The following is an 86939-nucleotide window of genomic DNA, read 5'->3' as shown; positions in this document are numbered from 1 at the left end:
GAGTAGGACACCGCCGGACCACACCCAGGGTCGAGCCCCCGCACCACCCGGTGCGGGGGCTCCCCACACCCCCCCACACCCCAGGCCCCCACCAGCACCGGTGCGGGGCCTTTTCTCATGCCCCCACCGACCCACAGCACCGGCCGGCGAGGCCCCCGCGCCACCGACACCCCCCAGGCCCCCACCGGAACCGGTGCGGGGCCTTTCCCCATGCCCACACCGACCTGCAGCACCGGCCCCCGCGCCACCGACACCCCCCAGGCCCCCACCAGCACCGGTACGGGGCCTTTCCCCATGCCCGTCGTCGGCCTATCGTCGGAGAACGCGGATCCGACAGTCTCGAGGGGGAGCCATGCGGCGAAGTGTTCTGGCGGCGGCAGCGGTGCCGGCAGCCCTGCTCCTGGCGGGCTGCGGCGACGGGGGCGGAGACGTCGTCGTCGTGGAGAGCACGGCCGCCGCGGAGGCCGGCGCGGCCTCTCAGGCGGTCCTCCGGGACGCGGAGGGCACCGAGGTGGGCACCGTGCAGTTCTCGGAGGTCTCCGCCGGCACGGAGGTCGTGGCTGAGGTGGAGGGTCTCGACCCCGGGTTCTACGGCTTGCACGTGCACGGGACCGGGCTGTGCGAGCCGGACAGCTCCGCCCCGGGTGATCCGGGGACCACCGGGGACTTCCTGTCCGCGGGCGGGCACCTCGGCGGCGACGCCGCGGACCACCCGGACCACACCGGGGACCTTCCGAGCGTCTACGTCACCCAGGACGGTCTGGGCTTCCTCACGACCGTCACGGACCGTTTCCGGGTGGAGGACCTCGTGGCCGACGAGGACGGCAGCGCGGTGATGCTGCACTCCGGGCCCGACAACTTCGCCAACGTGCCGGAGCGCTACGCACCCGAGGGGCCCGACCGGACCACGCTGCGCACGGGCGACGCCGGCGCCCGACAGGCCTGCGGGGTGGTCGAGTGAGTGCGGCTCCTGTGACGTCAATACGCCCGTCCGGCGGGGGAGAAGTGGCTACGCTGGTAGGGCCGTAACCGCCGGTCCGTGGAAGGAGTTCCCCGCCGTGTCCGATGCCCGCTCGTCCGCCGCCCGGATCGACGACGTCACCCTGGCCTACACCGACCGGGGCGAGGGTCCCGTGCTGCTCCTGCTGCACGGACACGCCTACGACCGGAGCATGTGGGCGCGCCAGGTCGAGGTGTTCTCCGAGCTCGGCTGGCGGGTGGTCGCCCCGGACCTGCGCGGCTTCGGCGAGTCCGGGATCACGGAGGGGATCGTCTACACGGAGGAGTTCGCCGACGACGTCGCCGGCCTGCTCGACCAGCTCGGTGTTCCCGCCGCGGTGGTGGTCGGCTTCTCGATGTCCGGGCAGATCGCCATGGAGCTGGTCCGGCGGTATCCGGGACGAGTCCGCGGCCTCGTCGTCGTCGACACCGTGCCCGAGGCGGAGGACCGCGACGGCAGGCGGCGTCGGCACAGCACGGCCGACGCCATTCTGGCCGGCGGCATGGAGACCTACGGGCGCAGCGTGCTCGGCCGGATGGTCGCCGACGCGACGGTGGAGTCGTGCCCCGGGGTGGCGGCGGAGGTGCTCGCGATGCTCCGGAACGCGCCCGCCAAGGGGGCGGCCGCGGCGATGCGCGGGCGTGCCGAGCGCCAGGACCTCAGCGACGTGCTGCGCGGCGTCCGGATCCCGGTACTCGTCGTGGTGGGCGCGGACGACGTCTTCGACGGCGGGGCGGGCCGTCGGATGGCGGACCTGGCCCCGGACGCGGACCTCGTGGTCATCGACGGGGCCGGCCACACGCCTAACCTCGAGCAGCCCGCCGCGTTCGACGACGCCCTGCGCGCCTTCCTGCGGCGGTTCGCCGACTGAACGACCCGGCGGGAACCGTACGAGATCGCGACCCGGGTGGCGGGCCGCCGTGTTCTCGGAGAGTGAACCACTGTCGTTGTGCGCGATTACTCAGTATGCTGATGTAACACGAGTGCACGACGAAAGGAGCGGACATGAGTGAGACCAGCAACGGCGGTCCCGAGGACGCCCACCAGGAGTCGACGGATCAGCTCACCCTGCAGAACCCGGTGACCCGCTATCCCGTTCTCTCGCCGCCCGAGCAGGACCAGCCCGAGCCGGGCCTGGACGTGGAGCTCGAGCCGAAGACCGATCGCGGCGAGTTCTCCTACCGCGGCACCGGCCGGCTCGTGGGCCGGAAGGCCCTGATCACCGGTGCGGACTCCGGCATCGGAGCGGCGGTGGCCATCGCCTTCGCGAAGGAGGGTGCCGATGTCGCCCTGAACTACCTGCCCGACGAGGAGCCCGACGCGCAGGTCGTGAAGGGCATCATCGAGAAGGCCGGCCGCACGGCCGTCCTCCTGCCCGGCGACCTGACGGACAAGGCCTTCTGCGAGGCCCTCGTCGAGAACGCCGTGAACGGACTCGGCGGACTGGACGTCCTCGTCAACAACGCCGGCAAGCAGGTTGCCGTCGAGAGCCTCGAGGACCTGAGCGACGACCAGCTGACCGACACCTTCACGGTGAACATCCTGGCGATGTTCCGGATCACCAAGGCCGCGCTGCGGCATCTGCCCGCCGGGGCCTCGATCATCAACACGACGTCGATCCAGGCCTACCAGCCCTCGCCGGACCTGCTCGACTACGCCTCGACGAAGGCGGCGATCAACAACTTCACGAAGGGCCTCGGCCAGCAGCTGGCGCCCAAGGGGATCCGGGTCAATGCCGTGGCGCCCGGCCCGTTCTGGACGCCGCTGCAGGTCTCCGACGGGCAGCCGAAGGAGGCCCTCCCGGAGTTCGGGCAGTCGACCCCCCTCGGCCGCGCCGGCCAGCCGACCGAACTGGCCCCGGCCTACGTGTTCCTGGCCTCCCCCGAGTCCAGCTACGTGATCGGCGAGACGCTCAACGTCAACGGCGGCAGCCCGTCGCCGTGAGACCTGTTCTCCCGGGGCAGGTCGCGGCCGACGTCGCGCCACCCGGGGGAAGTGCTTGGCGAGACCGGGTCCACGACATACTCTGGGCACAGCTCGCATACTCAGCGAACTTATCAAGTGCTGTAGAAAGGCGGAATCATGACCACGAACCCCTATGACCCTTCGGCGAGCCACGCGGCCGACACCGGCACCACGTCCAAGAAGGACGTCGCGGCGGAGCAGGGCAAGGCCGAGGCGCAGCAGCTCAAGAACGAGGCGGCCGATTCCGGCCAGCGCGTCAAGGAGACGGCCAAGGACCAGGCCGTGGCCGTCAAGGAGGAGGCCACCCACCAGGCCCAGGACCTGATGGGTCAGCTCCGGAGCGAGCTCAAGGACCAGGTGAAGCCCCAGCAGGAACGCATCGCCTCCACCGTGCGCTCCGTCAGCGACGAGATCAACGCGCTCTCCCGGGGCGAGAAGCCCGAGTCCGACTACGTGACCGGTCTGCTGGGCAGCGTGTCCGGCCGGGTCGACTCCTTCGCCTCCTCCCTGGAGAACAAGGACGCCAAGGACCTGCTCGAGGACGTCCGGCGCTTCGCGGCCCGCCGTCCGGGCACCTTCCTGGCCGTGGCCGCCGGCATCGGCCTGCTCGCCGGCCGCACCACCCGCGGCGTGAAGGACAGCGACGAGGTCCCCACCGACCGCCAGGGCGCCAAGGAGTACTTCGGCGTCGGCGGGCAGCAGGGCGGTGGTTCCAACCAGGGCACCACGGGCGGCGTCGGGACCGGAGCCGTCTACGACCAGGCCTACGACCGGAACCTCACCGCCACCGAGACCTCGGGCTACACCCCGGGCGACCCCTACGCCTACCGCTCCGACGAGCAGGGCGAGGCCGCCCGCACCTACACCGACCGCGTGCCGGGCACCGTCTACCCCGACCAGGAGGGCGACCGTCGATGAGCCATCCCATTCCCCCTTCCGACGCCGAGAACAGGGCGGAGCACGAGTCGCTCGGCGAGATGTTCAAGTCGCTGAGCACCAACCTCTCCACCCTCATCCAGCAGGAGATCGCCCTCGCCAAGGCTGAGACGACCCAGGCCGTGCAGGAGGCCAAGCAGTCCGCCAAGGACACGGGCAAGGGCGCCGGCATGCTCGCCGGGGCCGGCGTGGCCGGTCACTTCGTCCTGCTGTTCCTGTCCATCGCCCTCATGTGGGGCCTGGGCAACCTGGTCGGCCTGACCTGGTCCGCCGTCATCGTGGCGGTCGTCTGGGCCGTCATCGCCGGCATCCTCGCAGCCCTGGGCAAGAAGAACCTCAACGAGGGCAAGCAGGAGATGGCGGAGGCCGCCCAGGACCCCCTGCCCCTGACCCGCGAGACCGTCACCGAGATCCCGGAGACAGTGAAGCCTTCCAAGAAGGAGACCCGATGAGCCAGCAGAACCCCGAACAGATCCGTGCCGACATCGAGGCCACGCGCGCTCGACTCGGCTCCGACGTCGACGCCGTCGCCGAGAAGGTGACCCCCGAGCGCGTCGTGGACCGCCAGAAGGACAAGGTCCGCGGCAAGATGCAGGGCGTGCGCGAGCGCGTCATGGGAGCCTCCGACGACGCCTCCGACCACGGCCGCCACCTCAAGGAGGGTGTGCAGGACCGTGCGGGCGATCTCCGGGACGGCGTGCAGGAGCGCGCCGGTGACCTGCGGGAGGGTGTGCAGCATGCCCCCGCCACCGCCAAGGCCAAGACCCGAGGCAACCCGCTGGCCGCCGGTCTGATCGCCCTCGGCGCGGGCTGGCTCGTCGGCTCCCTGCTGCCCTCCACGCAGAAGGAGCAGGAGCTCGTCGCCGGTGCGGCGGACCGGGTCCAGCCCCACGCCCAGCACGCGGTCGAGTCCGCCAAGGACGCGGCCCAGGAGGTGGCCCAGGACCTCAAGGAGCCGGCCAAGGACGCGGCGCGGTCCGTCAAGGAGACCGCCAGCTCCGGCGCGCAAGAGGTCAAGTCGCAGGGCCAGGACGAGGCGCAGCAGCTGAAGTCCTCCGCCCAGGGCTCGGCGCAGTCCGTCAAGGACGAGACCAAGAACGCCTGAGGCGTGACCGGCCGCAGCGCGGCCGGTGTGGTGCCCCGGCACCACGACGAGGGCCCCGGATCGCTGATCCGGGGCCCTCGTCGTGGTCGGCAGACCCGTCAGCGGGCCCGGGCGATCTGGCTCATCAGACCGGGGTAGTAGCCCGACAGGTACCCCTGCTCGGTCGGGTGCAGGTTGTGGGAGCTCCCGGGGTCGACGAGGATCCACGGGTCCTCCGACCCGACCCCGTGGCCGCGGAAGCGGTCGGTGACGTCCACGAAGACGGCGCCCTCGGCCTCGACCCGCGCGGCGAGGGCGGCGTTGAGCTCGTCCGTCCAGGCGTTGAGCTGGGCGGCGCGCTCCGCGGAGACGAGCGCGCTGTCCTGCCGCTCGTCGAGGAGGTGCGGATAGCCCAGCACGACCACGCGTCCGTCCGTCTCCTCGTCGATCGCGTCCACGGTGGCGGCCGCGGAGGCCGCCGCGGCGGCGATCAGCCGCGGGGCCTGGGCGAGCATGACGTCGCACGCGACCGGCCCGGCGACCGCCTCGGCCGGAGCGCTGCAGGCCCGGATGAAGTCGCCCCAGTGGATGTCGTTGCCGCCCATGGTGAGCGTCACCAGCTCCGCCTCGGCGAGGGCGTCCGCCACGAGCGGCACGGAGACGATCCCCCGCACCTGCGTGGTGGTGAACCCCGCGCACGCCGCGTCCAGGGCCACGTCCACGCGCGGCCGGCTCGCCAGCTTGTCGATGTGGTCCTCCCCGGTGCCCTGGTAGCACCCGGGCAGGCCCTCGACCTCCTGCAGGCCGCCCGTGCCGAAGGCCGCGGAGTAGGAGTCGCCGAGATTGACGACGTCGACCGTGCGCGGGGACGCCGCGGCGGGAGAGGCGCCGACGCCGGCGAGGGCGAGGGCCGCGGCCAGGGTGCTGGCGGTGCGTCGGGCGGGGAGTGCGCGCATGCGGGGACCTTTCAAGGGGGAGTGGCACGGTGCCGGGCCCGGTCCTGAGGACCGGGCCGTTCCCTCAAGCTACCGTCGCGCGCCCGTGCCCGGCCGCTCGTCCGCAATGTGACGGGCGCTGCCGTCCCAGGCCTCCGCGAGGATCTCCAGTGAGCGCAGCACCTGCTCCCGGCCGGGAGAGGCGGGGGCGATCATCAGCTCGTCGGCGTCGGCCGCCCCGGCGAAGCCCTCGAGGTAGCTCCGCACCTCGGCGCCGGTGCCGGCCACGGACCAGTGGAGCATGTGCAGGATCTGCTGCCCGGCAGGGCTGTCCATCACCATGTCCAGCTCCGCCTCGCTCAGCGTGCGGTCACGGCCCACCATGGCCCGCACCCGCTCTCGCCGAGCGGTCTCCAGCTGCGCGGCGGCGTCGTCGGCGCTGTCCGAGGCGATGACGTTGACGGCCGCGATGACGTACGGCTCGGCGAGCTGCTCCGAGGGCTGGAACCGGGCCCGGTAGGCGGCCACCGCGTCCGTGAGGGCGTCCGGGGCGAAGTGCGAGGCGAAGGCGTAGGGCAGCCCGTACGCCGCGGCGAGCTGCGCGCCGAACAGGGAGGAGCCGAGGATCGTCAGCGGCACGTTCGTCCCGGCGCCGGGGACGGCGCTGACCCCCGGCACGAGGGAGCGGCCGCTCAGGTAGCCCTGGAGCTCGCGCACGTCCTGCGGGAACTGCTCGGCGGCGGAGGGGTCCCGGCGCATGGCCCGCACGGTGCGCAGGTCCGTGCCCGGCGCCCGGCCCAGGCCCAGGTCGATCCGTCCCGGGTGCAGCTCGGCGAGGGTGCCGAACTGCTCGGCGACGACCAGGGGGGAGTGGTTGGGGAGCATCACCCCGCCGGAGCCGAGGCGGATCGTGGACGTGTGCGCCGCGATGTGGGCGATCAGCACGGCCGGGGCCGAGGACGCGATCGTGGGCATGTTGTGGTGCTCCGAGTACCAGACGCGCCGGTAGCCCAGGCGCTCGGCGTGCTGGGCCAGGCGGACGGAGTCGGCGAAGCTCTCACCGACGGAGGCGCCCTGGCGGACGGTGGCGAAGTCGATGACGGACAGCGGCAGGGGCACAGCGGACCTTTCACAGGAATCGGGGAGGCCCTCCACGCTACTCCTGTCCGCAAGACGGCGCCGTGGCGGGGAGCACAGGCGGCCCAGGGCGGGCGGGCACCAGCCGCCGTGGCTGTCGGCGGCCCGGGCTACGCTCGGCACCATGACCGATCCCTCGACCCCCTTCGGGGTGCCGGAGCTCTTCGAGCTGCCGCGGGAGCGCGCCGAGATCGCGCCGGGAGCCGTGCACGTGCCGGGCTGGCTGGACCTCGCCCGGCAGCGGGAGCTGGTGCTGCGGTGCCGGGAGTGGGCCACCGGCCCGGTGCCCCTGCGCCACGCGGTCCTGCCCGGGGGCGGCCGGATGTCGGTGCGCTCGACCACGCTGGGCTGGGACTGGGCGCCCTACCGGTACCTGCGCACCGGCGAGCACAAGCGGGCCCCGGATATGCCGGGGTGGCTGGCGGAGCTGGGCCGCCGCGCCGTGGCGGAGGCCTGCGGCGAGGACAGCGCGGAGGCCCGGGACTACCGGCCGGACACGGCCCTGCTGAACTTCTACGACGCCACGGCCCGGATGGGCATGCACCAGGACAGGGACGAGTTCTCCGCCGCCCCGATCGTGTCCCTGTCCCTCGGGGACGCCTGCGTCTTCCGGTTCGGGAATCCGCAGACCCGCGCGGCCCCGTACCGGGACGTGGAGCTGCGCAGCGGCGACCTGTTCGTCTTCGGCGGCCCCTCCCGCTACGCGTTCCACGGGGTGCCGCGGATCCTTCCGGGCACGGCCGCCCCGGAGCTGGGCATGAAGGGAGGGCGGCTCAACCTCACCCTGCGGATGACGGGGCGTGCCGTCCCCGGACGGTGAGCGCCGTGCCACACTGACGGGATGGAGCTCCCCGACGCCGCACCGGCCCACCTGATCGACCCGGCGGCCGTGGACGAGGAGGACGCCGGCGCCTACCGGCTGCTCGCCGCGGACATCGCCTCCGGGGTCGCGGTCGTGGCCGCCCGGCACCGGCGGCGCGATGTCGCCGCGACCGTGACCGGCTTCCTCGACGTGTCCTACGACCCGCCCACCATGCTGGTGAGCCTGTTCGAGGAGGGCCGGATCTGCGACGCGGTGGAGTCGGCCGGGGCGTGGACCCTCTCCGTGCTGCGCCGGGACCAGGAGGGCGTGGCGAACTGGCTCGCGAGCCCGGGCAACCCCGTGGAGGGCCTGCTGGACCGGGTGCCCTTCCGCCGCGCTCCGGGCTCGGGGGCGGCGGTGCTGGACGGAGCCCTCGCGTGGTTCGAGCTCGCCACCGTGGCGGTGCACACCGCGGCGACGCACCGGCTCGTGGTGGGGGAGGTCACGGCGATGGGCCGGGGGGTGCGGGAGGCGCAGGCGGACGATCCGCTGGTGCACTTCGCCCGCGGCTATCGGGGGCTGACCCGGTGAGCACCGTGCTGCGGCACAGAATCGGGCATCGCGCAAGTCTATGACGTCAGAAGTCCTCGTTGCGTCACCGGCGGAATGCTTCGACGCCTGCTCCGGTTGAGGTCGTAGCGTGGACGGGTGGCGCCGTGTCCGGCGGCACCGTTCCCACCGCACCCCACGGAAGGATCCTCATGGCGGCCCAGCACCACGAACGCGGAACCGGCGGGGCGTCCGGCGGCTCCGCGCCGACCGGGGCGAGCCCGGCCTCGTCCGCGGAGGAGCCCCGGCTCAGCGCGGTCCCGCCCTCCGGGACGCCGGCCGAGCACGCGGCCGCGGTGGTCGCCGACCTGGAGGTGCCCGCCGACCACCTCCCGGACCTGGACCACGTGGGAGACGCGTTCAAGGCGGTGTTCGCAGACCATCCCGCGGGGGTCGCCATCATCACCGCCCGGGGTCCCGACGGACCCGTGGGGCTGACCGCGTCCTCGGTGTCCTCCGTGTCGGCCGTCCCGCCCATCCTCGGCTTCTCGCTGCAGGCCCGGCAGGGCTCGGCGGCGCTGCTGGCCGAGGCGGACTCCTTCCTGGTGCACCTGCTGGACGCGGAGAACCTGGGCCTCGCCCGGTCCTTCGCCGTCTCGGGGGCCCCGCGCTTCGGGCCGGACATGCCGTGGGAGTACCTGGCGACCGGGGAGCCGCGGCTGCTCGGCGTGGGCCGCGTCCTGCGCGCGGTCCCACTGGCCCGGATCAAGGCCGGCCCCGCCCTGGTGTTCAACGCCGCGGTGGTCGACGTCCTCGGGGACGAGGGCACGGGCGCCCCGCTCGTGTACCACCGCCGGCGCTTCCACGGGCTCAGCGACCGCTCCGCCCTCGACCCCCGGGACTGAGCCGGGGGCGCTCAGCCCCCGCGTGCACCTCCGCACCGACAGGCTCCCCGGGCCGGAAAAGATCCTTCTAGGTTGTTGACACATCATCATGGGGTTCGTAGAGTAGTTGACGAAGCAACCACCTGCTCGATCCACATCCCGAGGAGAACACCATGTCCCAGCTCACCGCCCTCGTCCCCGGCTCCTGGACCTTCGACCCCGCCCACTCGGAGGTCGCCTTCACGGTCCGCCACGCCGGCATCTCGAAGGTCCGCGGCACCTTCGGCGAGGTCGACGCCCAGCTCCGGGTCGCCGACCCGGTCGAGGACTCGACGCTGACGGCCACCGTGCAGATGGCCTCCATCGACACGAAGAACGCCGACCGCGACGGCCACGTCCGCAGCGCCGACTTCTTCGACGTCGAGCAGCACCCCACGATGACCTTCCGCTCGACGGCCGTGGCCTTCGACGGCGAGGAGGGCACCATCACCGGCGAGCTGACCATCAAGGACGTCACCCGCACCGTGGAGCTCGCCACCGAGTTCAACGGCGTGGTCGTGGACGCCTTCGGCGTGACCCGGGCCGGCTTCTCCGCCGAGACCACCATCTCCCGCAAGGACTTCGGCATCACCTGGAACGCCGCCATGGAGGCCGGCGGGGTGCTCGTCTCCGACAAGGTGACGATCACCCTCGACGTGGCCTTCACGGCCCCGCAGGACGACCCCGAGGAGACCGTCGAGGGCCAGGACGCCATCACTGCCGACGCCTGACCCAGCAGCCGCGGGACCCCTGGGTCCGCACGACCGACGGCCGGCGGCCCGCACCCCCGAGGGTGCGGGCCGCCGGCCGTCGGTCGTCGCCGGTGCGCGTCAGATGAGCCGCTGCACCACGAACCAGACGGCCGGGACGGTGATCAGCAGCAGCAGCGCCCACCGGCGCAGCCGCACCTCGAACGTGGCGGGATTGATCCGCCCGCCGCGCCGGGGCCGGGACGCGGCGATCTCGTCCTCGAGCGGTCGCGGCGGCCGGTCGCGCGGCTCCTCCGGGTCGGTGCTGGAATGGGACACGTTTCCTCCGTGGTCGTCGGGATCCGCCCCCATTCTCTCAGCAGGCGCGGCGGACCGCGCACCGCCCGTCAGGCGGTCCGGGCCGCCGTCAGCGCCACTTCGTGGTCATGATCAGGCCGGCCATCATCAGGCCCAGGCCCACGGCGATGTTCCACGTCCCGATCCCCGGCACGGGGTAGGCGCCCTGGAAGAGGTAGTAGACGATCAGCCACAGCAGCCCGACGACGAGCAGCCCCAGCATGACGGCCTTGTACCAGGTGGGGGTGGGAGCGTGGCTCTCCGGGGAGCCGTGCCGGGAGCGCTCGGTCAGCTCCTGCGCCACCGCGGCGGCGGTCGCGTCCGGGTCGTAGGCGGTGGACCCTCCGGGCAGTCCCTCAGCCGCCAGCCGTGCGAGCTCCTCGTCGACCTGCGGGCCGGCGGCCGGTGCCGTCCGGCCGGACCCTCCCGGCCGGCGGGCGGGCTTCTTGCGGCGGTTCTTCGACTCGGGCACTGATCCTCCTGGTCACCAAGCGGGCCGCGTTCACGGCGGGGGGTCCAGTGGCCCAGTCTAGCCGTCCGGTGCGCACCCCACCGCGGGCGCGTAAGCTGGACGGGCGCACGTGCCGATCCGGCACCCCACTCCCAGGAGAACCCGTGACCGTCAAGATCCTCGTCGTGGACAACTACGACAGCTTCGTCTACACCCTGGTCGGCTACCTCGAGCAGCTCGGCGCCCGCACCACGGTGATCCGCAACGACGACCTGGACGAGGCCGCCGCGTGCGCCCTCGCGGGTGAGCACCACGGCGTCCTGCTCTCCCCGGGCCCCGGCGCACCCGCCGACGCCGGGGTGTGCACCCCCCTGATCCGCAATGCCGAGCGGACCGGGCAGCCGCTGCTGGGCGTCTGCCTCGGCCACCAGGCGCTCGCGGAGGCCTACGGCGGGACCGTCACCCACGCGGAGGAGCTCATGCACGGGAAGACGTCCCGCGTGGAGCACAACGGGTCGAGCGTCTTCGGCGGAGTGCCCAGCCCGTTCACCGCGACGCGCTACCACTCCCTCGCCGTGGTCGACCAGTCGGTCCCCGAGGTCCTGGAGGTCACGGCGCGCACCCCCAACGGGGTCATCATGGGCCTGCGGCACCGGAGCGCGCCGCTGCACGGACTGCAGTTCCACCCCGAGTCGGTCCTCACCGAGGGCGGCTACCAGATGCTCGGCAACTGGCTCGAGCTCGTGGGGCTCAAGGGCGCGGCGCGGGCGGCGGGCTCGCTGTCGCCGCTGATCTCCGTCTGAGCGCGGCCCGGGCCCGGGTCATCCGTCGTCGCGGGCGCGCTCGTCCGCGCGTCCGGCCTGCCCACGGGCGCGCTCGTCCGCCCGCTCCTCGGCGTCGGACCGGTCCTCCTCGGCGCTGTCCGCCCCGGGCTCCTCAGCCGGTTCTTCGGCCGGTTCTTCCGTGCTCTCCTCGGCGGGCTCCTCCGTGCTCTCCTCGGCGGGCTCCTCCGTCTGCTCGGGGGACGGCGTCGGGGTGGGCGGGACGGTCGGCTCGGGAGTCGGCTCAGGGGTCGGCTCGGGGGCGGGGGCGGGGGTGACGGCCACGGTGAGCGTCACGGTGGCGCCCTGCGGAGCGGACTGGCCCGCGTCCACGCTCTGGTCAACCACCTGTCCGGCCGGCACCCCGGACCGGGCGGTGGTGACGATCTCGGCGGAGAGCCGGACCTCGTCCGCGCCGAGGGCGGCGACGGCCGCCTGGCGGCTCAGGCCCACGAGCTGCGGCACGGTCACCCGTCCCGTGGACACGACGAGCTCCACCTCGGAGCCGCTCGGGACGGTGGTCCCGCCGTCGGGGTCGGTGGCGACCACCGCTCCCTCGGGCACCCAGGAGCTGTTCGCCGTGCGGGTGGACCCGACCTCGAGCCCCGCCGACTCCAGGGCCTCCCGGGCCTGCTCCTCGGAGCGGCCGGCGAGGTCGTCCGGCACCTCCACCTCGGCAGGTCCCCGGGAGACCTCGAGGACGACCGTGGTGCCCTCCTCGACCCGGGTGTCGGCCGCGGGGTCGGTGCCCACCACGTCGCCCTCGGGCACCTCGTCGTCGTAGACCTGCTCGCGCTCGGGCACCAGGTCGGCACTGCGCAGCGCCGTCTCCGCCACCGAGGCGTCCATGCCGGCGACGTAGGGCACCGCCACGAGTGCGGGCCCACCGCGCTGCCCCTGGACCCACTGGAGGGCCACGACGCCGAGGACGGCGAGCAGCGCGAGGACGAGCAGGGCGAGCAGGGCCGTGCGCAGCGGACGCCGCCGCCGCACCGGGGCCGAGCCGTGGCCGGCATCGCCGACCGCCGCCGCGCTGCCCGCCGCGATGCCCGCAGCGGCGGCCGGGGCGACCGCGGGGGGCGCCGGCGCGGGGACGGGGGCCGGCACGGGCGGCAGCGTCTTCGTGTCCTCGTCCCGCCCCGGCACCGCCCGCAGGGACTGTGTGGCCTCGAGGTCCTCCGGCACGGCCGGGCGCAGCTCCCGCAGGGCCCGGCGCATCTGCCCGGCGTCCTGGAAACGGGCCTCGCGGTCCTTGTCCAGGGCCCTGGCCATGAACTCGTCCACCCGATGCCCGATCCGTGGGTCGAGCTCGGACGGGGCGGGCGGACGGTCCCGCACGTGCTGGGCGGCGATGTCCACGGAGGACTCGCCCACGAACGGCGCGCGCCCGGTGAGCATCTCGAAGAGCACGCACGCGGCGGAGTAGAGGTCCGAGCGGGCGTCCACCGACTCACCCCGCGCCTGCTCCGGGGACAGGTACTGCGCCGTCCCCAGGACGGCCTGGGCCTGCGTGAGCGCCGGGGAGGTGTCCTCCACCGCCCGGGCGATCCCGAAGTCCATGACCTTCACCTGGCGCTCCGGGGTGACGATCACGTTCGCCGGCTTGATGTCCCGGTGGACGATCCCGGCCCGGTGGCTGTACTCGAGGGCGTCCAGGATCCCCAGGGTGATGTCCACGGCGTCCCGCGGCGTGACCGCGTCCTCGTGGATCAGCTCCCGCAGGGTCCGGCCGGGCACGTACTCCATCACGATGAACGGCCGGTCCACGCCCTCGTCGGTCCGGGCCAGGATCTCGCCGGTGTCGTACACGGAGACGATCGAGTGGTGGTTGAGAGCCGCCACGGACTGCGCCTCCCGCTTGAAGCGCTCGTGGAAGGTCGCGTCCCGGGCCAGCTCGGGCCGGAGCACCTTGATCGCCACCCGCCGGCCGAGCCGCAGGTCCCGTCCCACGTGGACCGTGGCCATCCCGCCGCGCCCGATCGTCTCGCCCACCTCGTAGCGGTCGTTGATCAGAGGGGGAACCACGTTGCGGGCCGGCACGGCTCAGCCCTCCTGGCCGGGTCCGGTGGGCGTCGCGGTGGGAGGCGCGGAGGGCGTCGGGGACGGCTCGGCGGTCGGAGCGCTCTCCGGGGCCACGGCCACCCACATCTCGATGGTGTCGCCGGGGCGGACGGTCGAGCCGCCCAGCGGCTGGGTGCGCAGCACCGTGCCCGGCGCGGCGTCCTCGGTGGGCTCGTCGTACCGGATGATGTTCACCCCGAGCAGCCGGATCTCGTCGATCAGCGGATCCGCCTGCTGTCCGACCATCCCGGAGGGCAGCTCCACGGTGTCGGGTCCGGTGGAGAAGGACACCGTGACCGTGGCCCCCCGCTGCACCTGGCCGACGGGGCTCACGGACAGGACCGTGTTCTCCTCCTGGTCCGAGGTCTGGCCCTGCCGCTCGACCCGGAAGCCGAGGTCGGAGAGCTCCTGCACCACGTCGTCGACCGGGCGGCCCTCGTACCGGGCCGCGAGGACCTCCACGGTCTCCGCAGCGTCCGCGGGCGGGGCGGTCGTCTCCTCCGGCACGACCGTGGTGGAGACCGTGCCCGTGGGGGTCGGCTCCGGCGCCACGGGCTCGGGCTGCCGGAGGAGGAAGAACCACAGCAGCCCGGCGAGCAGGGCCAGCGTCAGCAGCACGCCCAGCAGCCAGGCCCACGCGGAGCCCCGTTCGCGGCGGGGCCCCGCCGGCGGAACCGGGTCCGCCGCAGAAGCACCGCCGCCCGGCGCGCGGGAAGGCTCGACGACGTCCAGCTCGGCCGTGATGGGCCGCGCCGGCCCGGCCGCGGCGGCGACCCCGGCGCCGGCCGCCGCAGCCCCGGCCGCCCGGGCGGTGCTGTCCCGCTCCAGCAGCCGGGTCGGCGCGTCGGCGACGGGCTCGAAGGCCTGGGTGGCCTCGTCGTCGGGCAGGTCGAGGAAGGCCCGCATCCCGGGCACGGCGGAGACCGCCGCGGCCTCGTCCCCGCGCCGGAGCGCGTCCACGGCGGTGGCGAGGGCCCCCGCGGTGGCCGGGCGGTCCTTGGGGTCCTTGGCGAGCATCGACATCACGAGGGCCTGCACCGGGTCCGGCACGTCCTCGGGCAGTGCGGGCGGCGGGTCGTTGACCTGGGCGAGGGCGATCGCGATCTGCGACTCCCCGGTGAAGGGCCGGCGTCCGGCCAGGCACTCGTAGCCGATGATGCCCAGGGAGTAGATGTCCGAGGAGCCCGTGGCGGTCTGGCCCGTGGCCTGTTCCGGGGCGAGGTACTGGGCGGTGCCCATCACCTGGCCGGTGGCCGTGAGGGGCACCTGGTCCGCGAGGCGGGCGATCCCGAAGTCCGTGACCTTCACCCGGTTGTCCGGGGTGATGATCAGGTTGCCGGGCTTCACGTCGCGGTGCACCAGGCCCTGCGCGTGCGCGGCCGCGAGCGCCCGTGCCGTCTGCCCGATGTAGTTGAGCACCGTGTCGGCATCCAGGGTCTTCCGCCGCTCGATGATGTTGGACAGCGGCTCGCCCGGGACGAGCTCCATGACGAGGAAGGCCGAGCCCTCCTCCTCGCCGTAGTCGAAGACGTTCGCGACACCGGGGTGGTTCAGCAGGGCGGTGTGCCGCGCCTCCGCGCGGAAGCGCTGCAGGAAGTTCGGGTCCCCGTTGTACTCCTCCTTGAGGATCTTCACGGCGACGATGCGGCCCAGGACCCGGTCCTTGGCCTTCCACACCTCTCCCATGCCGCCGATCGCGATCCGATCGGTCAGTGCGTAGCGCCCGCCCAGGACGGTGCTCGACGAAGGTCTCACTTGTTCAACACCGCCTCGAAGAGTTGCTTGGCGCTCGTGGTGGTCAGGCTGGACCCGGTCGCCACGTCCACGTCCTCGAAAACCACGGCGAGGGCGATCTGGGGGTCGTCGGCCGGGGCGAAGCCGGTGAACCAGGAGTCGTTGAGGCCCTCCTCCGAGCCGATCTCGGCGGTGCCCGTCTTGCCGGCCACCTCGACGCCGGGCACGGCCGCACCTCGGGCGATCCCGTCCTCGACGACCTCCACCATCAGGTCGGTGACGGTGTTGGCGACCTCCGCGCTCGTGGAGCGGCGCAGCTGCTCGGGGGTGAACTCGTCGATCACGGACAGATCGGCCGAGCGCACGGTCTCCACGAGCTGGGGCTTCATCATCAGGCCGTCGTTGGCGATGGCGGCGCTCATCATGGCCACCTGCAGGGGCGTGGTGCGCACGTCGTACTGCCCGATGGAGGACAGCGCGAGCTGGGACTCGTTGAGCTCCTCGGGGAAGATCGACGGCGTCACCTTCAGGGGTACGGAGAGGGACTCGCCGTAGCCGAAGTTCTGGGCGGTCCGGCGGATCGCGTCCTCCCCGAGGTCCAGAGCGATCGAGGCGAAGGGGGTGTTGCAGGACTGCTCGAGCGCGAACTCCAGGTCCGCCTCGGTGCGGGCGGTGCACCCTCCGCCCACGTAGTTGGGCAGGGTCACGTCGGTGCCGGGCAGGGGCAGCTCCTGCGGGTTGGGGATCGAGGACTCCGTGGTGTACTCGCCCGACTCCAGGGCCGCCACGGTGTCGATGATCTTGAACGTCGAGGCCGGGGCGTACAGGTCCCCGGAGATCGCGCGGTTGACGAGCGGCTCGGCCGGGTCCGCGTTGAGCCGCTCGGCGGCGGCGATCACGGAGCCGGAGTCGTGGGAGGCGAGCTCGTTGGGGTCGTAGCCGGGGCTGGAGACCATGGCGAGGATCGCGCCGGTCTCCGGGTCGAGGGCGACGATCGAGCCCTTGCGTCCCTCCAGCAGCTCCGCGGCGGTCCGCTGCAGCTCCGGGTCGATGGTCAGCTCGACCGACGCGCCGGTGGGCTGGTTGCCGGAGAACATCGAGACCACACGGTCGTAGAACTGTTCGTCGGACGCGCCGGAGAGCTCGTCGCCCAGGGCCGCCTCGAGCCCGGTGGCTCCGTAGACCAGCGAGAAGTAGCCCGTCAGGTGTCCGTACAGCAGCGGGTCGGTGTAGACGCGCTGGTACTCGAAGTCGTCGTCCGAGGGCGTGGAGGAGGCCTTCGCGTCGCCGTCCACGAGGATCGCCCCGCGGTCCGCGCCGAACTGGTCGTAGAGGCTGCGGTTGTTCCACGGGTGGGCCTCGAGGGTCCGCGCCGCGAAGAACTGCACGTAGGTCAGCGCCAGGAGCAGCACGGTGAAGATCGCCACGCCGGCCACCCAGGTGTGTCGGATCGCCCGGTTCACGATGCTCCTCCGTTCTCGGTGCGCCCGGGACCGCCCGGGGTGCGGCGGTCCTGGTCGGTGAGGCGGGACATGGCCTCGGTGGGGGTGCCGTCGTCGTCCGGCCCGTCCTCGGAGACCGGGCGCCCGCCCGGACCGGCGGCCGCGATCGGCTCGGTCGCCCCGGTGTCCCCGGGCACCGCGTGCTGGCGGGCCGTGTCCGGACGCGCGGCCGGCCGTTCGACGGTGCGGCCGTCGGTGCGCTCGTCGGTGCGCTCCTCCGCGTCCCGGCCCGCTCCGCGCCGGCGCTCCCGGCGCTCGGCGCGCTCCTGCTCGTCCCGCCGCGCGGCCTCCCGCAGGGCGGCCTCGTAGGCGGCGACCTCGGCGAGATCGGCCTCGGTGGCCGGCCCGGTGACCACGGGCCGGCGGGCCGTGTGCGAGATCGCCAGGATGATCGCCGCGATGATCCAGTTGGACAGCAGCGAGGAACCCCCGGCGGACATGAACGGGGTCGTGAGGCCGGTCAGGGGAATGAGCCGGGTGACGCCGCCCACGACCACGAACAGCTGCAGCACGATGACCGCGGACAGCCCCGCCGCGAGCAGCTTGCCGAAGGCGTCCCGGGTGCCCAGGGCGGCGCGGAACCCGCGGCTGACGAAGAGGAAGAAGAGCATCAGGATCGCGCCGAGCCCGATCAGGCCCAGCTCCTCGCCGAACGCGGTGATGATCATGTCCGAGTTGGCGTAGGAGACGAGGTCCGGCCGGCCCTGGCCCAGGCCCTGCCCGAACAGCCCGCCCGAGGAGAGCCCGAACAGGCCCTGGACGATCTGGGCGGACCCGCCGGGGGCCCGGTTGAAGACCTCCGGGTCGAAGGCGTTGAGCCAGGAGTCCAGGCGCGCCGCCACGTGGCCGAAGACCCGGCTCGCGAGGAAGCCGCCGACGGCCACGAGCAGCAGGCCGATCACGATCCAGCTCAACCGGCTCGTGGCGAGGTAGATCATGGCCAGGAACAGCCCGAAGTACAGGATCGCGGAGCCGAGGTCGCGCTGGAACACCAGCACGCCGATGGCCACCAGCCAGGCGGCGAACATGGGGGCCATGTCCCGGAACCGCGGCAGCCGCACGGGACCGAGCTTCTTGCCGGCCAGGAGGATGAGGTCGCGGTTGGTCGAGAGGTAGCCGGCGAAGAAGACGGCCAGGGTGATCTTCGCGACCTCGCCCGGCTGGAAGGTGCGCCCGCCCACGGAGATCCAGATCCGGGCGCCGTTGAGCTCCACACCGAGCCCCGGCAGCAGGGGCAGGAGCAGGAGCAGGCCGCTGAGCACCAGGGAGATGTAGGTGATCCGGCGCAGCACCCGGTGGTCCTTGAGGAACCAGAGCACCAGGCCGGCGGCGGTCATCGCCAGCCCCGTCCACAGCACCTGGGACTGCGCGGCGGACTGGTCGGTGGTGAGGTCGATGCGGTGGATCATGGCGATGCCGAGGCCGTTGAGGGCCACCACGATGGGCAGCACGTAGGGGTCCGCGTACGTGGCCCGCAGACGGACCACCAGGTGCAGGAGCAGCGCGCCGACGCCCAGGACCAGGCCGGAGACCAGGATGTGCGGGTCCCCGGTGCCGAGCTGGTCCGGGTCCACGAGGATGTTGGCGCCCACGCCGATGGCCACGGCCACGACCAGCAGCAGCAGCTCGGTGAGCCGCCGCGGCTTCTGCCGGGCCTCGGCGGGCTCCTCGGGGGAGCGGGTTCCGGCGGTGGAGCTCATCGGTCACCTCCGGGGCTCGCGGCGGGCGACGCCGTGGGGGACGCGTCCTGGGCCGTGGTGGGCGAGGAGGTGGCCCGGCGGACGGTGCCGGTGGGGCGCGGCTCCGCCCCGGGGCCGGCGCCCGGGGCGGACTCGCGCAGCTCCTGCACGATCCGCAAGGCCTCCTCCAGGCTCCCCGCCGGGATGGCGTTGCGGACCCGCTCCTGGGTGTAGCCGGGCAGGTCCTCGACCCGCAGGTCGGTGGTCCGCTCCAGGTCGCTGAGGCTCACGGGGCCCAGCGACTGGGAGACCCCGCTGTAGATGGCCACGCTGCCCTGCTGCTCGCCCACGTAGTACTGGGAGTTGATCCAGTTGGTCGTCAGCCACCCGCCGGCCACCAGCAGCAGCCCGACCGTGGCCAGGGCGAGCACGGTGAACGCGCGCCGGTTCCGGCGCCGGCGCGGGGACGGGGCCGTGGCCTCCGCCCGGTGCAGCGCCGACTCGACCTCCTGGGGATCGGCCAGGGTGTCCGGCGCGGAGGTCTGCAGCAGGGTCGCGCGGCGCTGCAGGATGCTGTCGCTCACCGTGGGGATGCGCCCGGTCTGGGTGGCGTTGGCGGCGGCGCCCACCAGCAGGTGCGGACGGGCCGCGAGGTCGCGGCGAAGCACCGCGGCGGAGGACTCCGCGGACTCCGGGCCGGCGGCCGCATCCCCGGTCAGCTCGTCCGAGGTCCGGGCGAAGCCGGGGTCCGGGACCGCGCCGCGCGCCTCGCCGGTCTGCGGCGCGACCGGGGCGTCGTCGTCGGTCGCGAACACCTGCACCACCACCACGGTGACGTTGTCCGGTGCCCCGCGGTCCAGGGTCAGCTCCACGAGGGTGTCCACGATCTGGTTGAGGTCGTCCCCGGAGCGCAGCACGGACTCGATGGTCTCGGGCCGGACCACGGCGTTGAGCCCGTCCGAGCACAGCAGCCACCGTTCGCCGATCTCGGGGCGGACGGTCTCCACCTCGATCTCGGGGGAGGCGTCCACGTCCCCGAGCACGCGCATCAGGACGTTCTTGTGGGGGTGGGACTCCGCCTCGTCCGGGCGCAGCCGTCCCTCGTCGATGAGCCGCTGCACGAACGTGTGGTCCCGGGTGACCTGGTGGAACTCGTCCCCGCGCAGCCGGTAGGCCCGCGAGTCGCCGATGTGGGCGACGACGATCTCGTCCTCGTCGGCCAGCAGCGCCGTGACGGTGGTCCCCATCCCGCCGAGGCGGGGGTTGCCCAGGACCAGCCGGGCCAGGTTCTGGTTGGCGTTCTGGATCTCGTCCGCGAGCACGGTGGCGCCGTCGCCGTGGTGCCCCGGCCGGTCGAGGGAGGTGAGGTCCATGACCGCGGACGCGGAGGCGACGTCCCCGCCCACGTGCCCGCCCATGCCGTCGGCGACCACCGCGAGGTGCCGGCCCGCGTAGGCGGAGTCGTCGTTCTTCGAACGGACCCTGCCCACGTCGGAGCGCGCGGCGTAGCGGAAGGCGATCGCCATGCGTCAGGACCTCAGTTCCAGGACGGTCTTGCCCACCCGGAACGGGGTCCCGGCGTCGAGGGGCACGGCCCGGGAGAGGCGCTGCTGGCCCACGAAGGTGCCGTTGGTGGAACCGAGGTCCTCGAGGAACCAGCGGGAGCCCTGCGGGAAGAGCCGGGCATGTCGCCCGGAGGCGTAGTCGTCGCCGAGGGGGACGGTGGCCTCGGGGGAGCGGCCCAGCAGGACGGGGGCGTTGCCCAGGGCGTAGCTGCGGCCCTGCAGCGGGCCCTCCAGCACCGCGAGGGTCTGCGGGCGGGAGCGCTGCTGGCCCGTGCCGGGACCGGCGGCGGGCGGCGCGGTCGGCTCGGGAGCCGCCGGTGCGGCCGCGGCGCGGGACCGGCCCAGGACGGCCGGGAGCTTCCCGCCGACTGCCAGGTCACGACCCTGGCTGGCCACGATGCTGAAGATGAAGATCCAGAGGAGGGCCAGGAACCCGAAGCGGAGGAGGGTGACGGTCAGCTCGGACATTCAGCGGTTCCCCTTCGGGGTCAGGAGGCGGAACGTGATCCGGGTCCGTCCCATGGTGATCACGGAACCGTTGACCAGCTCGGAGCGGCCGATCACCCGCTCCCCGTCCACGTAGGAACCGTTGGTCGAGCCGAGGTCCACGGCCAGGAAGTGCTCGCCCTGCCGGCGGATCTCGAGGTGCTTGCGGGACACCCCGGTGTCCTCCACGGTGATGTCCGCCTCGGCGGACCGGCCCAGCACGATCGAGTCCGCGTTGATGGAGAACCGTTCGCCCTCGACGTCGAGCACCGGGATCCAGCGCCGCGCGGACGCGGCCTGCGCGGGCGCGGCTTGCGTGGGCTCGTCCTCCGGGTCCCGGTGGCCGCGGGCGATCCGGTGCCCGCTCGGGGTGGCCGGCGTGTTCGGGGACTCGGCGGTGCGCTGCGCCGAGGAGTGCACGCGGAACTCGCCGGCCTCGACCTCGGGGTTGTGGGTGAAGGAGACCTTCACCGCTCCCTGCAGCGTGTAGGCCTGGCTGCGCGCGTGCTTGATCACGACGTCGCACAGCTCCTCGGCCAGCGGCGTGCCCCAGTCCTGGGCGCGGGGGAAGTCCTCGTCGGAGAACTCCACGACGAACACGTTGGGGGCCATGGTCCGCCCGGCGGAGATCGTGAAGGCCTCCTGGTCGAGCTCGCGGCGCAGTGCGCTGGCGATCTCGACCGCCTCCACCCGTTTGCGGGAGCCCGTGGTGAAGGCGGCGCGGACGGCCTTCTCGATGTTCTTCTCGAGGCTTTCGAGGAATCCCATGCCGCCTCCTTCCTGGCGTCGATCGCGGTGTGCATGCCCCCGGTCTCGGGTCAGGCGCTCTCCAGGATAGTAGACGTGGTGCCTGGGAGCCGCGTCGACGGCAGCAGGCGCGGCGGCGGACCCCTTGCCAGGACGCCGCGCCGGGGGAAGAATCCTGGTATGAAGCACACTGATCAAAAGGCCCTGTCCCTGACCGCGCTCGCGCTCTCGGCGCTGCTGCTCGCCGGGTGCGGTGACGGCGGCGGTGGTGGCGAAGGAGGTGGGGCGGAGGCCACGGACGGAGCCGCGACCAGCGCTCCCGCCGAGCCCACCGGCACCGAGGACCCGGCGACCGGCGCCGGGAGCCCCTCGGCCACGCCGTCGGGCACGGCGACCGGCGACGAGAGCCCGTCCGCGACGCCCTCGGGCACGGCCACCGCCGACGGGAGCCCCGGCGCCTCACCGTCGGGCACCGCCACCTCGACCTCCTCGCCGGAGACCGGGGGCGAGGCCGCCGCCGTGGTGGGCGCGGTCGTCGCCGCCGAGGAGGCCGTGACGGGAGGCCAGGTGTTCGAGATCGACCGCAAGGACGGCGAGGAGGGCTGGGAGGTCAAGCTCGCCGTCGGCGACCGGGAGAAGGAGGTCGACGTCTCCCAGGACGGCTCCGAGGTCACCCCCCAGGAGGGCGACGACCAGCTGGACCAGGAGGACCGCGAGCGGGTCGCCCAGGTCCAGGTCCCGCTGGAGGACGCCGTCCGGACCGCGCTGGACGAGGTGGACGGCACGCTCGACGGCGCCCAGCTCGACACGGAGGACGGCACCACCGTCTGGGAGGTCGACGTCGACGACCCCGACGGGACGTCCGTGGACGTGTACGTCAACGTGGCCAACGGCTCCGTCGTCAAGGTCGATCGCTGACCCGGTGACAGGAGCCCCGGGGCGTTCCGGGCAGCGGCAGCTGCGGCTCACGTTCCTCGGCCTGCTGATGGCCGTGCTGCTGGCCGCCCTCGACCAGACCATCGTGGCCACCGCCCTGCCCGCGATCGTCGGGGACCTCGACGGGCTGGACCGCATCTCGTGGGTGGTCACGGCGTACGTGCTGGCGGCCACGGTGGGCCTGCCGGTCTACGGGAAGCTGGGCGACCTCTACGGGCGCAAGCGGATCTTCCTCGTGGCCGTGGTGGTCTTCCTCCTGGGCTCGGTCCTGGCCGGCGCAGCCCAGGACATGACGCAGCTCATCGTGTTCCGTGCCCTGCAGGGCCTCGGCGGCGGAGGTCTGCTGATCGGGGCGCAGGCGATCATCGCGGACCTCGTCCCGGCGCGCGAGCGCGGGAAGTACATGGGCGTGATCGGGGCGGCCTTCGGCCTCGCCTCGGTGAGCGGGCCGCTGCTGGGCGGGTTCCTCACCGACCTCGTGAGCTGGCGCTGGGTGTTCTGCATCAACCTGCCGCTGGGCCTGGTCACGCTCGTGTTCATCCCGCGCTTCCTGCACCTGCCGCACGTGCCGCGCGGTCGCGTGCGGCTGGACGTGCTCGGGACCGCGCTGCTGGCCGCGGGCAGCGTCGCGTTCGTGCTGCTGACCACCTGGGCCGGCACCGTCCACCCCTGGGCGAGCCCGCCGATCCTCGGGCTGGCCGGGGCGGTCGCCGTGCTGACGGGGATGTTCGTACTGGTCGAGCGCCGTGCCGCGGAACCCATCATCCCGCTGCACCTGTTCCGGGTGCGCAACTTCGTGGTGCCCACGGCGGCGGCCGTCGGGATGGGCGTGATCATGTTCGCCACGATCACCTACCTGCCCACGTACCTGCAGATGGTGGAGGGCGCCTCGGCCACGGCGGCCGGTCTGATGATGATCCCCGTGACGGCCGGGATGCTCGCCGGCACCATCGGCACGGGGCGGCGCATCGCGCGCACCGGCCGCTACCGGCTGTGGCCGGTACTGGGCTCGGCGGTGATGGCCGCGGGCCTCGTGCTGCTCTCCACGATCGACGAAAGCACCCCCTACGCGCTGACGGCCACCGGCATGGCCGTGATCGGTCTGGGGATCGGCTGTCTCCTGCAGAACCTCGTGCTGATCGTGCAGAACGCCGTGCCGCCGGCGGACGTGGGGGCCGCGACGTCCGCCTCGAACTACTTCCGGCAGACCGGCGCCTCCTTCGGGATCGCGGTGTTCGGCTCGGTGTTCGTCGCCCGGCTCGACGGCGCCCTCGGGGACGTCTCGTCCCCGGCCGGGGCCGACGTCAACGCACTGATCCCGCAGGTGCTCGCCTCCCTGTCCGCCCCGGCTCAGGAGGCGGTGGCCCAGGCCTTCGCCCAGGCCCTGCCTCCGCTCTACCTGTGGGGGCTGCCGGTGGCCGCGGCGTGCCTGGTGCTGTCCCTGCTGATCGAGGAGCTCCCGCTGGGCACGGCCACCGGCTCCACCGCCGCGGGGGCGGAGGAGCGCGCGGCGGCCCGCCCGCCGGGCGCCGCTGACTAGGCTGGCACCGAGACCGCCACCGCATGCCGAGGAGCAGCAGATGACCGATCCGCGCCCGTTCACCACCGCCGACCTCTACGACGAGCGCGGGGAGCAGCTGATGTCCTGCCCGCGCCAGTTCCTCGACCTGGGCGGGGTGCGCGCCTTCACCGGCACGGTCCGCACGGTGCGCTGCTTCCAGGACAACGGCCTCGTCAAGGCGGTGCTCAACTCCCCGGGGGACGGGGCGGTCCTGGTGGTGGACGGGCACGGCTCGATGGGCACCGCCCTCATGGGGGACATGATCGCGGAGTCCGCCGTGCGCAACGGCTGGGCCGGTGTCATCGTCAACGGTCCGGTCCGGGACCGGGTCGCCCTCGCCGGGCTGCCCCTGGGGGTCAAGGCGCTGGGCTCCAACCCACGCAAGTCCGCCAAGGACGGCGTCGGGGAGCAGGACGTGCCGGTCGTCATCGAGGGCGTGACCTTCCGCCCCGGCCGCACCGTGTGGGCGGACGAGGACGGGATCCTGGTCGAGAGCTGAGCGGCCTACCGGCGCATGGGCACGTGCGGGATGCCGTCCTCGAGGAACGTCTCCCCGGCGCGCGCGAAGCCGAACCGCCCGTACCAGCCCTCCAGGTGGGCCTGGGCGTCGAGGACGACCGGGGCCGGACCGCAGCGGGCCAGCGCCGCGCGCAGCAGGGCGGCCGAGAGACCCTGCCCGCGCGCGTCCGCGGCGGTGGCCACGCGGCCGATCCGCAGCAGCGCGGACCCGTCCGGAGTGTCCTCCACGAGCAGCCGCAGCGTCGAGAGCACCCGCCCGTCCCGCTCGATCCAGCCGTGCCGGCAGCCGGGCTCGAGGTCCCGGCCGTCGAGCTCGGGATAGGGGCAGGCCTGCTCCACGACGAACACGTCGGTGCGCAGCCGCAGGAGGCCGTACAGCTGGGCGGAGGACAGCTCGGCCGCGGTCGCCCAGCGCACGGGCGGGGGCACGGGACCCGGGCGCCCGCCCACGGAGTCGGTCACGGAGTCGGTCACGGAGTCGTCCACGGGGCAGCAGGCTACCGGCTCAACCGGCCCGGTGGGTGAGCCGGCCGCCGCGCCACGTGGCGCGCACGCCGATGTGCTCCACCGACTCCCCGCGCCGGTGCACCTCCACCGGGTCCTGCTCGAGCACCACCAGGTCCGCCTGCTTGCCGATGGCGAGGGACCCGATCCGGTCGGCCATGCCCAGGGCGGCCGCGGCCTCGGAGGTGTAGGCGGCCAGTGCCTCCATGACGTCCAGCCGCTCGGCGGCGGGGCCGAAGCGGCGCCCGTCCCCGTCGAGGCGGTCGGTCCAGGCCTGGACGGAGCGCAGCACGTCGCCGTCGGCGACCGGGCGGTCGGAGCTGCCCGCGATCCGCACGCCCGCGTCGAGGAAGCTGCGGCCCCGGTAGGTCCAGTCCGTGCGCTGCGGGCCCAGCAGCCGGCGGAACTGCACGGCCATGGGGCGCAGGAAGCCGATCTGCGGGGTGACGCAGATCCCGGCGGCGGCGAGCCGCGCGAGCTGGTCGGGGCGGGTGATGCTGGCGTGCTCGATCCGGTTGGGGAAGCGGCGGCGCCCGTGCGCGTCCTGGCACCCGGTGATCACGTCGATCGCGAAGTCGATGGCCCGGTCCCCGATCGCGTGGGCGGCCACCGACCAGCCCGCCCGGTAGGCCTCCCGGACCGCCGCCGCCATCTGCTCGGGGTTCTCCTGGAAGTACCCCGTGGAGTGCCCGCTGCCGCAGAACGCCTCGGTCACCGCGGCGGTCTCCCCGAGCAGCGAGCCGTCGACGAAGACCTTCACCGGCCCCAGCACGAGCTCGTCGTCGCCGAACCCGGTGCGCAGCCCGAGGTCCAGTCCGCGGGCGGAGCCGTCCCCCAGCCCGCCGATCTCGTGCAGCACGTCCAGCACGGGCATCACCTGCGCGCGGGCGTGCAGGGCGCCCTCCTCGCGGGCCCGCTGGTAGGCCAGCAGCTCGGCCGGGTTGTGCCCGATCCAGCCGCCGCCGATCCCAGCCTCCGCGAACGTGGTGATGCCCTCGGCGGCGTAGCGGGCGGTGGCGCGATCGAGGGCGGCCACGATCTTGCCCAGCGGGTACGGGCGGAACAGCTCCTGGACCATCGCCTGGGCCGTCTCCTCGACCAGGCCGGTGGCCCGCCCGGCGTCGTCGCGCACCACTCGCCCGCCCACCGGGTCCGGGGTGCCGGGGGTGAGCACCCCGGCACGGCGCAGCGCCTCCGAGTTCACCACCGCGGCGTGGCCGGAAGTGTGCCGCACGAACAGCGGCGTGCTGCCGGTGATGCGGTCCAGGACGTCGATGTCGGGCAGGGCCCCGCCCACGGTGGCCGGGTAGAAGCCGGTGGCCATGAGCCACTCCTCGTCCCGCGGCTTGGCGGCCATGCCCCGCTCCAGGGCTTCGTAGAGCCGGTCCAGGGAGGTGCATTCGGACAGGTCCACCTCGGCGAGGCCCAGCCCGAACCACGTGGTGTGGCAGTGCGCGTCCACGAACCCGGGCAGCACCGTGGCCCCGCCCAGGTCCACGGTCTCGGCCGCCGGGACCCCGGGGTCGTCGAGGACCACGATCCGCCCTCCGTGCACCCCCAGGCTCGACGCCCGTGGCCGGGCGGGGTCCATCGTGCGGACCGTGGCGTTGACGAGCAGGAGATCGAGCTGCATGGAGGTCCTTTCCGCGGGGCTGGTCCCATCGTGGCACCCCGGGCCCGGTCCCGCACGGCACCCGTGCCGCGCCGGTGCCGCCCCCCGCCGGGGTCCCGGGACGGGGGCCGGTCAGCCGATGGCGGCGACGAGCTCCGTGGCCTGGCGGATCGCCCGCTTGGCGTCCAGCTCGGCCGCCACGTCCGCCCCGCCGATGAGGTGCACCGGTACGGCGCCGGCGTCGTGGCCGGCGGCGAGCAGCGCGTCGTGCAGCTGCCGCAGCGGCTCCTGTCCGGTGCACAGCACCACGGTGTCCACGGCGAGCACCTGCTCCACGGCCGCGGCGCCGTCGGGTCCGGGGACGGCGAGGTGCAGCCCGTCGTCGTCGATCCGCCGGTAGCTCACGCCGCTGAGGGTGCGCACGCCCCCGGCCTTGAGCGAGGCCCGGTGGATCCACCCCGTGGTGCGGCCCAGGCCGGCCCCGGGCTTGCCGGGGGAGCGCTGCAGCAGCGTCACCTCGCGGGCAGGGCGCGGCGGTGCGGGCGGGACCAGGCCGCCGCGGGCGGCGAGCGTGGTGTCCACACCCCACGCCCGGTAGAAGTCGGTCCCGGTGCCGGGGGAGTGCAGCAGGTACTCGGCGACGTCGAAGCCGATCCCCCCGGCGCCCAGGACGGCGACCCGCCGCCCGACCGGTGCGCCGTGCTGCAGGACGTCCCGGTAGCCCACGACCGAGGGGTGGTCCACGCCCTCGATCGCGGGCACCCGCGGCACCACGCCGGTGGCGAGCACCACCCGGTCGAAGCCGTCCAGGTGCGCGGGCGTGGCGGGCGTCCCCAGCCGCACGTCCACCCCGAGCTCCGCCAGCCGCACGCCGTAGTAGCGCAGGGTCTCGCCGTACTCCTCCTTGCCGGGGATGCGCAGGGCCATGCAGAACTGCCCGCCGATGTGCTCCTCGGCCTCGAACAGCGTCACGGCGTGGCCGGCCTCCGCGGCGCCGACCGCGAAGGCGAGCCCGGCGGGGCCGGCCCCGACCACGCCGATCCGCTCGGACCGGCGGGTGGGCCCCAGGCGCAGCAGCGTCTCGTGGCCCGCCCGCGGATTGACCAGGCAGGAGGCGGTGCGCCCGGCGAAGGTGTGGTCCAGGCAGGCCTGGTTGCAGGCGATGCAGGTGTTGATGGCGTCGGCGCGGCCCCGCGCGGCCTTGGCCACGAAGTCCGGGTCCGCGAGCAGCGGCCGGGCGAGGGAGACCATGTCGGCGTCGCCCTCCGCGAGGACCCGCTCCGCCGTCTCCGGGGTGTTGATGCGGTTCACCGCGACCAGCGGGATCCCGACCTCGCCCTTCAGCCGGCGCGTCACCCAGGAGAAGCCGCCCCGGGGGACCACCGTGGCGATGGTGGGGATCCGGGCCTCGTGCCAGCCGATGCCGGTGTTGAGCAGCGTGGCCCCGGCGGCCTCGACCGCCCGCGCCAGCTCCACGACCTCCTCGACCGTGGAGCCGCCCGGGACCAGGTCCAGCATCGACAGCCGGTAGATCAGCAGGAACTCCGGGCCCGTGCGCTCGCGGACGCGGCGGACGATCTCGACGGGCAGGCGCATCCGGTTCGCCCAGCACCCGCCCCACTCGTCGGTGCGGTGGTTGGTCTCGGCGGCGACGAACTCGTTGATGAGGTAGCCCTCGGAGCCCATGATCTCCACGCCGTCGTAGCCGGCCTCCCGGGCCCGGGCCGCGGTGCGGGCGAAGTCCTCGATGGTCCGCTCGATCTCCTCGCCGGTGAGCTCGTGCGGGACCACCGGGCTGATGGGGGCGCGCAGCGGGCTGGGGGCCACCGCGGCCGGGGCCTTGGCGTAGCGGCCGGAGTGCAGGATCTGCAGCGCGATCCGCCCGCCCTCGGCGTGCACGGCCTCGGTCACCAGGCGGTGCCGAGCCACCTCCTCGGGGGTGCGCAGGAGGGCGCCGCCGGCGCGGGTGGCGCCCTCGGGATTGGGCCCGACGCCGCCCGTGACGATGAGCCCGACGCCGCCGCGCACCCGTTCCGCGTAGAACGCCGCGAGCCGCTCGAACCCGCCGGGCTGCTCCTCGAGTCCGGTGTGCATCGAGCCCATGAGCACCCGGTTCGGCAGGGTCGTGCCGCCCAGCTGCAGGGGCGACAGCAGGTGCGGATAGGGCAGATTCATCCGATACTCCTCGTCTCAGGTACCTGGGTCACCGTAGGCGAGAAGTGATGCACGCCACAAGTTCGGCGCGGAGGGGGCCTCAGAGCTCGCGCAGCCGCTCCTTCCAGAACGCCCGCCGGTGCTCGACGTCCTCGGGGGAGGCCAGTCCGGTGTGGCTCACGCCCACCGTGCACCGATCGTCGTCCTTGGCCCTGAGGTGCACCGTGACCCGGGAGCCGTCGACCAGGCGCACCCGCCAGTACCGCCACGTCCCGGTGGCGCTGGTGCCGGGTGGGCCCTCGGAGGCCACGCCGGCGACCTCGGCGGCTCCGCCCATGAGGTCCTCCCAGCGGGCCAGCACCTCGTCCGCCGTGCCCGGCACGGTCCGGCCGGCGCTGACGGCCCAGCTCCCGTCCCCGGCCTGGCCGGGGCGCCGGGCGCCGATGTGCTGCTCGTAGGCCACCGTGATCTGCTGGGCCCACCACCCCGGATTGGCGACGACGCCGTCGAGCTGCTCCGCCAGGTGCCCGGCGATCTGGGTGTGGCTCATCCGGCGGGCACCGTGGGCCTCGAGCCGGGCCGTCCAGGTCTCCCACGGGATGCCCGTGGCCTCGGTGATGCCGCGCGTGCTGGTGCCCCGGGTGCTCATGGGCCCAGGGTAGCGGTGGCCGGACGCGGAGCGCGGCCGGTGCGGCTCAGTCCCCGGCCGTGGGGCCGGGGCCGTCCGCGCCGGCGCCGAAGTCCGGGTCGGCGGGGTCCTCGGCGTCGCCCGCGCTCGGGACGCGCTGGCCGGCGTTGGTCTGGCCCAGCGGGTCCTGGGCGGTTTCGAGGTCGCGCGCCGGGGTGTCGGGCACGCCGACGTCGTCGGCCAGGTGCGGGTCGTCGGGGAGCTGGTTGCCGGGGATCGTCATGGTCCCATCCCACCAGCGGCTCCGGGGTCCTGGCAAGGGTTCCGGGGAGAGGAGGCCGGGGGCGGATATCGCGCTCAGCGAATGGACAGGGTGCTGACAGTCCTCGGGGGGCGTGGGATAGTGGGTCGGGAGGGCCCGCTCCGGCGGGCCGCCCACTGTTGTCGATCGAGGTCGCCGTCCGGCGGCGGCCGGAACCAGGAGACGATCCCATGGCCACCACGAACCAGAGCGCCGCCCCCTACACCGTGCCCGGCCTGTCCACGGAGAACGGTCACGAGGTCGCCCAGACCCTGCAGCAGCGCCTGCACGCGCTCAACGACCTCCAGCTGACCCTCAAGCACGCCCACTGGAACGTGGTCGGGCCCAACTTCATCTCCGTCCACGAGATGCTGGACCCGCAGATCGAGCTCGTGCGCGGCTTCGTCGACGAGCTGGCCGAGCGGATGGCCACCATGGGCGTGGGCCCCAGCGGCCTGCCCGGGGACCTCGTGCGGGTCCGCACCTGGGACGACTACTCGGTCCACCGCGCCACCGCCGTGGAGCACCTCGCGGCCCTGGACCTCGTCTACAACGGGATCATCGAGGACCACCGGGACGCCATCCAGAAGGTGGGGGAGCTCGATCCCGTCACCGAGGACATGCTCATCGGCCAGGTCAAGGAGCTCGAGCTCTTCCAGTGGTTCATGCGCGCCCACCTCGAGAACAGCGGCGGTGCCCTGCAGCACGGCGGCGCCCGCACGGAGCAGGACGCGGCCGAGTCCGCCGCGCAGTAGTCCACGCCGTCGTCCGCGCAGCGGAACCTGCCGCCACCGTGGCAGCCACCGGTCGCCCCGGCCCCGCCGACCCCCGCGGTCCGCGGGGCCGGGGCGTGCTCACGGCCATGACCTTCAACGTCCGCCGCCCCCTGCCGCGGTACCGCCGCGGCGCCCCGGACGCGTGGTTCACCCGGGCGCCGGCGGTGCAGGCCCTGCTGCGCGCCCACCGGCCGCACCTGGCCGCCCTCCAGGAGGTCCACCCGGAGCAGCTGCACCCGCTCCGCGACGCGCTGGGACCGGGGCACGTCCTCCTCGGGACGGGCCGGGACGCCGGTGGACGCGGCGAGCGCTGCCTGCTGGCCGTGGACACCACCCGCTTCACGGTGGACCGGTGGCGGCAGCGGTGGCTGTCCCGCACCCCGGAGGTCCCGGGCTCCCGGGGGGCCGGGGACGCCTTTCCGCGCACCGCGGTCCTCGCGGACCTCACGGACCGGCGCACCGGGGTGGCCTGGCGGGCGGTCGCCACCCATCTGGACCCGTGGCCGGAGCGCGCCCGGCTGCGGCAGCTGGCCGCCCTGCAGGGGCTGCTCCTCGGCTGGGAGGGGCCGCTGCTGCTCCTCGGGGACTGGAACGCGGCCGCCGGGCGGTCCCGGACGTGGGACGCCGCCGTGGCCGGCGGGCTGCGCGACACCCTCCCCCCGGACGCCCCCGGCACCTTCCACCGCTACCGTCCGCCGGGGGCGAGGACGCCGCGGCTGGACTGGATCCTGCACGGCGGCCCCGTCCGCGTGCTGGGCTCCCGGGTCCTGGCCGAGCGACCGGGCGGGGTGTGGGCCTCGGACCACTTCCCGGTGCTGGCCGAGCTGGAGCACGACGGCGGGACCGGCGGCTGAGCCGGGTCCCCGTCAGTACACGATGCCGAACACCCAGGTGGCCAGGGTCATCGTGACGAGCGTGACCAGGGCGATGCCGATGAGGTTCAGCCACAGCCCGCCGCGGAGCATCTGCCCGATGGTCACGTAGCCGGAGCCGAAGGCGATCGCGTTGGGCGGCGTGGCCACCGGCAGCATGAACGCGCACGTGGCCGCGAGGGCCACGGGGACGGCCAGCAGCATCGGGTCCAGTCCGAGCCCCAGGGCCACTCCGCCGGAGACCGGCAGGAACGTGGCGGCCGTGGCCGTGTTGCTGGTGAGCTCCGTCAGGAACAGGATGCCGGCCGCGAGGATCGCGACGACGAGGACCACCGGGACCGCCCCCAGGGCGGCGGCGCCCTCCCCGATCCAGTCGGTCAGCCCGGAGGAGGAGAACTGGGAGGACAGGGCCAGGCCTCCGCCGAAGAGCAGGAGCACGCCCCAGGGCAGCTTGACGGCGGTCTCCCAGTCCAGCAGCCGGACCCCGCGCCGGGCGCCGGCGGGCAGCAGGAACAGCAGGAGCCCCACGGCCATGGCGATGCCGGCGTCGCTGATCGGCGGGTCGTCGAAGAGGACGGGCACGAACACCCAGCTGAGCGCGGCCAGCACGAACACGGCGAGCACGAGCTTCTCCCCGGTGGACATGGGACCGAGCTTGCGCAGCTCGCCGTCGATCAGCTTCCGGCCCCCGGGGATCTCGTCGATCTCGGGTCTGAACAGCACCTTGGTGAGCAGGAACCAGGCGATGCCGAGCATGACGACGGACAGCGGGACGCCCACGAGCATCCACTGGCCGAAGCCCACGGTGATGCCGTGGGCCTCCTGCAGGTAACCGACCATCAGCGTGTTGGGCGGGGTGCCGATGATCGTGCTCAGCGAGCCGATCGAGGCGGCGTAGGCGATGCCCAGCATCAGCGAGGTCCCGAAGTCCGAGGTGATGACGGCCTCCTTCACCTCGGTGCTCTGCGGGTCCGCGTCTCCCAGCTCGGCGTCCTGCAGGGCGCCCTCCGTCGCGCCCTCGGAGCCCGGCCCGGAGTCCTTCAGCAGATTCGGCAGCAGCAGCACGGACACGCCGATGGGCAGCATCATGACCGCGGTGGCCGTGTTGGACACCCACATGCTGAGGAAGGCCGTGGCGACCATGAACCCGGCCACCATCCGGGCCGGCCGGGTCCCCATCACCCGGACCGTGCGCAGGGCGATCCGGCGGTGCAGGTTCCAGCGCTGCATCGCCAGCGCGAGCAGGAACCCGCCCATGAACAGGAAGATGATGTTGCTGCCGTAGGAGGCCCCGACGTCGTCGACCGCCACGTCCTCCCCGAGCACGGGGAAGACGATCAGCGGCAGCAGGGCGGTGGCCGGGATCGGGATCGCCTCGGTCATCCACCACACGCCCATCAGGACGGCCGTGGCGGCGGTGAGCTTGGCGGGGTGGGCCAGGTCCGCGGGCAGCACGGCGTAGACCAGCAGGGACAGGGCCAGACCGGCCACCAGGCCCGCCCACCGGATCCGGTGCGTCTTCCGGTGCTCGGCGGGGGCCAGCTCCCCGGGGGACAGGAGGTCGGCGTCACCGCCGTCGCGCGGCGTGGTGTCGTCGTCCCGCACGTGTGCTCCGGGGACGGAGGGTCGGTCGCTCATCTCGGCTCCAAGGTGGTCGGGTCGGTCGTGCTCCGGATCAGGGATCGGGGGCGCCGGCGTCCCACGGCGCGGAGCGCGTCGCGCCCGCCGGGGTCGTCGCGGAGTGCGCCCCGGTGGGCGGGGCCTCCGGGGACGGGGTGCCCGTGCCCGACGACGCCCGCACCTCCGGCAGCCGGATGCAGGCGGCGACGTGCTCCCGGACGGCGGGTCCGCGGCCGCCGTGCCCCGGCTGCGGCCCGGCGCTCCGGTGCGGCGGGGGCGGCACCGGGACGGGCACGGTGCCGGCGCACTCGTCGGCCGCCCACGGGCAGCGGGTGCGGAAGACGCAGCCGGAGGGCGGGTGGAGGGGGGAGGGGACCTCTCCCTCCAGCGGCGCGGTCCTCCGCCGCCGCTCCGCCACCGGGTTCGCGGCGGGGGCCGAGGCGAGCAGGGCCTTCGTGTAGGGGTGGGCGGGGGCGTCGAAGACGTCCTGCACGTCCCCGTCCTCCATCAGCCGTCCCAGGTACATCACCAGCACGTGGTCGCTCATGTGCTCCACCACGGCGAGGTCGTGGGCGATGAACAGGTAGGTGAGCCCGAGCTCGCCCTGCAGCCGGTTGAGCAGGTTCATGATCTGGGCCTGCACCGAGACGTCCAGCGAGGCGGTGGCCTCGTCGAGGATGATCAGGTCCGGTTCCCCCGCCAGGGCCCGGGCGATGGACACGCGCTGGCGCTGCCCGCCGGAGAGCTCGTGGGGGTACCGGTCCAGGAACCGGCCGGACAGCCCCACGAGCTCGAACAGCTCCGCCACCCGGCGGCGGCGGCCGGCCCGGTCCCCGCCGAGGCCGTGCACCTCCAGCGGCTCCTCGACGGCGCGGGAGACGTGCTGGCGCGGGTCCAGGGACGCGAACGGGTCCTGGAACACCATGGCGATCCGCCGGCGTAGGGCCTTGAGCTCCTTGCCCCGCACCGAGGTGATGTCCCGGCCGTCGAGCAGCACGGTCCCGGCGCTGGGCTCCACGAGGTGCATCAGCGCGTTGGCCACCGTGGACTTCCCGGAGCCGGACTCGCCCACGAGGGACACGGTGCGGCCCCGGTGGATGTCGAAGTCGATCCCGGCCACCGCGTGCACCACGCCCTTGCCCCGGTCGGTGGTGACGGGGAAGCGGACCTGCAGGTCCCGCACGCTCAGCAGCGGGCGCTCGTCGTCGGTCATCGGGCTCCTCCTGTCCGGCCGGTGCGCTCCGCGCCGTAGAAGCTGCGCACCGTGTGCTCCGGGCCCACCGTGGTCTCCGGCGGGCGCTCCGTCTCGCAGCGGGGGTTCCCGCGGACCGGGCAGCGGTCCCAGAACAGGCAGCCCTGGGGCAGGTGCTTGGGGTCCGGCGGGCTGCCGGGGATCACGGCGAGCTCGCCCTTGCGGCCGGCGGTCTGCGGCCGGGAGGCCATCAGCCCCCGGGTGTAGGGGTGGCGGGGGTCGGTGAAGAGCTCCTCGAGCGGCGCGGACTCCACGACCTGCCCGCCGTAGAGCACGGCCACCCGGTCCGCGATCCCGGCGACCACCCCGAGGTCGTGGCTGATCCAGATCACGCTCATCCCGCGGGACGCCTGCAACTGCTTGACCTGCTCGAGGATCTGGGCCTGGGTGGTGACGTCGAGGGCGGTGGTCGGCTCGTCCGCCACGAGCAGCTCGGGGTCGCAGGCCAGGGCCAGCGCGATCATCACGCGCTGCTTCATCCCGCCGGAGAGCTGGTGCGGGTAGGAGGCGAGGCGGGACTGCGGGTCGGGGATGCCCACGGCCTCGAGCAGCTCGAGGGCGCGGCGGCGGGCCTCGCGGCGGGTCAGGCCCAGGTGGAAGCGCGGGGCCTCGGTGAGCTGCTGCTCGACGGTCAGCACGGGGTTCAGGGACGTGGACGGGTCCTGGAAGACGAAGCCGATCCGCTTGCCGTGGACGCCGCGCAGCCGCCGGGGGTCCATGGCCACGATGTCCTGGCCGTCCAGCAGGGACTGCCCGCTCACCCGAGCGGGCGGGGAGTCGATCAGCCCGGTGGCCGCGAGCACCGTCATGGACTTCCCGGAGCCGGACTCGCCCACGATGCCCAGGGTGCCCCCGCGGGGGACGGAGAAGGACACGCCGTTGACGATCTCGGCCGGGCCGATGCGCACGGCGAGGTCGCGCACGTCCAGCAGCACGTCCCCTCCGGTGGGGGACGGCGGGGCGGGCCGGCGGTGCTCGGTCGTGGGCATCAGGCGCTCCTGCGGATCTCGTCGGCGGTGCGCTGGCGCGGGTCCAGGACGTCGCGCATGCCGTCGCCCACGAGGTTGAACGCCAGCACGGTGAGGAAGATCGCCAGGCCCGGGAACACGCTCATCCACCAGGCGTCGTAGATGAAGGCCTGCGCGTCGTAGAGCATCCGGCCCCAGGAGGGCTCCGGGGGCTGGATGCCCAGGCCCAGGAAGGACAGGGCGGCCTCGGAGAGGATCGCGAAGGCCAGCGAGAGGGAGGTCTGGACGGTGATCGGGCCCATGATGTTCGGCAGCACGTGCCGGCGCAGGATCAGCCCGTTGGACGCCCCCACGGACACCGAGGCCTTGACGTAGAGCTCCTCGCGGACGGCCAGCGTGGAGGCGCGGGTGATCCGGGCGAAGATGGGCGTGTAGACCACCCCGATCGCGATCATCGCCGTGGTCAGCCCGGGCCCGAGCACGGCCACGATCGCCATGGCCAGCAGCAGGATGGGGAACGCGAAGAGCACGTCGGCGCTGCGCATGATCACCGTGTCCAGCCAGCCGCCGAAGAAGCCGGCCACCAGCCCCACGGCCACCCCCACCACCAGGGCGATGCCCACCGCCACGAGCCCCACGGTGAGCGAGACGCGGGCGGAGAGCACCACCCGGGAGAACACGTCCCGGCCCAGTTCGTCGGTGCCGAACAGGTGCGCGCCCGAGGGCGGGCGCAGGGCGTTGACCACGTCGATGTCGTTGGCGCCGTAGGGCGCGATCCAGCGCCCGAACAGCGCCAGCAGCACCACCAGCAGCAGGATCACCAGTCCCGCCGCCGTGACCTTGTTGGAGATCAGCATCCGCACGGTGCCCGTGCGGGCGGTCTCCTCGGGGAGCTCCGCCGGACCGGGCACGGGTCCGGTGCGGGCGGGGCCGGCGCTCGGGGCGCGGCGCTCGGGCGGGGGCGTCCGGGAGGTGGTCATGACACACGGATCCTCGGGTCGACGACGGCGTACAGGATGTCCACGAGCAGGTTGACGAGCAGGAACATCAGGGCGATCAGCAGCACCGTGCCCTGGACCACCGGATAGTCGCGGGCCGCGACGGCGTCGAACACCAGCCGCCCCAGCCCCGGCCACGCGAAGACCACCTCGATCACGATGAGCCCGCCCAGCATCGTCGCCGCCTGCACGCCCGCCACGGTCAGGATCGGCACGAGGGCGTTGCGCAGCACGTGCCGGCCGACGACCGCCCGGCGCGGCAGCCCCTTGGAGTGGGCGGTGCGGACGTAGTTGGAGCCGACGACGTCGAGCACCGCCGAGCGCACGTAGCGGGTCATGATCGACCCGGAGACCACCCCCACGGCCAGGCCCGGCAGGATCACCCGCTGGACCCACCCCCACGGGTCCTCGGTGAAGGGCACGTAGCCGGAGGGCGGCAGCAGCCCGAGCATCGTGGAGAACACGATGATCAGCAGCAGCCCCAGCCAGAAGTCGGGGACCGAGACGCCGAACTGGCTCACGGCGCGGATCCCGCCGTCCGCCGCGGAACCCCGGCGCAGGGCGGCCCAGGTGCCGAGCGGGAAGGCGATGAGCAGCGCGATCGCGATCCCGGCCAGGGCCAGGGACACGGTGGCCGGGAGGCGGTCCAGGAGGATGAGCGTCACCGGCTCGCCGCTGCGGAAGCTCACCCCCAGGTTCCCCGTCAGGGCGTTGCCGACGTAGGCGAAGAACTGCACCAGCAGGGGCCGGTCCAGCCCGGAGGCCTCGCGCAGCGCGTCGTAGGACTCCTGCGTGAACCGGGTGCCCAGGGCCACCCGCACCGGGTCGCCGGGGACGAGCTGCAGGAGCGCGAAGACCACGACCAGCACCCCGAAGAGCACCACCGCGGTGTGCAGCAGGCGCTTGGCGAGAAATCTCAGGAGCGGGCTGTTCATTCCGTGTCCTCCTCGAGCCGGACGTCCTTGAACCGGATCGCCCGGTCCGGGCGGGCCTCGTAGCCCTGCAGCTCGGGGGCCCAGGCCTGGACCACGTCGGGGTTGTAGAGGTAGACGTAGCTGGCGTCGTCCACGATCTGCTCCGCCGCCCGGTCGTAGAACTCCTTGCGGGCGTCCGGGTCGGTCTCGGTGCGACCGGCCTCCAGCAGCCGGTCGACCTCGGGGTTGCTGTAGCCCTGGGCGTTGTTGGAGCCCTCCGAGTGGTGCTGGTTGTAGTAGTAGTCGTTCACGTCCACGTTGCCGAGCCAGCCCAGCAGCAGCATGTCGAAGTTGCCCTGCGCCTGCTCGTCGAGCCACGTGGCGAAGTCCAGGGTCCGGATGTTCGTGGACACCCCGATCTCGGAGAGGTTCGCGGCGATCACCTGGGCGGCCGTGACCGTCTCCGGGTACTCGTTGGTGACCATGAGGTCGATGGTCTCCCCGGTGAGCCCGGAGCTCTCGGCGAGCTCCCGGGCCCGCTCCGGGTCCTGCTCGAAGGGCGCGTACTCGTGGTACCAGACCGAGGTCTCCGGGACGGCGGTCTGGTTGACCGTGGCGTTGCCGTACCAGGTGACCTGGGCGATGGCCTCCCGGTCGATGGCCCGGGCCACGGCCAGGCGCGCCTCGGGGGAGTCGAAGGGCGGGCGGGCCTGGTTCATGGTGACGTACCAGTAGTCCGTCGAGGGGACCCCGGCGACCTCGACGTCGGGGTTCTGCCGCAGGGAGTTCACCCGCTGCGGCGGGATGGAGTCGGTCCAGTGCACCTCCCCGGCGGTGAGGTCGGCGAGCGCGGTGCTGCCCTCCGAGATGAACCGGTAGACGACCCCCGGCACGTGGGGCCCCTCGCCCCAGTAGTCGTCGTTGGCCCGCAGGGTCACGGCCGTGCCGGCGGTGTTGCCCACCACCTCGAACGGGCCGGTGCCCACCGGGTCGAGCTGGACGTCCCCGCTCTCCACGTTCTGCTGCTCGACGATGGCCATGCCCTTGTACCCGCCGATCGCGGCGAGCAGGGCGGGCGTCGGCTGGGACACGTCGATGCGCACGGTGTGCTCGTCCACCGCCACGACGTCCTCGACGGCGGACAGCCGGTAGGCGTTGGCCAGCTGCTCGTCGATGATCCGGTCGTAGGAGTAGACGACGTCCTCGGCGGTGAACGGGGAGCCGTCGTGGAAGACGACGTCCTCGCGCAGGCGGAACGTCCAGGACAGCTGGTCCTCGCTGACCTCCCAGGACTCGGCGAGGGCCGGCTGCATCTCGAGGTTCTCGTCCGGCTCCACCAGGGTGTCGTAGACGTTCTCCAGGATCTGGAAGGAGAAGTAGGCGCTGGTGTTGTGGGGGTCCAGCTGGTCCGGCTCCCCGGCGATGGCGACCCGGAGGTAGTCGTCGGTGTCCAGCTCCCCGGCCCCCGCGAGGTCAACGCCCTCGCCCACCGAACAGGCGCTCAGGGCCAGTCCCGCGGCGGCGGCCAGCCCGACGATCCGTGCTCCGCGTGCCATGGGCCGCCTCCCGGTGGTAGGAATGAGCCGTCCGCCCCGTGGGCTCCGGCAGGCCGGATCCGGCCGCCCTGCCGGTGCACACCTGGTCGTCGGTGTCCTCCCACCCTATGCAGGCGGGACGCCCCCCGACCACACCCGCCGTCCCGGGCGCGCCGGGAGCACCCGGTCCGCCGCGGCCGGCGGGACAACGACCCGGTACGACGAAACGGCCGTCCCGACGGCCAGGAGGTGCTCGTGACCTACACCGTGATCGCCAGGAGCGCGGACTCCCGCCTCCTCGGCGCCGCCACGGCGAGCTGCTCGCTCGCCGTGGGCAACGCCGTGCCCGCCCTCGTGCCCACCGCCGGGGTGGTCGCCTCCCAGGCGTGGACCAACCGGCGGCTGCGCTACGAGATGCTGCGCACCCTGCACCACGGCGGCACGGCCGAGGAGGCGATCGCGGGCCTTGCCGACGCCGACCGCGACCTGGCGCTGCGCCAGGTCGCGGCGCTGCCCGTGGCGGGCCCCGGCGCGCACCTGACCGGCAGCCTGTGCACCCCCTGGGCCGGCGGGGTGGCCGGCGCCGACTTCGTGGTCGTGGGCAACTTCCTGGCCGGCCCGGAGGTCGTCGAGGCCATGCGCGCCTCGGTGGACGAGGCCCTCGCCGTGCCCGCGCTGAGCAGCATGGACCTCGCCCACGCGCTCGTGGCCTGCCTGCGCGCGGGGCAGGACGCGGGCGGCGACAGCCGCGGCCAGCAGAGCGCCGCCGTGGTCGTGGCCGACACCCTCGCGGGGTTCCAGTACCCGGTGCTGCTCGACGTCGACCTCCGGGCCGACAACTCGGCCACCCCGCTGGAGGACCTGGTGGAGATGCTGGCGCTCAAGGACCGCGCCCACGCGGCGCCCGCCGAGCTGGTGCCCAGCACCGAGGTGCCGCACCGCCCCGAGGACGAGAAGCTCTGGTCCACGGTGCTGTCCTGACGGGCGACCGGTGGGTGGCCCGGCCACCGGTGGCCTACCCTCGGTCCATGACCTCTCGACCCCTCGACCGGCCGGGGCGCCGCGCTGCCGCCGCCACCCTGCTCGCCGTGCTGCTCGGCGCCGGACCGGGCCTCGCCGGCTGCTCCGCCCCCGGAGACCCGGGCGCCGAAGCGGACGCCGGCGCGGGCGACCCGGCGGCGTCCCCCACCGGCGGGTCCTCCTCGGCGGAGCCGACCGGGCCCGCGGCGCCGGACGAGCTGGAGATCGTGGTCACCGGCGACGTCCTGCTGCACCCGGGGCTGTGGGCGCAGGCGGAGGCCGACGGCGGCGGGGAACTCGACTTCGGCCCGCTCGTGGAGGGCCTGCGCCCGTTCACCCAGGACGCCGACCTGGCGATCTGCGACATGGAGACCCCGCTGGCCGCGGCCGGGGGGCCCTACACCGGCTACCCGGCGTTCGAGGTGCCGCCGCAGATCGTGCCCGCCCTCGCCGGGATCGGCTACGACGCGTGCACCACCGCCACGAACCACGCCCTGGACGCCGGGGAGGAGGGGCTGGAGCGGACCCTCGGCGTCCTGGACGGGGCGGAGATCGCCTCGACCGGCACGTACCGGTCGGCGGCGGAGGCCGCCGACCCCCTGGTCCTGGACGCCGGCGGGGTGCAGGTCGGGCTGGTGGCGGGCACCTACGGCCTCAACGGCAACGTCCCGGACGCCCCGTGGCGGGTGGACCTGCTGGACGTGCCGGACATGGTCGAGAAGGCCCGCCGGGCCCGGGCGGCAGGCGCCGAGATCGTCCTGGCGGCCGTCCACGCCGGGGAGGAGTACTCCTCCGCGCCGAACGCCCAGCAGCTCGAGGTCACGCACGCGCTGGCCGACAGCGGCGCCTTCGACTTCGTCTACGGCCACCACACGCACTCGGCGCTGCCCCTCGAGAAGCACGGGGACACCTGGATCGTCCACGGCCTGGGCAACAGCCTCTCCGAGCACGCCACCCGCGTGCCGGTCAACAACGAGGGGCTGACGGTCCGGATGAGCTTCACCCGCCAGGACGGACGGTGGGTGGCCGGGGACCCGGTGTGGATCCCGCACATCCTGACCCTCGACCCGATCCGCTGGTGCGCGCTGCCCGCCGAGCAGGTGTGCCGCTCCCCCGAGGAGGACGCCGCGTCCCTGGCCCGCACGGCGGCGACCGTGGAGTCCATGGGCGCCGCCGCCGACGGCGCCCGCCCGTGGCGATCCCTCACCGCCGGCCCCGCCGGGCCGTAGCGCTCAGCTCGGCCCGACGGAGACGAGCACCTGCACCGGGGCGTGGTCGCTGGGGTGGCCCCCGCCGAAGCGGGCGGGATTGATCGCGCTGCGCCGCACCCGGATGCCGGGGGTGGCCAGCACCCAGTCGATGCGCTCGTCGCCGCGCACGGGCTCCCCGTAGTCCGGGAACGTGCCCCACGCCGGGGTGAGCCGCCGCTCGGCCGTGGTCCAGGTGTCGTCCAGCACCCCCGAGCCCACGAGCGTGGCGTAGGGCCCGGAGCCGTCCGCGTCGGCGTTGAAGTCCCCGGTGACCAGGACGGGGGTGCGCGCGGGGAAGCTGTGCACGAGCTCCACCACGGCGTCCGCGCTGCGCTCGCGGGCGGTCTCCGAGTCGTGGTCGAAGTGGGTGTTGACGAGCACGAGCTCGGAGCCGGTGCCACGGTCCAGGAACCGGCCCCAGGTCACGATGCGGGGGACGTCGTTGCCCCAGGTGGTCGAGCCGATGAGCTCCGGGGTGTCGGAGAGCCAGAACTGGTCCCACTCGAGGGCCTCCAGGCGGCGGGCGTCGTAGAAGATCGCGGAGTACTCGCCCTTGCTCCCGCCCGCGCGGCCGTAGCCGAGCATCCCGTAGCCGGCGGGCAGGGCCTGCGCCACCGCCGGCAGCTGGTGGTACAGGGCCTCCTGCACGCCGAGCAGGGTCGGCTGCTCCAGCCGCAGCAGCCGCCCCAGCCGGGGTGCGCGGTCGGGCCAGTGGTCGGGGTCCCCGGGCCGGGTGCGCTCGTGGTGGAAGCGGATGTTGTAGCTCATCACGTGCAGGGCGCGGCCCGTGGCCGGGCCGATGAGCGGGACGTCGGGGTCCGGCGACCCTTGGGTCGTGCGGTGGTCGAGGAGGACGGGCTCTGCTGACATCGGTGCTCCAGGGTGGGGGCGGTCGGGGGCGTCGTCGATCCAGAATGGGCCGGGCGGGCCGCTCACGGCCGGACCGCGGGGGAACGTGCGGTGACCGGGGAACGACATCCCGGTGTCCGGGGCGGGGGGTCCGCGCCGGACGGTGCCGGGCTCAGCCATCGCGCACCGCCAGGGGGAACTGCCGGATCTGCCCGGCGGTCAGCTCGTGCACCTCGCCGTCCACGCTGACCCGCACCGGCGCCGCGGTGCCGGGCGCCAGGTAGAGCCGCAGCAGGGTGCGGGTCAGCTCCACCTGGATCGGCTGGTCCCGGTAGCTGATCGAGAAGGACACCCGGGGCAGCTCCGGCGGGATGGCCGGGTGCAGCCACAGCATGTCGTCCCGGACCTCCAGGCCCGTGTAGCAGCGGGTGAGGATGTCCACGGAACCGGCCATCGCCCCCAGGTGGACGCCCTCCCGGGTCGTGCCCCCCGGGGTGCCGAGGAGGTCGCTGTCCAGGGCGCGGGTCAGGAAGGACCAGGAGCTGCCGCGGTCCCGGCGGGCCTCCACCCAGGCGTGCACCACGTCGGAGAGCGTGGACCCGTGCGAGGAGCGGTCGCCGTAGAAGGCCACGGTGGCCCGGACCGCCTCGGCCGGGAACTCGTAGCCCAGCTGCCCCAGCAGCTCGCGCAGCTCCTCGGCGGAGAACAGGTACAGCAGCATCAGCACGTCCGCCTGCTTGGCCAGCCGGTAGTCGTTGGTGGACAGGCCCTCGGCGTCGAGGATGAGGTCCAGCCGCCCGATCCGGCCGTACCGGGCCCGGTAGTCCGCCCAGGAGAACTCCGGCAGGTCCCCGTAGCCCTCGAACTGGGCGAGCACGCCGCCGGCCAGGAACGGCACGCGCAGCCGGGTGCGGACCCGGTCCCAGTGGGCGAGCTCGTCCTCGCGCAGGTTCAGCCGCCGCCACAGGGGCCCGCCGTAGTCCCGGCCCAGGCGCGCGACCATCTCCGCCGCCCGGGTCAGCAGCCACGCCGTCATGACGTTGGTGTAGGCGTTGTTGCGCAGCCCCGAGCCGGGCGCGCCCGGGCGGCCGTCGTGGAACTCGTCGGGGCCCATCACCCCGGCGATGACGTACCGGTCGTCCTCGGGGTCGTGCACGGCCAGGCTCGCGAAGAACCGGGCGATCTCCACCAGCAGCTCCGCGCCCTGCTCCACGAGGAAGCGGGCGTCCCCGGTGGCCTGGTAGTACTGCCACATGCTGTGGGCGATCGCCAGCCCCACGTGGCGCTGGAGCCGGGAGTGGTCGGGGATCCACCGGCTCGTGCGCGGGTTGAACAGCGCCCGTGGCGTCTCCTCCCGGCCGTCGCTGCCGCTCTGCCAGGGGAACATGGCGCCCTCGTGGCCGGCCGCGTGCGCCGCCGCCCGGGCCTCGGGCAGGCGCCGGTACCGGTAGGCCAGCAGCGCCCGGGTCCACTCGGGGCGGCGGAGGGTGAGCATGGGGTGGACGAACATCTCGTCCCAGAAGATGTGGCCCCGGTAGCCCTCGCCGTGCAGGCCGCGGGGCGGGACGCCGGCGTCCAGGTCCGGGTGCGCGGCCGCCACCGACTGCAGGACGTGGAAGGTGTTGAGGTTCACGGCCAGGCCCTGGCGGCCGCCGGCGTCGGTGGCCACCGCGAAGGCCGACCAGAGGGCCTGCCAGGCGGCCACGTGGGCGCCCAGCAGCTCGTCGAAGCCGCCGGCCCGTTCCAGCAGGGTGGCGGCCGCGAGCGCGGGGGTGGAGACGGCCCGGTCCCGCGAGGTCACGAGGGCGGCGATCTTCTCGACCCGCACGCGCGCGCCCGGGGTCATCCGCAGCGTCAGCTCGTGGCCGATCACGCCGGGGGCCGGGCGGCAGGACCTGCGGGCGTGCATCCGGTCCTCGGCCCCGCTGCGCAGCACCCGGGTGCGGGCGGCCACGGCGACGCGGATCCTGGACTGGGTGGTGGCGGCGTCGACCAGCACCGTGCCGCGGCCCAGGTCCAGCAGCTCCGGCTCCTCCAGGTGGTGTCCGGTCAGCGGGGAGTCCGCGGCGACGTTGTGGTTGTCGACGTCGCCGTCCACCAGGCTGCGCACGGTCAGCGTCCCGCTCCAGTCCTCGGCCTCGAACACGCTCTCCTGGCCGGCGAGGTGGCGCTGCTCCTGGGAGACGAACCGGCGGGTGGTCAGGCGGGTGGTGCGCCCGGCCTCGTCCCGGAAGCGCAGGGTGCGGGTCAGCACCCCGACGCGCAGGTCGAGGTCCTGGTGGTGCTCGAGCACGTTCGAGGGCGTGGGGGCGAACCAGTACCCGTCCTGGACGCGGTACTGCAGCAGCAGCCAGTTGGGCGCGTTGACGAGGTCCTCGTGCTCCACTGTGCGGCCCTCGACCTCCTGGCGCAGCCGGTCGTAGACGCCTGCGAGGTAGGTGCCCGGATAGTGGGTGCCGTCGGCGCGGAACTCGCACGCTGCCCCGCGCACGGCCTGGTACCCGTTGCCCAGGGTGCACAGCGCCTCCCGCAGGCCTTCCTGCGGGGGGTCCAGGCACGAGTAGGTGAGGTTCCACGGGCTCTCCCCGCCCGAGCCGCCGCCCCAGCCCGAGTCCTCGGGCCCGGCGCGCACCGGGATGTCCAGGTCCTCCAGGCTGTCCACCACGAGGTGGGCGCCCGCGGCGAGCAGCGGACCCCGCCGGACCGCCCCGTCCACGCCGACCACGAGCCCGAAGCCGTGGCGCACCGCGGCGCGGATCAGGCGGTTGCTGTCGCTGACCACCACGGTGTGCTCGGGCTCGACGGCCAGCCGGCGGGCGGCGAGCAGCAGGGACGCCGCCGGCGGGTGCCGGTCCGGGCCCTCGGCCCCGGCGGTCCGGTCCGCGGGCGGATCCGCGGAGACCACGATGTCCGCCGGCGGGTCGGCCGGCAGCTCCGGGTGGGCGGTGACCAGGGCGGTGAGCACGCCCTCGGCGCGCAGCCGGGCGAGGAGCGCGGCCGCGTCGGCCCGGTGGCGGGGGTGCAGGGCGCCGGCGCCCGGGGGTATCGGGACCGGGCCGGCGTCCTCGCCCGGGCGGGCGCCGTCCGCGGGCTCCGGTGCCGCCCCCGCGGGAGCGAGGGCGAGCACGACCGCCCCGTAGGTGCTCCTGCCGTGGCCGGCGGGCTGCTCCTGGACGCCGCTCATGCCGTCATTGTGCCACCTGGCTCCGTCACGCGGCCGGGACGGGCGCGTGACGGAGCCTCAGTTGATGGTGCTGAGGCGGATGGTCTCCGGCAGGGCCAGGATCTGCTCGATCACCTCGCGGGTCACGCCGTTGGCGGCGTCCGTGACCAGGTAGCCGGTGTCCCCGCGGGTGGACAGCTGCTGGCGGTCGATGTTGATCCCGTGGCTGCCCAGGACGCTGTTGACGGTCGCGAGCACGCCCGGCACGTTGCGGTGCAGGTGCAGCATGCGGGTGCCGTTGACCGCGCTGTTGAGCTGGACCTGCGGCATGTTCACCGACAGGCTCGTGGAGCCGGAGGTCACGAAGGCCGAGAGCTTGCCCGCCACGAACCGTCCGATGTCCACCTGCGCCTCCTGCGTGGAGCCGCCGATGTGCGGGGTGAGGATCACGTTGGGCAGGCCCTGCAGCACCGAGCTGAACCGGTCACCGGCGGCCTTGGGCTCGTTCGGGAAGACGTCCACCGAGGCCCCGGCGATGTGCCCGCTGACGAGGGCGTCGCGCAGGGCGTTGTAGTCCACCACCATGCCGCGGCACAGGTTGAGGAACAGGGAGCGGGGGCGCATCCGCTCGAACTGCTCGCGGCCGAACAGGCTGTCGTTGCCGGCCCGCCCGTCCACGTGCAGCGACACGGTCTCGACCCGCTCCAGCAGCTCCTCGAGGGTGTCGCAGCGCTGGGCGTTGCCCAGCGGCAGGCGGTCCACGATGTCGTAGTAGTACACGCGCATGCCGAGCGTCTCGGCGAGCACGGAGAGCTGGGAGCCGATGTTGCCGTAGCCCACGATGCCCAGGGTGCGGCCGCGGACCTCGTGGGCGCCCGTGGCGGACTTGTCCCACACGCCCTCGTGCATGGCCTGGTTCTTGTCGGTCAGGTGCCGCGCCATCGAGATGATCTCGGCGATCGCGAGCTCCACCACCGACCGGGTGTTGGAGTACGGGGCGTTGAAGCACGTCACGGCGTGCTCGGTGGCGGCCGTGAGGTCGATCTGGTTGGTGCCGATGCAGAACGCGCCCACGGCCAGCAGCTCCGGGTGGGCGTCGAACACCTCCCGGGTCACCTGGGTCTTCGACCGGATGCCGAGCAGCTCGACGCCGTCGAGGGCGTCGATGAGCTCTTCGGTGTCGAGGGCTCCCTTGCGGGTCTCGACCTCGATGCCCTTCTCGTTGAGGATGCGTTCGGCCTCGGGGTGGACGTTCTCCAGCAGCAGTGCTTTCACAATGGTCCAGTCTATGACTCCGGCGCGGAGGACGACGACGTGGGTCGTCGCCTCCGCGCCGGGTGTGCTGCACGTCACCGTGCGGCGACGGGCTCCCGGACCTCCTCCGTGCCCGCGCGCGCCGGGGCGGGCTCCTGGGGAGCCGTCCCGGGACCGCGCTCCAGGGACTGGCCCTCGACGTCGACGTCGGGCAGCACCCGGTCCAGCCAGCGGGGGAGCCACCAGGCCCGGTCCCCGAGCAGGTGCATGGCCGCGGGGATCAGCGTCATCCGCACCACGAAGGCGTCGACGAGCACCCCGAAGGCCAGGCCGAAGCCGAGGGGCCGGACCATGGCCATGTGGGAGAAGACGAAGCCGGTGAACACCGAGATCATGATGATCGCCGCGGCCGTGACCACGGCCCGGCCCGCGTCGAGGCCCTCCCGCACGGCGGCACGGGCGGAGCGGCCGTGGACGTAGGCCTCCCGCATCCCGGCGACGAGGAACAGCTGGTAGTCCATGGCCAGCCCGAACAGCACGCCCACGAGCAGCGTGGGCAGGAAGCTGAGCACCGGGCCCGGGTCGTGCACGCCGAACACGGCGCCCAGCCAGCCCCACTGGTAGATGGCCACCACGGCGCCGAAGGCCGCGAAGAGGGTGAGCATGAACCCGGCGGTGGCGATCACCGGGACGAGGACCGAGCGGAACACCAGCACCATGAGCAGCAGGGACAGGCCCAGCACCACCGCCAGGTACACCGGCAGCGCGGCGGCGAGCTTCTGCGAGACGTCGATGTTGCCGCCGGTCAGTCCGGTGACGCCGATGCCGACGCCGTACTCCTCCTCCAGGGCGGGGGAGAGGGCGCGGAGGTCGTCGACGAGCTCCTCGGTGGACTCCGCGGCCGGTCCCTCGGCCGGGGTGACCTGGAAGACCGCGGTGCGCCGGTCCTCGGAGAGCCCCGCCGGGACGACCGAGACGACGTTCTCCCGCTCCATGAGCTCCTCGCCGACGGCCACCTGCAGGTCCGCGGCCCCGGCCGCGTCGGTGCCCTCGGGCAGGTCCGCGACCACCAGCACCGGCCCGTTGGCGCCGGCCCCGAACTGCTCGTCGATGATCCGGTAGGCCCGGTACTGGGTGGAGTCGGCCGGCTCCGAGGAGGCGTCCGGCAGGCCCAGCCGCATCGAGGCCGCCGGGAGGGCGATCAGCACGAGGGCCGTGACCCCGGCGAGCAGGGTCAGCACCGGGCGGCGGGTGGCCACGCCCTCACGCCGCTCGCCGCGGTGCGCCGGGGTGCGGGCGGCCTGCTCCCGGGCCCTGGCCGAGAGCAGCCGGTGCCCGGCCAGCGACAGCAGCGCCGGGGTGAGGGTGACGGCGATCAGCACGGCCACGGCCACGCACACCGCCGCCGCGGTGCCCATCATCCCCAGGAACCCGATGCCGGTGACGTTCAGGGCGGCCAGGGCGATGATCACGGTGAGCCCGGCGAAGACCACCGCGTTGCCCGAGGTGCCGGTGGCCAGGCCGATCGACTCGTGCAGCCCCACGCCCCGCAGCAGCTGCTGGCGGTGCCGGTTCAGGATGAACAGCGAGTAGTCGATGCCCACGGCCAGCCCGAGCATGAGCCCGAGCATGGGGGTCACCGAGGTCATCTGCACGACCCCGGAGAAGGACAGGGTCGCCAGGGCACCGATGCCCACGCCGGTGAGGGCCGTGAGGATGGGCAGGCCGGCCGCGACCAGGGTGCCCAGCATCACCAGCAGCACCACGGCCGCGATCAGGACGCCGATCACCTCGGCGGGACCGAACAGCTGGGAGATGTCCTGGGCGATCTCGCTCGAGTACTCGACCTGGACGCCGTCGATCGGCACCTCGTCCACGGCCGCCTGCAGCGCCTCCTTGTCCTCGGCGGTCACCGCCTGCTGCTGGGCGGTGAAGGTCACCACGGCCATCGCCGCGGTCCCGTCCTCGGAGACGGTCCGGGTGTCCTCGGCCAGGGCCAGCAGCCGCTCGCCGCGCGCCACCTCCGGGGCGCGGGCCTCGAGTTCCTCGGCGCCGGCCTCCAGCTCGGCCCGGTTGCGCTCCAGTTCTGCGCGCCCGTCGTCGAGGGCCTCCTGGCGCTCCTCGAGCTCGTCGCGCACCGGGCCCGGGGCGTCGGCCCGCTCGGCCTGCTCGCGGGCGTCGTCGAGCTTCTCCTGGTTCTCCTCCAGGGTGGCCTCGGCGTCCTCGAGCTGCGCGCGTCCCTGCTCGAGCCGGTCCCGCCCGTCGGCCAGCTGCTCGCGGCCGTCGGCGAGCTGCTGCTGCTGGTCCTCGCGCTCCGCCTGGGCGGTGAAGGGGTTCAGCACGCCGTCGACCCCGGCGGAGTCGCCGGCGGCCGTCAGGGCCGTGCCGATCTGTTCGCGCTGCTCGGCGGTGAAGGGCTCGCCGGACTCGGTGCGGAACACGATCCGCCCGGTGCCGTGCCCGGCGTCGGGCAGCTCGTCCTGGAGGCGGTCGGACAGCCGCTGGGTCTCGGTGCCGGGGATCGTGATCGCGGTGGTCAGCTGGCCGCCGGCCACGGCGAAGGCGCTGCCCGCGATGACGAGCACGGCCGCCCAGGCCGCGATCACGGTCCAGGCGCGGCGGGCGGCGAGGCGCCCGAGTCGGTACAGGAATTGGGCCATGGCTCTTCTCTGTCGGTCGTTCCGGGACGGGCCCGGGGAGGCGTGGAGCGGGTGGGGAACGCGTGCGGGGCGGACGCTGCGGCGGTTCAGCCGGCGAAGCCGTGCCGCAGGTGCTCCACCGCGGTGCGCAGCAGGCGCTGCCAGACGAGCCGGCTGCCGGGCGTGTCGGCCGCGCCGGTCTCCGCCGCCCACTGCGTGAAGGCCACCTCCATGGCGTTGATCAGGGAGCTGGCCAGGAGTGCCACGGTGAAGGGGTCGGAGTGCGGGTTGCGCCGGGCCACCTCGTCCGTCAGCCGGGCCGTGACGTTCTGCAGGACCTCGTGGCCCCACATCACGGTGGCCGGGTGGTTCTCCCCGGTGCCCACGAGCCGGGCGATGCGGGAGAGGGGCCGGACCAGGTCGGTCCGCTCGATGACGTCCGCCAGCTGCTCGAAGACCGCGCCCGTGCTCGGGGTGGCGGGCGGCGGGGTGGCGTCGGCGCGTTCGACGAAGTCGTCGACGATCACGCCCAGCAGCTCGCTGCACCGGGCGTAGACGGCGTCGTCGACCGAGGCGAAGTGGTTGAAGATCGTCCGCCGCGAGACGCCGGCGCGCTCGGCGAGGTCCTCGACGGTGAAGCGGCCGAGGCCGCTCTCCTCGGCGAGGGCGGCCGCGGCGTCGATGATGGCGCGGCGGTTGGCGGACTTGACCTGGCGTCGGCGGTCGTCGGAGTGCAGCACGTGCTTACACTAAGTGCAACGTTGCACGGTGTGCAAACGAGGGGTGTGAACGGGCTGCCGTGCGTCCGTCCGACCGGTCGTGCCGGCGCGCTCGTCCGCCGCCCGGGGCGACGGGCGGACGGCCGCTGCGCGGGTCCGGACCCCGGCCGCGGGCGGAGCGCGTGGACGATCCGCCCCCGGACACCGCGCTACCGAGCAGTACTTCTGCTGTTGCGCCCGGGGCGGTGACGGGTGTGTGCGATGGTGATTAGCATCACCAGCACCCCGTGCCGGCGCCGACCACCCCAGGGACGCGCCGGCAGCACCGCTCACCCCCGGAGGACCAGCACGTGATCCCTCAGCACCACGACCCCGCGACCCCCCGCCCCTCGGACCGCCCGCGCCGCCGGCGCCGGACCGCGGCGGCGCTCGCGCTCGCCGTCGCCCTTCCCCTCGGCGCGGCCGCGCCCGCCGCCGCGGACGCGAACTTCCCCTCCACGGAGGGGCGGACCAACATCTCGAGCATCCTCACCGCCGACGATGTGGTGCGGGAGCTGCAGAAGCTCGAGCGGACCAGCCGCTACGGCGTGGACGCCTTCACCCTGGCGGAGGCCGGGATGGAGGTGAGCACCTCCGAGCAGGGCCGGGACCTGTGGGTCGCGACCGTGGGCTCCGGCGAGGAGCACGTGTGGCTCCAGGGCCGCATCCACGGCAACGAGCCCTACGGCACCGACGCCCTGCTGACCCTGCTCAAGGACCTCGGCACCAACGGCTCGGCCGAGTACGAGCTGCTGCGCGAGAAGTTCACCTTCCACGTCATCCCCATGTACAACCCGGACGGCGCCGAGGCCAACATCCGGCACACCGTCCTGTGGGACCAGGTCTCCGGCGCGCCGGAGGGCGGGACGCCGCAGCGCATCGACCTCAACCGCGACTGGACGGCCGAGGGCTTCGCGGCCGACGAGTCCCGCGCCTTCTACGAGTACTGGACGACCGTCGACCCGTCCTGGGGCGTGGACATCCACCACCAGGGCCTCAAGACGGAGCACGGCACCGGCGACGACGTCACGCTGTCCCTGGGCATCTCCCTGGCCCCCGGCGGGCCGACCCTGCCGGGGCTCGCGGACGGGGCCTACGACCGGCTCACCCGGCAGATGAATGTGCACGTCTACGACGAGCTCTCGAAGTACGGCTCCATCAACATCGACCGCTACCAGGTGGGCGGCAGCTACGAGATCGACATCAAGGGCGGTGTCGTCTCGGCGATGATGCTCGGCCTGGACCACGACGGTCTCAACCCCGAGGGTCACTCCCACCCGGTGGTGTTCTTCGAGACCTCGGGCAACTCCTCGGACGGCAGCCTCGGTCAGAAGGCCCGCGGCAAGAGCGTGCGGCAGAACGTGCTCGCCCTCCAGGAGCTGCTGCTCGGCCTGGCCACCGGCGAGGTCCAGCAGGAGGACCCGGAGCGCTGGGACGAGATCCCGCACGCCCCGGTCACCGGTTACCAGACCGACTACGCCGGGGTCGTCCCGGTCGGCTGAGCCCCGCCGGCCGGACCCGCGCCCCCGGCGCGGACGAAGGAGCGGGACACCCCTCGGGTGTCCCGCTCCTTCTTGCTGCCGCCCTCCTGGCGCCTCCTTCCGCTTTCCTTCTGCGCTGTCCCGTGACGGGTCTGGTGGCGGCCCCCGTTCCACGGGAGGATGAGAGCCACGGGGCGCCGGTGACGACCGAGGGGTGGACCCGTCCGGGCCCGCACGGCGTTCTCGCCGCCCTGTCCGGTCATGCATCCCCTGCGAAGGAGAAGTCAATGTCCACGACGCCGGTGGGCCGGGTCCTGGTCGTCGACGACGAGGCGGACCTCGCGCACCTGGTCCAGGGCTACCTGGTCAAGGCCGGGTTCGAGGTCACGGTCCGTCACATCGGCACCGAGGCGCTGGAGGCCGTGCGCGCACAGGACCCGCAGGTCGTGGTGCTGGACCTCGGCCTGCCGGGGATGGACGGGGTCGAGGTGTGCCGGCAGGTGCGCACCTTCTCGAACTGCTACATCCTCATGCTCACCGCCCGCGACGACGAGGTGGACAAGCTTGTGGGCCTGTCGGTGGGCGCCGACGACTACATGACCAAACCGTTCAGCCCCCGCGAGCTGGTGGCCCGCGTGCAGGTCATGATGCGCCGGGTCCACCAGGCCGGTTCCGGCCCCGTCCTCGGGCGCGGCGCCGGAGCTGCGGAGGCCGTGCCGGGCTCGCACAGGATCGGGCGCCTGGCCGTCGACCCCCTGGCGCGCGAGGTGCACCTGGACGGGCAGCCGGTGGCGCTGACCCGCATCGAGTTCGACCTGCTGGCCGCCCTGGCCGCCCACCCGCAGACCGTGCTCAGCCGCCGGCAGCTGGTCGACCTGGTCTGGGACACCCACTGGACCGGAGACGAGCACCTGGTGGACGTGCACATCGGGCGGATCCGCAAGAAGCTGCACGACGAGGCCGCCGCTCCCCGCTTCATCCACACCGTGCGCGGCATCGGCTACCGGATGGGCACCGGACGATGAGCGCCGCAGCACCGTCCACGGGGGCGCCGCCGGCCACCATGACCGGGGCGCCGCGGCACTGGGGCAGCCTGACCGCGCGGATGATGCTTGCCCAGGCCGCGGTGCTGGCCGCCGGGCTGGTCACGGTGATCCTCACCGCCGCGCTGATCGGCCCGGCCATGTTCTACCGGGAGCTGATCCTGGCCGGGCACGCCGACGAGGCCGCCGGGCTGGACCACCTGCAGGACGCCTTCCGGGAGGTCGGGCTCACCGCGATGGCCACGGGCGGGATCCCCGCGCTCTACATCGCCGGGCTGCTCAGCTTCTACCTGCACCGCACCGTCGGCCGCTCCCTGCGGGCCTTCACCTCCGCGGCCCGGGAGGTCGCCGACGGCCACTACGACGTGCAGGTGCCCACGACCGGACTGGGCCAGGAGTTCGACGTCCTGGCCGTCGCCTTCAACGACATGGCCGCCCGGCTCGCGGCCATCGACACCACCCGCCGGCAGATGCTGGCCGATCTCGCGCACGAGATGCGCACTCCACTGGCCAGTCTCAAGGGCCATCTGGAGGGCATCGAGGACGGGGTCGTGGATCTCGACGAGCGCACCCAGGCGATCCTGGCCGCCCAGATCGCCCGCCTGGAGCGTCTGGCCCGTGACATCCGGGAACTGACCGTGGCCGAGGAGGGCCTGACCCGCCTGCACCCGTCCCCGGTGGACCCGCAGCACCTGGTGGCCCAGGCGGTGGCCGGCATCCACCCGGCCGCCACCGCCAAGGACGTGACCGTGACGACCTCCGGCACCGGAGCGGGCACCGGGCCGGTGCTCCTGGACCCGGAGCGGATCGGGCAGGTGCTCGCCAACCTGCTGGAGAACGCCCTGCGCCACACCGCGCCCGGCGGGCACGTCCACGTGCGCACCGAGCGGGCCGACCACGCCCTGAGCATCACCGTCTCCGACGACGGGGAAGGCATCGCGCCGGAGCACCTGCCGCACGTCCTCCAGCGTTTCTACCGCGCCGCCCCGGGGCGCGAGCACGACCGTGACCGCAGCGGGTCGGGCCTGGGCCTGGCCATCAGCAAGGCCCTCGTGGAGGCGCACGGCGGGACCCTGGAGGCCGCCAGCCCCGGACCCGGCCAGGGGGCCAGCTTCCGGCTCCTCCTGCCCGACCGGTCCAGCGGCTGAGCGCCGCACGCACGAGGGCCGCCGGGCCGGAGGGGTGTGCGGCGGGCCCCGCACACCGTGCGGGGCGGAGATCTAGGTCCGGTGGGCGGTGGCTCCGCGCAGCACCGCCCGGCGGGCGGCCCTCACCGCGGTGCCCACGACCTTCTCCAGCGGCCCCTGACCCACCAGGCTCTGCCACGTGAGGGCGAACAGTGCGGCCACCACCAGGTGCACCAGGAACCACAGGTAGGGCTCGTCGTAGTGGACCTCGAAGGACAGGGCCACCAGGTGCGCCGAGTACAGGGTCAGCGTCATCGCCCCCATCGCCGCCAGCGGTCGCAGCCACACCCGGAGCCGGCGCGAGGCCAGCAGGAACACCCCCAGGACCGTCATCCCGGCTCCGAGGCTCCAGGCGATGGACAGGGGCGTGCTCATGTGCGGGGTGGTCACCGCCAGCCACCAGGGCGAGTTCAGCCTGTCGACGTCCGGTTCGAAGATCAACGCCTCCATGAGCGCCTCCTCGTCCAGGCCGGGCGACGACCCGACCAGCTGCCGGAATCCGCCGGCCGCGTACAGCAGGATCCAGGAGACGAACTGGGCCGCGATCGCCAGGCCCGCCCCGATCGTGGCCACACGCGCCTGCACGTCCCTCGCCCGCAGGTCCAGCCGCCCGATCCCCATGCCGGCCAGGATGTAGGTCAGGTACGCCAGCGCCGGATAGGCGCCCGTGAGCAGCAGCTGCGCCAGCACCGCCGTCGGCTCGCTCCGCAGATGCTGGAAGGTGGGATTGGACGAGGAGTAGTCCGGGAGCGCGTCCTGCAGGCCCAGGATCAGCAGCGGGGCGACCACCGCGAACACACCGGCGGCGGCGAACAGGGACCTCGGGCCCAGGGACAGGAACGGGATCGCCAGCAGGAAGAACATCCCGTAGAACAGCAGGATGCCGTTGGCCGGGGCGTCCTCGGGCATCGCGTAGCCGATCAGCAGGCCCACACAGGCGATCAGCGCCGCCCGCACGGCCAGCCCGATCCGGTCGGCGGCCAGCTGCCGGCCCCGGTGCGGGCGGGTCCTGCCCGTGGACAGCGCCAGGCCCACCCCGGCCAGCAGCGCGAACAACGCGGCCGAGTCCCCGGCGAACAGCAGGTAGCTCCACGTCGGTTCACCGGTGGCGTCGTTCTCCTCCGGCAGGACGTGCACGGCGATCAAGCCGATCAGCGCCAGACCGCGGGCCGCGTCCACACCGGCCAGGCGCGGGGTGCCGGCCTCTCGTCCGGTGCGACCGGCGGCGTGGCCGTCCTGCGGACGAACAGTGGAGTCCTCGCCGGTGCTCATGTCTCCCCTCCTGGTGGTGACCGGACCCGGGCGGCAGCAGGGTCCCGATCACGAGGACCCGGCAGGAGTCCGGAACCCGTCCACACGTCCTGCACCTTCCCGGGGTGCTGCCCCCAGCCTGGGGCGTCCGAGTGGCGGTCGTGTCGAGAGCACATGGAGATTCGGTCAAGAAACCGGCCGGCCCGCCCCGGCCCGCGTCGTTGCCCGTGACCGGGCGGGACCTCCCGGCACCGGCGGACAGCGGGGCCGAGCACGCAGGAGCACCCCATCCGCTGACCGGATGGGGTGCTCCTGCATGCTCAGAACGGCCCCGGCGAGCGCCCGTCCGTGCGCTCCGACCGGGAGGGAGCCGGGGTGGGCCACCGGCCCTCCCGGACCGACCACAGCACCCGGGGCAAGGCCCTGTCAGCGCATGCCGTGCCGGTGCCGTCGCTCGGCCCGGGTGCCGATCGGCTCAGTTCTTGTGGTGGGACGAGTGCTCGTACTTGTCCTTGTCGTCCTTCTTCTCGTCGTCCTTCTCGTCGTTCTTCTCGTCGTTGTCGTCGGCGTCGTGGTACCAGCCGTGGCCGTCGTGCTTCCAGTTGTGCTCGTGGTCGTACTTCTCGTCGTCGTCCTTCTCGCCGTCGTCGTCGGCGTCGTGGTACCAGTCCTTGCCGTCGTGCTTCCAGGTGTACTCGTGGACGTACTTCTCGTCCTCGGACTCCTCGTCGTCCTCGTCCTTGCCGTTCTCGTCGCCGTTCTTGTCGCCGTTCTCGTCCTCGTCGTCCTTGTCCTTCTCGTGGCCGTTGCCGTACTCGTGTCCGTTGTCGTCCTCGGACTTGTCGTGCCAGTCATCACCGGCGAAGGCGGGAGTGGCGAGCGAGCCGCCAAGGAGGGCGGTCGCGATGGCCGCACCGGCAAGGGTCTTGCGCAGATCATCCATGGTGTCCCCTAGAAAAGGGCATGACGACGAGACCGTCATGCATGCGAGAAAGAACATGTGGAAGACATGTCCGGACCTGTGAGACAGGTCGTCCCCGTGAACCGGGTGGCCTCACCGTAAGAGGACCCTCGCGCGACGTTCAAGGCTTTCACTAGGGCAAACGGTGCTGCCACGCCCCTGGTCGACACCCGCGGCCCCGGGCGGGCGCCTGAGCCCCCGGGGAGTGCGCCCACCCGGCCCTCTCGGGTCCGGCACTCGTTCCTGACCGGTCAGTACCCGGTGTTTCCGCAGGCCACCGGGGTGTCGGACCCGGGATGGCGCAGGTCGGCCACGGCCGCCGCCGCGTCCGGACCGGGGTGCGCGAGGTGCCGCTCACGAGGCATCGCCCCGCCTGGAGGAGTCGGGGGACCGGCGGGAACATGACGGCCCGACGCGCTGTGTGACACGACCGCTGCGCCCGGTGCGGGGAGCGGTCCGACGTGCCGGGGGAGCCGACCGGCGGCCGGGGCGCCGTGGAAGCGGGCCGACCGGCCGTTCGGCACGGCCCCGTGCGGCGACATGGGTTCCGGAAACGCCGAAGGCCGGTTGCTCGGGACATCCCGAACAACCGGCCTTCAGCAGCACCAGATGCTTCTCTGCGCAGAACTGTGGAGTCCTGCGTCGAACCTGTGGTGCGCGAGGGGGGAGTTGAACCCCCACGCCCTCTCGGGCACACGGACCTGAACCGTGCGCGTCTGCCTATTCCGCCACTCGCGCTCGTCGACCCCGGCGGCGGACCGCCGTGAGCAACGACGACAATCCTACCCACACTTGTCCGGAATGGCGAATCGTGGCCGTGGGCGGCCATCACTAGGCTGGTCGTGTCCCCGACAGGGGCCGACGACGCCGCACAGGGGGCACCGATGGAACCCGACAGGGAAAATCTCGAGGAGAAGCGCAGAGAGCTGGGCCGGACGGACGAGCCGCTCGAGGACGAGCTCGTCGAAGGGTTCGAGAACACGGTCACCGAGGGGGCGGAACGCCTGACCCGCACGTGGCGGGCCCTGATCATCACCGGGCTCTTCGGCGGCATCGACGTGGGCGTGGGCATCCTCGCCTTCCTGGCGGTCAAGGAGGCCACCGGATCGGACCTGCTGGCCGGCGCGGCGTTCGGCTTCGGGCTGCTCGCCCTCCAGCTCGCCCACTCGGAGCTCTTCACGGAGAACTTCCTGGTGCCCATCTACGCCGTGGTCTCCCGGCACAGCACCTGGTTGCAGCTGGCACGGTTCTGGGTGGTGACCCTGCTGACCAACCTCCTGGGCGGGTGGTTGTTCACCTGGTTCGTCGTGGCGGCGTTCCCGCAGTTCCACGACGTCCTGGAGGAGTCGGCCACCAAGTACCTCGAGGGCGGCCTGACGGTCGAGTCGGCCGCCCTGGCGCTGCTGGCCGGCAGCACCATCACGCTCGGCACGCGGATGAGCCAGGGCTCGAGCAACGAGGTGGTGCACGCCGTCATCGCGATCATCGACGGGCTGCTGGTCGTCGGGCTGGGCATGCTGCACGGTGCGCTGAACTCGGCCATCATCTTCGGGGCGATGCACGCGGGCGCGGACATCTCCTACACGGAGTGGCTGCTGTGGATGCTGTGGGTCATCCCGCTGAACATGGTGGGCGGTCTCGTCGTCATCACCCTGCCGCGGCTCGTCCGCACCCTGGAGCTGATCAAGAAGGAGCGCGCGGAGCAGGAGCGCCGCCACGCCCACGACGGGCGGGTGGTCTGAGGGGTCAGGCGACCACCAGCCCGGTGGCCAGCGCGAAGGCGCCCCACAGGCCCGTCAGCGCGAAGAGCGTGATCGGGGCGAGCAGCGCGAGCTCCGCGGCCGACCCGGCGTTGCCGATCAGCGGCACGGTGAGGAACGAACGGTTCTTGTACACGGAGCGCGGCAGGGGCAGCGGCATCCGCAGCGGGTAGAGCAGGTGTATCCCGCGCGTGGTCACCAGGTCCCCCGCCAGGTGGGCCGCCACGCCCGTGCCCACCGCGGCGGCGAACCACCACTCGTGGGCGGGCGGGTACAGGCCCACGACGACGCCCAGCCCGATCCCCACGACCCAGTTGAGCTTCGCCACCCGTTCCGGCACGAAGGCGAGCACCTGCACGGCGAACGCGATGAGCAGCACGGACATGACCGCCGCCAGCGGCCAGACCCGGCCCAGGTCCCCGACGGGGATGCCGATCTTCTGCGCGCCCGCCGCCAGGCCGGTGAACGCCAGCACCCCCAGCACCGAGTGGGTGCCGCGGCGGTGCCCGCCCGAGAGCCGGCAGATCCCGCGGGACAGCCACGTGGACAGGGGCCGCAGGGACCGGGCCACGGTCCCGCCCGGATGGTCCAGGTCCGGCAGCAGTGCCGCGCCGGCGGTGACCAGGGCGCCGGTGAGCACCCCGGCGTCGCCGACGTCCAGCAGCCCCCACCCGATCGGAATGCTGAGGCCCTGCAGGTGCAGCTGGTAGTCGGCGGTCAGCGCCACCCATGCGGCTGCCCCGCAGGCCGCATGGCTCGGTCCCATCATGGAAGTGATGTCCTCCTCGGATTCCCGGTGCGGTGAGGCCAGGCCGACCTCACCAGCGGAAACACTAGAGGGCGGGCCGGACAGCACAGCGCCGGCCGCCCCGGCGAGCGCCCGGTGACACCGGAACCGCCGGGTCCGTGGGCCGACGGCCAGGACTCCGCCGACGGACGGGCCGTACTGGGCTCCGCGCGCTCGAGGCCGTGCGGGACCGCTCCGACCGGACACCGCTGCTCCTCGAGCGCTCCGCCCGACCGGTCCGCGTCAGGGTGCGGGCCGGGACCGCCATCCTGCGGAGTCCACCTCGACGACGGCCGGTGCCCGCCCGACGACGCCCCGCCGCCGCAGCGCCTCCTCGATGTCACCGGCAGGGGCGGCGACCACGAAGGTCTCCCCGCGGAACAGATCGGCCGCGTCCTCCACGAGCGCCGTCAGCTCCGCCTCGTCGCGGGCCGTGAACCGCTCGGCCACCCGCAGCCGCGCCGTCCACGGCGGGGGAGCGGCGGCGTCGTCGAGCAGGACGGCGGTGGCCGGGCACTGCAGGTCGGTCATGGTCCCAGTCTTCCTCCCGGGCGACGGCGGGGGAAGAATGGAGCCATGGCCGACCCCGTGGACCCCATCACCGTCGCCGCCGCCCGGGCCCGCCTGGCCGCGGACGCGCACCGCGGCGTGGAGAGCGAGGGCTGGATCGCCGGGATCGCCGCGTCCGGCGGGCCGCACCGTCCGGGCGCGCCGAGGACCTCCGCGGCGGACGTCCTCTCCGGCCGCGACGACGCCCACACGGTCTCCTCCGAGGGCGACCGCCGCTCCGTCGAGTGGATCCGCGACCTCGCCGACCGCGGCGGCTGAGCCGGCGCCCCGGCTCAGTCCCGGGACTTCGGCCGCCAGGGCAGCTGCTGGTCGCAGCCGGGGGTGACCCAGGCCTTCGCGAATCCGCCGGACTGGTAGGCGAACTCCCGCAGCAGTCCCCGTGGCAGCTCCGGGTAGTCGAAGGCGAGCACGTCCAGCTCGCCGGCGTAGCAGCGCTCGAGGATCAGCCGGGACCGGGTGACGTGCTGACGGTAGGTGAGCGCGCTGACGTGGTCCCAGCCCCGCTGGCGGCTGAGCTCCCGCAGCTGCAGGGCCTCGCCCTGGGTGGTGGACGGGTCCGGCCGGAAGCAGATCACCTCGTAGGCCGGCTCCGCCGCGCAGACCTGCTGGGCCCGGGTGTAGTAGACGGGGCCCGAGTCGTCGCCGAGGTCCCCGGCCCCGGGGACGGCGATCACGAGCACCGGCGCGATCCCGGCGTCCATGAGCCGCTGCGCCTCCGCCAGGCGGGTCCGGTCCGGGGGGCCGAGGACGAACAGGGCGTCCGAGCGGGACGGCTCGTCGGTGCGCGGGTGCTGGAGCACGACCCAGCACCCCAGCAGCCAGGCCAGCAGCAGGGCCGGCACCGAGGCGGCGCCCCACGTCACCCACCGCGGTGGACGTCGCGGTGCCGGCCGTGTCGGGCGCCGCGTCCGCGGGACGGTGCGGGAGCTTCCGGTCATTCCGTCGTTCCTTGCCGCTCGTCGGGAGGACCCGGGGTCCCCGCCCATTCTGTCACCCCGGCCCGTGTCGCCGGGGTGCGGGGCCGGCCCGGCCCCGGGCCTACGATGGGGACGCCCGTGGGGCGGCGGCCGCGGCCGGTCCGCCCGATCCCGGGCCCGAACGACCGAGGAGGACGACCGCATGACGGTGACGCAGCAGTCCGGGGTGCTGTGCCGGGTGCCCATGCGCTGGGGCGACATGGACCCGTACGGCCACGTGAACAACGTCGAGGTCGTGCGGCTGCTCGAGGAGGCGCGGATCGCGGCGCTCGGTGTGCCCGTGGGCACCGGTCACGAGGTGGAGGCCCCGCTCATCCCGTTCTTCTCCGTGCTCCCCGCCGGCACCCAGGCGCTGATCACCGAGAACCGGATCAAGTACCTGCGCTCCCTCGAGTACCGCAACACCCCGGTGGAGGTGCGCGTGTGGGTCGTCTCGGCCCGTGGCGGGGCACTCACCCTGGGCTTCGAGATCACGGACGTGGTGAGCCGCCGGGCGTGCGTGCGCGCCGAGACCCAGCTCGCGTTCTTCGTGCCCGCCACCGGGACGGTCCTGCGGATCACCCCGGAGCAGCAGGAGATCCTCGCCCCCTACTCCGGTCCGCCCCTGTTCCGCTGAGCGGGGTCAGGGCACCGGGTTGCCGCGCGCCGCGGTGAGCAGGGCGTACCAGTCCTCGTGGCCGAGCCGGGGCGCCAGCGCCTCCGCCTCGGCGCACGCGGCGATCCGGCGCGGGTCGGTGGTGCCCAGGACCGGGCGGATGCCGCCGGGGTGGCGCATCAGCCACGCGAGGACCACCGCTTCCCCGGACACCGCGTGCGCGGCGGCGATCCGGTGCACCGTCTCGGCCGTGGCCGCGGCGTGCTGGTCCTCCGGCGGGATCGGGGCCCCGGTGTACAGGCCCCGGGCCAGGGCGCCCCACGCCTGCACCTCGATGCCGTCGGCCGCGCAGTACTCCAGGATCCCCTCGGGGAACGAGTGCTCGGCGCCCTCGGGGTGGTTGGCGAGGATCTGCTGCTCCACGAACCCGCGGTGGCGCAGGCTCAGCTCCAGCTGCAGGGCCGTGACCGGCGTGGTGAGCAGCTGCTGGTAGAGGGCCACCTGGCGGGTCGACATGTTGGACAGGCCCACCGAGCGGATGAGTCCCTCCCTGCGGAGCTCGTCCAGGGCGTCCGCGACCTCGTGGGGGTCGGCGAGGGGATCGGGGCGGTGCAGCATGAAGCGTTCCACCGAGTCCACGCGGAGCCGGCGCAGGGAGCCCTCCAGCCCGGCGCGGATCGTTCCCCGGTCCAGGCGGTAGTGGGCCGGGGCGCCGGGGGCGGCGGTGTTGCCGGGCAGGCGCACCCCGCACTTCGTCTGCAGCCGCACCCGGCCCGCCAGTGCCGGGTCCTCGGCCAGGAGCTCCCCGAAGACCGCCTCGGACTTGCCGTGGGCGTAGATGTCGGCGTGGTCGAAGTCGGTGATGCCGGCGTCGAGGGCCGCGTGCACCGCCGCCCGGGCGCGGTCCACGGTGGCGGCGTCGTGGGGGGCGTCGTCCCACGAGCCGCCGATGGTCATGCACCCGTAGATCAGGCGTGAGCTCACGTGCGGTCCTCTCCGTCGGGCACGCCGGCGTCCCGGGCGGGATCGGCACTCTCCAGTCGCTGCTGCTCGGCCGCCCAGCGCAGCCGGGCCGCGGCCGCGTAGGCCGCGCCGGACTCCTTCAGCCGTCCCGCGCGCTCGTACAGCCGCCCCAGGGCGGTGAAGCACTCCGCCTGGTCCGCAGTGGTGGCCTCGGTCTCCTGGTAGAAGTCCAGGGCCCGGTTGTAGGCGGTGATGGCCTGGGTGTGCCGCTCGCCGAGCTCGTAGACCCGGCCGAGGTTGACGTGGCACTGCGCCTGGTCGTGGGCGTCGTGCGGGGCGTCGAGGTACTGCCCCAGGGCGTCCAGCAGGTGCTCCTCGGCGTCGTGGGCGCGGTCCAGCTCCAGGCACAGGCTGCCCAGGATCAGGTGGGTGCGGGCCTGGTGCTTACCGCTGCCGCCGATGCGGTGGAACAGGTTCAGGGCCTCCTCGTAGGCGGTGACGGCCCGGCCCGGCCGGTTCATCCCCAGGTAGAGGTGGCCCAGGTTGTAGTGGCAGGCGGCCTGCTCCTGCAGGGAGTCGCCCTCCTCCTCGAAGAGGACGATGGCCTGCTGGTAGGCGGTCTCGGCCTCGTCGAGCCGCCCGCGGTCCTCGGCGTCGAGGGCCTGGGTGAAGAACCCGTGCCCGTCCTGGGAGTAGCTCATGCGGATTCCTTTCTCGGCCGGGTCCTCCACGGGGACGGGATCGACTACGCGGGGTGCGCGCCGGGTGCGTGCCCCGCGCGGCGGCCCAGCACGAACCACAGGCCGGCGCCGGCCACGGGGAACGCGAGGATCACGAGCAGCCAGAACAGTCGCAGGACCGGGTCCTGTCCCGGGGTGCGCAGCAGGGAGGTCACGGCGGCCACCATCAGCACGACGACGACCGCGCCGGCCACCGTCGCACCACTTTCCCACACCCCGGTCCGCGCGGCCTCGGTGCCGCCGGCCGCGAGAACGATCCAGGCGCTCATGCATCGATACTGGCACCGCGGGGGCGGGCGGACAAGGGCGGGCGCCGGGGCGTGTCCCGGCCGGTCCCCCGTAGAGTGGGCGGAAGCACCGCTCAGCACGCTGATAAAATCCGACCACCACAGCAATCCTGAGGAGAGCCCACGATGTCCACCTCCGACGACCGCCCGTACGACCAGGAAACTGCCCACACGGAGCGCCCCGGGACGCGCCCCGACCGGACACGCGACGTGGACGACACGGGCGTGGAGCGCCACGCCCCCAGCTCGTCGACCGAGCTGTGGGACCACAACGCCTACGGCCGGGAGGGCCGCGACGTCGGCGGGGACCCGACGTCCGGGCCGACCGACACGCGGGACCCGCGCGGCGGGGCGCCCGCCTACAACATCGACGCCGGGGACGACGACGCCCACCGGCACGGCGACGACGCCGGGGAGGACGACGGCACGAACGTCCGCCGGACGGGGGAGTCCCTCACGGGCGCCGACGCCACGGCCGGCCGGGCCCGGGAGAGCGTCGCGGACGAGCGCCGCGAACCGTCCGGCGGCGCCGGGGACCAGGCCTTCGACCAGGAGTCCGCCGCGCGCCACGACCGGCCCGGGGGCGACCGGTTCGAGGGCGACCGGTTCGAGGGCGACCGGTTCGGGGACGCCGTGCCGGCGCGCGGCCGGTCCGAGGGGGGCCGGGCCGAGGAGGACGCGGCCACCGTGGTCCGGCACGAGGAACGGCTGCGGGCCGGCACGGAGCGGGTCGAGTCCGGGCGGCTGCGCCTGCGCAAGTACGTGGTCGAGGAGCCGGTGCGCGAGGAGCAGACCCTGGCCTCCGAGGACGTCGAGGAGATCCGCACCCCGATCACCGAGGAGGAGCGTGAGGCGTTCCTCGCCGGGCAGGACCTGCCGGTGGGGGAGGACGAGGTCATCCTCTACCGCGAGGTGCCCGTGGTGCAGACCGTGCGGGTGCCCTACCAGCGGGTGCGCCTGGCGGTGCGCCGCACCGAGCGCACCGAGGTGATCGAGGAGACGGTGCGCCAGGAGCGGATCGACGTGCAGGAGCAGGACGGCCGGGCCTGAGCCCCGTCCTGCGGCCCCCGCCGGCTCCGGCCGGCGGGGGCCGTGCCGTGCCCGGGGCTGTTCACCGAGCGCGGAGTCCCGCGTGGGGGGCTTGTGCGGTCCCTTCCGCCGGTGACTGAATGGTCAGTGGACTGGCTGTTCCGCGCCCCTCCGGGGCCGGTCCGGCCGGCGACGACCACACGACGAGGACGAGCGGGAGATGCACATGCGCAAGCGGCTGAACAGGACGAGACATCGAGCGGGTGGGCAGGCGCCGATGCCCCCGGGCGTTCCCGGCAGCGAGGAGGCCCCGGCCGTGGAGCCCACCGAGCCCCGGCCCCCGCTGCCGCCGAAGCCCGACCAGGCGGCTCCGGCGCCCGTGAGCCCCACCGGCCGGGACACCGGGGCCGACCCGACGCTCGCCGCCCAGGGCGGGGAGTACCTGACCACCGCCCACGGGTCCCGGCGCAGCGACACGGACCACTCGCTGAAGGCCGGCCGGCGCGGGCCCGTGCTGCTCCAGGACCACCACTTCCGCGAGAAGATCAGCCACTTCGACCACGAGCGCATCCCCGAGCGGGTGGTCCACGCCCGCGGCGCCGGCGCCCACGGCGTGTTCCGCTCCTACGGCACCGCGAGCCGGATCTCCTCGGCCGCCGTGTTCGGCAAGGACGTGGAGACCCCGGTCTTCGTGCGCTTCTCGACCGTCCTCGGCTCCCGGGGCTCGGCCGACCTGGCCCGGGACACCCGCGGCTTCGCCACGAAGTTCTACACGTCCGAGGGCACCTGGGACCTGGTGGGCAACAACATCCCCGTCTTCTTCATCCAGGACGCGATCAAGTTCCCGGACGTCATCCACGCCGGCAAGCCGCACCCGGACCGGGAGATCCCGCAGGCCCAGTCCGCCCACGACACGTTCTGGGACTTCGTCTCGCTGCACACCGAGGCGCAGCACCACACGATCTGGAACATGTCCGACCGCGCGATCCCGCGCTCCTACCGGACGATGGAGGGCTTCGGGATCCACACCTTCCGCCTGCTGGACGACGAGGGCGGCAGCGTGCTCGTGAAGTTCCACTGGAAGCCGAAGCTGGGCGTGCACTCCGTGCTGTGGGAGGAGGCGCAGATCGCCAACGGCATGGACCCCGACGTCCACCGCCGCGACCTCGCCGACGCCATCGAGGCCGGCGCCCACCCCGAGTGGGAGCTCGGCGTGCAGGTCTTCGAGGACAACGAGGAGCAGATGTTCGAGGGCATCGACCTGCTCGACCCCACGAAGATCGTCCCGGAGGAGCTCGCGCCCGTGCAGCCGGTGGGGCTCATGACGCTGGACCGCAACCCCTCCAACTACTTCGCCGAGACCGAGCAGGTCGCCTTCAACCCCAACAACCTGGTGCGCGGCATCGACGTGACCAACGACCCGCTGCTGCAGGGCCGGCTGTTCTCCTACCTGGACACCCAGCTCAGCCGGCTGGGCGGGCCCAACTGGACGCAGCTGCCGATCAACCGCCCGCACGCCCCGGTCAACGACATGCTGCGGGACGGCATGCACCAGACCGCCGTGCACACCGGGGTCGCGCCCTACCACCCGAACACCCTCGACGGGAACAACCCGTTCCCGGCCGACGAGCCGGCCCGTCCCTTCATCGACCACCCGGCCCCGGTGGCGGAGTCGGTCAAGGAGCGCGGGGCCCCGGCGTCCTTCGACGACCACTACAGCCAGGCCCGCCTGTTCTGGCTGTCCATGAGCGACGTCGAGAAGGAGCACATCGCGCAGGCCTACACCTTCGAGCTCGGCAAGTGCTGGGAGCAGTCGGTCAAGGAGCGCCAGCTGCAGTCCCTGGCCAACATCGACGCGAAGCTGTGCGCCGTGGTCGCCGAGGGCCTGGGCCTGCCCGCGCCGCGGCCCACCGTCGAGCACGGCCGGATCGCGCCGAGCCCCGCCCTGTCCCAGATCGGCGGGCAGTGGCCCCTCGACGGCCGGCAGGTCGGCGTCGTGGTCGGGCCCGACCCGGACGAGGCCGACCTCCTGGCCGTGGTCGAGGCGATCGACGCCGCGGGCATGGTCCCGCTCGTGATCGCCCCGCACGGCGGGCCGGTCGGGCGCGGCGGGAAGGTCGTGGCCCAGCGCACCTACCTCACCGCCCGCTCCGTCGAGTTCGACTCCGTGCTCGTGGCCGGTGCCGTGCCGCCGGCGCCGGACGCCCGGCCGGGCCTCGACGCCAAGGCCGGCGCCGTGTCCACGGGCGCCCTGGACCCGCGCGTGCACCTGCTGCTCGGCGAGGTGTTCCGCCAGGCCAAGGCCATCGGCGTCTGGGGCGACAAGGGGCGCGCGCTCGCCGCGGTCGGCCTGCCCGAGGGCGCGCCCGGCGTGGTCGCCGGCAAGGACTCCGCCGCCGTGGTGGAGCAGGTCGTCGCGCTCATGAAGAGCCACCGGGCCTGGGAGCGCTTCCCGGTCACCGGGCGGCTCTGAGCCGGTCGCCGCACCGGCGCGGCACCGACGCCGCGCCGACACCGGAGGACCCCGTCCGGCCCCGCCGGGCGGGGTCCTCCGGCGTCCGTCCTCAGAAGCGGCCGAGCTCCTCGCGCAGCGCGGAGCCGAGGTCGGGGTGCCGGAACCGGTAGCCGCGGTCGATGGCGCGGTCGGCCGAGACCCGCTGGTCCGCGAGCGCCATCAGCTCCGCACCCTCGGCCCCGAGCACCAGCTTCGGCCCGAAGCCCGGCGTGGGCAGCAGCGCGGGCCGGCCGAGCACCTTGCCGAGGGTCCGCGCGTAGTCCCGGCCCGTGACCGGCATGGGAGCCACGGCGTTGACGGGGCCGTGCAGCCCGGCGGAGAGCACGGCGTGGGCGAACAGCCCCACCGCGTCGTCCAGGGAGATCCAGCTCAGCCACTGGTTCCCGGAGCCCAGCCGCCCGCCCAGCCCGGCGAGGAACAGCGGCAGCTGCGCCTTGAGCGCGCCCCCGGCGGGGCTCTGCACCACCCCGGTGCGCACCGTCACCACGCGCGTCCCGGTGGCCTCGGCGCCCTGGGCGGCCCGCTCCCAGGCGGTGCAGACCTCGGCGAGGAAGTCCTCGCCCGGCGGGGACTTCTCGGTGACGGTCTGCCCGTGCGTGTCGGCCCCGTAGTAGCCGATCGCGGAGGCGTTGACCAGGGCCGCCGGGGCGTCGTCGCCGAGCGCGGCGAGGGCGCGCACGATCAGCTCCGTGCCGCGGACGCGGGAGCCGCGGATCTGCTCCTTCGCCGCGCGCGTGAGCCGCCCCCCGATGCTGCGCCCGGCCAGGTTCACGACCACGTCCACGCCCCGGAGGGCGGCGGGGTCCAGGACCCCGGCCTCCGGGTCCCAGGAGATCTCCCCGGCAGTGCGCGCCTCGCGGCGCACGAAGCGCAGCACGGTGTGCCCGCCGGTGCCCAGCAGCGCGGCCAGCTGCGTGCCGATCGTGCCGGACGCCCCGGTGAGCGCGACCGTCAGCGGCCGGCCGGGCCGGCGGGCGTGGAACTCCAGGTCCGCGGTCAGCCGGCGCGCGCGGGCCTCGAACTGGCGGCCCAGCGCCGGGCCCATCAGCCGGTCGCCGAAGGCCTTGTCGCCGGGCAGGGCCGCGTACTCCACCGTGTCGGTGACCACGGTCCCCCCGTGCCCGTCGTCGTCGAACCGGTGGTGGTGCTCCCACGAGGCCAGCGGACCCCTGACCATCCGGTCGCGGAACTCCCGGCCCGGGACGAACCCGTGGTGCTCCGCCGTCCAGGGCACCGAGGCGAGCCCGTAGCTGCCGGGCACGGCGACCCGCAGCCGGGACCGCGTGCCGTTCTGCAGCGGCGGGGAGGACTCCTCCACGACGGAGCCCGTCCACGCGGGGGTCAGCCGCGTGAGGGCTCCCGGGCGGGCGTGCCAGGCGAAGACGTCCTCGACGGGATGGGGCACGCGGGAGCTGAACGTGAAGGTGGTCATGACCGCTACTCAACCCCCATCGCCGCGGTTCGTCCAGGACCCCGACCCCGCGGCGCCGCCGTGTCCCACCGGTGCCGGGCCGCCCCGCGCCCTTCCCCGGCCCCGCCGGGTTCGCTAGGGTGGGCACACGGCACAACGTAAGGAGGCTTCCTATGAGCACCCCGAACGACGACGCCCCCGACCTCGACGACGTCATCGAGCCGCAGGAGGACGCCCTGCCCCGCCCCATCCACCAGGGCCACGCGGGCATGCCCGAGAAGCTCGACGACGACGCCCTCGCCGCGGCCACCGAGCAGGAGCGGGTGGCCGCCGGGCTGCAGGACTACGCCCCCGGGCAGGTCCCGCCCGCGGCCGACCCCCTGCCCGAGGGCTCCTCCGAGGCGGCCGACCGTGCCCAGCGCGGCCTGGCCGAGGACGAGGGCGGCGCCTGATCCCACGTCCGGGCGGGCCGCCGCCGGCGGGCCGGCCGGACACCACCACCGAAGGAGCGACGTGATGGCCGAGAGAGGCAACACCAAGCACGGGTCGGAGCTCGACGACCAGATGAAGCACGAGGTCGAGGACGCACTGCAGGCCCGGCAGCCGGACCACGTGGAGGAGCACCGGCAGACCGAGCCGTGGGTCGACGACACCGACGACCCCGAGGTGCGCTCCTCCGTCGAGGAGCGCGAGCGCCCGGAGCGGCCCGAGGACCCGCAGTAGCACGGCCCGGGCCCCGGCCCGCCGTCCGCGGCGGGCCGGGGCCCGGGCTTGCCCCGCGGCGGGCCGTCGCCCACAGTGGAGGGCGTGAACACTCCCGGACGCATCGCGCTCATCCGCCACGGCCAGACCGACTGGAACCTGGAGGAGCGGCTGCAGGGCGCCACGGACGTCCCGCTCAACGACACCGGACGGCACGAGGCCCGCGCCGTCGCCCGGCGGCTGCACGCCGGGGCGAGCCGCTGGGACGTGCTGGTCTCCTCGCCGCTCAGCCGCGCCGTGGAGACCGCGCAGATCATCGGCGGGGTCCTCGGCCTCGAGCTGAGCGAGACCTGCCCCGGGCTCGTGGAGCGCGGCTTCGGGCCGTGGGAGGGCTCCACCCTCGCCGGACTCGAGGCGCAGGCCCGGGACGCGATCCTGGCCGAGGGGGAGCCGGCGGAGGAGGTGGCCCGCCGCGGCACGGCCGCGCTGCGCCGGATCCGCGACGCGCACCCGGGGCGCAACGTCCTGGTCGTGGCCCACGGCTCGCTGATCCGTCTGACGGTCTCCGTGCTCAACGGCGAGACCCACCCCCGGGTGCGCAACTGCGAGGTGGTCCCGGTGCGGACCGAGGCCCTCGACGACGCCCGGCTGCGGGACGACGTGCCCGAGCCCACCGCCCCCTGACAGGGCGGTGTTCGTTCAATAAGCTGGACGGACCAGGGACGGTCCCACGAGGTGCCGTCCACCCCTGGGGCGGCGACGGCGGCGCACAGACCGCGCCCCGTGCCGCCCACGGCGACGAAGGCGTGATGCGGCTGTGGCCCCTGACCAGTACACGATCCCCGACGAGGACCGCACGGAGACGCTCCGGGTGATCCCGCAGACCCCGCAGTGGGACGGAGAGCGGGCGTGGATCAACGAGTACTACCGCCACGTCCCGCAGGAGGACCTGCTCGCGCGCACCGAGGAGCAGCTGCGCGAGCGCGCCGACCACCACCAGGAGGTCGGCCGGGTGCGCGCCCCGGGCGAGATCGTCGTGGGGGTGCGCCAGGAGGACTCGAGCTCGGTGGTCTTCGTGGTCACCGAGGACGTGCCCTACCTCGTGAGCACCGTGAACGCGGAGATCGCCGCCAAGTGGGGCGGCGCCCGCCTGGTCATCCACCCCGTGCTGGTGGCGACCCGCGACGAGGACAGCCACGAGCTGCGCGAGCTCCAGCAGGTCCCCGACTTCTCCGCGAGCGCCAGCGGTGACACCACCGCGCTGCCGAGCCTGGCGAACTTCCGGGCCTCCGGCGGGACGCGGCACGTGGTGGAGTCCTGGATCTCCGTGGAGCTCTCCCGCCCGATCTCCGACGAGACCGCCCAGCAGCTCGTGGACCGGCTGTCCACCCTGCTCCGCGACGTCCAGCGCGTCGACGAGGACCAGGAGCAGCTCAAGGCCCGCGTCGAGCGGCTCGCCGGGGAGCTGGACCGGCTGCGCACCCTGGAGCTGCCCGGGGGCGGCCACCCCCCGATGGTCGGCCCCTCCCAGGACTTCCTGCGCTGGCTGATCGGCGGCAACTTCATCCTCATGGGCTTCAAGGAGTACGACCTCGAGGAGACCGACGACGGCCTGGCCCTCGCCAGCCGGCCCGGGACGGGACTGGGCCTGCTCGTGGAGCACGAGGGCAAGCCCCACCGCCAGCAGCTCACCGGCCTGGGCCGGGAGCACGCCCGCGAGGCCGGCACCCTGTTCGTCACGAAGGCCAACCGCCGCTCGTCCATCCACCGCCGCGAGTACCTCGACTACGTCGGCGTCGCCAAGTACGACGACGAGGGCCGGATCGTGGGGGAGTACCTGGTGCTGGGGCTGTTCACCCGCCGGGCGTACAACACCCCGGCACGGGAGACGCCGCTGCTCAAGGAGAAGCTGGCGGAGGTCGCCGAGCGCTTCGGCTTCCTCGAGGACTCCCACTCCGCCCGGGACCTCATGGGCAACATCGAGGACTACCCGCGGGACGAGCTCTTCCACATGACCGCGGAGGAGCTCTACGAGATCATGCGCGGCGTCATGGGCCTGGACGAGCGGCGCCAGACCCGGCTGTTCCTGCGCCAGGACCACTTCGGCCGGTTCATGTCCGCGGTCCTCTTCCTGCCCCGGGACCGGTACAACACGTCGGTGCGCGGGCGGATCGAGGCGGAGCTGCGGCGGACCTTCGACGCCGAGTCCATCGACTTCGACGCCCGGCTGTCCGCCTCCACGCTGGCCCGGCTGTTCTTCCGCATCCGCCTGCCGTACACCGGGCAGGTGCAGTCCTTCGACCGGGCGGGTCTCGAGGCGCGGCTGCGCGCGGCCGTGCGGTCCTGGTCCGAGGCGCTGGTGCGGGCGATCCACCGCGAGTTCCCGGAGGACGTGGCCCGCACGCACGCCGAGAACTGGGCGGAGGCGTTCCCGGACGCCTACCGGGCGGACTACGAGATCGAGGAGGCCGTCGAGGACCTCCAGCGCTGCGAGGAGCTCTGGGGCCGCGACCCGGACCTGCCCGCGGAGGTGCGCGTGGTCGACGACCCCGGGGGCGTGCGGCTGAACATCTACCTCACCCGGTCCCTGTCCCTCACCGCGCTGCTGCCCATGCTGCAGAACCTGGGCCTCACGATCCTGGACCAGAAGCCCTACGAGGTCACCCCCGCCGACGGGCGCCACTTCCAGCTCTACGACTTCGGCGTGCGCCTGCCCGAGGGCGTGGACGCCATCGGCCCGGAGGACGCCCAGACCGAGGACCTCATCGAGGACACCCTGTGCGCGGTGCTGTCCAACCGCTCGGAGTCCGACTCCCTGAACCGGCTGGTCCTCACCGAGCGGCTGACGTGGCGGACGGTGGCCGTGCTGCGCTCCTACGTCCGGTACCTCCTGCAGCTCGGGCACCCCAACTCGTTCGACTACATCGCGGACACGCTCCTGGCCTTCCCCGCGGTCACCCGCGGGCTGGTCGAGTTCTTCGAGGCGAGCTACAACCCCGCGCTCGACGACGCCGTGCGCGGCTCCCAGCGCGACGCCGCGCAGTCCCGGCTGATGGAGGCCCTCGACGAGGTCCCCACCCTCGACGCGGACAAGCTGCTGCGGGCGCTGACCGAGATCATGGCCGCCACCGTGCGCACCAACGTGTACCGGCACCGGCCCACCATGGCCTTCAAGCTCAACCCCGGGCGGATCAGCGCCGCCCCGCGGCCGCACCCCATGTTCGAGATCTGGGTGTGGTCCCCGCGGGTCGAGGGCACGCACCTGCGCTTCGGTCCGGTGGCCCGCGGCGGGCTGCGCTGGTCGGACCGCCGCGAGGACTTCCGCACCGAGGTGCTGGGCCTGGTCAAGGCGCAGATGGTGAAGAACTCGGTGATCGTGCCCAACGGGGCCAAGGGCGGGTTCTACCCCAAGCAGCTGCCGGACCCCGCCGTGGACCGCGACGCCTGGGTGCGCGAGGGCCGCGAGGCGTACGCGATGTTCATCGCGTCCCTGCTGGACATCACCGACAACCTGGTGCGGGACGAGGCCGGCCACGACGTGGTGGTGCACCCGGAGCACGTGGTGCGCCGCGACGGCCAGGACTCCTACCTGGTGGTGGCCGCGGACAAGGGCACGGCGTCCTTCTCCGACACCGCCAACGCGATCTCCGCGGAGTACGGGTTCTGGCTCGGCGACGCCTTCGCCTCCGGCGGGTCGGTGGGCTACGACCACAAGGCCATGGGCATCACCGCCCGCGGGGCGTGGGAGTCCGTGAAGCGGCACTTCTTCGAGCTGGGCGTGGACACCCAGACGGAGGACTTCACCGTGGTGGGCGTGGGCGACATGTCCGGGGACGTGTTCGGCAACGGCATGCTGCTCTCCGAGCACATCCGCCTGGTCGCCGCGTTCGACCACCGGGACATCTTCCTGGACCCGGACCCGGACCCGGCCGTCTCCTACGCCGAGCGCGAGCGGCTCTTCGGCCGGCCCCGCTCCTCGTGGCAGGACTACGACCGGGAGAAGATCTCCGCGGGCGGCGGGGTGTACTCGCGCACGGTGAAGTCCGTGCCGGTCTCCCCGCAGGTCTGCGAGGCCCTGGGCCTGGCGGACGGGGTCGAGGAGCTGTCCCCGATCGAGCTGATCCGCGCGATCCTCACCGCCCCGGCGGACCTGCTCTACAACGGCGGCATCGGCACCTACGTGAAGTCGGCGCGGGAGTCCCACACGGACGTGGGGGACAAGGCGAACGACGCGATCCGGGTCGACGGCGCGGACCTGCGGGTCAAGGTGGTGGGTGAGGGCGGCAACCTCGGCTGCACCCAGCTCGGGCGCGTGGAGGCCGCCCTCGGCGGCGTGCTGCTGAACACGGACGCGATCGACAACTCCGGCGGCGTGGAGTCCTCCGACCGCGAGGTCAACATCAAGATCCTGGTGGACCGGATGGTCGTGGCCGGAGAGCTGACCGCCGAGGAGCGGGCCGGGTTCATCGAGGCCATGACGGACGAGGTGGCGGGTCTCGTGCTCGAGACCAACGTGGCCCAGAACGTGCTGCTCACCACCGAGCGGGCCCGCGTGCGGGACCTCAACGAGGCCTACATCCGGTTCATGCACTGGCTCGAGGACACGGCCGACCTCGACCGGGCGATCGAGTTCCTGCCCACCGACGAGCAGCTGCGCGAACGCGCCCGCACCGGGCACGGCCTCACCTCCCCGGAGCTGTCCGTGCTCGCGGCCTACGCCAAGATCCAGCTCTCCGAGGCCCTCGTCGAGGGCGGCCTGGCCGAGGACCCCTGGTTCGACGAGGTGCTGGAGAAGTACTTCCCGGAGCAGATCACCCGGCGCTTCGGCGAGCTCGTCGGCACCCACCCCCTGCGGGCGGAGATCATCGGCACGATGGTCGCCAACCAGATGATCAACTACGGCGGGATCGCCTTCGTCTACCGGGTCATGGAGGAGACCGGCTGCGAGCCCGTGGAGGTCGCCCGCGCGTTCGTGGCGGCGGTGCAGATCTACGAGATCGAGCGCTACGCCCACCAGCACCAGGAGCTGCCCGCCGACGTGCCCACGGAGGTGTGGGACCGGATGTTCCTGGACATGCGCCGGCTGCTGGACCGCGTGGTGCGCTGGCTCATCCACCGGCAGGAGACCGCCAACCCGGTCGCCGAGGTCATCGAGCGGTACAAGCCCACGGTGGACATCCGCTTCCTCGAGGACCGGCTGCTGGGGGAGGACTCCCGTCAGCGGGTCGACTCCCACGCGGAGGCGGCCGCGCGGCAGGGCGTGCCGGGCCCGCTGGCCACCGAGTGGTCGCAGCTGCTGGACGCGTTCGCGCTGCTCGACGTCGCCCGCCTCGCCCACGCCTCGGGCGAGGCCGTGACCGAGGACGGCGCCCTCGACGAGGAGCAGATCAAGACCATCGCCAAGGTCTACTTCCGGCTCTACGACCGGTACCGGATCGAGAGCCTGCTCAACCGCATCACGGACCTGCCGCAGACCACCCGCTGGGAGAACCTCGCGCGGATGTCCATGCGGGAGGACGTCTACGCCACGCTCGTGGCGCTGGCCGACCAGGCGCTCCGGGCCCCGGGGCGGACCGCCCGCGAGAAGGTCGACGCCTGGGAGGAGGCCAACGAGTCCCGCCTGGCGCGGCTGCGCCAGGTGCTCGGGGAGATCGAGGCCGAGAGCACGGGCGAGCCCGCCACCGAGCTCGCGTCCCTGTCCGTGGCCCTGCGGACCATGCGCAGCGCCCTGACCGGGTAGGCCGACCGGTGGAGGGAACGGCCGCGGTCGTCGGCGCGGGGCCCAACGGGCTGGCCGCGGCCGTGGTCCTGGCCCGGGCCGGGCTCGACGTCACGGTGCACGAGGCGGCCGGCACACCCGGCGGGGCGGCGCGCTCCGCCGCGGTGCTCGGCCCGGGCACGGTGGTGGACCTCGGCTCCGCGGTGCACCCCTTCGGGGTGGCCAGCCCGCTGTTCTCGCGGCTGGGCCTGCACCGCCACGGGCTGGAGTGGCTGCACCCGCCGGTGGTCGCGGCCCATCCCCTCGACGACGGCCCGCCCGGGCTGCTGCACCGCTCCCTCGAGCGCACCGCCGCGGAGCTGGGTCCGGACGGCCGGGCCTGGTCGGCGCTGCACCGGGGCGTGGTCGGGCGCTGGGAGCAGACGGTGGAGTCCGCCCTGGGCCCGCTCGTGCGGGTGCCCGAGCACCCGGCGGCCCTGGCGTCCTTCGGATTCCGGGCGCCGTGGCCGGCCGCGGCCACGGCGCGGGCGCTGTTCCGCACCGAGCAGGCCCGGGGCCTGTTCGCGGGATCCGCGGCGCACGCCGTGCTGCCCCCGCGCCACGTGCTGACCTCGGCGTTCGGCACGCTGTTCGGCGCCGCCGCCCACGCCACGGGCTGGCCCGTGGCCCGGGGCGGGTCCCAGGCGATCGCCGACGCGCTCGTGGCCGACCTCCGGGAGCACGGGGGCCGCGTGCTGCTGGACCGCCCGGTGACCGACCTCGCCCAGGTGCGCCCGGCCGAGCTGGTCCTGCTGGACCTCACGCCCCGGCAGGTGCTGGGCCTGGGCGGGCTCGGGCTGCCGCCTCGGTACCGCCGGGCGCTGTCCCGCTGGCGCTACGGGACGGCCTGCTACAAGGTCGACCTCCTGCTGGACGGCCCCGTGCCCTGGCGCGACCCGCGGGTGGCCCGGGCCGGGACCGTGCACGTGGGCGGGACGCTCGCGCAGATCGGGGCCGCGGAGTCCCAGGCCCGCGCGGGACGGCTCCCCGAGCGGCCGTTCGTCCTGGTGGCCCAGCAGGGGGCCGCGGACCCGTCCCGGGCACCGGCCGGGCAGCAGGTGCTGTGGGCCTACGCCCACGTCCCGCACGGCTGCGACGACCCCCGGGCCGGGGAGCGGGTGCTCGAGCAGCTGGAGCGCTTCGCCCCCGGCGTGCGCGACCGGGTCCTGGCCCGGGTCGACACCCCGCCGTCCGGGCTGCAGGCGTGGAACGCCAACCTGGTGGGCGGCGACATCGGCGGGGGCGCCCTGGACGGGCTGCAGCAGGTCTTCCGGCCCGTCGTCCGGGCCGACCCCTACGCCACCGGCGTGCCCGGGGTCTTCCTGTGCTCCTCCTCGACCCCGCCCGGCGGCGGGGTGCACGGGATGGCCGGCTACCACGCGGCCCGCCGCGCCCTGACCGGCCTGGCCCGCGAACGGCGCCGCGCCGGCGGGGGGCCCGGCTGAGCGCACCGGCCCGCGGGACCTGGCGGGACGGGCGGGCGCGTCGGGTGGAGGACGCGGGCGGCGAGGCCGGGCGGAGGAGCCCGGGCGGGCCGGCGCGGGGCCTCAGCCGCAGGCGCACACCCCGGCGTAGGTGGTGCCCGCCAGCTCGCGGATGCGCGTCACGTAGCCCCGGGTCTCCGCGAACGGGGGGATCCCCCCGTGCCGCAGCACCGCGGTGGGCCCGGCGTTGTAGGCCGCCAGCACCAGGTCGATCTCCTCCTCGGCCGTGGCCGGCTCGAGGCCGCCGACCATCCGCCGGAGGTCCTTCAGGTACCGGCTCTGGGCGCGGATGGCGTCGCGCGGGTCGAAGGGGTCCCCCCGCCCGTACCGCGCCCACGTCCTCGGCATGAACTGGGCGAGGCCCTGGGCCCCGGCCGGGCTCACGGCCCGGGGGTCCCAGCGGCTCTCGACGTCGAGCTGGGCGGCGACGATCTGCGGCGGCAGCCCCGAGAACTCGGCGGCGGCCAGGACGTCCTCGCCCCACGGCTCGGGCACGGGAGCGGTGCGGCTCGGCCCGCCGGTCCCGGCGGTGCCCGGGCCGCGGTCGGAGGTGTTGGCGTGGATCAGTCCTCCCGTGCCGATCAGCAGCAGCACCACCGAGGCCAGCAGGAACCACGAGGAGCTGCGCGCGGGGCGCTCCTCGGGCTGCTCGGCGTCCGGGCGTGCCGGCTGCAGGACGGTGGTGGACATCCGTCCCAGGGTAGGAGCGACGGTGGGGGCAGGTCTGCGGCCTCTTGGGGGGACAGCCGGCCGCGACCGCCTACGATGAGGGCGTGACCGCCGAGATCATCGCCACCCTCATCACTGCCGTCCTGCTCGTCGTCGGGTGCCTCGGCGTCATCGTCCCGGTCCTGCCGGGCTCGATCCTCATCGTCGTGGGGCTGCTGGTCTGGGCGCTCACGGTGCAGGCGGTGGAGGGGTGGACGGTGCTGGTCGTCGGCTCCGTGCTGGCGGTCATCGGGATGGCCGCGAGCGCGGTGCTCACCGGCGCCCGGCTCAAGCAGCGGCAGATCCCCAACCGCTCCCTGCTGTACGCGGCGGCGGGCGCCGTGGTGGGGCTGTTCGTGATCCCGGTCGTGGGGATCTTCGTGGGCTTCTTCGTCGGCCTGTTGCTGAGCGAGACCGCCCGTCAGCGCGACCTGCGCACCGCCCTGGACTCCAGCTGGGCGGCCCTCAAGGCCGCGGGCCTGGGCATCGTGGTCGAGTTCGGCTGCGCGCTCGCCGCCTCCAGCGTGTTCGTCCTGGGCGCCCTGGTCCTCTTCCTCACCGCCTGAGCGGCCGCCGCGCGGCGAGGGAGCGGGCCCCGCGGGGAGGACCCGAGGACGGAGGAGGGCCCGGGCACCCCGGTGCCCGGGCCCTCCTCCACCCGGTTGCGGGTCAGCGCCAGGGCAGGGGCACGACCTCGACGTCCTGCCCGGCGGCCACCCCGCCCGGGGGCACCACGATGATGACGTCCGCGTGCGCGAGCCCGCGCAGCATGTTCGCGCCGACCCGGTCCCGCGGGGCGACCGTCCCGTCCTGCAGGTAGCCGGGCACCAGGGCGGTCACCTTCTGGCCCGGCAGCTCCTCGGCCGCGGGCAGCGTGCGCGTGGTCGGGGCCGGGTCGCCGTGCAGCCGGGCCAGCAGCGGCTGGGCCACCGTGAACATGCTCGTCATGGCCGCCAGCGGGTTCCCGGGCAGCCCGACGACGAAGGGCCCGTCCTCGGGCAGGCGGGCGAGGAACGTGGGGTGGCCCGGACGCTGGGCGAGGCCGTCGAGGAGGAAGACCGCCCCGAGCTCCTCCAGCGCGGAGCGCACGTGGTCGGCGTCGGAGTGGCCGGTCCCGCCGGTGGTGATGACCACCTCGGTGCGGGCGTCGAGCACCGAGGCCATGCCGGAGGGCGCCTCGGTGAGGGCGGAGAGCATGGCCTTGGCGGTGTCCTCCACGCGCCGCAGCTGGTCCACGGACCCGCCCAGCATCTCCACGAAGGTGGGCAGCTGCGGGCCGAAGGCGTCACGGACCTGGCCGGGCTCGGGGATCCCGTCCTCGACCACCTCGCTGCCGGTCAGCAGGATGGTCACGCGCGGGCGGCGGCGGACGGGGAGCATGTCGTGGCCGCTGATCGCGGCGAAGGCGATGTGCGCCGGGTTGAGCAGGCACTGCCCGTGCAGGATGACGTCCCCGGCGGCCACCTCCTCGCCGGTGCGGCGGATGTTCTGCCCGTAGGGGATGTCCTCGGCCGAGGGGGCGTGGGCGGCGATGGTCAGCACCGTGCCCTCCTCGGACAGGTGCGCGAACTCGTCCCGCAGCACCGCCCGGGCACCGGCGGGGACGAGCCCGCCGGTGACGATGCGCGTGGCCTGCCCCGGCTCCAGGTTGAGCACCGGGCGGTAGAGGTCCTTCGGGGGGATCGTGAGCATCTTGCGGGGATCGGTCTCCACGGGCTCCGGGAAGACCACGGTCCACGGCTGCGGGCCGGCCACCGCGTAGCCGTCCATGGCGGAGGAGGCGTAGTGCGGCACGGGGATCGGTGCGGTGACGTCCTCGGCGAGGACCCCGCCGAGGGCCTCCTGCAGGGGCAGCCAGTGGCTGGGGAGGGCGGTGGCCACGTCGTAGGAGAACTGCCGGGCCCGGTGCCACTCGGCGTCCTGGAGGGTCTCGACCTCCACGGGCGCGGGCGCGGGGGCGTCGTCGTCCTCGATCACGGGCAGCGCGTGCGTGTAGGGGCTGTTGGTGTCGTGGGGCAGGGGCAGTCCGGACATCAGTTCTCCTCGGGGGTTCGGCGGGCGGCGGGGACGAGGTCGCCGACGGTGCGGAGGGCGCGGCGCAGCGCGTCGTGCTCCTCCTCGCCCGCGGCGACCGCCCGGGCCACGTGGTAGCCCAGCAGGTAGGCGGTGGGCGGGACGGCCGGTCGCACGGTGCGATGGGCCACCCGCCCGGTGAGGCCCAGCACGGCGTCCAGCGGCAGCTCGGTGTCGGGGACGTCCAGGGCGGCGCGCACCGCCGCGAGCCACTGCTCGAGCGTCTCGTGCTCCGCCGGGCTCAGGTCCTTGGGCATGCCGTGCTCCTCCCGGGCGGGGGACCGCCCGTTCGTGGTCAGGTCAGGTGGTGCCTCCGCACATCGTCCCACGTATCCACGTCCGCGGTGGCGTCCTCGGCCACGGTGACGTCGTGCAGGCGGAGGTGGCGCAGGAAGGAGAACACCGAGCGGTCCGCAGGGTCCTGGCCCGCGTAGGCCGCGCGCAGCGCCTCCGAGCGGTACAGGGCCGCGAGGGGCTGGCGGCGGCCGTCGGGCGGGACGCCGACGTGCCCGTCCGTCCCGGGCACGCTCCTCGCGGCCTCCAGCAGCAGCGGGACGGCACGGGCCACCCCGGGCATGTCGCAGGCGAGGACCAGGGTCCACGGCGCCTCGGGCAGCGCCTGGAGGGCGCGCAGGCCCGCCGCGATGCCCGCGGCCGGTCCGGAGAACGGCGGGTCCTCCCGGGCGCGCAGCACGCCCGCGGGGACGGCGAGCTCCGGGGGCCCGACGACGACGATCCCGGCCGCTCCCCGGACCGCGTCGAGCGTGAGCTCCACGAGGGTGCGCCTGCCCTGCCGCAGGCCCGCCTTCGGCCGCCCGCCCAGCCGGGAGGAGCGCCCGCCGGCCAGGACGACGGCGTGGAAGACCGGGGCCGGGTCCGTGGCGCCCACCCGTTCACCCCCCGGAGAAGGGCGGCAGGACGTCGAGCACCGCTCCGGCCGGGACCGGGGCGTCCGGATCGGGGCAGGCCACGCCGTCGAGCAGGAAGCTCGACCGGGCCAGCACCTCGGCCAGCGGCGGCTGCCCCGGCGGCGGCTGCGGGTGGGCCCGGACCAGCAGGGCCTCCACGTCCCGGCGGGTGCAGGGCCGGTCGGCCGGGACCGCCAGGGTCTCGGCCTCGGTGCCGGCGGCGGCCCGGGCGGCGGCGAAGTAGCGGATCAGCACGCCCCTCAGCCCCCGATCGCGCTCATCGTGCGGGCGGGCTGGACGTAGTCGGCCGAGTCCAGGCCGGTGTGCTCCATCCCGTGCGCGGCGGGTTTGACCCACATCGCCGCCCGCCAGCGCTCGGCCAGCTCCGCGTCGGTCGCCCCGGCGCGCAGCAGCGGGAGCAGGTCGACCTCCTCGTGGGAGAACAGGCAGGAGCGGATCCTGCCCTCGGCGGTGATCCGGGTGCGCTTGCAGTCGGCGCAGAAGGGCTCCGTGACCGAGGCGATCACTCCCACGGTGCCCAGCGGCTCGTCGTCGCCACCGGAGCCCACAGCGGGAGCCAGCGCGGGTTCCTGGGCGGGATCCTGCGCAGGAGCCGCGGCGGAGGGCGCGCGGTGCACGTCCCAGAGCGCGGCCGGGGCGCCGTCACGCTTCCCCGGGTGCGGGACGAGCCGGAACCGGGTGGCCAGCCGGTCGCGGATCTGCGCGGCGGTGACCATGTCCGCACGGGTCCAGCCGTGGTCGGCGTCCAGGGGCATCTGCTCGATGAAGCGCAGCGCGAAGCCGTGCTCGAGCGCCCAGGCCAGCAGCTCGGGCGCCTCGTGGTCGTTGATCCCGCGCATGAGCACGGCGTTGATCTTCACCGGGGTCAGCCCGGCCGCCGCGGCGGCCTCGGCCCCGGCCAGCACGTCGGCGAGCCGGTCGCGGCGGGCGAGCCGGCGGAAGGTCTCGGCGTCCAGGCTGTCCAGGGAGATGTTGATCCGGGTCAGCCCGGCCCGCGCCAGGGCGGGCGCACGGTCGGCGAGGCCGATGCCGTTGGTGGTCAGCGAGATCGGCAGGTCCCGGTGCGCCGCGCGCACCCCGGCCACGATGTCCTCGAGGTCGCGGCGGACCAGGGGCTCCCCGCCGGTCAGGCGCAGCTCGGTCACGCCGAGCTGCCGCACCCCGACGCCGACGATCCGTAGGATCTCGCCGGGGGTCATCAGCTGGGCGGCGGGCAGCCAGGGCAGGCCGTCGGCGGGCATGCAGTAGGTGCAGCGCAGATTGCACTTGTCGATCACCGACAGCCGCAGATCGGTGGCGCGGCGGCCGTGGCGGTCCAGGAGCCCCGTTCCGGCCGGGGCGCCGCTCGGCGCCGGTCCCGCACTGCGGATCTGCGGAAGTCCCAGGGAAACGCTCATGTCACCGCCTCGGTGGTCGCGTCCGGCCCGCACGGTGCTCGGCGTGCCGGGATGGTCCGCCCAGTGTAATCAGTCCCCAGCATGCCGAGAATGTCCGGTGCGCCGGCCGGGTCCTCCACCGGCGGTCCGCGCCGTGTCCGCGCCGCGCCCGTCCTGCGCCTGCACCGCGCCCTGGCCGGGGTCAGGCCGGCTCCGGCGGGGCCTGCTCGTCCAGCCGCGCGAGGGCCTCCGTCCAGCGGGCCTCCCGTTCGGCCGGGCTCTGCTCCCACCAGGGAGTGCCCCGTTCGCCCAGGCCGCGCTTCGCCAGCCCGACCCGGTCCCGCACGGCCCGCAGCCGGTCCTCCGAGCCCTCCCGGCGCGCGGTGCGCACCGCCGCGCGGGCACGCCCCAGGTGGGATCTGAGCCGGGCCGCGACGTCGTCCGGCAGCGCGGGATCCTGCCGCCGCCAGCGCCGCCCGTCCACCACGATCCACCGCCCGTCCGGCGTGTGCTCCACCTCCCGCTGTGCCATGCCACCGATCCTGCCAGGTCCGCCCGCCGCGTGCGCTCCGCGGCGGGCCCCTACGCTGGGGGCATGAGCAGGCACGCGCAGCACCCGGTCCGCAGCGTCGACGAGCACCGCCGTGCGGTCACCGAGGCCCTGCGCGGGATCCGCCCGCGCGGGGAGACCGTCCCCCTGCGGGAGGCCCTGGGCCGGGTCCTCGCCGAGGACCTCGTGGCGCCCCTGAGCCTGCAGCCCTTCGAGAACTCGCAGATGGACGGATTCGCGGTGCGCGCCGCCGACACCCGGCGGGCGCCGGGGGAGCAGGACGCGCGGCTCGTCGTCGTCGCCCCCGTCCCGGCGGGCCACGTCCCGGGGCCCCTGGCGGCCGGGGAGGCGGCCCCCGTCATGACCGGTGCGCCGCTGCCGCCCGGGGCGGACGCCGTGGTCCCGGTCGAGGAGACGCTGCCGGGCGGCTTCCCGGCTCCCGGGACCGTGCTGCGCGTCCCGGCCGACCAGCCGGCGGGCCGGTTCGTGCGCCGGGCGGGCGAGGACCTGCTCGAGGGCGCGACGGCGCTGTCGGCGGGGCAGCGGCTCACACCCGCCCGGATAGGCCTTGCCGCGGCCCTCGGGTGCGCCGCGCTGCGCGTGCGGGCCCGGCCCCGGGCCGTGGTCTACACGACCGGGGACGAGGTCGTGGCCCCGGGGGCCGAGCGCGGTCCCGCCCAGATCTTCGACGCGAACGCGGCGATCCTGGCCGCCCAGCTCACGGAGGCCGGCGTGGAGGTGCTCGCCGCCCACCTGGTTCCCGACGACGCCGGGGCCTTCGCCGCGCGGCTGGCCGCCGACGCCGCCCGGGGACCCGACCTCTTCGTCTCCTCCGGCGGCGTCAGCGAGGGCGCCTACGAGGTCGTCCGCCAGGTGCTCGGGCCCCACGGCGAGTTCGTGCACGTGGCGATGCAGCCGGGCGGGCCCCAGGGGCTCGCCCACCGGGACGGCGTGCCCTTCGTGTGCCTGCCCGGCAACCCCGTGAGCACGCTGGTGTCCTTCGAGATGTTCCTGCGGCCGGCGCTGACGGAGACCGTGGGCGCCCCCGTCCCCCGCCCGCTCCGCACCGCGCGGCTCGCGGAGGCCGTCCGCCCGCTGCCCGGCAGGACCCAGGTCCGCCGGGGCGTCTGGGACGGCGCCGTGGTGCGGATGGCGGGCGGTCCCGGCTCCCACCTGCTGGCCGCCGCGGCCCGGGCCAACGCCCTCGTCCTGCTGCCGCCGGGGGACGCGGAGCTGCCGGCGGGTGCTCCCGTGGAGCTGCTCGCGCTCGACTGACGGTGGCCGGGACCGTCCGCCCCGCTGACTAGACTGGCCTGCGCCCCTCGCCCGGCCGCCCGGCCCGGGACCGGGGAACCCCGTGTCGACCGATCCCGTGACGACCGCTACAGAACAGGCCCTCATGAAGTCCCTGCCCGCGCCCCTGCTGCTCGCCGCCACCGCCGTGATCCAGGCGCTCGGCCGCTACGAGTACCACCAGAACGCGATCACCGTGGTGGGCCAGATGCTGTTCCCCATCTTCTTCGCCGTGCTGGCGATCTTCCTCGCCCGGCGCGGGACGGAGGGCGCCTTCGGCACCGTGCACCTCGTCCTCCTCGTGGCCGGCGCGCTCCTGTTCGTGCTCAGCCTGGTGGGCCGCAACGGCACCGTCCCGCAGCTCTACCCCTCGGTGTGGGTCTACTACACCGCGTTCGCGCTCGTGGCGGTCGAGGCGGCGCTGCGGATCGCCGGCACTCCCGGCCGGGGGCGCGGCACCCCCAGGGACGAGGGGCCCGCCCGGCGCTGAGGGGCTAGCCGGTCCCGCCGGCACGCGCCACGACGAGCGCCGCCAGCTGCTCCGGGCGGGTCTCGGGCAGCCAGTGCCCGGCGTCCAGCTCCACGAACCGGTACGGGCCGCGCACGTGCTCGGCCGTCAGCTCCGCGGCCCGGCGGCCCAGGGCGGGATCCCGGTTGCCCCACGCGTAGGTGGTCGGGACGTCGACCGGCCCCGTGCGCAGCCGCGACAGCGGCACGGCACGGTACCAGTCCAGGGCCGCGGTCAGCGCGCCCGGCTGCCGCATCCGGGCGGCGTAGCGGGCTGCCTCGGCGGCGGGCAGGCCGGAGCGGCGCAGCAGGTCCTCGAGCCGCGGGCCCAGCGCCGTCTCCGGGAGCCGGGGCAGCTGGAAGGCGGCCACGTAGGCGGAGCGCAGCCCCTGCCCCGATCGGACCAGGGACCGGGACAGCGCCCGCGGATGCGGCACCGAGGCCACGGTGAGGGACGCCGTCCGCTCCGGACGGTGCGCCGCGAGGGCCCACGCCACGATCCCGCCCCAGTCGTGGCCGAGCACGTGCGCGCGCTCCACCCCTGCGGCGTCGAGCACCGCCACGGCGTCCTCGACGAGCAGCTCCAGCCGGTAGGCCCCGCGGCCGCGGGGCCGCGCCCCGGGGGAGTAGCCGCGCTGGTCGGGGGCCAGGGTGCGCAGGCCCGCGGCGTGCAGCGTGGGCGCGAGGCGGTCCCAGCTCGTGCGGTCCTGGGGGAAGCCGTGCAGCAGCAGCACCGGGGGGCCGTCGGCGGGCCCCTCGTCGCGGACGTCGAGCAGCAGGCCGGCCGACGGGCACCGGGCGAGCCGCTCCGGCCCGCCGGGGCGGACGGTCCCGTCGCCGACCCGCTCACTCATCCGGGGCCCGCCGCGCCTCCGACACCGGGGTGCGCCACTCTCCCGGGTCCGCGACCGGGAACCGGCGGCCGGTCACGAGACCCGGCACGACGCGCACGAAGCTGCCCTTCCGGCCCGACTGCCACGGGAACAGCGGCAGGTCCAGGGTGTCCGTCAGCTCCTGGATCTGCTGGATGCGCTCGGCCCGGCCCTTGAGCACCACGCTCCACCCCTGGGCGGAGGACGCGTCGTACCCGTCGATCTCCACCGCCACCGGGACGCCGGTCAGGGCGGCCGCGAGCTTCGTCCCCTCGGCCGAGCGGAAGACGAGCGTCCCGTGGTCCACCACGAAGTTGATCGGGAAGATGTCCGGGTGGTCCTCCACCCACACGGCGAGGCGGCCGACACCGGCGTCCCGCAGCAGCTCCCAGCAGGTGTGCACCGGCAGGTCCTCGACGTGGCTGGCGTGCTCGTCCGTCATCGTGTGCTCCTTCGCAGGTCGGCGGCATCGGCGGCGCGGGAGGGCGTGCGGCCAAGCTAGCACCGCGCCCGACCCGGAACCAGGCCCGGCCCCGGAACGGACGCGGGCCGGAGCAGTGGGCCAGAATAGGAGGACGCACCGACCGGAGACCCGAAGGGACCGCACCGAGATGACCGATCAGCAGCAGGGCCTCACGCACGTCCGGGCGGACGGCTCCGCGCACATGGTGGACGTCTCGCACAAGGACGTCACCACCCGCGAGGCCACCGCGACCGCCACGCTGCGCACCCGGCCCGACGTCGTCGAGCAGGTCTTCGCCGCGGACCTCCCCAAGGGCGATGCCCTGCCGGTGGCCCGGGTCGCGGGGATCATGGCGGCCAAGCGGACCCCCGAGCTCGTCCCGCTGTGCCACCCCCTGCCGATCAGCAAGGTGGTGGTGGACTTCGAGCGCCTGGCGGACGGGGTGCGGATCACGGCCACCGTGCGCACCCGCGGGGTGACCGGCGTGGAGATGGAGGCGCTGACCGCGGCGTCGGTGGCCGCGCTGACGCTCTACGACATGATCAAGGCCGTGGACAAGCTCGCCGAGATCGACCGGGTCAGGGTGCTCGCCAAGTCCGGCGGGAAGTCGGGGGACTGGGCACGGGACGGCGGGGACCGCGCATGAGGAGCGCCGCCGTCATCGTCGCCTCCACCCGCGCGGCCGCCGGGGTCTACCGGGACCGGAGCGGGCGGATCGCCGCGGACTGGTTCGGCTCCCACGGCTTCACCGTGGAGGGCCCCTTCGTGGTGGCCGACGGCGAGGACGTCCGCGCCCAGCTCGAGCGCCTGCTCGTGGCACGGGCCCCGGAGGACCGGCCCAGCGTCGTGGTGACCAGCGGCGGCACCGGCCTGGCCCCCGACGACCTGACCCCGGAGGTCACCCGCCCTTTCCTCGACCGGGAGCTGCCGGGGATCATGGAGGCGCTGTGGGCGGAGGGCCGGAGGACCACGCCCCTGGCGGTGCTCAGCCGCGGGCACGCCGGCGTCAGCGGGCACACCTTCGTCGTCAACCTCCCCGGCTCCACGGGCGGGGTGTGGGACGGGCTGAAGGTGCTCGAGCCCCTGCTCGACCACGTCTGCGACCAGCTCGAGGGCCACCGCGACCGCGGGCACACCGACCCCGGGCACACCGCCCCCGGGTCCCGGCACCACGCCTCCGCCCCGCAGACCCCCGAGCAGCGGGCCCGGCCGCCGCAGACCCCCGGACCGCAGCACCCCGAACCGCACGAGGAGAACGACCGATGAGCACTCCCGGACCCATCCAGGCCGACACCGCCGTCGTCGCGGCGTTCGTGACGGACGAGCCGCTGGACCACGGACAGGCGGTCTCGGCCGTGCAGGACGAGCGCACCGGCGCCGTGGTCTCCTTCAGCGGCGTGATCCGGGACCACGACGGCGGCCGTTCCGTCACGAGCCTGGACTACACCTGTCACCCCGGCGCCGACCGGGCGGTCAAGGACGTGGCCCGGGCGGTCGCCGAGGAGTTCCCGGGCACCCGGATCTGGGCGGCCCACCGGATCGGCCACCTGGAGGTCGGGGACTCCGCCCTGGAGGCCGCCGTCGGTGCCGCCCACCGCAAGCTCGCGTTCGCCGCCTGTGACGCGCTCGTCGACCGGATCAAGGCCGAGGTGCCCATCTGGAAGGAGCAGTCCTTCGCCGACGGCTCCACCGAGTGGGTCGGACTGGACGCCTGAGCGCCGTGGACCTGACCCCGCTCGTCGACCCCGCCCCCGAGCTCACCGACGCCGAGCTCCGCCGCTACGCCCGGCACCTCACCGTCCCCGAGATCGGGGAGGAGGGCCAGCGGCGGCTGAAGAACGCCCGGGTGCTGTGCGTGGGCGCGGGCGGACTGGGCTCCCCGGCGCTGCTCTACCTCGCCGCCGCGGGGGTGGGGACCCTCGGGATCGTCGACGACGACGTGGTGGACTCCTCCAACCTCCAGCGCCAGGTGATCCACGGGGAGGCCGTCCTGGGCGCGCCCAAGACGGTCTCGGCCGCGGCGCGGATCGCCGACCTCAACCCGCTGGTGCACGTGGTCGAGCACCGCGAGCGGCTCACGGCGGCGAACGCGCGGCGGGTCCTGGCCGGCTACCACCTCGTGCTGGACGGCTCGGACAACTTCGGGACCCGCTACCTCGTCTCGGACGCGTGCGAGCTCGGCGGGATCCCGCACGTGTGGGGCTCGATCCTGCGCTTCGACGGCCAGTACTCGGTCTTCTGGGGCGCGCACGGGCCCACCTACCGGGACCTCTACCCGGTGCCGCCGGCGCCGGGCACCGTGCCCAGCTGCGCCGAGGCCGGGGTGCTCGGCGTCCTGCCGGGCCTGCTGGGGACCGCCATGGCGGTCGAGGCCGTCAAGCTGGTGACCGGGATCGGCACCACCATGCTGGGCCGGGTGGCCACCTACGACGCCCTGTCCGCGCGCTGGTGGGAGATCCCGCTGGCGCCCACGCCGGGACGCCCGCCCGTGCGCTCCCTGCAGGACGACGCCGGGACTCCCCCCTGCGTGGCGCCCGCCCCGGCGCGGCCGGCGGGGGAGGAGCCGGCCGCGCCGCTGCCCACGGTCACGGCGCCGCAGCTGGCACAGCTGCTCGCCGCCCGGGAGCGCGGCGAGGCGCAGTTCGAGCTCCTCGACGTGCGCGAGCCCTACGAAGCCCGTCTCGCGGCCATCCCGGGTGCGCGGCTGGTCCCCCTGGCCCGGTTCGAGTCCGGCGAGGCGCTGGCGGGGATCGACCCGGGACGCCGGGTGCTGCTGCACTGCAAGGCCGGGGCGCGCTCCGAGCGGGCGCTGCGGCTGCTGCGGGCGGCCGGGCACGCGGACGCCGCCCACCTGGAGGGCGGGGTGCTGGCCTGGATCGAGCAGGTGGATCCCGCCCAGCGGCCCTACTGACCGTCCGGGGCGCCCCGCCGGCCCGGGTACGCGGGGAGCGGAATGCGCTGGCGGGTCCGCCCCTGCACATGCCTACGGTGGGGCCGTACCGTCCCGACGAAAGGAACATCCCGCATGTCCGAGAACAGCATCTCCGCCAGCCGCCTCATCGACGCCCCCGCCGACGCCATCTTCGACGTCCTCAGCCTCCCGTCCCGGCACCAGCAGATCGACGGCTCCGGCACGGTCGTCTCCGGCGACGACCAGCGCA

Annotated in this window: 84 protein-coding genes and 1 tRNA gene (1 of these 85 only partly in view); 39 read left to right on the top strand and 46 right to left on the bottom strand. The window is 74.1% G+C overall.

From position 1 onward, the window contains the following. Positions 1–352: 352 nt before the first annotated feature. The 6 genes from PU704_RS08125 to PU704_RS08100 all read left to right on the top strand — a co-directional run bounded on the left by PU704_RS08125 (position 353) and on the right by PU704_RS08100 (position 5006). Entirely contained in the window at positions 353–961 is a 609-nt protein-coding gene (locus PU704_RS08125; RefSeq protein ID WP_277550950.1) for a superoxide dismutase family protein, read from the top strand. A gap of 97 nt (positions 962–1058) precedes the next feature. Then, a complete protein-coding gene (locus tag PU704_RS08120) occupies positions 1059–1871 on the top strand; it encodes an alpha/beta fold hydrolase (protein ID WP_277550949.1) in 813 nt (270 codons plus the stop codon). 134 nt (positions 1872–2005) lie between these two features. Further along, positions 2006–2944: an SDR family oxidoreductase gene (locus PU704_RS08115; RefSeq protein ID WP_047801441.1), complete on the top strand. Its 939-nt coding sequence runs from the start codon at positions 2006–2008 to the stop codon at positions 2942–2944. A gap of 138 nt (positions 2945–3082) precedes the next feature. Next, a complete protein-coding gene (locus PU704_RS08110; protein ID WP_053004665.1) occupies positions 3083–3883 on the top strand; it encodes an ATP synthase subunit B family protein in 801 nt (266 codons plus the stop codon). Further along, the gene (locus PU704_RS08105) at positions 3880–4353 is read left to right on the top strand and encodes a phage holin family protein (RefSeq protein WP_047801442.1); all 474 of its coding nucleotides are present in this window, start codon (positions 3880–3882) and stop codon (positions 4351–4353) included. The genes PU704_RS08110 and PU704_RS08105 overlap by 4 nt, the downstream gene beginning before the upstream one ends. Beyond that, positions 4350–5006 (top strand): DUF3618 domain-containing protein, encoded by a 657-nt coding sequence (locus PU704_RS08100; protein ID WP_047801443.1) that lies wholly within the window; start codon positions 4350–4352, stop codon positions 5004–5006. Before PU704_RS08105 ends, PU704_RS08100 begins: the two co-directional genes overlap by 4 nt. A gap of 98 nt (positions 5007–5104) precedes the next feature. On the opposite strand, the gene PU704_RS08095 is transcribed toward PU704_RS08100, so the two are convergent. Beyond that, entirely contained in the window at positions 5105–5941 is an 837-nt protein-coding gene (locus PU704_RS08095) for a GDSL-type esterase/lipase family protein (protein ID WP_277550947.1), read from the bottom strand. A gap of 69 nt (positions 5942–6010) precedes the next feature. Beyond that, a complete protein-coding gene (locus tag PU704_RS08090) occupies positions 6011–7039 on the bottom strand; it encodes an LLM class flavin-dependent oxidoreductase (protein ID WP_277550946.1) in 1029 nt (342 codons plus the stop codon). 142 nt (positions 7040–7181) lie between these two features. On the opposite strand from PU704_RS08090, the gene PU704_RS08085 reads away from it, so the two are divergent. The 4 genes from PU704_RS08085 to PU704_RS08070 all read left to right on the top strand — a co-directional run bounded on the left by PU704_RS08085 (position 7182) and on the right by PU704_RS08070 (position 10062). Next, positions 7182–7877 (top strand): alpha-ketoglutarate-dependent dioxygenase AlkB family protein, encoded by a 696-nt coding sequence (locus PU704_RS08085; protein WP_075872970.1) that lies wholly within the window; start codon positions 7182–7184, stop codon positions 7875–7877. 21 nt (positions 7878–7898) lie between these two features. Next, the gene (locus PU704_RS08080; protein WP_047803365.1) at positions 7899–8450 is read left to right on the top strand and encodes a flavin reductase family protein; all 552 of its coding nucleotides are present in this window, start codon (positions 7899–7901) and stop codon (positions 8448–8450) included. Positions 8451–8620: 170 nt separating this feature from the next. Further along, positions 8621–9313, top strand: a complete 693-nt coding sequence (locus tag PU704_RS08075) for a flavin reductase family protein (RefSeq protein ID WP_083665242.1) — start codon at positions 8621–8623, stop codon at positions 9311–9313. 152 nt (positions 9314–9465) lie between these two features. Further along, positions 9466–10062, top strand: coding sequence for a YceI family protein (locus PU704_RS08070; RefSeq protein WP_075872972.1), 597 nt, complete (start codon positions 9466–9468; stop codon positions 10060–10062). Positions 10063–10161: 99 nt separating this feature from the next. On the opposite strand, the gene PU704_RS08065 is transcribed toward PU704_RS08070, so the two are convergent. Together PU704_RS08065 and PU704_RS08060 are read right to left on the bottom strand one after the other, a co-directional pair. Continuing rightward, positions 10162–10359, bottom strand: coding sequence for a hypothetical protein (locus tag PU704_RS08065; RefSeq protein WP_277550943.1), 198 nt, complete (start codon positions 10357–10359; stop codon positions 10162–10164). Positions 10360–10447: 88 nt separating this feature from the next. After that, complete coding sequence (locus PU704_RS08060; RefSeq protein WP_186815662.1) at positions 10448–10849, bottom strand: cell division protein CrgA; 402 nt, start codon at positions 10847–10849, stop codon at positions 10448–10450. A 143-nt stretch (positions 10850–10992) separates the two neighbouring features. Between PU704_RS08060 and PU704_RS08055 the strand changes: the two genes are divergently transcribed. Further along, on the top strand, positions 10993–11631 hold the full coding sequence (locus PU704_RS08055; protein ID WP_047805179.1) for an anthranilate synthase component II: 639 nt from the start codon (positions 10993–10995) through the stop codon (positions 11629–11631). A gap of 18 nt (positions 11632–11649) precedes the next feature. Here the strand turns inward: PU704_RS08055 and pknB are convergent, their stop codons facing one another. Genes pknB through PU704_RS08020 form a run of 7 tightly spaced genes read right to left on the bottom strand, consistent with a single transcriptional unit; the run spans position 11650 to position 21444 of the window. After that, positions 11650–13689, bottom strand: coding sequence for a Stk1 family PASTA domain-containing Ser/Thr kinase (gene pknB, locus PU704_RS08050; RefSeq protein WP_277550942.1), 2040 nt, complete (start codon positions 13687–13689; stop codon positions 11650–11652). Between the two features lie 3 nt (positions 13690–13692). After that, the gene (locus tag PU704_RS08045; protein WP_047805177.1) at positions 13693–15465 is read right to left on the bottom strand and encodes a protein kinase domain-containing protein; all 1773 of its coding nucleotides are present in this window, start codon (positions 15463–15465) and stop codon (positions 13693–13695) included. Next, on the bottom strand, positions 15462–16907 hold the full coding sequence (locus tag PU704_RS08040) for a peptidoglycan D,D-transpeptidase FtsI family protein (protein WP_047805176.1): 1446 nt from the start codon (positions 16905–16907) through the stop codon (positions 15462–15464). Before PU704_RS08040 ends, PU704_RS08045 begins: the two co-directional genes overlap by 4 nt. Continuing rightward, complete coding sequence (locus tag PU704_RS08035; RefSeq protein WP_075871578.1) at positions 16904–18646, bottom strand: FtsW/RodA/SpoVE family cell cycle protein; 1743 nt, start codon at positions 18644–18646, stop codon at positions 16904–16906. Before PU704_RS08035 ends, PU704_RS08040 begins: the two co-directional genes overlap by 4 nt. Further along, a complete protein-coding gene (locus PU704_RS08030) occupies positions 18643–20151 on the bottom strand; it encodes a PP2C family protein-serine/threonine phosphatase (RefSeq protein ID WP_277550940.1) in 1509 nt (502 codons plus the stop codon). The genes PU704_RS08035 and PU704_RS08030 overlap by 4 nt, the downstream gene beginning before the upstream one ends. A gap of 3 nt (positions 20152–20154) precedes the next feature. Further along, positions 20155–20658 (bottom strand): FHA domain-containing protein FhaB/FipA, encoded by a 504-nt coding sequence (locus PU704_RS08025; RefSeq protein WP_047805173.1) that lies wholly within the window; start codon positions 20656–20658, stop codon positions 20155–20157. Beyond that, a complete protein-coding gene (locus PU704_RS08020; RefSeq protein WP_075871576.1) occupies positions 20659–21444 on the bottom strand; it encodes an FhaA domain-containing protein in 786 nt (261 codons plus the stop codon). Positions 21445–21603: 159 nt separating this feature from the next. Between PU704_RS08020 and PU704_RS08015 the strand changes: the two genes are divergently transcribed. The 3 genes from PU704_RS08015 to rraA are packed head-to-tail and all read left to right on the top strand — an operon-like array spanning position 21604 to position 24419. Next, on the top strand, positions 21604–22341 hold the full coding sequence (locus tag PU704_RS08015; RefSeq protein WP_277550939.1) for a PepSY domain-containing protein: 738 nt from the start codon (positions 21604–21606) through the stop codon (positions 22339–22341). A gap of 4 nt (positions 22342–22345) precedes the next feature. Beyond that, positions 22346–23899 (top strand): MDR family MFS transporter, encoded by a 1554-nt coding sequence (locus PU704_RS08010; RefSeq protein ID WP_277550938.1) that lies wholly within the window; start codon positions 22346–22348, stop codon positions 23897–23899. A 40-nt stretch (positions 23900–23939) separates the two neighbouring features. Beyond that, positions 23940–24419 (top strand): ribonuclease E activity regulator RraA, encoded by a 480-nt coding sequence (gene rraA / locus PU704_RS08005; RefSeq protein WP_047805170.1) that lies wholly within the window; start codon positions 23940–23942, stop codon positions 24417–24419. 5 nt (positions 24420–24424) lie between these two features. On the opposite strand, the gene PU704_RS08000 is transcribed toward rraA, so the two are convergent. From PU704_RS08000 to PU704_RS07980, 5 genes are all read right to left on the bottom strand, one after another. Beyond that, positions 24425–24925 carry a GNAT family N-acetyltransferase gene (locus tag PU704_RS08000; RefSeq protein ID WP_338130222.1) on the bottom strand — a complete coding sequence of 167 codons (501 nt, stop codon included), beginning with the start codon at positions 24923–24925 and terminating at the stop codon, positions 24425–24427. Between the two features lie 19 nt (positions 24926–24944). Continuing rightward, on the bottom strand, positions 24945–26576 hold the full coding sequence (locus tag PU704_RS07995) for an amidohydrolase (RefSeq protein ID WP_277550936.1): 1632 nt from the start codon (positions 26574–26576) through the stop codon (positions 24945–24947). Between the two features lie 111 nt (positions 26577–26687). After that, positions 26688–28730 (bottom strand): NADPH-dependent 2,4-dienoyl-CoA reductase, encoded by a 2043-nt coding sequence (locus tag PU704_RS07990; protein ID WP_277550935.1) that lies wholly within the window; start codon positions 28728–28730, stop codon positions 26688–26690. A gap of 79 nt (positions 28731–28809) precedes the next feature. Further along, positions 28810–29358: a hypothetical protein gene (locus tag PU704_RS07985; RefSeq protein ID WP_277550934.1), complete on the bottom strand. Its 549-nt coding sequence runs from the start codon at positions 29356–29358 to the stop codon at positions 28810–28812. A gap of 46 nt (positions 29359–29404) precedes the next feature. Further along, complete coding sequence (locus tag PU704_RS07980; protein ID WP_047805166.1) at positions 29405–29620, bottom strand: hypothetical protein; 216 nt, start codon at positions 29618–29620, stop codon at positions 29405–29407. A gap of 209 nt (positions 29621–29829) precedes the next feature. Here PU704_RS07980 and PU704_RS07975 point away from each other — a divergent pair, with 209 nt between their 5' ends. Together PU704_RS07975 and PU704_RS07970 are read left to right on the top strand one after the other, a co-directional pair. Continuing rightward, positions 29830–30393: a Dps family protein gene (locus tag PU704_RS07975; protein WP_277550931.1), complete on the top strand. Its 564-nt coding sequence runs from the start codon at positions 29830–29832 to the stop codon at positions 30391–30393. A gap of 107 nt (positions 30394–30500) precedes the next feature. Beyond that, complete coding sequence (locus PU704_RS07970; RefSeq protein WP_277550930.1) at positions 30501–31268, top strand: endonuclease/exonuclease/phosphatase family protein; 768 nt, start codon at positions 30501–30503, stop codon at positions 31266–31268. A 12-nt stretch (positions 31269–31280) separates the two neighbouring features. On the opposite strand, the gene PU704_RS07965 is transcribed toward PU704_RS07970, so the two are convergent. Genes PU704_RS07965 through PU704_RS07940 form a run of 6 tightly spaced genes read right to left on the bottom strand, consistent with a single transcriptional unit; the run spans position 31281 to position 38594 of the window. Further along, positions 31281–32924 (bottom strand): SLC13 family permease, encoded by a 1644-nt coding sequence (locus PU704_RS07965; protein ID WP_277550929.1) that lies wholly within the window; start codon positions 32922–32924, stop codon positions 31281–31283. Between the two features lie 37 nt (positions 32925–32961). Next, positions 32962–34119, bottom strand: coding sequence for an ABC transporter ATP-binding protein (locus PU704_RS07960; RefSeq protein ID WP_277550926.1), 1158 nt, complete (start codon positions 34117–34119; stop codon positions 32962–32964). Further along, the gene (locus tag PU704_RS07955) at positions 34116–35147 is read right to left on the bottom strand and encodes an ABC transporter ATP-binding protein (RefSeq protein WP_047805162.1); all 1032 of its coding nucleotides are present in this window, start codon (positions 35145–35147) and stop codon (positions 34116–34118) included. The genes PU704_RS07960 and PU704_RS07955 overlap by 4 nt, the downstream gene beginning before the upstream one ends. After that, positions 35147–36106: an ABC transporter permease gene (locus PU704_RS07950; protein WP_277550925.1), complete on the bottom strand. Its 960-nt coding sequence runs from the start codon at positions 36104–36106 to the stop codon at positions 35147–35149. The genes PU704_RS07955 and PU704_RS07950 overlap by 1 nt, the downstream gene beginning before the upstream one ends. Then, the gene (locus tag PU704_RS07945; protein ID WP_277550923.1) at positions 36103–37059 is read right to left on the bottom strand and encodes an ABC transporter permease; all 957 of its coding nucleotides are present in this window, start codon (positions 37057–37059) and stop codon (positions 36103–36105) included. Before PU704_RS07945 ends, PU704_RS07950 begins: the two co-directional genes overlap by 4 nt. Then, positions 37056–38594, bottom strand: coding sequence for an ABC transporter substrate-binding protein (locus tag PU704_RS07940; RefSeq protein WP_277550922.1), 1539 nt, complete (start codon positions 38592–38594; stop codon positions 37056–37058). The genes PU704_RS07945 and PU704_RS07940 overlap by 4 nt, the downstream gene beginning before the upstream one ends. 234 nt (positions 38595–38828) lie before the next feature. Here PU704_RS07940 and PU704_RS07935 point away from each other — a divergent pair, with 234 nt between their 5' ends. Together PU704_RS07935 and PU704_RS07930 are read left to right on the top strand one after the other, a co-directional pair. After that, positions 38829–39554 (top strand): DUF1028 domain-containing protein, encoded by a 726-nt coding sequence (locus PU704_RS07935; protein ID WP_075871568.1) that lies wholly within the window; start codon positions 38829–38831, stop codon positions 39552–39554. Positions 39555–39601: 47 nt separating this feature from the next. Further along, the gene (locus PU704_RS07930) at positions 39602–40822 is read left to right on the top strand and encodes a CapA family protein (RefSeq protein ID WP_277550920.1); all 1221 of its coding nucleotides are present in this window, start codon (positions 39602–39604) and stop codon (positions 40820–40822) included. 3 nt (positions 40823–40825) lie between these two features. Here the strand turns inward: PU704_RS07930 and PU704_RS07925 are convergent, their stop codons facing one another. The 5 genes from PU704_RS07925 to PU704_RS07905 all read right to left on the bottom strand — a co-directional run bounded on the left by PU704_RS07925 (position 40826) and on the right by PU704_RS07905 (position 49488). Continuing rightward, entirely contained in the window at positions 40826–41713 is an 888-nt protein-coding gene (locus PU704_RS07925; protein WP_047803052.1) for an endonuclease/exonuclease/phosphatase family protein, read from the bottom strand. Positions 41714–41864: 151 nt separating this feature from the next. Further along, complete coding sequence (locus tag PU704_RS07920; protein ID WP_277550918.1) at positions 41865–44876, bottom strand: glycosyl hydrolase family 65 domain-containing protein; 3012 nt, start codon at positions 44874–44876, stop codon at positions 41865–41867. A gap of 57 nt (positions 44877–44933) precedes the next feature. After that, positions 44934–46130 carry a phosphoglycerate dehydrogenase gene (serA, locus tag PU704_RS07915; RefSeq protein WP_277550917.1) on the bottom strand — a complete coding sequence of 399 codons (1197 nt, stop codon included), beginning with the start codon at positions 46128–46130 and terminating at the stop codon, positions 44934–44936. Between the two features lie 74 nt (positions 46131–46204). Then, entirely contained in the window at positions 46205–48769 is a 2565-nt protein-coding gene (locus PU704_RS07910; protein WP_277550915.1) for an MMPL family transporter, read from the bottom strand. Positions 48770–48855: 86 nt separating this feature from the next. Beyond that, positions 48856–49488, bottom strand: a complete 633-nt coding sequence (locus PU704_RS07905; protein ID WP_277550914.1) for a TetR/AcrR family transcriptional regulator — start codon at positions 49486–49488, stop codon at positions 48856–48858. A gap of 329 nt (positions 49489–49817) precedes the next feature. Between PU704_RS07905 and PU704_RS07900 the strand changes: the two genes are divergently transcribed. The 3 genes from PU704_RS07900 to PU704_RS07890 all read left to right on the top strand — a co-directional run bounded on the left by PU704_RS07900 (position 49818) and on the right by PU704_RS07890 (position 53178). Next, positions 49818–51008 carry a M14 family zinc carboxypeptidase gene (locus tag PU704_RS07900; RefSeq protein ID WP_075871564.1) on the top strand — a complete coding sequence of 397 codons (1191 nt, stop codon included), beginning with the start codon at positions 49818–49820 and terminating at the stop codon, positions 51006–51008. A 266-nt stretch (positions 51009–51274) separates the two neighbouring features. Beyond that, positions 51275–52012: a response regulator transcription factor gene (locus tag PU704_RS07895; protein ID WP_075871563.1), complete on the top strand. Its 738-nt coding sequence runs from the start codon at positions 51275–51277 to the stop codon at positions 52010–52012. Further along, the gene (locus tag PU704_RS07890) at positions 52009–53178 is read left to right on the top strand and encodes a sensor histidine kinase (protein ID WP_277550913.1); all 1170 of its coding nucleotides are present in this window, start codon (positions 52009–52011) and stop codon (positions 53176–53178) included. The genes PU704_RS07895 and PU704_RS07890 overlap by 4 nt, the downstream gene beginning before the upstream one ends. Before the next feature lie 72 nt (positions 53179–53250). On the opposite strand, the gene PU704_RS07885 is transcribed toward PU704_RS07890, so the two are convergent. From PU704_RS07885 to PU704_RS07875, 3 genes are all read right to left on the bottom strand, one after another. After that, complete coding sequence (locus PU704_RS07885; protein ID WP_277550912.1) at positions 53251–54489, bottom strand: heparan-alpha-glucosaminide N-acetyltransferase domain-containing protein; 1239 nt, start codon at positions 54487–54489, stop codon at positions 53251–53253. 454 nt (positions 54490–54943) lie between these two features. Further along, a complete protein-coding gene (locus PU704_RS07880) occupies positions 54944–55411 on the bottom strand; it encodes a hypothetical protein (RefSeq protein ID WP_277550911.1) in 468 nt (155 codons plus the stop codon). A gap of 669 nt (positions 55412–56080) precedes the next feature. Further along, a tRNA-Leu gene (locus PU704_RS07875) sits at positions 56081–56167 on the bottom strand. A 146-nt stretch (positions 56168–56313) separates the two neighbouring features. Between PU704_RS07875 and PU704_RS07870 the strand changes: the two genes are divergently transcribed. After that, complete coding sequence (locus PU704_RS07870; RefSeq protein ID WP_047804719.1) at positions 56314–57171, top strand: formate/nitrite transporter family protein; 858 nt, start codon at positions 56314–56316, stop codon at positions 57169–57171. Between the two features lie 4 nt (positions 57172–57175). Here PU704_RS07870 and PU704_RS07865 read toward each other — a convergent pair whose 3' ends face one another. Continuing rightward, entirely contained in the window at positions 57176–57958 is a 783-nt protein-coding gene (locus PU704_RS07865) for a metal-dependent hydrolase (RefSeq protein ID WP_047804718.1), read from the bottom strand. A 261-nt stretch (positions 57959–58219) separates the two neighbouring features. Next, positions 58220–58507, bottom strand: a complete 288-nt coding sequence (locus PU704_RS07860; RefSeq protein ID WP_047804717.1) for a hypothetical protein — start codon at positions 58505–58507, stop codon at positions 58220–58222. A 45-nt stretch (positions 58508–58552) separates the two neighbouring features. Here PU704_RS07860 and PU704_RS07855 point away from each other — a divergent pair, with 45 nt between their 5' ends. Beyond that, on the top strand, positions 58553–58804 hold the full coding sequence (locus PU704_RS07855) for a hypothetical protein (protein ID WP_277550910.1): 252 nt from the start codon (positions 58553–58555) through the stop codon (positions 58802–58804). Between the two features lie 14 nt (positions 58805–58818). Here PU704_RS07855 and PU704_RS07850 read toward each other — a convergent pair whose 3' ends face one another. Beyond that, entirely contained in the window at positions 58819–59409 is a 591-nt protein-coding gene (locus PU704_RS07850) for a hypothetical protein (protein ID WP_075871560.1), read from the bottom strand. Positions 59410–59665: 256 nt separating this feature from the next. On the opposite strand from PU704_RS07850, the gene PU704_RS07845 reads away from it, so the two are divergent. Further along, complete coding sequence (locus tag PU704_RS07845) at positions 59666–60139, top strand: acyl-CoA thioesterase (protein ID WP_047804714.1); 474 nt, start codon at positions 59666–59668, stop codon at positions 60137–60139. Between the two features lie 6 nt (positions 60140–60145). Here the strand turns inward: PU704_RS07845 and PU704_RS07840 are convergent, their stop codons facing one another. The 3 genes from PU704_RS07840 to PU704_RS07830 are packed head-to-tail and all read right to left on the bottom strand — an operon-like array spanning position 60146 to position 62090. Beyond that, on the bottom strand, positions 60146–61102 hold the full coding sequence (locus tag PU704_RS07840) for an aldo/keto reductase (RefSeq protein ID WP_222844970.1): 957 nt from the start codon (positions 61100–61102) through the stop codon (positions 60146–60148). Further along, a complete protein-coding gene (locus PU704_RS07835; RefSeq protein WP_277550908.1) occupies positions 61099–61782 on the bottom strand; it encodes a tetratricopeptide repeat protein in 684 nt (227 codons plus the stop codon). Before PU704_RS07835 ends, PU704_RS07840 begins: the two co-directional genes overlap by 4 nt. Positions 61783–61826: 44 nt before the next feature. Further along, a complete protein-coding gene (locus tag PU704_RS07830; RefSeq protein WP_047804712.1) occupies positions 61827–62090 on the bottom strand; it encodes a PLD nuclease N-terminal domain-containing protein in 264 nt (87 codons plus the stop codon). 144 nt (positions 62091–62234) lie between these two features. On the opposite strand from PU704_RS07830, the gene PU704_RS07825 reads away from it, so the two are divergent. Then, positions 62235–63158: a DUF2382 domain-containing protein gene (locus tag PU704_RS07825; RefSeq protein WP_277550907.1), complete on the top strand. Its 924-nt coding sequence runs from the start codon at positions 62235–62237 to the stop codon at positions 63156–63158. 256 nt (positions 63159–63414) lie between these two features. Continuing rightward, the gene (locus PU704_RS07820; protein ID WP_277550906.1) at positions 63415–65610 is read left to right on the top strand and encodes a catalase; all 2196 of its coding nucleotides are present in this window, start codon (positions 63415–63417) and stop codon (positions 65608–65610) included. A 91-nt stretch (positions 65611–65701) separates the two neighbouring features. Here PU704_RS07820 and PU704_RS07815 read toward each other — a convergent pair whose 3' ends face one another. Then, positions 65702–67084, bottom strand: a complete 1383-nt coding sequence (locus tag PU704_RS07815; protein ID WP_277550905.1) for a TIGR01777 family oxidoreductase — start codon at positions 67082–67084, stop codon at positions 65702–65704. Between the two features lie 152 nt (positions 67085–67236). Between PU704_RS07815 and PU704_RS07810 the strand changes: the two genes are divergently transcribed. From PU704_RS07810 to PU704_RS07790, 5 genes are all read left to right on the top strand, one after another. Continuing rightward, complete coding sequence (locus PU704_RS07810; protein ID WP_075871558.1) at positions 67237–67515, top strand: hypothetical protein; 279 nt, start codon at positions 67237–67239, stop codon at positions 67513–67515. 64 nt (positions 67516–67579) lie between these two features. Continuing rightward, positions 67580–67786 (top strand): hypothetical protein, encoded by a 207-nt coding sequence (locus PU704_RS07805; RefSeq protein ID WP_047804709.1) that lies wholly within the window; start codon positions 67580–67582, stop codon positions 67784–67786. An 84-nt stretch (positions 67787–67870) separates the two neighbouring features. Then, positions 67871–68449 carry a histidine phosphatase family protein gene (locus PU704_RS07800; RefSeq protein ID WP_053004661.1) on the top strand — a complete coding sequence of 193 codons (579 nt, stop codon included), beginning with the start codon at positions 67871–67873 and terminating at the stop codon, positions 68447–68449. Positions 68450–68582: 133 nt separating this feature from the next. Beyond that, positions 68583–73505, top strand: coding sequence for an NAD-glutamate dehydrogenase (locus PU704_RS07795; protein WP_277550904.1), 4923 nt, complete (start codon positions 68583–68585; stop codon positions 73503–73505). An 8-nt stretch (positions 73506–73513) separates the two neighbouring features. Beyond that, positions 73514–74968 (top strand): phytoene desaturase family protein, encoded by a 1455-nt coding sequence (locus PU704_RS07790; RefSeq protein ID WP_277550903.1) that lies wholly within the window; start codon positions 73514–73516, stop codon positions 74966–74968. Between the two features lie 102 nt (positions 74969–75070). Here the strand turns inward: PU704_RS07790 and PU704_RS07785 are convergent, their stop codons facing one another. Beyond that, positions 75071–75697: a lytic transglycosylase domain-containing protein gene (locus PU704_RS07785; RefSeq protein WP_277550901.1), complete on the bottom strand. Its 627-nt coding sequence runs from the start codon at positions 75695–75697 to the stop codon at positions 75071–75073. 83 nt (positions 75698–75780) lie between these two features. On the opposite strand from PU704_RS07785, the gene PU704_RS07780 reads away from it, so the two are divergent. Further along, complete coding sequence (locus PU704_RS07780) at positions 75781–76281, top strand: DUF456 domain-containing protein (protein ID WP_047802395.1); 501 nt, start codon at positions 75781–75783, stop codon at positions 76279–76281. A 103-nt stretch (positions 76282–76384) separates the two neighbouring features. Here PU704_RS07780 and PU704_RS07775 read toward each other — a convergent pair whose 3' ends face one another. From PU704_RS07775 to PU704_RS07750, 6 genes are all read right to left on the bottom strand, one after another. Further along, entirely contained in the window at positions 76385–77749 is a 1365-nt protein-coding gene (locus tag PU704_RS07775; RefSeq protein ID WP_277550899.1) for a molybdopterin molybdotransferase MoeA, read from the bottom strand. Continuing rightward, entirely contained in the window at positions 77749–78045 is a 297-nt protein-coding gene (locus tag PU704_RS07770) for a DUF6457 domain-containing protein (RefSeq protein ID WP_053004760.1), read from the bottom strand. The genes PU704_RS07775 and PU704_RS07770 overlap by 1 nt, the downstream gene beginning before the upstream one ends. Positions 78046–78083: 38 nt before the next feature. Next, complete coding sequence (gene mobA / locus PU704_RS07765; protein ID WP_277550897.1) at positions 78084–78677, bottom strand: molybdenum cofactor guanylyltransferase; 594 nt, start codon at positions 78675–78677, stop codon at positions 78084–78086. 4 nt (positions 78678–78681) lie between these two features. Beyond that, complete coding sequence (locus tag PU704_RS07760; RefSeq protein WP_277550896.1) at positions 78682–78951, bottom strand: MoaD/ThiS family protein; 270 nt, start codon at positions 78949–78951, stop codon at positions 78682–78684. A 5-nt stretch (positions 78952–78956) separates the two neighbouring features. After that, positions 78957–80114 (bottom strand): GTP 3',8-cyclase MoaA, encoded by a 1158-nt coding sequence (locus PU704_RS07755; protein ID WP_277550894.1) that lies wholly within the window; start codon positions 80112–80114, stop codon positions 78957–78959. Positions 80115–80295: 181 nt separating this feature from the next. After that, a complete protein-coding gene (locus PU704_RS07750) occupies positions 80296–80625 on the bottom strand; it encodes a biopolymer transporter Tol (protein ID WP_075871194.1) in 330 nt (109 codons plus the stop codon). 63 nt (positions 80626–80688) lie between these two features. On the opposite strand from PU704_RS07750, the gene PU704_RS07745 reads away from it, so the two are divergent. Together PU704_RS07745 and PU704_RS07740 are read left to right on the top strand one after the other, a co-directional pair. After that, positions 80689–81918: a molybdopterin molybdotransferase MoeA gene (locus tag PU704_RS07745; protein ID WP_277550893.1), complete on the top strand. Its 1230-nt coding sequence runs from the start codon at positions 80689–80691 to the stop codon at positions 81916–81918. Positions 81919–82015: 97 nt separating this feature from the next. Beyond that, a complete protein-coding gene (locus PU704_RS07740; RefSeq protein WP_255396105.1) occupies positions 82016–82426 on the top strand; it encodes a hypothetical protein in 411 nt (136 codons plus the stop codon). 4 nt (positions 82427–82430) lie between these two features. Here the strand turns inward: PU704_RS07740 and PU704_RS07735 are convergent, their stop codons facing one another. Together PU704_RS07735 and PU704_RS07730 are read right to left on the bottom strand one after the other, a co-directional pair. Then, positions 82431–83297 carry an alpha/beta fold hydrolase gene (locus PU704_RS07735; protein ID WP_277550891.1) on the bottom strand — a complete coding sequence of 289 codons (867 nt, stop codon included), beginning with the start codon at positions 83295–83297 and terminating at the stop codon, positions 82431–82433. Further along, positions 83290–83757 carry a pyridoxamine 5'-phosphate oxidase family protein gene (locus PU704_RS07730; protein ID WP_047802401.1) on the bottom strand — a complete coding sequence of 156 codons (468 nt, stop codon included), beginning with the start codon at positions 83755–83757 and terminating at the stop codon, positions 83290–83292. The genes PU704_RS07735 and PU704_RS07730 overlap by 8 nt, the downstream gene beginning before the upstream one ends. Before the next feature lie 169 nt (positions 83758–83926). Between PU704_RS07730 and moaC the strand changes: the two genes are divergently transcribed. From moaC to PU704_RS07705, 5 genes are all read left to right on the top strand, one after another. Next, positions 83927–84424, top strand: coding sequence for a cyclic pyranopterin monophosphate synthase MoaC (moaC, locus tag PU704_RS07725; protein ID WP_075871195.1), 498 nt, complete (start codon positions 83927–83929; stop codon positions 84422–84424). Next, positions 84421–85044 (top strand): MogA/MoaB family molybdenum cofactor biosynthesis protein, encoded by a 624-nt coding sequence (locus tag PU704_RS07720; RefSeq protein ID WP_338130220.1) that lies wholly within the window; start codon positions 84421–84423, stop codon positions 85042–85044. The genes moaC and PU704_RS07720 overlap by 4 nt, the downstream gene beginning before the upstream one ends. Then, the gene (locus PU704_RS07715) at positions 85041–85493 is read left to right on the top strand and encodes a molybdenum cofactor biosynthesis protein MoaE (protein ID WP_075871196.1); all 453 of its coding nucleotides are present in this window, start codon (positions 85041–85043) and stop codon (positions 85491–85493) included. Before PU704_RS07720 ends, PU704_RS07715 begins: the two co-directional genes overlap by 4 nt. A 5-nt stretch (positions 85494–85498) precedes the next feature. Next, positions 85499–86689, top strand: coding sequence for a molybdopterin-synthase adenylyltransferase MoeB (gene moeB, locus PU704_RS07710; RefSeq protein ID WP_277550889.1), 1191 nt, complete (start codon positions 85499–85501; stop codon positions 86687–86689). A 114-nt stretch (positions 86690–86803) separates the two neighbouring features. Continuing rightward, positions 86804–86939: the 5' end (the start) of an SRPBCC family protein gene (locus tag PU704_RS07705; RefSeq protein ID WP_047802405.1), read on the top strand. Its footprint extends 323 nt past the window's final position; only the first 136 of its 459 coding nucleotides appear in the window; the start codon lies at positions 86804–86806; its stop codon lies off the right edge, out of view.

Source organism: Kocuria oceani, assembly GCF_029524215.1.
GTDB classification, from domain to species: Bacteria; Actinomycetota; Actinomycetes; order Actinomycetales; family Micrococcaceae; genus Kocuria; species Kocuria oceani.
This window is presented reverse-complemented; position numbering and strand designations above follow the sequence as displayed.

Bases quoted from the DNA above. Each gene is read 5' to 3' on its own strand.
- PU704_RS08110 (WP_053004665.1), top strand. From the start codon at position 3,083: ATGACCACGAACCCCTATGACCCTTCGGCGAGCCACGCGGCCGACACC.
- PU704_RS07715 (WP_075871196.1), top strand. From the start codon at position 85,041: ATGAGCACTCCCGGACCCATCCAGGCCGACACCGCCGTCGTCGCGGCG.
- PU704_RS08015 (WP_277550939.1), top strand. From the start codon at position 21,604: ATGAAGCACACTGATCAAAAGGCCCTGTCCCTGACCGCGCTCGCGCTC.
- PU704_RS08115 (WP_047801441.1), top strand. From the start codon at position 2,006: ATGAGTGAGACCAGCAACGGCGGTCCCGAGGACGCCCACCAGGAGTCG.
- PU704_RS07845 (WP_047804714.1), top strand. From the start codon at position 59,666: ATGACGGTGACGCAGCAGTCCGGGGTGCTGTGCCGGGTGCCCATGCGC.
- PU704_RS07890 (WP_277550913.1), top strand. From the start codon at position 52,009: ATGAGCGCCGCAGCACCGTCCACGGGGGCGCCGCCGGCCACCATGACC.
- PU704_RS08100 (WP_047801443.1), top strand. From the start codon at position 4,350: ATGAGCCAGCAGAACCCCGAACAGATCCGTGCCGACATCGAGGCCACG.
- PU704_RS07865 (WP_047804718.1), bottom strand. From the start codon at position 57,958: ATGATGGGACCGAGCCATGCGGCCTGCGGGGCAGCCGCATGGGTGGCG.
- PU704_RS07835 (WP_277550908.1), bottom strand. From the start codon at position 61,782: ATGAGCTACTCCCAGGACGGGCACGGGTTCTTCACCCAGGCCCTCGAC.
- PU704_RS07920 (WP_277550918.1), bottom strand. From the start codon at position 44,876: ATGAGCGGCGTCCAGGAGCAGCCCGCCGGCCACGGCAGGAGCACCTAC.
- PU704_RS07965 (WP_277550929.1), bottom strand. From the start codon at position 32,924: ATGAGCGACCGACCCTCCGTCCCCGGAGCACACGTGCGGGACGACGAC.
- PU704_RS07860 (WP_047804717.1), bottom strand. From the start codon at position 58,507: ATGACCGACCTGCAGTGCCCGGCCACCGCCGTCCTGCTCGACGACGCC.
- PU704_RS07980 (WP_047805166.1), bottom strand. From the start codon at position 29,620: ATGACGATCCCCGGCAACCAGCTCCCCGACGACCCGCACCTGGCCGAC.
- PU704_RS07910 (WP_277550915.1), bottom strand. From the start codon at position 48,769: ATGGCCCAATTCCTGTACCGACTCGGGCGCCTCGCCGCCCGCCGCGCC.
- PU704_RS07945 (WP_277550923.1), bottom strand. From the start codon at position 37,059: ATGAACAGCCCGCTCCTGAGATTTCTCGCCAAGCGCCTGCTGCACACC.
- PU704_RS07735 (WP_277550891.1), bottom strand. From the start codon at position 83,297: ATGAGTGAGCGGGTCGGCGACGGGACCGTCCGCCCCGGCGGGCCGGAG.
- rraA (WP_047805170.1), top strand. From the start codon at position 23,940: ATGACCGATCCGCGCCCGTTCACCACCGCCGACCTCTACGACGAGCGC.
- PU704_RS07955 (WP_047805162.1), bottom strand. From the start codon at position 35,147: ATGCCCACGACCGAGCACCGCCGGCCCGCCCCGCCGTCCCCCACCGGA.
- PU704_RS07750 (WP_075871194.1), bottom strand. From the start codon at position 80,625: ATGGCACAGCGGGAGGTGGAGCACACGCCGGACGGGCGGTGGATCGTG.
- PU704_RS07755 (WP_277550894.1), bottom strand. From the start codon at position 80,114: ATGAGCGTTTCCCTGGGACTTCCGCAGATCCGCAGTGCGGGACCGGCG.
- PU704_RS07995 (WP_277550936.1), bottom strand. From the start codon at position 26,576: ATGCAGCTCGATCTCCTGCTCGTCAACGCCACGGTCCGCACGATGGAC.
- PU704_RS08020 (WP_075871576.1), bottom strand. From the start codon at position 21,444: ATGGGATTCCTCGAAAGCCTCGAGAAGAACATCGAGAAGGCCGTCCGC.
- PU704_RS08085 (WP_075872970.1), top strand. From the start codon at position 7,182: ATGACCGATCCCTCGACCCCCTTCGGGGTGCCGGAGCTCTTCGAGCTG.
- PU704_RS08105 (WP_047801442.1), top strand. From the start codon at position 3,880: ATGAGCCATCCCATTCCCCCTTCCGACGCCGAGAACAGGGCGGAGCAC.
- PU704_RS07820 (WP_277550906.1), top strand. From the start codon at position 63,415: ATGCCCCCGGGCGTTCCCGGCAGCGAGGAGGCCCCGGCCGTGGAGCCC.
- PU704_RS07830 (WP_047804712.1), bottom strand. From the start codon at position 62,090: ATGAGCGCCTGGATCGTTCTCGCGGCCGGCGGCACCGAGGCCGCGCGG.
- PU704_RS07810 (WP_075871558.1), top strand. From the start codon at position 67,237: ATGAGCACCCCGAACGACGACGCCCCCGACCTCGACGACGTCATCGAG.
- PU704_RS07975 (WP_277550931.1), top strand. From the start codon at position 29,830: ATGGCCACCACGAACCAGAGCGCCGCCCCCTACACCGTGCCCGGCCTG.
- PU704_RS07805 (WP_047804709.1), top strand. From the start codon at position 67,580: ATGGCCGAGAGAGGCAACACCAAGCACGGGTCGGAGCTCGACGACCAG.
- PU704_RS08095 (WP_277550947.1), bottom strand. From the start codon at position 5,941: ATGCGCGCACTCCCCGCCCGACGCACCGCCAGCACCCTGGCCGCGGCC.
- PU704_RS07720 (WP_338130220.1), top strand. From the start codon at position 84,421: ATGAGGAGCGCCGCCGTCATCGTCGCCTCCACCCGCGCGGCCGCCGGG.
- PU704_RS08030 (WP_277550940.1), bottom strand. From the start codon at position 20,151: ATGGCGATCGCCTTCCGCTACGCCGCGCGCTCCGACGTGGGCAGGGTC.
- PU704_RS08080 (WP_047803365.1), top strand. From the start codon at position 7,899: ATGGAGCTCCCCGACGCCGCACCGGCCCACCTGATCGACCCGGCGGCC.
- PU704_RS07880 (WP_277550911.1), bottom strand. From the start codon at position 55,411: ATGGATGATCTGCGCAAGACCCTTGCCGGTGCGGCCATCGCGACCGCC.
- PU704_RS07785 (WP_277550901.1), bottom strand. From the start codon at position 75,697: ATGTCCACCACCGTCCTGCAGCCGGCACGCCCGGACGCCGAGCAGCCC.
- PU704_RS07770 (WP_053004760.1), bottom strand. From the start codon at position 78,045: ATGCCCAAGGACCTGAGCCCGGCGGAGCACGAGACGCTCGAGCAGTGG.
- PU704_RS07925 (WP_047803052.1), bottom strand. From the start codon at position 41,713: ATGTCAGCAGAGCCCGTCCTCCTCGACCACCGCACGACCCAAGGGTCG.
- PU704_RS07990 (WP_277550935.1), bottom strand. From the start codon at position 28,730: ATGAATCTGCCCTATCCGCACCTGCTGTCGCCCCTGCAGCTGGGCGGC.
- PU704_RS07885 (WP_277550912.1), bottom strand. From the start codon at position 54,489: ATGAGCACCGGCGAGGACTCCACTGTTCGTCCGCAGGACGGCCACGCC.
- PU704_RS07870 (WP_047804719.1), top strand. From the start codon at position 56,314: ATGGAACCCGACAGGGAAAATCTCGAGGAGAAGCGCAGAGAGCTGGGC.
- PU704_RS08125 (WP_277550950.1), top strand. From the start codon at position 353: ATGCGGCGAAGTGTTCTGGCGGCGGCAGCGGTGCCGGCAGCCCTGCTC.
- PU704_RS08025 (WP_047805173.1), bottom strand. From the start codon at position 20,658: ATGTCCGAGCTGACCGTCACCCTCCTCCGCTTCGGGTTCCTGGCCCTC.
- PU704_RS07775 (WP_277550899.1), bottom strand. From the start codon at position 77,749: ATGTCCGGACTGCCCCTGCCCCACGACACCAACAGCCCCTACACGCAC.
- PU704_RS07825 (WP_277550907.1), top strand. From the start codon at position 62,235: ATGTCCACCTCCGACGACCGCCCGTACGACCAGGAAACTGCCCACACG.
- PU704_RS07730 (WP_047802401.1), bottom strand. From the start codon at position 83,757: ATGACGGACGAGCACGCCAGCCACGTCGAGGACCTGCCGGTGCACACC.
- PU704_RS07855 (WP_277550910.1), top strand. From the start codon at position 58,553: ATGGCCGACCCCGTGGACCCCATCACCGTCGCCGCCGCCCGGGCCCGC.
- PU704_RS07930 (WP_277550920.1), top strand. From the start codon at position 39,602: ATGACCTCTCGACCCCTCGACCGGCCGGGGCGCCGCGCTGCCGCCGCC.
- PU704_RS07895 (WP_075871563.1), top strand. From the start codon at position 51,275: ATGTCCACGACGCCGGTGGGCCGGGTCCTGGTCGTCGACGACGAGGCG.
- PU704_RS07950 (WP_277550925.1), bottom strand. From the start codon at position 36,106: ATGACCACCTCCCGGACGCCCCCGCCCGAGCGCCGCGCCCCGAGCGCC.
- PU704_RS07815 (WP_277550905.1), bottom strand. From the start codon at position 67,084: ATGACCACCTTCACGTTCAGCTCCCGCGTGCCCCATCCCGTCGAGGAC.
- PU704_RS07970 (WP_277550930.1), top strand. From the start codon at position 30,501: ATGACCTTCAACGTCCGCCGCCCCCTGCCGCGGTACCGCCGCGGCGCC.
- PU704_RS08075 (WP_083665242.1), top strand. From the start codon at position 8,621: ATGGCGGCCCAGCACCACGAACGCGGAACCGGCGGGGCGTCCGGCGGC.
- PU704_RS07940 (WP_277550922.1), bottom strand. From the start codon at position 38,594: ATGGCACGCGGAGCACGGATCGTCGGGCTGGCCGCCGCCGCGGGACTG.
- moaC (WP_075871195.1), top strand. From the start codon at position 83,927: ATGACCGATCAGCAGCAGGGCCTCACGCACGTCCGGGCGGACGGCTCC.
- PU704_RS08035 (WP_075871578.1), bottom strand. From the start codon at position 18,646: ATGAGCTCCACCGCCGGAACCCGCTCCCCCGAGGAGCCCGCCGAGGCC.
- PU704_RS07960 (WP_277550926.1), bottom strand. From the start codon at position 34,119: ATGACCGACGACGAGCGCCCGCTGCTGAGCGTGCGGGACCTGCAGGTC.
- PU704_RS07745 (WP_277550893.1), top strand. From the start codon at position 80,689: ATGAGCAGGCACGCGCAGCACCCGGTCCGCAGCGTCGACGAGCACCGC.
- PU704_RS08070 (WP_075872972.1), top strand. From the start codon at position 9,466: ATGTCCCAGCTCACCGCCCTCGTCCCCGGCTCCTGGACCTTCGACCCC.
- PU704_RS07985 (WP_277550934.1), bottom strand. From the start codon at position 29,358: ATGAGCACCCGGGGCACCAGCACGCGCGGCATCACCGAGGCCACGGGC.